At 45.0% G+C, this 115,343-nt stretch carries 89 protein-coding genes, 1 tRNA gene and 4 pseudogenes (1 of these 94 only partly in view); 54 read left to right on the forward strand and 40 right to left on the reverse strand.

Annotation, left to right across the window (positions count from 1 at the left end):
- From C9I99_RS10775 to C9I99_RS10800, 6 genes are all read right to left on the reverse strand, one after another.
- Window positions 1-324 carry the 5' portion of an efflux RND transporter periplasmic adaptor subunit gene (locus C9I99_RS10775; RefSeq protein WP_107348892.1) on the reverse strand. Its footprint begins 1,014 nt before the window's first position, so 324 of the gene's 1,338 nt are visible here — the first part of the coding sequence; the start codon lies at window positions 322-324; the stop codon falls past the left edge of the window.
- A gap of 2 nt (window positions 325-326) precedes the next feature.
- Window positions 327-1,748, reverse strand: coding sequence for an efflux transporter outer membrane subunit (locus tag C9I99_RS10780; RefSeq protein WP_107348893.1), 1,422 nt, complete (start codon window positions 1,746-1,748; stop codon window positions 327-329).
- A gap of 92 nt (window positions 1,749-1,840) precedes the next feature.
- Window positions 1,841-3,349, reverse strand: a complete 1,509-nt coding sequence (locus tag C9I99_RS10785; RefSeq protein ID WP_107348894.1) for a sulfatase family protein — start codon at window positions 3,347-3,349, stop codon at window positions 1,841-1,843.
- 38 nt (window positions 3,350-3,387) lie between these two features.
- Window positions 3,388-4,698: an anaerobic sulfatase maturase gene (locus C9I99_RS10790; RefSeq protein ID WP_107348895.1), complete on the reverse strand. Its 1,311-nt coding sequence runs from the start codon at window positions 4,696-4,698 to the stop codon at window positions 3,388-3,390.
- A 294-nt stretch (window positions 4,699-4,992) separates the two neighbouring features.
- Window positions 4,993-6,423, reverse strand: a complete 1,431-nt coding sequence (locus C9I99_RS10795; RefSeq protein ID WP_107348896.1) for a sulfatase — start codon at window positions 6,421-6,423, stop codon at window positions 4,993-4,995.
- Window positions 6,424-6,679: 256 nt separating this feature from the next.
- Entirely contained in the window at window positions 6,680-8,110 is a 1,431-nt protein-coding gene (locus C9I99_RS10800; protein ID WP_107348897.1) for a sulfatase-like hydrolase/transferase, read from the reverse strand.
- 633 nt (window positions 8,111-8,743) lie between these two features.
- Between C9I99_RS10800 and C9I99_RS10805 the strand changes: the two genes are divergently transcribed.
- Both C9I99_RS10805 and C9I99_RS10810 read left to right on the forward strand, forming a co-directional pair.
- Window positions 8,744-10,186, forward strand: coding sequence for a glucoamylase family protein (locus tag C9I99_RS10805; RefSeq protein ID WP_107348898.1), 1,443 nt, complete (start codon window positions 8,744-8,746; stop codon window positions 10,184-10,186).
- A gap of 450 nt (window positions 10,187-10,636) precedes the next feature.
- Window positions 10,637-11,032, forward strand: a complete 396-nt coding sequence (locus C9I99_RS10810; protein ID WP_107348899.1) for a DUF2799 domain-containing protein — start codon at window positions 10,637-10,639, stop codon at window positions 11,030-11,032.
- A 158-nt stretch (window positions 11,033-11,190) separates the two neighbouring features.
- Here the strand turns inward: C9I99_RS10810 and C9I99_RS10815 are convergent, their stop codons facing one another.
- Window positions 11,191-12,207 carry a hypothetical protein gene (locus tag C9I99_RS10815; protein ID WP_107348900.1) on the reverse strand — a complete coding sequence of 339 codons (1,017 nt, stop codon included), beginning with the start codon at window positions 12,205-12,207 and terminating at the stop codon, window positions 11,191-11,193.
- A gap of 633 nt (window positions 12,208-12,840) precedes the next feature.
- Between C9I99_RS10815 and C9I99_RS10820 the strand changes: the two genes are divergently transcribed.
- From C9I99_RS10820 to C9I99_RS27335, 8 genes are all read left to right on the forward strand, one after another.
- The gene (locus tag C9I99_RS10820; protein ID WP_107348901.1) at window positions 12,841-13,185 is read left to right on the forward strand and encodes a hypothetical protein; all 345 of its coding nucleotides are present in this window, start codon (window positions 12,841-12,843) and stop codon (window positions 13,183-13,185) included.
- A gap of 14 nt (window positions 13,186-13,199) precedes the next feature.
- Window positions 13,200-14,696 (forward strand): putative glycoside hydrolase, encoded by a 1,497-nt coding sequence (locus tag C9I99_RS10825; protein WP_107348902.1) that lies wholly within the window; start codon window positions 13,200-13,202, stop codon window positions 14,694-14,696.
- A gap of 91 nt (window positions 14,697-14,787) precedes the next feature.
- A complete protein-coding gene (locus tag C9I99_RS10830) occupies window positions 14,788-16,221 on the forward strand; it encodes a sulfatase-like hydrolase/transferase (RefSeq protein ID WP_107348903.1) in 1,434 nt (477 codons plus the stop codon).
- A 451-nt stretch (window positions 16,222-16,672) separates the two neighbouring features.
- Window positions 16,673-18,409, forward strand: a complete 1,737-nt coding sequence (locus C9I99_RS10835; protein WP_107348904.1) for a sulfatase family protein — start codon at window positions 16,673-16,675, stop codon at window positions 18,407-18,409.
- A 251-nt stretch (window positions 18,410-18,660) separates the two neighbouring features.
- On the forward strand, window positions 18,661-19,983 hold the full coding sequence (locus C9I99_RS10840) for a hypothetical protein (protein ID WP_107348905.1): 1,323 nt from the start codon (window positions 18,661-18,663) through the stop codon (window positions 19,981-19,983).
- Between the two features lie 398 nt (window positions 19,984-20,381).
- On the forward strand, window positions 20,382-22,097 hold the full coding sequence (locus tag C9I99_RS10845) for a sulfatase family protein (protein WP_107348906.1): 1,716 nt from the start codon (window positions 20,382-20,384) through the stop codon (window positions 22,095-22,097).
- Between the two features lie 216 nt (window positions 22,098-22,313).
- The gene (locus C9I99_RS10850; RefSeq protein ID WP_107348907.1) at window positions 22,314-23,633 is read left to right on the forward strand and encodes a glucoamylase family protein; all 1,320 of its coding nucleotides are present in this window, start codon (window positions 22,314-22,316) and stop codon (window positions 23,631-23,633) included.
- A gap of 224 nt (window positions 23,634-23,857) precedes the next feature.
- Window positions 23,858-23,938: a hypothetical protein gene (locus C9I99_RS27335; protein WP_208113385.1), complete on the forward strand. Its 81-nt coding sequence runs from the start codon at window positions 23,858-23,860 to the stop codon at window positions 23,936-23,938.
- Between the two features lie 112 nt (window positions 23,939-24,050).
- Here C9I99_RS27335 and C9I99_RS10860 read toward each other — a convergent pair whose 3' ends face one another.
- Together C9I99_RS10860 and C9I99_RS10865 are read right to left on the reverse strand one after the other, a co-directional pair.
- Window positions 24,051-24,263 carry a hypothetical protein gene (locus C9I99_RS10860; protein ID WP_107348908.1) on the reverse strand — a complete coding sequence of 71 codons (213 nt, stop codon included), beginning with the start codon at window positions 24,261-24,263 and terminating at the stop codon, window positions 24,051-24,053.
- Window positions 24,260-24,757, reverse strand: coding sequence for a PadR family transcriptional regulator (locus C9I99_RS10865; protein WP_107348909.1), 498 nt, complete (start codon window positions 24,755-24,757; stop codon window positions 24,260-24,262). The genes C9I99_RS10860 and C9I99_RS10865 overlap by 4 nt, the downstream gene beginning before the upstream one ends.
- 824 nt (window positions 24,758-25,581) lie before the next feature.
- Here C9I99_RS10865 and C9I99_RS10870 point away from each other — a divergent pair.
- The 4 genes from C9I99_RS10870 to C9I99_RS10885 all read left to right on the forward strand — a co-directional run bounded on the left by C9I99_RS10870 (window position 25,582) and on the right by C9I99_RS10885 (window position 31,142).
- Window positions 25,582-26,643 carry a phosphotransferase gene (locus C9I99_RS10870; protein ID WP_107348910.1) on the forward strand — a complete coding sequence of 354 codons (1,062 nt, stop codon included), beginning with the start codon at window positions 25,582-25,584 and terminating at the stop codon, window positions 26,641-26,643.
- Between the two features lie 174 nt (window positions 26,644-26,817).
- Window positions 26,818-28,089 carry a PGAP1-like alpha/beta domain-containing protein gene (locus C9I99_RS10875; RefSeq protein ID WP_107348911.1) on the forward strand — a complete coding sequence of 424 codons (1,272 nt, stop codon included), beginning with the start codon at window positions 26,818-26,820 and terminating at the stop codon, window positions 28,087-28,089.
- Between the two features lie 256 nt (window positions 28,090-28,345).
- The gene (locus tag C9I99_RS10880; RefSeq protein WP_107348912.1) at window positions 28,346-28,816 is read left to right on the forward strand and encodes a GNAT family N-acetyltransferase; all 471 of its coding nucleotides are present in this window, start codon (window positions 28,346-28,348) and stop codon (window positions 28,814-28,816) included.
- A gap of 247 nt (window positions 28,817-29,063) precedes the next feature.
- The gene (locus C9I99_RS10885) at window positions 29,064-31,142 is read left to right on the forward strand and encodes a DUF4962 domain-containing protein (protein ID WP_107348913.1); all 2,079 of its coding nucleotides are present in this window, start codon (window positions 29,064-29,066) and stop codon (window positions 31,140-31,142) included.
- Between the two features lie 115 nt (window positions 31,143-31,257).
- On the opposite strand, the gene C9I99_RS10890 is transcribed toward C9I99_RS10885, so the two are convergent.
- Together C9I99_RS10890 and nagE are read right to left on the reverse strand one after the other, a co-directional pair.
- Window positions 31,258-32,715, reverse strand: a complete 1,458-nt coding sequence (locus C9I99_RS10890; RefSeq protein WP_107348914.1) for a cytochrome-c peroxidase — start codon at window positions 32,713-32,715, stop codon at window positions 31,258-31,260.
- A 320-nt stretch (window positions 32,716-33,035) separates the two neighbouring features.
- On the reverse strand, window positions 33,036-34,490 hold the full coding sequence (gene nagE / locus C9I99_RS10895; protein WP_107348915.1) for an N-acetylglucosamine-specific PTS transporter subunit IIBC: 1,455 nt from the start codon (window positions 34,488-34,490) through the stop codon (window positions 33,036-33,038).
- Between nagE and C9I99_RS10900 the strand changes: the two genes are divergently transcribed.
- Both C9I99_RS10900 and C9I99_RS10905 read left to right on the forward strand, forming a co-directional pair.
- Window positions 34,489-34,716, forward strand: a complete 228-nt coding sequence (locus C9I99_RS10900) for a hypothetical protein (RefSeq protein WP_107348916.1) — start codon at window positions 34,489-34,491, stop codon at window positions 34,714-34,716. The genes nagE and C9I99_RS10900 overlap by 2 nt on opposite strands.
- A 1-nt stretch (window position 34,717) precedes the next feature.
- The gene (locus tag C9I99_RS10905; protein ID WP_420849228.1) at window positions 34,718-35,644 is read left to right on the forward strand and encodes a LysR substrate-binding domain-containing protein; all 927 of its coding nucleotides are present in this window, start codon (window positions 34,718-34,720) and stop codon (window positions 35,642-35,644) included.
- Window positions 35,645-35,647: 3 nt separating this feature from the next.
- Here C9I99_RS10905 and C9I99_RS10910 read toward each other — a convergent pair whose 3' ends face one another.
- The gene (locus C9I99_RS10910) at window positions 35,648-36,571 is read right to left on the reverse strand and encodes a LysR substrate-binding domain-containing protein (protein WP_107348918.1); all 924 of its coding nucleotides are present in this window, start codon (window positions 36,569-36,571) and stop codon (window positions 35,648-35,650) included.
- 155 nt (window positions 36,572-36,726) lie between these two features.
- Between C9I99_RS10910 and C9I99_RS10915 the strand changes: the two genes are divergently transcribed.
- Window positions 36,727-37,983, forward strand: coding sequence for a D-amino acid dehydrogenase (locus tag C9I99_RS10915; RefSeq protein WP_107348919.1), 1,257 nt, complete (start codon window positions 36,727-36,729; stop codon window positions 37,981-37,983).
- A 23-nt stretch (window positions 37,984-38,006) separates the two neighbouring features.
- On the opposite strand, the gene C9I99_RS27540 is transcribed toward C9I99_RS10915, so the two are convergent.
- The 4 genes from C9I99_RS27540 to C9I99_RS10930 all read right to left on the reverse strand — a co-directional run bounded on the left by C9I99_RS27540 (window position 38,007) and on the right by C9I99_RS10930 (window position 41,152).
- Window positions 38,007-38,132 (reverse strand): hypothetical protein, encoded by a 126-nt coding sequence (locus C9I99_RS27540; RefSeq protein WP_275937916.1) that lies wholly within the window; start codon window positions 38,130-38,132, stop codon window positions 38,007-38,009.
- A 132-nt stretch (window positions 38,133-38,264) separates the two neighbouring features.
- Entirely contained in the window at window positions 38,265-38,447 is a 183-nt protein-coding gene (locus tag C9I99_RS10920; RefSeq protein ID WP_107348920.1) for a hypothetical protein, read from the reverse strand.
- A gap of 172 nt (window positions 38,448-38,619) precedes the next feature.
- The gene (gene aguA, locus C9I99_RS10925; protein ID WP_107348921.1) at window positions 38,620-39,711 is read right to left on the reverse strand and encodes an agmatine deiminase; all 1,092 of its coding nucleotides are present in this window, start codon (window positions 39,709-39,711) and stop codon (window positions 38,620-38,622) included.
- 16 nt (window positions 39,712-39,727) lie between these two features.
- Complete coding sequence (locus C9I99_RS10930) at window positions 39,728-41,152, reverse strand: APC family permease (RefSeq protein ID WP_107348922.1); 1,425 nt, start codon at window positions 41,150-41,152, stop codon at window positions 39,728-39,730.
- A gap of 277 nt (window positions 41,153-41,429) precedes the next feature.
- Here C9I99_RS10930 and arcC point away from each other — a divergent pair, with 277 nt between their 5' ends.
- The 3 genes from arcC to ptcA all read left to right on the forward strand — a co-directional run bounded on the left by arcC (window position 41,430) and on the right by ptcA (window position 44,307).
- Window positions 41,430-42,344 carry a carbamate kinase gene (gene arcC / locus C9I99_RS10935; protein WP_107348923.1) on the forward strand — a complete coding sequence of 305 codons (915 nt, stop codon included), beginning with the start codon at window positions 41,430-41,432 and terminating at the stop codon, window positions 42,342-42,344.
- 8 nt (window positions 42,345-42,352) lie between these two features.
- On the forward strand, window positions 42,353-42,967 hold the full coding sequence (locus C9I99_RS10940) for a TetR/AcrR family transcriptional regulator (RefSeq protein WP_107348924.1): 615 nt from the start codon (window positions 42,353-42,355) through the stop codon (window positions 42,965-42,967).
- A gap of 293 nt (window positions 42,968-43,260) precedes the next feature.
- The gene (gene ptcA / locus C9I99_RS10945; RefSeq protein ID WP_107348925.1) at window positions 43,261-44,307 is read left to right on the forward strand and encodes a putrescine carbamoyltransferase; all 1,047 of its coding nucleotides are present in this window, start codon (window positions 43,261-43,263) and stop codon (window positions 44,305-44,307) included.
- Between the two features lie 233 nt (window positions 44,308-44,540).
- Here ptcA and C9I99_RS10950 read toward each other — a convergent pair whose 3' ends face one another.
- Window positions 44,541-46,997, reverse strand: coding sequence for a beta-mannosidase (locus tag C9I99_RS10950; RefSeq protein ID WP_107348926.1), 2,457 nt, complete (start codon window positions 46,995-46,997; stop codon window positions 44,541-44,543).
- 375 nt (window positions 46,998-47,372) lie between these two features.
- Here C9I99_RS10950 and C9I99_RS10955 point away from each other — a divergent pair, with 375 nt between their 5' ends.
- The 3 genes from C9I99_RS10955 (at window position 47,373) to C9I99_RS10965 (ending at window position 50,602) form a co-directional block, all read left to right on the forward strand.
- Window positions 47,373-48,431: a porin gene (locus C9I99_RS10955; protein ID WP_107348927.1), complete on the forward strand. Its 1,059-nt coding sequence runs from the start codon at window positions 47,373-47,375 to the stop codon at window positions 48,429-48,431.
- 183 nt (window positions 48,432-48,614) lie between these two features.
- Window positions 48,615-49,406, forward strand: coding sequence for a MurR/RpiR family transcriptional regulator (locus C9I99_RS10960; protein ID WP_107348928.1), 792 nt, complete (start codon window positions 48,615-48,617; stop codon window positions 49,404-49,406).
- A 302-nt stretch (window positions 49,407-49,708) separates the two neighbouring features.
- The gene (locus C9I99_RS10965; RefSeq protein ID WP_107348929.1) at window positions 49,709-50,602 is read left to right on the forward strand and encodes an ROK family protein; all 894 of its coding nucleotides are present in this window, start codon (window positions 49,709-49,711) and stop codon (window positions 50,600-50,602) included.
- Between the two features lie 131 nt (window positions 50,603-50,733).
- Here C9I99_RS10965 and C9I99_RS10970 read toward each other — a convergent pair whose 3' ends face one another.
- Window positions 50,734-51,636 carry an AraC family transcriptional regulator gene (locus C9I99_RS10970; RefSeq protein ID WP_107348930.1) on the reverse strand — a complete coding sequence of 301 codons (903 nt, stop codon included), beginning with the start codon at window positions 51,634-51,636 and terminating at the stop codon, window positions 50,734-50,736.
- 281 nt (window positions 51,637-51,917) lie between these two features.
- On the opposite strand from C9I99_RS10970, the gene C9I99_RS10975 reads away from it, so the two are divergent.
- The 5 genes from C9I99_RS10975 (at window position 51,918) to C9I99_RS10995 (ending at window position 61,148) form a co-directional block, all read left to right on the forward strand.
- On the forward strand, window positions 51,918-53,873 hold the full coding sequence (locus tag C9I99_RS10975) for a fructose-specific PTS transporter subunit EIIC (protein WP_107348931.1): 1,956 nt from the start codon (window positions 51,918-51,920) through the stop codon (window positions 53,871-53,873).
- 15 nt (window positions 53,874-53,888) lie between these two features.
- Window positions 53,889-56,549 (forward strand): glycoside hydrolase family 38 N-terminal domain-containing protein, encoded by a 2,661-nt coding sequence (locus C9I99_RS10980; protein ID WP_107348932.1) that lies wholly within the window; start codon window positions 53,889-53,891, stop codon window positions 56,547-56,549.
- Between the two features lie 86 nt (window positions 56,550-56,635).
- Window positions 56,636-58,588 (forward strand): beta-N-acetylhexosaminidase, encoded by a 1,953-nt coding sequence (locus C9I99_RS10985; RefSeq protein ID WP_107348933.1) that lies wholly within the window; start codon window positions 56,636-56,638, stop codon window positions 58,586-58,588.
- Between the two features lie 220 nt (window positions 58,589-58,808).
- Complete coding sequence (locus tag C9I99_RS10990; protein ID WP_166645408.1) at window positions 58,809-59,969, forward strand: patatin-like phospholipase family protein; 1,161 nt, start codon at window positions 58,809-58,811, stop codon at window positions 59,967-59,969.
- A gap of 264 nt (window positions 59,970-60,233) precedes the next feature.
- On the forward strand, window positions 60,234-61,148 hold the full coding sequence (locus C9I99_RS10995) for a DUF808 domain-containing protein (protein WP_107348935.1): 915 nt from the start codon (window positions 60,234-60,236) through the stop codon (window positions 61,146-61,148).
- A 66-nt stretch (window positions 61,149-61,214) separates the two neighbouring features.
- Here the strand turns inward: C9I99_RS10995 and C9I99_RS11000 are convergent, their stop codons facing one another.
- On the reverse strand, window positions 61,215-64,826 hold the full coding sequence (locus C9I99_RS11000) for an ImpA family metalloprotease (RefSeq protein WP_107348936.1): 3,612 nt from the start codon (window positions 64,824-64,826) through the stop codon (window positions 61,215-61,217).
- A 343-nt stretch (window positions 64,827-65,169) separates the two neighbouring features.
- Here C9I99_RS11000 and C9I99_RS11005 point away from each other — a divergent pair.
- Both C9I99_RS11005 and C9I99_RS11010 read left to right on the forward strand, forming a co-directional pair.
- Window positions 65,170-65,260, forward strand: a tRNA-Ser gene (locus C9I99_RS11005).
- Between the two features lie 413 nt (window positions 65,261-65,673).
- Window positions 65,674-66,000 carry a hypothetical protein gene (locus C9I99_RS11010; protein ID WP_243734413.1) on the forward strand — a complete coding sequence of 109 codons (327 nt, stop codon included), beginning with the start codon at window positions 65,674-65,676 and terminating at the stop codon, window positions 65,998-66,000.
- Window positions 66,001-66,069: 69 nt separating this feature from the next.
- On the opposite strand, the gene C9I99_RS11015 is transcribed toward C9I99_RS11010, so the two are convergent.
- The 3 genes from C9I99_RS11015 to C9I99_RS11025 form a co-directional block, all read right to left on the reverse strand.
- Window positions 66,070-67,092 (reverse strand): sensor domain-containing diguanylate cyclase, encoded by a 1,023-nt coding sequence (locus C9I99_RS11015; RefSeq protein WP_107348937.1) that lies wholly within the window; start codon window positions 67,090-67,092, stop codon window positions 66,070-66,072.
- Window positions 67,093-67,287: 195 nt separating this feature from the next.
- Window positions 67,288-68,136, reverse strand: coding sequence for a hypothetical protein (locus C9I99_RS11020; protein WP_107348938.1), 849 nt, complete (start codon window positions 68,134-68,136; stop codon window positions 67,288-67,290).
- A 190-nt stretch (window positions 68,137-68,326) separates the two neighbouring features.
- Window positions 68,327-68,935: a LysE family translocator gene (locus C9I99_RS11025; protein ID WP_107348939.1), complete on the reverse strand. Its 609-nt coding sequence runs from the start codon at window positions 68,933-68,935 to the stop codon at window positions 68,327-68,329.
- A 123-nt stretch (window positions 68,936-69,058) separates the two neighbouring features.
- Here C9I99_RS11025 and C9I99_RS11030 point away from each other — a divergent pair, with 123 nt between their 5' ends.
- The 3 genes from C9I99_RS11030 (at window position 69,059) to C9I99_RS11040 (ending at window position 72,899) form a co-directional block, all read left to right on the forward strand.
- Window positions 69,059-70,096 (forward strand): GlxA family transcriptional regulator, encoded by a 1,038-nt coding sequence (locus tag C9I99_RS11030; RefSeq protein ID WP_107348940.1) that lies wholly within the window; start codon window positions 69,059-69,061, stop codon window positions 70,094-70,096.
- A gap of 722 nt (window positions 70,097-70,818) precedes the next feature.
- Complete coding sequence (locus tag C9I99_RS11035; RefSeq protein ID WP_107348941.1) at window positions 70,819-71,562, forward strand: glycerophosphoryl diester phosphodiesterase; 744 nt, start codon at window positions 70,819-70,821, stop codon at window positions 71,560-71,562.
- 41 nt (window positions 71,563-71,603) lie between these two features.
- Window positions 71,604-72,899 carry an MFS transporter gene (locus C9I99_RS11040; protein ID WP_107348942.1) on the forward strand — a complete coding sequence of 432 codons (1,296 nt, stop codon included), beginning with the start codon at window positions 71,604-71,606 and terminating at the stop codon, window positions 72,897-72,899.
- Window positions 72,900-73,729: 830 nt separating this feature from the next.
- Here C9I99_RS11040 and C9I99_RS11050 read toward each other — a convergent pair.
- The 3 genes from C9I99_RS11050 to C9I99_RS27545 all read right to left on the reverse strand — a co-directional run bounded on the left by C9I99_RS11050 (window position 73,730) and on the right by C9I99_RS27545 (window position 77,319).
- On the reverse strand, window positions 73,730-75,295 hold the full coding sequence (locus C9I99_RS11050; RefSeq protein WP_107348944.1) for a cryptochrome/photolyase family protein: 1,566 nt from the start codon (window positions 75,293-75,295) through the stop codon (window positions 73,730-73,732).
- Window positions 75,296-75,318: 23 nt separating this feature from the next.
- On the reverse strand, window positions 75,319-76,632 hold the full coding sequence (locus tag C9I99_RS11055; protein ID WP_107348945.1) for a DASH family cryptochrome: 1,314 nt from the start codon (window positions 76,630-76,632) through the stop codon (window positions 75,319-75,321).
- Window positions 76,633-76,842: 210 nt separating this feature from the next.
- Entirely contained in the window at window positions 76,843-77,319 is a 477-nt protein-coding gene (locus tag C9I99_RS27545) for a type II secretion system protein (RefSeq protein WP_107348946.1), read from the reverse strand.
- A 319-nt stretch (window positions 77,320-77,638) separates the two neighbouring features.
- Between C9I99_RS27545 and C9I99_RS11065 the strand changes: the two genes are divergently transcribed.
- Both C9I99_RS11065 and C9I99_RS11070 read left to right on the forward strand, forming a co-directional pair.
- Entirely contained in the window at window positions 77,639-77,848 is a 210-nt protein-coding gene (locus C9I99_RS11065) for a hypothetical protein (protein ID WP_107348947.1), read from the forward strand.
- A gap of 59 nt (window positions 77,849-77,907) precedes the next feature.
- Window positions 77,908-78,384 (forward strand): alpha-isopropylmalate synthase regulatory domain-containing protein, encoded by a 477-nt coding sequence (locus tag C9I99_RS11070; protein ID WP_107348948.1) that lies wholly within the window; start codon window positions 77,908-77,910, stop codon window positions 78,382-78,384.
- Window positions 78,385-78,488: 104 nt separating this feature from the next.
- Here the strand turns inward: C9I99_RS11070 and C9I99_RS11075 are convergent, their stop codons facing one another.
- The 3 genes from C9I99_RS11075 to C9I99_RS11085 all read right to left on the reverse strand — a co-directional run bounded on the left by C9I99_RS11075 (window position 78,489) and on the right by C9I99_RS11085 (window position 82,327).
- Window positions 78,489-80,714: a glucosidase family protein gene (locus tag C9I99_RS11075; RefSeq protein WP_107348949.1), complete on the reverse strand. Its 2,226-nt coding sequence runs from the start codon at window positions 80,712-80,714 to the stop codon at window positions 78,489-78,491.
- Window positions 80,715-80,840: 126 nt separating this feature from the next.
- Window positions 80,841-81,272: a hypothetical protein gene (locus C9I99_RS11080; RefSeq protein ID WP_107348950.1), complete on the reverse strand. Its 432-nt coding sequence runs from the start codon at window positions 81,270-81,272 to the stop codon at window positions 80,841-80,843.
- A 179-nt stretch (window positions 81,273-81,451) separates the two neighbouring features.
- Window positions 81,452-82,327, reverse strand: a complete 876-nt coding sequence (locus C9I99_RS11085) for a 5'-methylthioadenosine/S-adenosylhomocysteine nucleosidase (RefSeq protein WP_107348951.1) — start codon at window positions 82,325-82,327, stop codon at window positions 81,452-81,454.
- A gap of 218 nt (window positions 82,328-82,545) precedes the next feature.
- Between C9I99_RS11085 and C9I99_RS11090 the strand changes: the two genes are divergently transcribed.
- The 9 genes from C9I99_RS11090 to C9I99_RS11130 all read left to right on the forward strand — a co-directional run bounded on the left by C9I99_RS11090 (window position 82,546) and on the right by C9I99_RS11130 (window position 90,578).
- On the forward strand, window positions 82,546-83,370 hold the full coding sequence (locus C9I99_RS11090) for an IclR family transcriptional regulator (RefSeq protein ID WP_107348952.1): 825 nt from the start codon (window positions 82,546-82,548) through the stop codon (window positions 83,368-83,370).
- 197 nt (window positions 83,371-83,567) lie between these two features.
- A complete protein-coding gene (locus tag C9I99_RS11095; RefSeq protein ID WP_243734415.1) occupies window positions 83,568-84,479 on the forward strand; it encodes a TRAP transporter substrate-binding protein in 912 nt (303 codons plus the stop codon).
- Between the two features lie 68 nt (window positions 84,480-84,547).
- Entirely contained in the window at window positions 84,548-85,045 is a 498-nt protein-coding gene (locus C9I99_RS11100; RefSeq protein ID WP_107348954.1) for a TRAP transporter small permease, read from the forward strand.
- Window positions 85,046-85,056: 11 nt separating this feature from the next.
- Complete coding sequence (locus C9I99_RS11105; RefSeq protein ID WP_107348955.1) at window positions 85,057-86,325, forward strand: TRAP transporter large permease; 1,269 nt, start codon at window positions 85,057-85,059, stop codon at window positions 86,323-86,325.
- 12 nt (window positions 86,326-86,337) lie between these two features.
- The gene (locus C9I99_RS11110; protein WP_107348956.1) at window positions 86,338-87,483 is read left to right on the forward strand and encodes a mandelate racemase/muconate lactonizing enzyme family protein; all 1,146 of its coding nucleotides are present in this window, start codon (window positions 86,338-86,340) and stop codon (window positions 87,481-87,483) included.
- A 59-nt stretch (window positions 87,484-87,542) separates the two neighbouring features.
- Entirely contained in the window at window positions 87,543-88,466 is a 924-nt protein-coding gene (locus tag C9I99_RS11115; RefSeq protein ID WP_107348957.1) for a 2-dehydro-3-deoxygalactonokinase, read from the forward strand.
- Window positions 88,456-89,088, forward strand: coding sequence for a 2-dehydro-3-deoxy-6-phosphogalactonate aldolase (locus C9I99_RS11120; RefSeq protein WP_107348958.1), 633 nt, complete (start codon window positions 88,456-88,458; stop codon window positions 89,086-89,088). The genes C9I99_RS11115 and C9I99_RS11120 overlap by 11 nt, the downstream gene beginning before the upstream one ends.
- A gap of 262 nt (window positions 89,089-89,350) precedes the next feature.
- Complete coding sequence (gene yghU, locus C9I99_RS11125) at window positions 89,351-90,208, forward strand: glutathione-dependent disulfide-bond oxidoreductase (protein ID WP_107348959.1); 858 nt, start codon at window positions 89,351-89,353, stop codon at window positions 90,206-90,208.
- Between the two features lie 52 nt (window positions 90,209-90,260).
- Complete coding sequence (locus tag C9I99_RS11130) at window positions 90,261-90,578, forward strand: helix-turn-helix domain-containing protein (protein ID WP_208113378.1); 318 nt, start codon at window positions 90,261-90,263, stop codon at window positions 90,576-90,578.
- Here the strand turns inward: C9I99_RS11130 and C9I99_RS11135 are convergent.
- Together C9I99_RS11135 and C9I99_RS11140 are read right to left on the reverse strand one after the other, a co-directional pair.
- On the reverse strand, window positions 90,570-91,088 hold the full coding sequence (locus tag C9I99_RS11135) for an SRPBCC domain-containing protein (RefSeq protein WP_107348960.1): 519 nt from the start codon (window positions 91,086-91,088) through the stop codon (window positions 90,570-90,572). The genes C9I99_RS11130 and C9I99_RS11135 overlap by 9 nt on opposite strands.
- 94 nt (window positions 91,089-91,182) lie before the next feature.
- Window positions 91,183-91,989, reverse strand: coding sequence for an AraC family transcriptional regulator (locus tag C9I99_RS11140; protein ID WP_107348961.1), 807 nt, complete (start codon window positions 91,987-91,989; stop codon window positions 91,183-91,185).
- Between the two features lie 205 nt (window positions 91,990-92,194).
- Between C9I99_RS11140 and C9I99_RS11145 the strand changes: the two genes are divergently transcribed.
- Window positions 92,195-93,226 carry a bile acid:sodium symporter family protein gene (locus tag C9I99_RS11145; protein ID WP_275937917.1) on the forward strand — a complete coding sequence of 344 codons (1,032 nt, stop codon included), beginning with the start codon at window positions 92,195-92,197 and terminating at the stop codon, window positions 93,224-93,226.
- 270 nt (window positions 93,227-93,496) lie between these two features.
- On the opposite strand, the pseudogene C9I99_RS11150 reads toward C9I99_RS11145, so the two are convergent.
- Window positions 93,497-94,378 (reverse strand): annotated as a pseudogene (locus tag C9I99_RS11150) (MBL fold metallo-hydrolase); the annotation flags it as partial.
- A gap of 196 nt (window positions 94,379-94,574) precedes the next feature.
- On the opposite strand from C9I99_RS11150, the gene C9I99_RS11155 reads away from it, so the two are divergent.
- Window positions 94,575-95,471 (forward strand): LysR family transcriptional regulator, encoded by an 897-nt coding sequence (locus C9I99_RS11155; RefSeq protein ID WP_107348964.1) that lies wholly within the window; start codon window positions 94,575-94,577, stop codon window positions 95,469-95,471.
- Between the two features lie 170 nt (window positions 95,472-95,641).
- On the opposite strand, the gene C9I99_RS11160 is transcribed toward C9I99_RS11155, so the two are convergent.
- The 3 genes and pseudogenes from C9I99_RS11160 to C9I99_RS11170 all read right to left on the reverse strand — a co-directional run.
- Window positions 95,642-96,043, reverse strand: a complete 402-nt coding sequence (locus tag C9I99_RS11160) for an H-NS family histone-like protein (RefSeq protein WP_107348965.1) — start codon at window positions 96,041-96,043, stop codon at window positions 95,642-95,644.
- A gap of 140 nt (window positions 96,044-96,183) precedes the next feature.
- A pseudogene (locus C9I99_RS11165) lies at window positions 96,184-96,684 on the reverse strand (tyrosine-type recombinase/integrase).
- Window positions 96,685-96,963: 279 nt separating this feature from the next.
- Window positions 96,964-97,171, reverse strand: a pseudogene (locus C9I99_RS11170) (transposase); the annotation flags it as partial.
- A 526-nt stretch (window positions 97,172-97,697) separates the two neighbouring features.
- On the opposite strand from C9I99_RS11170, the gene C9I99_RS11175 reads away from it, so the two are divergent.
- Window positions 97,698-99,071 carry a carbohydrate porin gene (locus tag C9I99_RS11175; RefSeq protein ID WP_107348966.1) on the forward strand — a complete coding sequence of 458 codons (1,374 nt, stop codon included), beginning with the start codon at window positions 97,698-97,700 and terminating at the stop codon, window positions 99,069-99,071.
- Window positions 99,072-99,206: 135 nt separating this feature from the next.
- Here C9I99_RS11175 and C9I99_RS11180 read toward each other — a convergent pair whose 3' ends face one another.
- Entirely contained in the window at window positions 99,207-100,193 is a 987-nt protein-coding gene (locus C9I99_RS11180) for a LacI family DNA-binding transcriptional regulator (protein WP_107348967.1), read from the reverse strand.
- A 234-nt stretch (window positions 100,194-100,427) separates the two neighbouring features.
- Here C9I99_RS11180 and C9I99_RS11185 point away from each other — a divergent pair, with 234 nt between their 5' ends.
- The 4 genes from C9I99_RS11185 (at window position 100,428) to C9I99_RS11200 (ending at window position 104,805) form a co-directional block, all read left to right on the forward strand.
- Complete coding sequence (locus tag C9I99_RS11185; protein WP_107348968.1) at window positions 100,428-101,867, forward strand: sucrose-specific PTS transporter subunit IIBC; 1,440 nt, start codon at window positions 100,428-100,430, stop codon at window positions 101,865-101,867.
- 159 nt (window positions 101,868-102,026) lie between these two features.
- Window positions 102,027-103,022: an aminoimidazole riboside kinase gene (locus tag C9I99_RS11190; RefSeq protein ID WP_243734418.1), complete on the forward strand. Its 996-nt coding sequence runs from the start codon at window positions 102,027-102,029 to the stop codon at window positions 103,020-103,022.
- The gene (locus C9I99_RS11195) at window positions 103,019-104,476 is read left to right on the forward strand and encodes a sucrose-6-phosphate hydrolase (RefSeq protein ID WP_107348969.1); all 1,458 of its coding nucleotides are present in this window, start codon (window positions 103,019-103,021) and stop codon (window positions 104,474-104,476) included. Before C9I99_RS11190 ends, C9I99_RS11195 begins: the two co-directional genes overlap by 4 nt.
- A gap of 86 nt (window positions 104,477-104,562) precedes the next feature.
- Complete coding sequence (locus C9I99_RS11200; RefSeq protein WP_107348970.1) at window positions 104,563-104,805, forward strand: hypothetical protein; 243 nt, start codon at window positions 104,563-104,565, stop codon at window positions 104,803-104,805.
- Window positions 104,806-105,033: 228 nt separating this feature from the next.
- On the opposite strand, the gene C9I99_RS11205 is transcribed toward C9I99_RS11200, so the two are convergent.
- Window positions 105,034-105,750 (reverse strand): methyltransferase family protein, encoded by a 717-nt coding sequence (locus C9I99_RS11205; protein WP_107348971.1) that lies wholly within the window; start codon window positions 105,748-105,750, stop codon window positions 105,034-105,036.
- Window positions 105,751-105,792: 42 nt separating this feature from the next.
- The gene (locus tag C9I99_RS11210) at window positions 105,793-106,665 is read right to left on the reverse strand and encodes a LysR substrate-binding domain-containing protein (RefSeq protein WP_107348972.1); all 873 of its coding nucleotides are present in this window, start codon (window positions 106,663-106,665) and stop codon (window positions 105,793-105,795) included.
- Window positions 106,666-106,833: 168 nt separating this feature from the next.
- On the opposite strand from C9I99_RS11210, the gene hisC reads away from it, so the two are divergent.
- Both hisC and C9I99_RS11220 read left to right on the forward strand, forming a co-directional pair.
- Complete coding sequence (gene hisC, locus C9I99_RS11215; protein WP_107348973.1) at window positions 106,834-107,922, forward strand: histidinol-phosphate transaminase; 1,089 nt, start codon at window positions 106,834-106,836, stop codon at window positions 107,920-107,922.
- A 12-nt stretch (window positions 107,923-107,934) separates the two neighbouring features.
- Window positions 107,935-108,708, forward strand: coding sequence for an ABC transporter substrate-binding protein (locus C9I99_RS11220; protein WP_107348974.1), 774 nt, complete (start codon window positions 107,935-107,937; stop codon window positions 108,706-108,708).
- Window positions 108,709-108,856: 148 nt separating this feature from the next.
- Here the strand turns inward: C9I99_RS11220 and C9I99_RS11225 are convergent.
- Window positions 108,857-110,233, reverse strand: a pseudogene (locus tag C9I99_RS11225) (chitinase); the annotation flags it as partial.
- A 732-nt stretch (window positions 110,234-110,965) separates the two neighbouring features.
- Between C9I99_RS11225 and C9I99_RS11230 the strand changes: the two are divergent.
- On the forward strand, window positions 110,966-111,550 hold the full coding sequence (locus tag C9I99_RS11230; RefSeq protein WP_107348975.1) for a sugar O-acetyltransferase: 585 nt from the start codon (window positions 110,966-110,968) through the stop codon (window positions 111,548-111,550).
- A 333-nt stretch (window positions 111,551-111,883) separates the two neighbouring features.
- On the opposite strand, the gene C9I99_RS11235 is transcribed toward C9I99_RS11230, so the two are convergent.
- Window positions 111,884-113,752 carry a putative ATP-dependent zinc protease gene (locus C9I99_RS11235; RefSeq protein ID WP_107348976.1) on the reverse strand — a complete coding sequence of 623 codons (1,869 nt, stop codon included), beginning with the start codon at window positions 113,750-113,752 and terminating at the stop codon, window positions 111,884-111,886.
- 275 nt (window positions 113,753-114,027) lie between these two features.
- On the reverse strand, window positions 114,028-115,317 hold the full coding sequence (locus C9I99_RS11240) for an alpha/beta fold hydrolase (protein ID WP_107348977.1): 1,290 nt from the start codon (window positions 115,315-115,317) through the stop codon (window positions 114,028-114,030).
- Window positions 115,318-115,343 lie beyond the last annotated feature (26 nt).

The raw sequence follows: 115,343 nt of genomic DNA on the forward strand, positions 1-115,343 counted from the left end.
GGGAATTAAATGGTGAGGAAGCTCAGTAATTGTCCCGCGTAATTGAGATCGTAGGTTAACACTGCGCTTTGCCATGACCTCACCTTGGGCAACGATAGTCGGGGCTTCCTCGCTGTATTCCACATGGTAGACATCAACCAATCTTGCGGGTGGTTGGCCGGCTGGACGGTGATGCTTGGGCTTGCCTTGCAGCAACAGATCCGTTGTATAAATCCCAGCGGCAAGCACACCACAGGGGATGATTATCTTTAGGGCGGTTACTAAATAGCGCAAAGGTGTTTTTGGGATCGCTTTATTCGGCAAAGCGTTGACCTCAGTAGTCATGGTTAGGATTCCATTCGTGGTTGCAGTTCAATCGCACCGTCTTTAGATAGAGAGATGAGTTGGCCGCCAAGAGACTGATAGGTAGCGATGCGGCGCAGAAATAGTTGCCGTTGGGCGCTAAGCGATTGTTTTTGTAAGGTGAATAGTTTTTCCTGGGCGTTTAAGACATCGAGGTAGCCTTGCATGCCCCGGCTGTAGCGAATAGATTCGACTTCAAGGATATTCTCGGCTTGCCGGGTTTGGCGGCGTAGCGAATCGAGTTGCTCTTGTTGGCTTAGCTCAGAGAGGACATTGACTTCTACCTCTTCTATCGCGCTGAGAACGCCTTGGGTGTAGTTGTTAAAAGCCAGATAAGAGGAGGCTTCAGCCTCTTTCTGCTCCGCTTTGAGTTTGCCTGCATTAAAAACCGGAATGTTCAACTGGGCACCAAGGTCAAGTCGCCAAATGTCAAAAGCATTTGTCCAGTCACTACTCGCGGCAGCGCTACTGATGGATATGTTGGGAAGCCGGGCAGCTGCCGCTGCTGAGACATTTTGCTGACTGGATTCATATTGATACCAGAGCGCACGGACATCGGGTCTTCTGTCTAACAAGGTTGCCGGTAGGCCTGTCTCTGGCAATGGCGGTAGGGCAGGGAAAGCAGAGTAGCTCCAGTCAATAATAGCCGTCGGCGAGCGTCCGAGTAAGACATTCATTTGCCTCTCAAGGATCAATACGTTTTTACGGGCTTGCTTCTCTTGTGCTTTCAAGCTCTCTAAAAGTTGCTCTTGACGCCATAAGGCGCTGATACTGCCCTGTCCGGTGCGATACCGATGACCCGTAATTTCGGCAATGATTTTGGTATTGCTGATCTGCTTTTTCAGAATTTCCATGGATTGATGCTGTTCGAGAAGCTGATACCAACGTCTGGCGATATCTCCTGCGAGAGTTTGCGCTGCCGCCTGTAATTGCTCTTCACTGGCGAGAAAACTAAAATAGGCCGCCGATGCCTTGGCTTGGTTTTTCCCCCATAAATCGAGCTCCCAGCTAGCGTTGAGCCTGAGGTTATCCGTTGTTTCCTGCGTAATTTCGCCGCCGATCGATTGGCGCTCGCGGCGGACATTGCTGCCAGCCACACCATTGACGGTAGGGTATCGACCTGCCTCTCTGACATCCGCCGTTGCTGCTGCTCTCTGTACACGGGCGAGGCTTGATTGCAGGCTGAAGTTTGAACTAAGGGCATTACTGACAAGTAGGTTTAGTTGCGGGTCATCAAATTCTGTCCACCAAAATTCATCGGTTTCTGCAGTGCCTGAAAGACTGAATGAGGGTGAAATTACAGGTACAGTATTGGTGTGTTCTTGAGGTGTTTGTACACAACCGATCAAAAGCAACGCTATTGCACAGGCGCGAAAAAATATGACAGCTTGTGTTCTTGAAGGCATGTTCAGGCTCCCACAAACCTTAACTGATAGTTATTACGTATATTGAGATTGAATGCCGCTCGTTAATTATCGAGCGGCAGGGTATAGTTCTATTAATTCAGTTTCTGATTAAACTCTGTTACGTTTACTCTGTTACCATCGTTAAAACCAACATTACGGTTAGTCGGCTTTACACTCAGTTTATTAACTGGCAGCGTTGCTTCCCATGTATCGAATTTATCTTTTAGCGCTTGGGCAATATCGGGTTTATCGTTAGCTAGGTCGTGCCATTCACCCGGGTCAGTATCCATATCGAACAGCCGGATAGTGCGTGGGCCATTGTCATCATTGACTGTGAGCTTCCAGTTACCGTCACGGATAGCGTAGTCATTGTCCCTGCGCCAATAAAGGGTTTGATGAGGCTCACCGTCTTTTTCACTTAATAAATAAGGGAAAAGATCAACGCCATCAAATGGTATTGTTTCAGCGTGAGCGTTTGCCTCTATTTTATTAATGCCAAAACGTGCTGCAATAGTCGGAAAAATATCTAGTGAGCTAACCATAGGGTCATATTTCATTCCCGGTTTTATTTGAGCGGGGTAATGAATAATAAATGGAACCCTAATACCGCCTTCATAGGTATCTCCTTTGAACCCATTAAAAGGCCCAGGGCTAGACATGGTCGTTTCCCCCCGCTTTTTCTTACGTGGTTCTTCAAAACCTTGTCCGGAAGGTGTGCCGTTATCACTCATGAAAAAAACCAGAGTGTCTTTGTCAAGCTGGTAGGATTTCAGAGTATCCATGATCGCGCCAATGCCATCATCCAATACTAATGTTTGTGCGGCAAAGAAACGTCGCTCTTCATGGTGAACATTGAGCTGGTCTAATCGCTCAATATATCCATCAGGAACTTGCCAGGGATGGTGAACAGCAAAATGGGCGACATGCAAGAAGAAAGGCTTGTTTGCATTTTTTTCAATGAAGGCAACGGCCTCATCGGTAAAGATCTCGGTGAGATATCCATTGCTTTCTTGGATTGGTGGCTCTTTTTCTGTATTGCGGTAGAGGGGGGATAGCCACGGTTTGCCCCCTTCCTCGGCATCAGAAAACATGTAGTTGTGTGAGCCGCCATGGAAACCATAGAAGAAGTCAGCCCCACGTTCATTGGGCCTGCCGGTTGGCTCACCCATATGCCATTTACCAATAACCCCGGTGCTGTAACCGAGATCTTGCATCATTTCCATCATAAGCGGCTGACTACGGGGGACATGATTTTGATCAAAGTTGCCGTAAACGCCAAAGCGTTGTTGATACACGCCGGTTAACAACCCTGCACGAGATGGCCCGCACACGGAAGCACTGACATAAGCTTGGGGAAAATGTACACCCCCTGCGGCTAATGCATCGATATTGGGGGTATGGATGTCATCGTATCCGTGATAACCGACATCGCCCCAACCTTGATCATCGGTGTAAATCACAATGATGTTTGGCTGGCTTTCCAGATTATCGCGAGGCGGCTCAACCTGTTGGGCTGCCAGAATATTACCTGAGTAAATTAAACCTGAAATCGCTAAAGCTAATGAGGTCCATTTCTTGTTTCCATGTATAGTTAGCGTCATTGAATACTGGCTCTTTTATCTTCTTAGTGTTGAATTAATTAAACAATCTGGCAGCAGCGCTTAACCTTCTTGCCGCTACCACACGGACAAGGCGAGTTACGGCCACCGGTAAATGTGTTCGCGACCATTTTTTGCTGTAAGTTGAGGTAAATAATGTCTGATGCAGGGCGGCCGCGCATAAGTAGATCACGCATCTGCTTCATTTTCGTCTCAGTGTGTTTGAAGAAGGCATAGTAGCCAGTACAGAAATAGCTATGCCCCTCTTGTCCTGCCTCTGAGCGAGCGAATCTATGTTTAGGGCAACCACCGTGACATTGCATGCGATATGGACAACGTCGGCATTGCAGCGTTAGCTTGTCTTTCTTATCCATACCAAATTTAACCGCTTTGTCGGTCTGGTTCAGATCTTGGATAGGATCGCTGTGAATATTACCCAGCTTGTGTTCAGGGTAAACAAAGTGGTCACAGTTATACATGTCACCGTTTGATTCAAGAATAAAGGCATGGCCACAGGTTTCAGACTGGACACAAATGCCCGAAGGCTCGTTGCACCAGGTTGCCAGGGTTGAATCAAAGGTATTGACGAAGATACGACCGACGTCTTTCTTGACCCAGCGGTCAAAGACGCGGTTAAGGAACTCACCATAGGCCAGTGACGGAACCGACCACTCGGTGACATCCGCTTCGGCTTGGTACTCAGGACTAACAAGAAATAGTCCTTCTTCTGTTTTTTGCTTCGCTTCGCGTTCAACGATTGGGATAAACTGCAAGAAGGTGGAGCCAATACCCACCAAGAAGTCGTAAACCTCTTCAGGGTATTTCACGTTTTCACTGTTTAGCACGGTCAATGTATTGAAATCGACACCGTGCTTTTTCATCTTGGTGATTGCGGCCATGACTTTATCGTGGCTAGCCTTGCCTGCACGGGTCACTCGGAAGTGGTCATGAAGGTGTGCTGGGCCGTCGATGGAAACACCGATAAGGAAGTTGTGCTGTTTGAAAAACTCACACCACTCGTCATCAATAAGCAAGCCGTTGGTTTGGAAGGCATTGGTAATGCGGTGGTTTTTCTTGTGTTTGTGCTGTAGTTCGACAGCTTTACGAAAAAAATCTAGCCCCATCATGGTTGGCTCGCCACCTTGCCATGAAAATTCAATGCTTTCGCTACCACTGTTTGCATCGATATATTGCTTCACGTAGGCCTCGAGCGTTTCATCCGACATTTGCCAGCGGGCTTTGCGCTCAGGGTAAAGGTTCTCTTTTTCCAGGTAAAAACAGTAAGTGCAGTCAAGGTTGCATACTGAACTGCTTGGTTTCGCCATCACATGACATTGTTTAAACGTAGACATTGCTTACCTTATAACGTTATGACCATAGGTTATTGGGCTAGCTCCGAGACTTGTCGAAGCATCCTTGACAGTGGTTGCGAGTGAAGCATCAACCTATGATTGACTATCAGTTAAGAGCGTTTATGTGTTAATTTGTATAAACGTTTCGAGTTGGTTTGAGGTTACCGTAAAGCCCTTTAAGCCACAATTTTTGCGTGGTTTGCATGTCTGGGAATGTGAGCTGAATCGGGTATGTAGTCGAAATGATAAAATCGGGTAAAAAAAGACAGCGCCGAGGCGCTGTCTAGTCGGTCATTAGAGGCTGTTTAGGTTTCGCCAATTAGTTTCAACAGGGAACATATTTCGGTTCCAGCCCCACATGGCAGCTTCGTTTTCAGCGTCCCAGGCATTCCATGCTTCCTGTAGGCGTTTCACTTGTTCTGGGTGCTCTTTGGCCAAGTCTTTGGACTCAGAGATATCATTACTGATATTGAATAGCTGTACACGAGGACGCTGATTACGAATGTTTGGCATCACGAGTTTCCAGTCATGATCGCGAATTGCGCCTGCCATGCTGGTGTTCCAGTATAGGAATCGGTTTTCTAAAGACTTATCCTCACCGGTAAGCAACGGTAATAAGTTAACACCATCTAGATTCCAATCAGCTTGGACATCGACGTTGGCGGCGGCTGCCATTGTCGGTAGGATATCCAGCGAAATGATTGGTTCATCAATAGTTTGTCCTGCAGGGATTGTTCCCGGCCATGACACAGCGAATGGTATGCGGATCCCGCCATCCCAAAGCGTACCCTTTTGCGCGCGTAGTGGAAGGTTGTAAGACGCGTTCCCTTTTGGCTTACCGCCGTTGTCTGACAAGAAGAAGACAATGGTGTTTTCAGTTAACTCGTTCTCTTCTAGAGTATCGAGAATGCGGCCTATGTTTCGGTCGACGTTATAGTTCATTGCCAGTAGCTTACGGCGCTTTTTATCTTCGATGTGCGCGTATCGTTCTAGGTCTTCTTCTGTTGCCTGAAGAGGGCCGTGTACACCATTGAAGGGAACGTAAAGGAAGAACGGTGAGTCTTTGTGGCGTTCGATGAAACTGATGGCTTCCGAGCCGAAACGGTCGGTCAGGTATTCATCAAAGTTGTCGTCGACTTTGTCATTGCGGTACATGACAGAGAATGGCTTACTTGATGCTGTTTCTTGGTTCTGCGGGCCAACAAAGTAGTTAGCCGCCCCATTGTTAAAACCGTAGAACTCATCAAAACCACGGTGGTGGGGCCAAAACTTGCGCTGTTTGCCATCATGGTGTTTACCCACCATGCCTGTGACATAACCCGCCTGCTGGAAGTAGTAACCAAAGTTGTTGTTCAGCATCCCATCTGGTGTGCCCTGAACGATACCTTCTTCGCGGACGAACGGGCCGGTATTGTTATGGAAGCCAAAGCGCTGCTGGTAACGGCCAGATGTTAATCCTGCACGAGACGGTCCACATACCGGGGCAGTTACATAGCCAGCAGTCAGTGCGGCGCCACTGGCTGCAAGGCGGTCCATGTTTGGGGTTTCGACATCTTTGCTAGAGTTGTGATAACCCACATCGGCATAGCCTAAGTCATCAGCGAACAGAATAACCACGTTGGGTTGTGTTTGCGACTGCTCGATGGATTGGGCGAAGGCAGCTCCGCTCCCCAGGGCTGCCAATACCGTCATGCTCACGGCTGTTTTCTTAAAAACATTTTTCATTATTGTTTTCCTCGTCGGTCAGAGGTTTAATGCGCAGACAGTTCGGCTTGCCTTTGCCAATACGTGAGGCGGATAGAGCGATGAGATGGTTTTTCTTTGAGTGACAAACCTCTTTGTGATTACTGGCATTTAGTGCTATTGGATTAGTAACGGTTAATCATTCGTAAAAGCTAATAATGAGGCTGCCAAGCGTTAGCTTGCGCCTCATTATTGTGTAGCTTGTTAAGCCAACTGCTAAATACAGGCCTTTAAGCTTTTACCATTTACCACGCCAGCCTTCGCCGTATGGGAATCGATCACGGTTCCACCCCCAACGAGCTGACACTTCATTTTTAGCATCCCATGCTTCAAATGCAGCCATTAAGCGATCGACTTGCTCTGGATATTTATCTGCAACATTGTTCTTTTCACCGATGTCTTCACTGATTTTATAAAGTTCAACACGAGGGCGTTTCACCATGTGGTTTGGAATGACAATTTTCCAGTTTTCATCACGGATAGCTGCACGCATTGGCGTTTTCCAGTATAGGAAACGTGAATCTAGCTTCTCTTGTTGACCCGTAAGACGTGGCATTAGGTTAACGCCTTCCAACTCCCACTCAGCTTTTGGTTCTACACCGGCAATAGCAAGAGTGGTTGGGAGGATATCAAGAGACACGGCGGGATCATCGATTACTTGACCGGCGGGGATATTCCCACGGTAAGTGATAGAGAACGGAATGCGGATACCACCGTCATAAGTAGTACCTTTTGTGTCTCTTAGTGGGTGGTTAATGGAGCCATTGTTCGATGGCTTTCCACCGTTATCGGATAGGAAAATGATCATTGTATTATCCATAAGCTCGTGCTCTTCAAGCTTGTTGATAATTTTCCCTACGTTCAAGTCCATATTGTAAGTCATAGCCACTGACTTACGGCGTAGCTGATCTTTAATGTGCGAAAACTTTTCCAGGTCTTCTGCTTTTGCATGCATTGGACCGTGTGAGGCATTGAAAGGGACATAAAGGAAGAATGGACTATCTTTATGGCGCTCAATGAAGTCAACGGATTCATCACCGAAAATGTCTGTTAGGTAACCATCAAAGTTTTCAACGAGCTTACCGTTTCTGTGTAGAGAAGAATATGCTTTCTCTTCAGCGTTTTCGACATTCTTGCCACTTACAAAATAATCAGCCGCTCCATTGTTGAAACCGTAAAATTCGTCAAAGCCACGATTGTGTGGCCAGAATTTCATTTCGTCACCATCGTGAGATTTACCGATATAGCCTGTAGTATAGCCAGCGTCTTGGAAGTAATTACCGAATGTCTTAAGAGAAAGGTCTAATCCTCGTTCGAGACCTTCTTCACGAAGATATGGTCCGATGTTATCGTGATAACCGAAACGTTGTTGGTAACGACCGGTTAGAAGGCCTGCACGTGAGGGGCCACATACCGAACCCGTTACGTATCCTGCCGTAAAAATGGCCCCTTCATTCGCTACTTTATCCATATTTGGCGTGACGATGTCATCGCGGAGGTTTTGAAAACCCATGTCGGCGTAGCCAATATCATCCACGAAAATTAAGACTACGTTTGGCTGTTGTTGGGGAGCTTCCGTGTCTGTATTAGTTGCAGAAGCGTTAGCCCCTAAAGAGAATGCAGAGGCAACTGCAAGCCCAAGACACTTCTTGGCAAAATTTGCTTTCATGTTATAAGTCCAGTCTTTTGATAAATAAGTGTTTTTATCAACCTGTTATGACAATATTTAACGTGAATAAAATGAGATAACAGGAAAAAAACGTTGCTATTGACAGTGTATTACGAGTTGTTGGAATTCAATTGAGACACCTTGTATATGTGTATGAAAACCTCAATATAAACGTTTCGCTCGAATTGCATTAAATCTACCTTAGCTATTAAAAACAGCAAACATTGGTTGTTGACAATGTGACGTCACGCAACCATTAAGTCCAAAATTATTAACGGTGATAAGGCACGGTATATTGTGCGTGCTGTTTATTCTCCTCCGTGGTGAATGCTTGATATTGCTTTTAGGTGTAATTCCTCTCCAGACCCGGTAAGTTCTGGGACGATACGCGAAGAGCTGCTTATAAAAGCAACATTTTGGGCTCTCAACCTTGAGTCAGGCGGATCAATATTAATAGCGAATAATTATCTATTCTCTAACTGTCCTCGTTCATCATTTCGGTTAGACAACATAAAAATGTTGCCCAGATCAATCGGCTGAATCGTTTCTGTTGAGTGTTCTGATATCAGCCTATATATTCACGCTAGTAACGCTTTACTGGAAAACGTTAATCAACGCACTGTCAGGTTTTTTATGAGCATTCAATATAGAGCTTTAAGTCTAGCCATCATGACTATCACTCTTGCCGCATGTAATAGCGGTTCAGATGACTCACAGTCATCATCCACACCACCCATATCAGAGCCTATAAACATTGTTTACGTTGCTGAAGAGCTATATCCAAACAACTTTAGGCAACACTTAGACAGTAATATGCAATTTTTTCAAGATGGTGTAGGTGTAAGTGCAACAGCGAAAGTTCCTTTTGATAATGTAAACTTCGATGAGCATGGAGGTTTAATAGAAAAAAATACCGGACGATTGAATGTTACTGCACTAGGTTTATACCTTAATGTTCTTACTGAGATGGAAAAGGCTGGATCACGTGAAGCGAAGCAGCGTCTTTTCTACCTAATTCATACAATGGAAAAAATGCCCAAGTGGAAAGGTAATTTTTACTGGATGTATAGAATTGAAGCGGATGGAAGAATAGAGAAACTTCCGAAAGCCGTTTCTTCTGCCGTAGATGCTGCCAACCTTATTACATCAATGGCTGCTGTCGCGGGCGCATACTGGGAGCATTCTGAACCTGACTTAAGAAGCCTCGCTCGCCGATTTGATACGCTTATTAAAGATTCAGCTGCTGCATGGTCCTTTCTCTATGATAACCAAGAGGGTCTATTACGAGGAGGATATAGAGATGAGCTACCCGATGGGAGTGGCTCTGGTGTCACCAGTTATTTTATAGATAGAAAAACTAACGAAAGTCGGCTAGCGCCAATTTGGGCACACTTGCTGACTCAACAGATGGAAAAACCAATCCCGGAAACTGTGTTTAATAATATGCGTTTATATTACGCTGACTATAAAGCAAGTAATGGAAGTGTATTACAGCCAATGCTGACATGGAAAGGTGCTTACTTTCAAGCAATGTTACCCTCAATTTGGTTTGATGAACCCGTTCTATCTGGAAACTCTCAATTGTTTGAGCATGCGACGCAAACACAAATTGATTATACTCGTCAGTATAAAATCCCATTCCTGTCTTCATCAGCCACTATTTCTGGAGGTTATTCTGAATATGGCATAGATGCGATGAGTGAACATTTCCACAGGAATGAAATTCACTCATCTCAAGAAGGTGTTGGGACTCCTCATGCTAGTGCTCTATATGCTCTGTTGGATAAGCAACATGCGATTGAATTGATGCTTGAAATTGAAGATAGCCATCCTCAAGTAGTCAGCGATTATGGTTGGTATGATGCACTGAATATTGAGGGCAAAGTACAACGTCGTCTTATTAGCTTAGACCAGGGCATGTTTGTAGGCTCTTTCCTTGCAGAAAAACTTAGAGAAGACGTTAAAAACTATGTGGAGAAGTCATTAGGTATCGATGCCTGGCTTGCTATAGAGTCTATGTATGGTGACTTTAAGGCTGATGGTATCTGCGATGAAAGCGGCTGTCGCGATTTATAACCGGCAAGTTTTTATCCTCTAAGTTAGGGGGGGGAGCCCCCGGCTTGACAGCCTTACCTTAGTTAGAAGACTAACTCGTGTCTACTGAGGCGGAGGCAATTGAACATATGTATTTAGATTTCTTCAGAAAACGCGGCATAGTCCGTCCAGTCACTCAGCCTGTCGATAATAACGTTTCGCAAATTATTCGTTGATACTAACTATTTACATAGTTTTACATATGAATGATTCACGTCAGCAGCCTTTATTTATCTATGTATAAACATTTCTATTTTTTTCGAAAGGAAGGAAGGGTTATATCAAAGCTGTTTCGACAGTGAGTATGCTGGAAATTTCATGCTATAGTCTCAGTGTGGTTTATATCTTGTTATTACGTAAATTGTTGTTGAACATCACTATAGTAATGCTGAGCTGCATTATTAACGTAACGTTAATTTCTAGGAGAGGTATATGTTTAGAGTGAGTAACATAATTCTATTAACTGGGGTCTTTTTGCTATCGGCTTGTTCAACTGGACTCGAAACAGGTAACGATACGGCGTATTTACAAGGGTATAACTTAGCCTTTGAAGGGCAGCATATGAAATTACCCGCCAATCTTTCAGATAGTCGTGTTCAAGAGTTCGAGCAGGGGTATAGTGATGGGTTAAATTTATTTTGTGTTAACGGGTATGATGCAGCATGGGCTGGGGCTGAGTTTACCAATGTTTGTGATAACCTAAACCCTTATTTTATTTCTCAATATGAACAAGGCTTGCATGATTTACAATTGGAGGATTGGAATAATGGCTATTCTAATTTGCTTCATACAATGCATGGCTATGAGTATGATTATGCAATAGAGTGATTTTGATATATTTAATAACCATTACAAATGTTTGCTAACGACATGAAATCTATGTGTAGGATATTACTTATAGTATTTGAGTACAAAGAACTAAAGATTAGCATCTCAACATTATCATTTAGTTGAGGTGCTAATCTTTTGGGATATATTGTTAGTTTTTAGAAGGAGACGTTTAAACCGACTTTAACTTTATAACCCTCTTTTTCACCCCAACCGACACCTGAGTGAGGTTCGGCTGTAGTATAACCAAAGTTTGTAACTAAGCGAAGGTTACGATTCAGCTGCTTGTTGTTATTTAAATTAAAATCTAGGCTGTCAGAACCGTGCCAGTTTGGACCAGACTCCTGGCTTCCATATTTTATGTTGAATTCAGTAGTGATTCCGTACATGTGGCTTGCACGAATAAATGGACGAATATTCCAAGCACGACTTCGTGTATATTTGTGTTCCAAATGGTCGCTATCGTTATCTAAGGTTGTATTACCATTAATATTAAAACCATAGTTTAATTTATTAGAATGGCGGTATGTGTAGTTGAATTCACCACTAACGATATTTTTATTTTGTTCACTGACAAGCTCAGGATTGAAACCGTTATTATCACGACTATAGCGTTCCAATACTAGGTGTTTATAGCTTGGGCTAAAGAAAAAAGTATTAGCACCAAGTCTATACTGCATGCCCGTATTTAGACCATATTCAGTATTACCAGCACCGCTATTTGTTGATCGTCGAGCATACTGAGGTTCAATAAAATAGCTGAATCTTGGGTTAACCCAGTTTGAATAACGAGGCATAATACGGAAGTTTGTGCTTGCTCCTAAATCACTCTTAGCCTCGCCAGGCCCTTTAGCTTTTTTGTCTTCATGCGATTGACTAAGAACATAGCGCATACGAAGGTTGTTGTTTATTCTCGTGCCACCATCAGCAATGACCCAGTTTAAGTTCGAACCTCTGGGGCTGAGCTCATAAACATTGTCGCTGTACTCAAAGCCTGTGAAGAAGTTTGTTCTCATCGGGCCTTTCGCTCTAGTTGAACGACTCTTCTGAATAGGGGCATCGATAACTGGATCGTTCGGATCCATAAGTATTAAACTGTTATCATTAGTTTCTGCCCACACTGTCGCAGATGCAATCAATGTAGTGATCACAAAAGCTATTGGTTTGATATTCATTAAAATGTCCCTAAGTAATCAATATATTTTTTGGTTAGTTATGGATTATTCGATTATCCAAAGTCTTTAATATTCTGTTCTACTGCCTATGAGCTGCGTTGTAGAGTTCGTGTTGTGCTTAATTATGGCTCAATATAATCGTTTCTATAGCTATGTCAAATTACATCCGACATGGACTTTTGCTTGTATCTTTATGTTTATTAAGTGTTATTTGTATCTTATGTGACGTGGCTCAAATAATTTGCATTTGTCTAATGTGAACTGAATCTCGGTTTTGTCATGTGATATTTCGATTGCTTTCCTGGTATAAGCACAAAATTAAAACCATAATTCGCGCGCAAGTAGCCCCCTAAGGGAAGTCTAATTAAGGGAGCTGAGAGAGTGAAATGTGACAGGCTTCACTTAAACGCCCTGTTTTGTGGGTTTTTTGCACTAAATAGTTCGACTTAGGCTCAAAAGTGCTCGCTGCGGAGTGGTGTCTCAAGGCTCAAGAGCCCAGTGAAATAATTCTGATAAGTGAGTCACACTCTCGTAATGGCGACTTGCGCGCAGTTAAAATAATCAGTTTAATGACTACATCTTAGCGAAACGTTTAAACACATCCTGCGCTGTTCAATAATATAGGACAAGATTATGAATAAAACTATTATCACTTCAGCTTTAGCATTAATGCTTTCATTCTCTACATTTGCATCAGATTTTCGACTACCAGCACGGGATGTTGAGCGTATTAATACAGAAGTACAGCAAATGACGAAAGTACTTAACTTAAGTAACTCAGATGCTCAAAAAATTAAAAATTTAAAGATGGAACTAACAAGCGGTTCTAAAGAAGCAGCAAAAAAATACGGGCGTAATACACCAGAATTCAAAGCTGCACGTGAACCACTATGGACAAAATACCGTGAAAGTCTTCTATCTACAATCACTGAAAAAGAGCTTAAGCAATATAACGCTTGGGCTAAGAATAATAAATAAAAGAGCTACTAACTATGACTAATTCAAAAGCAAAATTAGCAATTATCATCAGTGCTGCAATCGCTCTTAGTGGTTGTTTAGACGATAATTATAACTACGGCGATGGTGGTAACGGCGGTGGTAACGGTGGTGGTGGTGATGGTGGCGGTGGTGGTGGCGATGTTGCACTAGCAACCGATTTTGGCCTTAACCTATACCGCGCAGATGCGAAAGAGTCTGAAGCAAATTGGCGACAGCCGTTTGATATGAAGATTAAAGATTCTACAAACGGTGAAGTTGTGGTTACAGATGGTATGACTACTAGCGGCAACATTACTATCGAAGGCGTTGACTTTACTGACTTTGGGGCAGCAAATGTCACGGTCGTAGCGGATGCAACTCGTGACACGACAACAAATACAGCCAGCGTTCTCTTTTCTTCTGAAGAGCCTGTCAATACGGTACGTACATATCATGGTTGGGCTAACGGTGACGTAGCGCACGAGAACTGGAATAAAGGCTCTTTGTCTTTCCAAATCCAGCCTGAAGGTACTGTTGACATTGGTGATACATTAACCAAAGCCACTATTACGCTTCGCGATGAGGCTGGTAACGCAAGTTCAGTCGATGTGACTAGTGCTATTGTTGCAACTAAAGGGGCTCAAGCACTACAACAAATAAAATTACCGCTGAGCTGTTTCTTTGATGGCACTGATGTTGACCATACCAAGCTAGAAACCGCGATTGAGTTTGAGACCACCGGTCCTGTTCAGTACAAGCTAAAGGATGTGCGTTGGATGGCGAACTCAGTGCCTGAGAACTGGGCTTTCCAAGACATTTTAGCTTGTGAAAATGCTGCTCGTATTGAAAGCAGTGAAGAAAGTATTCTCCGTTATACAGTGAAGAATGGTGAGACGACAGGTTGGGCGACGGGTATTAGAGCTAATAACGGTAAATTATCATATGGGCAGCCAGGCGGTTGGCCAGATACTGAAGCTCAGTTTGCTGAGATCCACTATGTGGCTGCTGACGGTGGTGAATATAAACCCGATAATAAGACCTTCTTCCCGTTAGAGATTGCTGCACTTGAAGAGTTCAAGGCGGTTGACTTATCGCAGTACATGGAAAGTGGTGCTCTGGAACTTAAACTATTCATATCGGGTGCAGGCGTAGTACCTGAACACGATGAGTGGGAGATTTTCTTTAAGTTTGATGGCATTACGCCAGAGGGCAGTACTGGCCGACTAGAGTCAACTTCTGTTGGTGTCATCATGAGTGATGTCAATAAAGGTGCAACTGCATATCAAATCAGTATCCCAATGAAAGACTTGTTTACGTACACAGTTGATGGCAGTTACAGCGACAGAATTCGTTTGAATACTCTACAGCACATTAACAAGTTGGTTTCTTCGGCTCAATCAACAGATGATACTGAAGGGCATAATTTTGCTGGGTTTAAATATGGCGTTGCTGATGTGAAGATTGTTAAGACTCCTTCACAGGATGTTATCCGCAAAGTGTACATTCCATAGCCATAAAATAAATCACCAGTTCTAACTGTTAATAAACTACCGCGTTCTTCGCGGTAGTTTTTTTTGTAATGATGAAGGAAACTAAAAAATAATGAACAGTAATTTAATGAAGCATGCTCTTGCTTTAACTGTGTCAGGTATGCTGGTAGGTTGTGATTCCTCTGGTGAAGTGACTAGAGTGCAAGATAGTGCGCCACAACCGAATATATTGCTAATCTACGTTGATGATATCGGTTTTGCTGACATGGGTTTCCAAAATATCAGTCAAGATGTCATTACGCCCAATATGGATAAAATTGCGGCTGATGGGGCTGTTTTTTCTTCAGGTTACGTAACCGGATCTGTCTGCGGTCCGTCTCGCGCAGGTCTAGTCACTGGTCGATATCAGCAGCGTTATGGCTATGTAGATAATATTGGTCCATTTATTCTTGAAAAAGACATCGAACAAGGCTTAGACCTATCGGCGAAAACCTTTGGTAATTTCTTCCAGGATGCTGGCTACACCACGGGCTTCATTGGCAAATCACATGATGGGGAAGATCAGAAGTATTGGCCACATAACCGCGGATTTGACTATTACTTTGGCTTTAACAACGGTGCTGCTGACTACTTTGTTACGGGGCGGAATCTAGAGAATGCTAAAAAGCATGCTTATTCCTCCATTTACCGTAATGATGAACTGGTTGAAGATTTTGATGGTTATTTGACTGATGTATTTGCAGATGAAGCGGTTAACTTTATTGAGCGTCATAAAGAAGAACCTTTTTTTCTGTATGTGCCATTTAATGCCTCGCACGGCCCAATGCAAGCTAAGCAAGAAGACTTAGCCAAGTTCTCTCATGTTGAAGACGAGCTGCGCCGTAAGTTCTTAGCCATGACGTACAATATGGATATGAATATAGGTAAAATGATCGACAAACTTGAGCAACATGGTTTAGCTGAAGATACCATGATTGTATTTATGTCTGACAATGGTGGAGATCCAAGAGATAACGGTTCATTCAATACGCCGCTTCGTGGAACTAAACGTGAACTATGGGACGGTGGTATTCGTGTGCCGTTCAGTATTACATGGAAAGGTAAAATCCCCGCTGGCCAAGTAATTGATGAGCCAACCATAGCACTGGATATCACACCAACAATGCTGGCCGTGGCGCAAATCGAATTATCGAAAGATCAACACGTTCAGCTTGAGGGTATCAATCTTCTACCACGATTAATGGGTGAGCAAGAGCAACTGGATGATCGTTTTCTCTACTGGCTGACGCCTCAGCAAGCGGCTATTCGAGATAAAGAATGGAAGCTGATCATGCCTAACTTGAATAATGGCAGTGATGAGATGGAGCTTTATTACATCAAACAAGATATCAGCGAGCTGACTGATGTTGCTGATCAGTATCCTGAACAAGTGGTTCGTTTAAGAAAAGCCTATGATGAATGGAATGAATCAAATCTTCCATCACAATGGGGCTGGGATCGTAGTACTTATAAATATGATAATAACTGGCGTAATATAAGTCATTAGAATATTTTTCCTATTTAATGATACAAATAGAAGAAGTATTTCTTGACCTTACTCTTTGTTACTACTGGGAATTAATATGGTTCTCAGTAGAGTACGATTAAGCAACAGAATGATAAATGTAGTGGTCAAGTAAAATTGACCACGGTTTTAGAGTCATTCCTGAATAACTGTTCTTATTCAATTGGCAACTATAGCTCCGCTGTGTACCTCTCTGGCATCTGTTAATGTGCATAACATTATGTATTATATAAATTTTTATTGATACTTTTACGTGCTTCACATAAATGAAACCGCGATTTGAAGGTGTTTGTAGAAACGTTTATATTGGTGGTGATGTATCACGCATAAATCGATTATTTTCTTCAGCTAATTTTAACCGGGAAATCTTATGCTGGATGTTCAATTGGTATGCATCTTATGATTCTTATGTATAAAAGGTTTTGATCTGGCTATGAATTTTCAATACACCAAATTAGTTAAAGGGATGGCCGTATTGATGGCAACAAACGTTGTCATGCCTGAGGTTGTTGAGGCCGCTCCTGTATCGACCGAGCAGCCCAATATTATTTTCATTTTCTCCGACGACCATGCCAACCGGACTATCAGTGCGTACAGCTCAGACTTGGTCCAAACCCCGAATATCGACCGTATTGCCAACGAAGGGGCGATTTTTGAAAACACGTTTGTTGGTAACTCGATCTGCCAGCCAAGCCGTGCATCGGTGATGACAGGCAAGCACTCCCACAAAAATGGCGTCACAGACAATACGGCTGACTGGAACCCGAACCAGCTTGCTTTTCCGAAGCTGTTGGAGCAGGCCGGTTACGACACGGCTCTGATCGGTAAGTGGCACATGAAGCCAACACCGGTTAACGAGTTCGGCTATTCAATCGTATTAAGTGGCTCTGGCCGCCAGGGGACTTACTACCAGCCGGAGTTTGTCGATAATAAAGGCAAAAAAACCGTCGTGGAAGGCTATTCGGCGGACGTGATCACCGATATGTCACTCGATTGGATGAAGCAGCGTGACGATGCTGACAAGCCATTCTTGCTAAAGATCCAGTACAAGGCACCGCATACTCCTCGTCGCCCGGCCCTGCGGCATCTAACCGCCTTTAAAGACCATGTATTCCCTGAGCCTGCGACACTGCACGATGATTACAATACCCGTGGTGATCATGCGCAGAGCGCATGGATGCAGCTTTATGGCATGGGGCCGGTTGGGATCAATGCCTTCCCGCCGGCAGCGACCACACCGGAGCGTAAAGAAGTGCGCAAAGAATGGCTGGCCAGCATGACACCTCGCGAGCGTAAACGCTACCAGGAGTGGATGAGCCGGATGAATCAGGAGCAGCGTGATGCTTGGCATGCCGCCTACGATGACATCAACGTCGAATACTGGGATATGCAAAAAGATCCCAAGTACAAGCGACGTCGTGGAGCCAACCTGACCACTGAACAAAAGGCGGACCGCCTAAGCTACATGTATCAGCGTTTCATGCGTGATTATGCTGCAACGGTACTGGGTATTGATGAAAACGTCGGCCGCGTACTTGATTACATCGATGAGGCGGGTATCGCTGACAATACCATTGTGGTGTACAGTTCAGATCAGAGCTTCTTCATTGGCGAACATGGTTGGGCTGAGAAACGCTACATGTATGAGGAAGGAATGAAAATGCCCTTCCTGATCCGCTGGCCGGGACACATCAAGCCAGGCCAGCGTCCTGAAGCGATGATCCAGAATATCGACTTCGCACCGACTTTCCTTGACTCTGCAGGGGTGTCGATTCCGGATGAGATCCAGGGTAAATCTTTCAAAGCCCTGCTTGAAGGTCAGGTCTCTGATGAGCAGTGGCAACAGCAGCGTCCTGCGGTTTACTACCACTACTATATGCACGGTGCGCATAATGTGCCGCGTCATGATGGTGTGCGTACTGACCGTTACAAGCTGATTGACTTCTATTCGCAGAACAACGGTGAGGGCTGGTTCGAGATGTATGATCTTGAGGCTGATCCGTACGAGGTGAACAATGTGTATCAAGATCCGAAATATGCAGAAGTTCGCACTATGATGCACAAGCACTTACATGAGTTGCGCGCCAAGTACGAAGTGCCTGACGATGTTTTTGAAGTCCCGTATGTATTCATGAACCGAAAAGAACGCCGTGAGCTAGGCATCAAATAACTCGCGATATTTGTTTTAAACAACAGCTTGAAGTCTGGTCGGGTTAGCCGTCCAGACTTTTTTCGTTACATATCGCTACAAATATTCGGCGTGACTCAACGCACACTCTGCCCCTTTTCAAATTGAATCCTGTGTCGAAACGTTTATATTGGGTTCAGACATTTGAATTATTGATGCTGTGTAACTTGTTATTCAGAGGCAATGTTACTGAGTTAGCACATGACATGTGCTTTTGGGTTAAAGGATTTGAAATGAAGAAAAAGTTAGCTGCACTGTTGGTGGGAACAATGCTATTGCCGGGTATTGCATTTGCAGAAACGGCCAAGGTTGCTCCGGTTATTAGCGAAACAGTGAAAAGTGATCAAGAAATCATTGATAGCCTCTACCGTGGTGGCTATGCTTACTGGCAGCAACTCCGTAATGAAAACGGTACCTACGAGGACAAATTGTTCCTGAACGGTGACCGTAGTTATATTGGTTCAATCGCTAACTCTGGTATGGGGTTGGTTGCGCTGACAATCGGCCACGCCAATGGTTGGGAGCCGGAAGCCGAGCAGTTGGCGTTGCAGACACTGCGTAAACTGGCGGGGCAGGATCCTAACTTTACGGTTCCGCAAAATGCGACCAATACCTTCATTCATTTCTACAATACCCAAACCGGTGAAGCTGTCGGTGACGATTGGAGTCCGGTAGACAGTGCCATCATGATTTATGGCGCCCTGTTTGTGAAAAACTACTTCAGCGAAAACGAAGAAATTGCCAAGCTGGCCGATTTCTTGTTCAGTAATACCGATCTCACCCCTTATATCGCCGATGTGAAAACCGGGCGTATTTACCTTGCCCAGCATACCGATGGTACGTTTAAACCTTATCGCACTAAGGCATTTAATGAATATATGCTGGTAGCAGGCCTTGCAAACCAGCAAGCATATGATCTAGACAGCGCTGCGAATGCGGCCAATGCTAAAAAGTTCTGGGATATCTGGTATTCATCAACCAAATACCTGCCGGTTGCGAAATATAATGACATCCCGGTTTTGTCTGAAGGGAAAACGTGGTTCACCTCCCAGTTTAATTTTCTCTTCAATAACTATTTGATGCATGATTTTTCAAACAATCCTCAGTTTGTAAAAGCATTGGAAAATTCAGCAAAGGCCGATTTCGCATTCTGGCGTGATGTCGATGTTGAAGGTGTGGAATTAAAAGATTATGAGTGGGGTAGTGGTGCCGGTTCTTGTCCGAACGGTTATTGTGTCGACCGTTTTCACTTTGAAGGTGACCGTCAATTTAACCATAACTTAGTCGTATCACCGCATATTCTAGCTGGTTATATTCCATTTAATGATAGAGCCAAAGATGATTTAATTTCGACTTACCGTGATAACACTATTAATGCAAAGCATGAGTTAGACGGTGGGTATGAAATCCTATGGCGTTATAGCCATGACCAGCCAGATTGGAAAGCGGAATTTATTGAGGGTGTTGATTTTTCAACGTTTTTATTTGGCATGGCGGCCATGCCAGAGCATTTAGGTATGGAGTTCTTTAATAAATACAATAACTATTTTGAGTAGTTAATGAATTGATCATTTTCTTAGGGTAATTTTTACAATTTGCATCATTGTTGTCTGCTCCCAACTATATGGTTGGGAGTTTTTTTATAATAAAGATAGAAAGCTATTGAGATTTTACCCTATACAAAAATCATTACAGTTTTTTTACGCTATTTTTAGTATTTAACACGGATCACACTTTACGGTTGTTTAATTGACGGTGTTAGTCGAAACGTTTATATTTGCTTGTGTGAAATGGATGTAATTCACTCAATTCGATTAACTTGGCGGTTTGGCCTGTTATTTACTGAGTCGTTAGTGCATGGAAAGGCACATGTGATGGTTTTATCACTATGCGTTAAGTAAAAAAACAGCTTGATGTAATCAAGTTGTTTAATCTTATATTAGGCAAGGACAATATGAATATTAAACGCTCAACCCTTTCGAAGGGGATTGGTTTATTACTAGCTACATCTGCAATGACCAGTGTTGCAGCAGAGCAAGAAAGACCAAACATTCTATTTATTTTTTCTGATGACCATGCTAACCAGTCTATCAGCGCTTACAACCCAACTTTAGGTCAAACGCCAAATATCGATCGTATTGCCAATGAAGGTGCAATCTTTGAGCGTGCATATGTAACCAACTCTATTTGTCAGCCAAGCCGAGCTTCGGTAATGTCAGGTAAGCACTCTCACAAAAATGGCGTACTTGATAATACTTCTCGTTGGAATCCTAATCAGGTTATCTTCCCTAAACTTCTGGAAGAAAGTGGCTATGAGACAGCTCTGATTGGTAAGTGGCATATGCACCCAACACCGGTCAACGAGTTTGGATATTCTTTGGTACTTAACGGTGCTGGTGGTCAGGGTACATATTATAACCCTGAGTTCATTGACAAAGAGGGTAAAACCCGTGTCATTGAAGGCTACTCAACAGATCTGATCACAGATATGTCTTTGGAGTGGCTTGAAGAATCGTGGGATGAAGATAAGCCGTTCCTACTGAAGGTTCAATATAAAGCGCCACATACTCCACGTCGTCCACCACCACGCCACATGGCAACGTTCATGGATCATAACTTCCCGATCCCTGATACGTTGTTTGATGATTACAAAACCCGTGGTGAGCATGCCGAGAATGCTTGGATGCAGCTTTACGGTATGACGCCAGTAGGTATCAATGCTTTCCCACCTGCACCGACTACACCAGAAAAAGCGCGTGTACGTGAAGAGTGGATCAATAGCATGAACGGTGATCAGCGTTGGCATTTTGACGAGTGGATGAACCGTTTAACCGATGAGCAGAAAGCTGCATTCCACGAAGCCTATGATGATGCGAACGTAGATTACTGGGAAAAGATGAAAGATCCTATGTATAAACGTCGCTGGGGTAATGTTCCGCGTGATTTGAAAGTTGCCCGTACAGAATATATGTACCAACGTTTTATGCGTGATTACATGGGTACTGTGATGACCATTGATGAAAACGTTGGCCGTATTCTTGATTACCTAGACGAAAGTGGCTTGGCGGAAAATACCATTGTTGTATATAGCTCAGATCAGAGCTTCTTCATTGGTGAACATGGCTGGGCTGAGAAGCGCTACATGTATGAAGAAGGCTTCAAGATGCCATTTATGATCCGTTGGCCGAGTCAGATCGAAGGCAATCAGCGTCCGCAAGCGATGATCCAGAACATGGACTTTGGTCCAACTTTCCTTGAAGCGGCAGGTTTGCCAACACCAGAGGAAATGCAGGGTAAATCTTTCTTGAAAGTGCTTAAAGGCCAGACGTCTGATGCCCAGTGGCAAGAAGAGCGTCCAGTCGTTTACTACCACTACTACATGGAAGGTGCACACAATGTACCTCGTCATGATGGCGTACGTAGTGACCGTTACAAGTTGATTGATTTCTACTCACAGCATGATGGCAAAGGTTTCTTCGAATTGTATGACTTGGTGACAGATCCTAACGAAGTAAACAATGTGTACGAAGATCCTGAGTATGCTGAAGTACGTGCCATGATGACGACAGAGCTAGAGAATGCCCGTGAGCGTTATGATGTACCTAAAGATTACTTTGAAGCGCCATACCCGTTCATGAACCGTCAAGAACGTAAAAAATTAGGTTTCTAAATTACACAAGGATGGAGGTTACCTTGGATATCTCAGGGATAAGCGCCAAAGCCGACTAGTGTAATGTAATAAGCCCCTCATACGCCATGTATGGGGGGCTTTTTTTTAAGGTATGTTGGTGTAGGCACAAATCGGAAATTGGTTTAGGCAGGTCGGGGAAAGTATGTGGTATGTTCGGCAAATACCTTATCTGCCCTTGTAAAGCATTCTTTTACTATGTCACATTACACTCAAGATCCTGCACCTTTAAACTCACTCTGTTCGAACGTCGCTAAAATTAACGAGCTGGCTTTACACCCGCTTTGTTATCCACCTGGTTTTGAACAAGAGCTACAAAGCAACTTGGACTTCTTCCTAGACGGGGTGGGTGTCGATGAGCAAGCGAAGGTGCCTTACGATACTTTGTTTGTGACGGGCTCTGATATTGACCCCCAATATTACGTCAACACCACTGAGATAGGACTCTATCTCAATATTCTGACTGCAGCCCATCAAAACGGTAACTCTGATGCACTCGTTAGAATCAACGAAACGCTCGATGTGTTGCTCGGTGCGCCAACCTGGAATGGGTTGTTTTATTGGCCATACGATATTGTTGATGGAAAATTGCAGCCCCAAGATGAAGGGATTGTTCCTGCGGTCGATAACGCCAATTTAGCCTTTGCACTGGCTGCCGTATCAGGGGCTTACCTGGACGCTTGTGAAGAGTTAGCGATTAATATCGTCACAAAAATTGACGATATTTTGCAGAGACAAATACCGGGATGGCAAGCATTCTATGATCCTGATGAAGGCCTGCTCCATGCTGGCTGGTCGACCAAAGAAGGGACATTGCTGGGATATTATATTGATCGAAAAGCGAATGAGAGCCGATTAGCGCCGATCTGGGCTCACTTAATGACTAAAGCCACGAGTAGCCCAGTACCTAAGTCAGGCTTTAACAATATGGCACTCTATACGGGGACCTATGCCTTAAATGAGCAAACCCTTTATCCCATGTTGACTTGGGACGGCGCGTATTTCCAGGGTATGTTGCCCGCCATTTGGCTCAATGAAAGGGAGCTGATACCGGATTATTCGATCGTCGAAGATATGACGAGGGTTCAGCGAGTTCACTCTGAGCATTATCAGATCCCATTTGTTTCCTCGGCAGCCACAACGGGTGATAGTTATGAGGCTTTTGGTGTTCCTGAGCTCTCTGAAGCCTCGGTCCGTTTTAAGCTACCTATTGCAGGTGGCAATACCGGTACACCTCATGCGACAGCACTATCCTTTATGGTTGAACCAGAGAGCGCTATAGCATGCCTTAAATCAATCAAGCGACAGCACCCAAACATTGAGTCGCCATATGGCTGGTTTGATGCGGTTGATACCGATGGGAATATGTCGACAAAGCTTATCTCGCTTGATCAAGGGATGTTTGTATGTGCCTTCTTGGCATCGAGTATTAATAATCAGGTTGAAACGTATCTGAAGGAAAAAGGGTACTACCAAGACGTTATTGAAATGTATAAATCGTTTACTCCCAATAATTGATGTATAAAAAACACCCCGTTGAATGCGCTGGCCTTTGAAAGCACGGTTTTCAACGGGCTTTTTTATTGTGGTCGGTGAAGTAATTAACTATCCGGCAAGAATAAAGCGGGTGCAATGATAGATGAGTTGGTGCAGAATATAGATTATTCGCTGACCTTATTGGTTTTTTCTGGCGTGACAGCCTATACTATCATTATTATTAAAACCCTGGTTTCCACAATGTCGTGCGTCATTATGGTGTTCGAGAACATCGTTATAAGCTGATCCATTTTTACAACTCTGATGATACTAAAGATAAAAGATAAAAGATAAAAGATCCCTAATTATATGAAATTAACACCCAAGTGAATGTGTGCTTGGGTGTTAATGAATGTAAAGTAGGTGAGTGGTGAAGATTTCTACTAGTAATCACTTATGTCAGTAAGTATCTGTAGTGATTAACACTCCACCGCTCCTTGAACTATTCCAAATTAGTCCTTTTTTAATCTCGTGCCCGCCAAAGAGATCACGTGCACTATCAGTAGCTTGACTGATATCATCAAACATACCTAGTTGGATGTTGATATATTGACCACTGTTATTGGATAGTGCTCTTCCTTTATCATCGAGGAATATGGCGATATAATTCATGCTGCGGCCTTTATTTTATTAGATAATATTTTAACAACGTGATTGCACCATTCTGAATCTGCACGAAGTAAATTTATTTTTCTATCTATAGCTAACTGCGTTAAAGGATCAGAGACAATTCTTATATCAGTTAATTCGTCAACTTTCTTTGATATTTCACTATGCATATTTATAAAGTATTGAGGATTTCCTATAACCAACCTAGAGTTAGCTTCGTCTTGTGTGCTCTTGATTTTTGCTTCTTGTAATTTGGGGTTGCTAACAATTATCTCTCCTTCTTGCGTGATGGAATAGATTTTTTTATTAGGTTTTTTTGTTTGGTATACGTTTTTGCACGAAAGATACCCCTTGTTTTTTAGCATTAATAAAGTTCTGTAAATTTGTTGGTGGGATGTTTTCCAAGGTGATTTTTTTATTATTTTTGTCAGTTCATAGCCAGTAGATTCTCTTTCTAACAAATTGGCCAAAATAACGACTTCGAGATTGCTTATCATGATTTCTCTTCTAAATAGTATGTTAGTACGTATTATAGTTATAATTTTATGTTGGTTTTCTAGCCGAACTTTAACTTTATGGTGTGTCTTTATTAAAAAGACGCACCATGATTGGTTATGGGGGGGCTAGCCTTTCTACGCATTCCCATATGTATTGACGGAATGTTCATAGCTCTAGACAAAGAGGCTACGAACAAATGATTCTGGGGTTCAGGTACTGCTGCATGATCTGCTGAGGTACATGGCTGGGACAACATTGCGAGAGAAGCTGTAACAGGCCAGAGAGGGGAGTTCTTCCGTTTATGTATTTTGGATGACATCATCTTTTATTCCTTGCGTATCTGATGTTATGTCCCTGACCATTGAATCTTAGTTGTAACGTTTCTATTTGTTAAGTCTGCTTTACTTGTCTTTTTTGCATCTAAAGTGGCTTAAATCAAGTTAAGTAGACCGCTTATATCGTGTTAACTCTATTTCTTATGAACAGTACAGCATAAATTCACCATCATCAATCGAAACGTTTCAACTTGTGATCGTTTTCAAATGTATACTATTAGAGCAGGTTAAAAATATGAAAATAGTGACAGTTTAGGGGACGATTATGCCAAGTTACTATTGATACCAAGTGACTATACTTGCGTTTAACTGGACTGTTTATTCACTGAGTGGTGCCCGTCTTACGGGTATACAAGCAATCAGAGAGAGTTCGAAATGCTTAAAGTTGTGAGCTTCAACATTTGCCCATTCGTCCAACGTGTAACATTATGGGTTTCGAGAAAAACGAAAAGTGCTAGGTGATAGCAGCTAGAATCTTGATTAATATTATGAATATTCCAGAATGTATTATTGAAAATGTTGCACAATCAATCGGTGCCAACAACGTGGTGAGAGTTGAGCCAATACAAAGCTTATGGAGCGGCTATGGTGAATTGGTCAGGTTGTATTTAGACGGTGGGGAGGTACCTTCAGTTATCGTTAAGTACATTCTTTTGCCACAATCGACAGCCTCTTCACATGCTCATCCTCGGGGCTGGAATACGTCGCGGTCACACCAGCGTAAGCTGGATTCCTACCAGGTCGAAGTGAATTGGTATCGCGACTATGCCAACAAATGTTTAGCTCCAGTGCCCAAGTGTTTGATGGTGGAGCAGCAAGATAATGAAATTCTGCTGGTATTGGAAGACTTAGCCACGCTGGGATACAGCGAAGTTCATAAGCATATAGATAGCTCTGCCATTTTGGCTTGCTTACGCTGGTTAGCCAAATTTCATGCCCAATTTATGTCCCAAGGGCTGGAGACTATGCCACAAGGATTATGGCCGGTAGGTACCTATTGGCATTTGGCAACCCGGCCAGATGAACTGGCTGCGCTTGATGATCTGTCTTTGAAAGCAGCAGCCAAGCCGATAGATACCACCTTGGCTTGCTGTAAATACCAAACCTTGGTGCATGGTGATGCTAAATTGGCTAATTTCTGCTTCACACCAAGGGGGCGTGATCCAGAAGGTGGCTGTATTAGACAGGCTATATCGGTTGCCGCGGTCGACTTTCAATATGTTGGTGGTGGCTGTGGTATGAAGGATGTCTGTTTGCTGCTTAGCAGTGTGTTGGACTTTAACGAAAGTGAGAGCCAGATCCAAGCTTACCTTGATGAGTACTTTGCTGCATTGAAACAGTTCTTGTCTGAGTATCACCCCGATATTGATGGTGATGATGTCGAGCAGCACTGGCGACCGTTATACAGCGTTGCTTGGGCAGACTTCCAGCGATTTGTGAAAGGGTGGTGTCCTGATCATTGGAAGATCAACCCCTATACCGAGCAGCTTACTGAAACAGCATTACAATGGTTGGCAAAACAAAGGTTAGCAAATTCAACTAAATCATAACGCTTTGGTCGGAAAGAGCGGTATTTGAATTATCTAGGTTCACAATTCTAGATTATTTCCTCACTATGAGCTTGGAAGCTTATGTTATATACCCAAGTTACTTGGGTATACACGCATGAGATTGTTCCCCCCCTCCGCGTTTCTCCACAATAACTGCGCGAAATGGAGTTCTTAATGGTTACCCAAGCATCGACAAAGCGATTCAAGCATTTTTACGCCTCTGATCTTAGAGGGATCGGGCAATTAGCGACTCAAGCGACAATAAGTGCAACACGGATCGCCGAAGGGGTGCACCAGTCTGTCTGGCGTACGATGGGGATGCCGAGTGGGTCAGCACCAGATAAAGCCCGGGGCCTCACCGGTTTTGTCTATAAGAATATCTATACAGTCACCGAGCTAGTGGGCAATGGTGTTGATAAAATACTAGAAAAACAACAACCTTGGCTTGAGTCACTCGACGAAGGCAAACCCGAGACCGTGGCACGCATTTCAATGCTGTCAGCCCTAAATGGTGTCATGGGCGATCAGCTGGTGGCAAAGAACAATCAATTTGCGATCCCGATGACCTTTTATTATCAGCAAGCGCCCTTGCTGTTAGACGAGAGTTTGCCATTAGACGCACCGTTAGCAACGTTCCCTATTCCACAGGCGAAAAAAAAAGTGCTGTTGATGATCCATGGTTTATGCATGAATGATCGGCTATGGCAGGGAAAACATGATGGGATCGAGGTCGATCATGGGCAGCAGTTATCAGCCTCTCTGGGCTATACACCCGTTTACCTTCGCTATAATACGGGGCTGCATACATCGCAAAACGGAAGGTTGTTATCTGAGCTTATCGAGCAATTTGTTAAACAGTGGCCAACGCCGATAGAAGAGCTGTCCATTATCGCCCATAGCATGGGTGGCTTAGTGGCAAGAAGCGCCGTTCATTATGGCCAGAAGCATGCCATGCAGTGGCCCGATATAGTGAAAAAAATGGTGTTTCTGGGAACGCCTCACCAAGGGGCTCCTTTAGAGCGGATAGGTAATAAGTTTGGCGTTATTCTCAGTAAAACACCGTATACCGCGCCTTTTAATCTACTCAGCAACCTGCGTAGTGCCGGGATCACCGATCTTCGCTATGGCAATGTTATTGACGAGGATTGGCAAGGAGCCGACCGTTTTCACAATCTGCCCGATGAGCGGTGTGGTGTACCATTACCGCAAGGCATTGGCTGTTTTGCGATAGCTGCCACAACCGCAAGTGAGAGGAGCTTGTTAGCTGAACGATTAATCGGCGATGGCCTTGTGCCTTTAAACAGTGCCCTGGGGTGCCACTCGGTCAATGAGCGTCATCTCATGTTTGCAGAGCCCGACCAGAAAGTGCTTTATGAGATGAAGCACAATGATTTGTTGAACTCGCCGCAGGTCACTCAACAGCTTGAATTGTGGTTAAGCCAATAAAGCCCAAGTGATATTGAAAACGCATGCTGTGGAAGCAGGGCAATTCGTCTACGCTGATCTAATGAGGTACTTGTTAGTAACCAGTCTTTGGTGGCTAATACTTAAAGCTTCAGCGGGTGTGCGTGAGAGCAAGCGCAATGGCTGTTGACCAATGTCGACAATGAGCTTGTGTGATTCGATGTCGCTTGGGGATTAAGCCTATGGTTACTGACTTGTGCTATTGAGAAAAGTCAGATAATAACCAAAGGAAGTTGTCGTGAATATTGTTAACGTCGTTCAAAGCAATATGCAGGTCTACCTCAACTTGTCCCAGCCCTATGAAGCTGAATTTTCTATATATACCAAGAAGGTGCCTGATGAGAATGGTCTATTTGTTATGGATACCCTGATTGGCGGTAGTGTCGGGGGATTCTTGCTCTATATCGAACGAGCGCCGGCAGGTTTGGCCGCCATTGCGGAAACCGCACCGGGTCATTATGAAGTGTGCGACTTCTATGTTGTACCTATTTTCCGCAAGAACAGGATGGGGCAGCAGTTTGCCCATCAGCTGTTTACCATGATGCCGGGAGAGTGGGAAAGCAAGCAAATTGAGGGGGCAACGCGTGCTATCGCATTCTGGCGCCGGGCAATTGGTGCATTTACCCAAGAGCAATATGTCGAAGATATCTATCAGGACCCATATTGGGGACCTGTGACCCGCCAGAGCTTCTCAACCCTTTCATCCTGATTTTATTGAATGCCCTTCCATTTTCTATCTCCCCATCATGGGGAGATTGGCCTAGATTAAAATCGTATCGGAAATAGCGCACAAAGTTTTACTTTGGTGCCACCATTGCGCTTTGTTGTATATCACCACATCACGAAATACGTAAAATTTCGTGTCTGGGTGATGACTATTCCCCTTATTGTATTACAATAGCATTAATTGATTTTTAAGCTTTCCCATATACTTTTATTGAAATAAGAGAGTTAGCATGAGCAACCAAAAGTCTCTTGATGCGATCAGGAAGATGAAGCTGGAGAATGATACTTCAGCCGGTAACCTTGTAGACCTACTCCCTATCGAAGTACAAAAGCGTGACTTCGATCTAACATTCCTAGACAACTTGAGCGAAGAGCGTCCTCGTCTTCTGGTTCAAGCGAAAGATCTCGCTGAATTTAAAGCGAAGGTACAGGCTGATGAATCACACTGCATGTTCGATGATTTCTTCAACAACTCTACGGCTAAGTTCCTAGAGACGGCCCCGTATGAAGAGCCTCAGCCTTACCCAGAAGAGACGGTTGGTAAAGCATCGCTATGGCGTCCTTACTGGCGCCAGATGTACGTTGATTGCCAAATGGCGCTTAACGCGACACGTAACCTAGCTATTGCAGGTATCGTAAAAGAAGATGAAGAGCTTATTGCTAAAGCAAAAGCTTGGACCCTAAAGCTCTCTACCTACGATCCAGAAGGCGTAACGTCTCGTGGTTACAACGACGAAGCGGCATTCCGCGTTATCGCTGCTATGGCTTGGGGCTACGACTGGCTACACGCTCACTTCACTGACGAAGAGCGCCAGCAAGTTCAAGATGCGCTGATTGAGCGTCTAGATGAAATCATGCATCACCTAAAAGTGACGGTTGATCTTCTAAACAACCCGCTAAACAGCCACGGTGTTCGCTCTATCTCTTCTGCTATCATCCCAACGTGTATCGCGCTTTACCACGATCACCCGAAAGCAGGCGAGTACATTGCATACGCACTAGAGTACTACGCAGTACACTACCCGCCATGGGGCGGTGAAGACGGTGGTTGGGCTGAAGGTCCTGACTACTGGAACACCCAGACGGCATTCCTAGGCGAAGCATTCGACCTACTGAAAGCTTACTGTGGCGTAGACATGTTCAACAAGACATTCTACGAAAACACCGGTGATTTCCCGCTATACTGTATGCCTGTTCACTCTAAGCGCGCAAGCTTCTGTGATCAGTCTTCAATCGGTGATTTCCCAGGCCTAAAACTGGCTTACAACATCAAGCACTACGCGGGTGTTAACCAGAAGCCTGAGTACGTTTGGTACTACAACCAGCTAAAAGGCCGTGACACAGAAGCGCACACTAAATTCTACAACTTCGGTTGGTGGGACTTTGGCTACGACGATCTTCGCTTCAACATCCTTTGGGATGCACCAGAAGAGAAAGCACCGTCAAACGACCCACTGTTGAAAGTATTCCCAATCACAGGTTGGGCGGCGTTCCACAACAAGATGACTGAGCGTGATAACCACATTCACATGGTCTTCAAATGTTCGCCGTTTGGCTCTATCAGCCACTCGCACGGTGATCAGAACGCGTTCACTCTACACGCATTCGGTGAAACACTGGCTGCGATCACCGGTTACTACGGTGGTTTCGGTGTCGACATGCACACTAAGTGGCGTCGTCAAACGTTCTCTAAGAACCTGCCTCTATTCGGCGGTAAGGGTCAGTATGGTGAGAACAAGAACACCGGTTACGAAGATCACCAAGACCGCTTCTGTATCGAAGCGGGCGGTACAATCTCAGACTACGATACTGAGTCTGATGTGAAGATGGTTGAAGGCGACGCGACGGCTTCTTACAAGTACTTCGTACCTGAAATCGAGTCTTACAAGCGTAAGATCTGGTTCGTTCAAGGTAAAGTATTCGTCATGCAAGACAAGGCGACGCTTACTGAAGAGAAAGACATGACTTGGCTGATGCACACGACTTTCGCTAACGAAGTGGCTGACAAGTCGTTCACTATCCGTGGCGAGAAAGCGCACCTAGACGTGAACTTCATCAATGAGTCAGCAGACAACATCCTTTCTGTGAAGAATGTTGAAGGCTTCGGCGACGTTGACCCATACGAGTATAAGGATCTAGAAATCCACCGTCACATAGACGTTGAGTTCGGCGCTGCCAAAGAGCACAACATTCTAACGCTACTTGTTCCTAACAAGAACAACGGCGAGCAGGTTGAGGTGTCTCACAAGCTTGAAGGCAACACGCTAATGCTGACTGTTGACGGTGAAATGGTCACTATCGAGCTGTAAGCGATTGAATAAAAAGTCGTAGACTGATCAAGATAGTAAAGCCCTAGGTTTGTGCCTAGGGCTTTTGTTTTTGAGCATGTCTACCATCTTTAACACAGTCCAAAAAGGACTCACTCTAGTCAGCGATTGGCAGGCCACTTGGAACACGCTTGGGTGCTTGGTCACGAATATCCAGGCTGGCTGGGTCCGTTAGCGCATATAGAAATTCCATAATTTTATTGATGTCTTCTTTGCTGTAATTAAGTTTGTTTATCTCGCTGGCATTGGCTATTTTCTCGACGAGGTACTCGTTATCCATCACGTCAAAATCAATCGCATCCAAGTCAGGGCGAGACGGCATCTGTACCTGATTTGTATCGTAGTTATACAAAGAGTCAATCGCGTTGACATGATGCTCGACGACTCCTCGCAGCGTACTGTATGCGCCAACATGTCCGTAAGGGGCGGTAAGCACAACATTGCGCAGTGATGGCGTTCGGAATTTGTATAAATCGTTGTGATCTCCACTTACGCGGAAATGGCCAAAATCTTCGCGACCGTTGTGACCATCGCCTTTACCCGGTCCTATTTGGGGCATGGCAATGGCATGAAAATCTTGATCCGTCTGCAATGTACCGCTGTGGCAACTACCACATGTTTGATTTTTTCGATTTCGTGGATTGCCGTTATAAAATAGCCTCATCCCCTCTTGAGCTGTAAGGCTCATTGCGCGGGGATCACCTCGTAAGAAACGGTCAAATGGGCTGTTATCAGCGCGGAAACTTGTACCGATATAAGCAGCAATCGAGTTTCCCACATGAGTAATATTGATATCCGCAGCACTGTTCACATCATCGAATGCGCTTTGGAACATAGAGACATATTCCGGAATACCTCTTAGCCGCTCGATGAGAATTTCCCAAACGCCGTCTGAACCTGAAAAAATGTCATTGGCGGCGGCTTCTGCAACCTCATTTTCTGGAACGCCATATTGGTCTACTTGCCCTGCCATTTCTGTCACATTTGTGAGCGGAAGAATATTTTGGGCAGCCAAAATACTATCTAGGCCTACGGGCAGTTGATGGCCTGCGGGTGAATTGAAGCCACTGGCAAATGACGGATCAGGAAAAATACGACCATCATTAAACAATACGTTAATGTCATGCAGCCCACGGTTGAAAAGATCGGGTGAATTGTGTGGAACACGTTGAACAATGGCATGATTGCCACTGCCAGTGTTTCTGGCTGGATGGCCTAACCCTTTACCGCCTTCACCCACAGAGAGTGATAAGGCATCGCCAGTATTTGTTAAAACATGATGGCAAGTCCCGCAGGAAATATTTTTATTACCACTCAATATCTTATCGAAAAATAGGTTCTTACCTAACTCGACTTGAGCCGGATCGGACTGACGAAAATCCCTATGCGTTAGAGGTTTCAGGTCAAAAGGGTTGTTAGCCGCCGAAGAAGATACACTATTGTCTCCATTATTTGTTGGTTTTGATGGGAAATCAAAGCCATCGATAGCGATAGCACTCGAACTGATCCAAACACCACTTATTATTAGACTTATTTTAAGTGTATTAAATTTCATTTTTACCCCCTGTAAAGTGAGAGCTAATCAGCAGAAAAGCCCCCATATCAAAGATAATTGCTTTAACAGGCAGTAACAGCGTTGCTTGTATCGGGTCTTACATTTATTACGATGTGATCTTTTACTAAACAGGATCTTAATTACAGCACTTTTATCAGGTAATAAAAATACACATAAAGCAAAATTGTGATGTGATTTTTCGAGTAGTGATTAGTTGGTAAAGCGGAAAGGGTGAGAGCGAAACACTTTGGTGCGCATCGGGGGAAGTGATGCGTTAAGTGCTTCGCTCTCGGGGGAACTGTTATCGAGTCAGTTTGGCATTAGCTCAACTGGCTTTTCATCTCCTGAGCGACTTTATCAACCTTGCCCATACCGACAATCACTTGCAGGCCGCCAGCACCGATAGTAACAACGCCAGCGGCACCCAGCGCCTTCATTGCTTCTTTGTCTGCAATTGAAGAGTCTTTCACCGTCAGACGTAGGCGGGTAATACAGTTATCGACTTCTAGGATATTCTCTTTGCCACCGATAGCCGCGATGTAGGCATTGGCTAACTCCCCCATGTCGTCCTGGTTTACACCGCTCTGCTCGTCTTTGCCACGTCCAGGAGTCATCAGATTGAATTTGGTGATAGTGACTCTGAATACGCTGTAGTAAAGTGCGAAAAACACAAAACCTTGAACAATCAGCATGTACCATTTGGTTGCTAGTGGGTTTTGGCTAGAAAGTACGAGGTCAACCAAACCTGCCGAGAAGCCGAAACCTGCCATCCATTCCATTGTCGCTGCGATGTAGAGTGAAATACCTGTCAGTACGGCGTGGATCAGGTACAGCACAGGGGCGACGAACATGAAGCTGAACTCTAGTGGTTCGGTGATCCCTGTGAAGAAAGAGGCCATCGCTGCCGCAAGCATGATAGAGAAGACTTTGTCTTTGTTTTTCTTGTCTGCACACTGGTAAATAGCCAATGCTGCACCTGGTAGGCCGAACATCATAATTGGGAAGAAACCGGCTTGGTACATTCCCGTTTGACCTATAACCGCAGTACCGTTGGCGATTGATTGTGCCCCGCCGAGGAAGTTCGGGATGTCATTAATGCCGACGACATCAAACCAGAATACCGGATACAGAGCATGGTGCATGCCGATGGTTAGCATCAGGCGGTTGAAGAAACCGAACAAGCCTGCGCCCAGCGCGCCCATGGATTGAAGTTGGGTACCGAAAGCGATCAGGGCATCGTAAATCACCGGCCATACGAACAACAAGATACTGGCAAGCAGGATACCGGCAATAGAGGTGAGGATCGGAACTAGGCGTTTGCCGCTAAAGAAAGCCAGCGCTTTTGGCAATTCGACTTCATGGAAACGGTTATAGATCTCAGCCGAGACAATACCGACGAGGATACCGACAAATTGATTGGCAACCTTATCGAAAGCCGCAGGTACGACATCGGCAGGGATCCCTTGAAGCTGGGCGACCACAGCTGGTGACAATAAAGTGGTCAGAACCATAAAGCAGACATAGCCGGACAATGCCGCCGCGCCACTTTTATCACGGCTAAGGCCGAAGGTAACACCGATAGCAAAGAGGACAGCCATGTTATCAATGATGGCTGCACCTGATTTAATAAGTAGGGCAGCGACGACACTTTCTGAACCCCAGCCAACGGGGTCCATCCAATAACCAATTCCCATCAGGATAGCCGCTGCTGGAAGGGTGGCTACTGGTACCATTAGGGCCTTTCCGACCTTTTGTAGATATCCAAGTATATTCATGATTTACCTTGTTATTTTGTGGGGCGAAGAAACTTTTTCAGGCAGCATAAACCACCTGCCAATCCTTTTGACAGATATGACCCGTGAATTTATGGGGGGGATAATCGGTAATTACAGAGCGACGGACAAACGAAAAATGCAGTACAATGTATTAAAAATATTAATAGATAGATTTGGTTGGTGGTTGGGTGGAAAAAGTAGAAAGAAAGCAACAGCTATTGGCTAACATGCATTCTTTCAGTGTGGTTGCTAAATATCTGAGCTTTACCAAAGCCGCTCAGGAGCTGAATCTAACTCAGGGGGCTGTAAGTCATAGGATCAAAAACTTGGAAAAGCAGCTGGGCTTCCCATTGTTTGTCAGGTTGACCCGTCGAATGGAATTGACGCCGGAAGGGGAAAGGTTGCTCCTGACTTTGAACCAGTCGTTTGAAAGCATCTTCAGTGAGCTTGAAGATATCATCAGCAATGATTTGAGCGGGGAGCTCTATATCGGTACCTCCCCTGCGTTTGCTAGCAGTTGGTTGATGCCAAGGCTTGGGAAGTTTCGCGAGTTATATCCACAGTTGAATTTGCGGATGAAGGTAAAAGGTTATCGACCTGACTTTCAATATGAGCCACTGGATGCCGCTATTTATTATAGTAGCGGGCACTACCCTGATTGTTACAGCACTAGGTTGTTTGACGAACGCCGTATCCCTGTGTGTACCCCTGACTATGCACGGCAGTTCAATCTGGCCAGTGGTGATATCCATGGGCTAAAGGAAGTGACGTTTATCCATGGTGAACGCTCGCAAATATGGTCTCGCTGGTTGAAGGCGATGGGGGGAGATATCAATTGTTATCTCAATACATGTACTTTTAACCACTATGAACATGACATTATGGCTGCAAGGCAGTCCCTAGGAGTTGCAATGGGACGACTTCGGTTTGTATTGCCTTATTTTAGAACTGGCGAGCTTGTTGCCCCGTTTGAATCGATAAATAACGGCTTAGGTTATGACTTGGTATGTCCTGAAGGGATGCAGAAGCGGCCAAAATTTCAGGCTTTTGCCCGCTGGCTAGCGAAGGAAGTCGAACAGGAGAACCAGTTTGATCTCGATAGTGCCGACTTTAATTTAACTGACATCAATAGTACCAATATCAAGATAACTTGATGTTTATGTGAATAGCGTTGAGGGCTGCTGTTTCAGCCACTGACAAAAGCAGTCTACGGCTGGTGTGCTCCGTTGGCGAAAAAGGAAGTAACCCGCTTTGGCCTTAATGGCAGGGAATGGTGCAACTAGCCGCTTTTGCTCAATTTCACTACCCAGTAACGCCTGTCGGGCTAGAGCCACGCCGAGCCCGGCTTCTGCTGCTGCCATCGCCATATCAGTTCGGTTGAAATAATGTCCCTGGGGTGAATGAGAAAGTTTGAGCCCCATCGAATCAAACCAGTACTGCCACTCTTGATCTTTTTGCGCACCTTGCCAAGGCATCGCATCGTGCAGCAAAGTGACGTTTTGCCAGATGCAATCAGATTGCCAGCTATGGTCGAGGTAATACTCTGGGCTCATAACCGGAACAAGGTGCTCTTCAAGCAAAAGTTCACCGTTTGTCGAATCGCTGTCTGCATATGCAGCTCCGAACTGGCAGTAATCAATCATCAAATCCACATCATCACATTGGTGATCAACCAGTGCACCGTCGGCAAAGGTTTGTACTTTCAGATCTGGGTATTGTCGATTGAAGTCATGCAACTTGGGCACCAGCCACTTGAAGGCAAAAGACGGGGTCAGTTTGAGACGGATCTCCGAACTTGTTTCAGGCGCCTTTAGCTCTGCTAATACTTGTTTGATTTTATGAATACTCAGATCAACCACGGCAAATAATTGCCTACCTTCATCCGTTAATGTCAGCCCCCTTGAATGACGGTGAAACAAGGTGAGATCAAGCCGCTGCTCCAACTGTTTAATCTGTTGGCTTAGTGCGCCAGTGGTGAGGTGCAGCTCTTGTGCCGCTTTGGTCAGGCTTTGATGCTTGGCGACAACGGCGAAGGTTGCCAAACCGGCAAATGTACTTGCTCTCACGAGATACCTCGGCATGTTTAATACGGATTGAACGCTATCTGTGTTTAGTTTTCCTAAATGCAGCCCTTAAATAATATCGATTGTTAGCAGAATGTAAATCAAGGATTCTTGCTCGCACAATAATGCGTTATTAATCCAGATTTGCTGGATGAGTTTGATTGAGGGTTCAGATGGAAGTTATTGTATTGGGTAGTGGCGTGGTTGGGTTGACGTCGGCATGGTATCTGCGCCAAGCCGGTCATGATGTCACCGTTATTGATCGCCAGTCTCGCAGTGCCGAGGAAACCAGCTTTGCCAATGCAGGGCAGATTTCTTATGGCTATTCATCACCTTGGGCAGCACCGGGGATTCCAGTGAAAGCGATGAAGTGGCTAATGCAAGAGCATGCACCGTTGAAAATCAAGCCATCTGTTTCGCCTGAGTTGTACCTCTGGGCCAGCAAGATGTTGGCTAACTGCAATATCAACCGTTATCAGGTAAACAAATCTCGCATGCTGCGCATCGCAAATTATAGCCGTGAGTGCCTGAAGCAGCTGCGTAATGATCTTGAGTTGAACTACGAAGGCCGTCAGCAGGGCACATTGCAGGTGTTTCGCACCAGTAAGCAGATGGAAGCGGTAGCCAAAGATATTGAATTATTGGCCGCAAGCGGTACGCGTTATCAGGAGCTAGATGTTGCCGGCTGTGTTGCCGCAGAACCCGCGCTGGCATCGGTACAAGAAAAGCTGGTGGGTGGTTTACGCCTACCGGATGATGAAACGGGGGATTGTTACCTGTTTTGTCAGCAACTTACCGTTTTGGCAGAACAAGCAGGGGTTAAGTTTCTGTTTGATACCGATGTGTCCCGTTTAGAGGTGGACGACAATCGAATTACCTCGGTACATACTAGCCGTGGTGAGCACAAGGCTGATGCCTTTGTGGTGGCGATGGGGAGTTATTCGCCTCAGATTTTGTCCCAAGCAGGGATTGTGGTACCTGTGTATCCGGTGAAGGGATACTCGCTGACCATGCCGATAAAAAATGGCGATGCGGCTCCGATATCAACGGTGATGGACGAGACCTACAAGGTGGCGATGACTCGGTTTAATGATCGGATCCGAGTCGCCGGTACAGCAGAACTGGCTGGGTTTGATTTAGGCTTGGCTGAAAAGCGTAAGGCAACCATTACAATGGTTATTCAGGACTTGTTTCCACAAGGAGGCGAGATAGAGAAAGCGGAATACTGGACGGGATTAAGGCCGATGACGCCTGATGGCACGCCAGTTATTGGTAAAACACCGATTAAGAACCTGTTCACCAATTCCGGTCATGGCACATTAGGCTGGACGATGGCCTGCGGCTCGGGCAAGTTGCTGGCAGATATTGTTAGTGCGAAAGAGACCGATATCGATATAAACGGGTTGGATGTCTACCGCTATATCCACTAAGGGTTATAGATAAACGAAAGGGGTTATTGGTTACGACTCTTTGTTTTGTCTTTATTGCGCTTAATGATTTTTTCGATCAAACGTATCGCAATGAAGCAGATAGCCCCAGCAAGCAATAGGATCCAATATATCTGATTAGAGATATCCATGAGTTCCTCCATAAAGCTACAAGTGATTGAATCAGTATAACCTAACGGGCTGCTATATAAAGAGTTCTGACCGATTGTTGCAAGTTTGAATCGTGAGCCGCATTGATGATGCGGCTCTAATCTGCTTGCTTATTAGCAATTGCCTTTCTTGGCTTGGCCTGGCGGGCAGAAGTTACCGTTTCCATGGCTGTGGTGTTCATCTTTGGTTGATGCCTTGATGTTCACACCGTCAACTTCTCCTTCGATATGGGTCAGTTGGCAGCCGGTTAAGGTAACAGATGCAAATAGGGCCAGAAGCAAAGTGATTTTTTTCATCGTTTAAACTGCAATAGTAAGGGACAAAAACAAGGTGCGGAATGTACGATTTTTGCGCTTGTGTTGTGTCAGGAAAGTGTCAGCGGATAGTCAGTTTAGAAAGCGCGAAAAGCGAACCTTTTTTCAGGTCCGCTTTTCATTGGTTAAATAAGCAACGGTTTCAATCTATTAATCAGATACAAGGAACCTGCTGGGTAATACAGTGAATATTACCGCCACCTAGCAAAATTTCCCGGGCATCGACCCCTGTAATTTTGTAGCCGGGGTAAAGATTGTTCAGTAAATCCTCCACCTCAGAATCCAAATTGTCATCCAGTAGCGGGTAGACGATTTGATCATTGGTCACCAGATAGTTGGCATAAGAGCCAGCCAGACGTTCGCCTGGCGTGCGCTCCATACCCTCTGAGACATCAACGCCATTGGCTTCATTTTCTGATATGAACAAAGGTCCCGGCATAGGTAATTTGTGTACTCTAATCTTACGGCCCTTCGCGTCAGTTTGTGTCTCTAGTACATCTAAAGCATGACGAGAGATTTCATACTGCGGATCAGTTTTATCATCACACCAAGTCAGTACAATTTCACCGGGACGAACAACGTGAATAAGGTTGTCGACATGACCATTGGTCTCGTCATTGTATAAACCACTCGGGATCCAGATGACTTTTTCTACCGAGAGGTAATCGTATAGTACCTGCTCAATTTCTTCTTTGGACAAGTCTGGATTACGGCTAGGGTGGAGCAGGCATTCTTCAGTGGTGTACAGGGTACCTTCACCATCAACGTGGATAGAGCCGCCTTCGAGAACAATTGGCGCACGGTAACTGGCATCACCGTGAAACTCGCAAACCTTTTGTGCGACAGCGTCATCTTTGTCCCATGGGAAGTAAAGTCCATCAACTAATCCACCCCATGCATTGAAATGCCAATCGACGCCGCGCCTATGTCCCTCGCTGTCGATGACATAGGAAGGGCCAATATCTCTCATCCACGAGTCATCTGTGCTCATTTCGACTAACCGAACGTTATCTGGCAGCATTTGCCGTGCGTTTTCAAACTGCTGGGCACTGACGACCATGTTTACTGGAGTCGACTGGGAAATGGCCTCGGCGACATTGACGAACGTGGTTTGTGCCGGCTTTCCGCCAAAGCGCCAATTATCAGTACGCTCTGGCCAAGCCATCCATACCGCGGCTTGGGGCTCGTGTTCGCCGGGCATTCTGAAACCATCTTGTCTTGGTGTTGAATCAATTCGTTTGCTCATGGCTATACATCCTATCTTAATGGCTATGAGAAGGTTGCTGGTTTGGTTGATTTGTTTTTTGGGCATTCTTTTTATTGACGGCGAGCTTCAATAAATATTCGCCGATGCCCACGGTCAGAATGACCCCTATAAGGACAGGTGCACTGTATGTCCAGTTAACGGTCATATCGATCAGCTCAGGGAAGATAAAGAGGATCACGGCTTGGGCGATGACGATAAAACAGATGATGCTTAATGCCCACTGTACGCCTAGTCCACCCGGTACACGGAAAGGGCGCGCTGTGTCTGGGTCACTGATACGTAGTTTCAGGTATGAAGGGAACATAAACAGATAAGGAAGAAGGAAGATACAACTGGAGAAAGCAAACACTGACCAGAACAGATCATCACTGGTTTGGGCAAACACGGCATATGCCAGAATCACCACCGTCGAGAGCATGCCGGTAATATTGTTGGCACCGACTGGGGTGTCGTGTTTCTCAGACATTCTGGCGACGGTTTCAGGTAGTTCGCCCTCATTGGCCGCTTCTGCTGCGGCACGGCTGGCACCCATAGTCCAAGTCACCATGTTACCGATGAAGGTTAACAGCGCCATGGTACCGATAAGGTAAACCATACCCGTTCCGAATACACCCGTGCCAAAGAGTTTGCGAAGCGTATCGACAATACCAGCAACCAAACCAATATCTTGAACCGGTAGCGCCATTAGGATCCCAACAGTGCCGAAGACATATAGGAAAGCAGTGATAGCTGCGGCAAGGAAGATGGATTTTGGCATATCGCGGACATCCTTCATTTCTTTGGTCATGGTGGCGACCAGTTCAAAGCCCATCAAGTTGAATACCAAGGCTGGAAGGAAAGCGACACCGGTGTCTAAGCTCGGCATCATTGTAGACATTGAGAATTCGTTGGCCACACCATGCTTAGCGGCATAGAAGAAACCGCCGAAGCCGAGTACGGAAATAACCGTGACTTTAAGGATTGCCCCGATGTTAGTGACCCAGACGCCAACATCCACAGAGACATTGCAGATCCAGATGGTGAGCCAAGTTAACGCAATACAGATGACGATTTGCCAGATAAGGGAAAGCCCTGGGAAAAAGAGCTCAGCAAACATACCGGCAAACATGATGTAGACCGCAGGCATCCATAGCCCGACGTTTATCCAGTAAAACCACGTGGTTCTAACTGCCCATTTGTAGCCAAACGCCTTTTTGACCCAATCGTAAATACCGCCATCTCCCGGATAAGTGGTGCCAAGTTCAGAAGTGATTAATCCGTAGGGAATGACGAAAACAATAAGGGTGACCAGCCACCACCCGATGGCACTTGCACCGATGGAGGCGGAAGCTGTCAAGGTATCAACGACGATAACAGCACATAGGCTGAAGAGGGCGAGACTGCCGACGCCCATTTTTCCGCCTGAAGTTTGTGTTTCCATAATTATATCTCCGTGATTGTTACACGTTATTTATGCTTGATGTCTAATTCTTTATTTAACGAAGTAAATCTTATGCCTAATGAGCGTTGACATTCGTTATTAGAATCACTTATCGGGCATCGTAAATATATGGAAGCCAAAGGCGTGATTGCGACCATGATTAAAAGGTATCAATGCTACTTGGTAGAGAAAATTGATTCTAATCAAATAATGATGTTTATCATTAGCGCTAGATTAATTATCAGTTTCTTGTTGATAGCTAAGGTGGATAAACGATATGAAAAAGGGAAAACCAATTATTGTGGTTGCTGTTGGCGGAAATGCACTTTTGCAGCGTGGCGAATTAATGAGTTATGAAAACCAAGCCAGTAATATTGATGTTGCCTCCAAAGCGCTAGCCCAATTAAGTGAAGACTATCGGGTTGTTGTTGTGCATGGTAATGGCCCACAAGTCGGCTTACTGGCCTTACAAAATTTAGCCTATGCCGATGCGCCACCTTATCCGCTCGATGTATTAGGCGCCGAAACCCAAGGCATGATTGGTTATATGATGGCCCAGAGCATGAGGAAATATATGCGCAATGGCCAGGTGAGCACGGTTGTGACACAAATCTTGGTCGATAAAGATGATCCTGCCTTTGGTAAGCCAAATAAATTCATAGGGCCGGTTTACGATAAACAGACGGCACAAGCCAAGGCTGTGCAATATGGCTGGCAAATCAAGCCCGATGGTGAGTATTGGCGTCGTGTCGTTCCTTCGCCATTCCCCAAAGGAATTATCGAAATTGATAGTATACGCACATTACTCGATGCCGGTCATACAGTAATATGTTGTGGTGGTGGAGGTTGCCCGGTGATTGAGCATGAAGGTGAAATTAACGGGGTTGAGGCGGTAGTTGATAAAGACTTTTCTGCTGCGACATTAGCCAAGCAGTTGAATGCAGAGCACTTTCTCATATTGACTGATGGTGATTATGTTTGCGTGGATTGGGGCAAGCCAACTGAGCAGCCACTCTACGATGTAACGGTTAAGCAGTTGCTGCAATATACGTTTGCTGCGGGATCAATGGCGCCTAAGGTTGAGGCATGTTGTGAGTTTGCCAGCCATTCGTTAGGTACAGCGCATATTGGCTCACTCCATAAAGCTTCAGATATCATGGCAAGCCGTTCTGGTACACATATACACGGATAGGTTATTTAATGCGAAAAGAGTCGACAGAGAAGAGACTTGAAAGGATCCATTCAGCAGCGATTAGTCTGGCATCACAAAGAGAGGTGAATTCAATATCCATTTATGATGTTGCTAAAGAAGCGGCTATTGCTGCATCAACGGTTTATCATCATTATCCGAATATCGAATCTTTGATTTGTGAGTTAATGAACAAGGTATTTGATGACTTTGAACGGGTGTTAGACGACGCTATCGTGGCTGAAAATGTTCACCATTGGTCTGATATAAATAGAATGATAGAGCAGAGCTTTGTCGATTATTATCGTTTGGCTCCTTTGGCGCAGCACACATTATTAGGGCAACATACCTACTCATCCGTCAGGCAGGCTGATGCACAAAATGATCTACTATTGGGAAAGAAAGTAGAGAATATCTACCGACAATATTTTACTCTCCCTGAGCTGCCGAGTGATGTCAATATATTTGCTATAGCGCTGCAGGTTGCAGATAAAGTTTACTCGATGAACTATAGAGAAAATGGTGAGATCGCACCTGAAATGGCGCGAGAAGCGATAGTGATCACCGAGGCTTATTTGGGTACCTATTTGCCGAAGCAATTACCGAAGGCAGTATTGATAAACTAATTACATTATAGTCAAAAGATAGATTTATTAGATTGAATCCACTACAGTTATTTTCTGTAGTGGGTTTTTGTTGTTATAGGAAATATTAAAATAGAATATCGATAATCAGTGTAAGATGAATATAATAGATGTGACATGTGTCAATCTAGTTATTCAAGGTGAAATGACTGTACCGATTAGTGATTCTAATTTTAGAATTATTATTTCTTTTTCTAGATACTGAATTCAACCAAGCAATACACCACAGCGTTATTGCTGGACGAATAAATTAACTCTGGTAAAAGGATACGAAAATGAGACTTCCATCTTCTAGTGCAACTGAACTGACTAAACCTAACCTGCGCCATTTTCTTAAAACACAGGATTTTACCAAACAAGAACTTGAAGAAATTTTAGAACTGATGGCAATGCTGAAACAAGCGCGCCGAGATAACGCCGTTCCTCAGCTATTCAAAGGCAAATCTGTTGCGATGATTTTCGAGCAGCCTTCAACCCGCACTCGTGTGTCTTTTGAAACGGCAGCAACAATTCTTGGCGGCCATGCATTGTTTCTGTCACCAAAAGATATTCACTTAGGGGCTAAAGAGTCGCTCGAAGATACAGGCCGTGTGCTATCGCGTATGGTGGATGTCATTATGGCGCGTGTTGATGAACATGACACTGTCGCAGGGCTGGCTAAGTATGCCAGCGTGCCAGTTATCAATGGATTGTGTGATTGGTTACATCCAACCCAGATCATGGCTGACTTGTTCACCATGAAAGAGCACCTGCCAGAAGGTAAAGATCTCAGCGATTTGACGGTGGCGTTTGTAGGGGATGCGACCAATGTAGCGTCTTCTTTGATGTTTGCCTGCACTAAATTTGGCATGACCTTCAAGCATATCTGTCCTGAACGCTTCAAGGCACCACAGAAGTGGATTGATATTGCGCTAGGAAACTGTGAAACATCAGGCGGTAAGTTGGTCATTACTGACAACACCGATGAGGTGGCAGGCTGCGATATTATCGTCGCAGATAGCTTCTACTGGTTTGGTCAGGAAGATGAGAAAGAGATTCGCCTATCAACCTTCATCCCAGAGTATGTTGTGACAGAAGCCATGATGGCGAAAGCTGGGCCGAACTCAATGTTCATGCACTGTCTGCCAGCCAATGATCAGCGCGAGTGTACCCGTGGCGTAATGGAAGCGGATAATTCACTGATCTTTGATGAGGCTGAAAACCGACTCACCGCACAAATGGCACTGTTGGTGTACTTCACACATAAAGACATGGCCATTCCAACCCCAGAGGTTGAAGCGGCACATAAAGAGAAGATTGATAAATTCCTCTCTGCACTATAATTTCAATCCATGTTGAAACCAGCTCGCAGACACGGGCAAAGCCTCGCCCCGGTGGTTAGATGCTTTTCATAACCGCAGGGATAGGATAATAGTGACGCAGCCGTAGAGAAGTAATATGTGCTGATGAGAATAAAAGCCGACGAATACGTCGGCTTTTATCTTTTATTTATAATCCGGTTTATGGCCGAATTAGTAGTGGCTCCAGTTTACTTTACTTCGTTGCGATAAGCGATTTAATAGGTGCTTCGAAGGTCATAGATTGTCACTCCTGCCAGCAAGGTATCAACAGATGCGTTACCAAGATATTTCACTTTGCGTTGCGATCCAGTGATTGTCGCTGGCAACAAGGTAAAGCTTGAATCCTCAAAGCGACCTTCACCATCAAATTCAATATGGACGAAGTGGGCGGGTTGGTCGCAGTCCAGTACAATGTAGTGTTGCCCTTCTTCGTTGATGATTGTCCATTCAATGTTGCTTTTTTGAATGTCAGCATGCTTGTACAGTGCAGGGTAGAATGTGTTCTCTATAACTTGCGCTTTGTCATGAAGCTCAACATGCAGGAAGTAATCGGTTTGCGGATTACTCTTGTTCAGAGTGGTTGACCAAGGTTGAGTAACCCCATCAGCGACCAAGGCTGATTCAACCGGCCACGACTGGAGCACCTCGCCGTTCCAACCTATCTTTCTCACTGTTCCTGTTAGCGTAACAGGGCGGTGCTGATCGTTAATGACGTGTAGAGTGATCACATCATTTTCTTCGATAAAAGTCGCTAGCTGTGGTGCAAAAAATCGTTTTGCATGGTAATGCAGTTGCTTCCAGCGCCCGGTATATTCAATGCTCGACCAAGAGCTGACAGGCCAGCAGTCATTTAGTTGCCAATAAAGAATGCCTCGACAATGATCCTTGTGTGCTCTCCAGTACTCACTGGCAGTTTTGATCGCTAATGCTTGCTGTACCTGGCTAAGGTAAAGCATATTTTCAAAGGTGGTTGGGAAGCGGAAATAGCGGGTGAACATTTCAGTAATAATGCTGTTACCACGTCCGTTCTTCTGGTGTTGCTCAAATGTCGGCGATGTGACATTCCAGTCACTCTCTTCCGCATAGGTTTTTACCGTAGGAAGTGACGGCCAAGATTGATAGCCAAACTCAGAGCAGAACCTAGGTTTCACGCTGTAGTATGCATCAAGCGATTTGCCCGAATGCCAAACATCCCAGAAGTGCATGTCCCCACTGTCATCATCGTGCCACGCATCGCCAAAGTCGAGTTCACCGTTACATGGTGAGCTAGCCCAGAAGCGGCGGGTTGGGTCTTCTTCTTCCACGACACGTGCAAGCATGTTGTTCAGTCGGTCATAGTTAACAACATATTTCTCGCGATTATTTTTTGACTCAGGGTACCAACCGATAGCACCGATCACTTCATTGTCGCCACACCAAAGAGCAAGCGAAGGGTGGTCTGATAAGCGACGTACCTGATCAATAACTTCTAGCTCTACATCCTTCATGAACTCTTTTGTCGAAGGGTAAAGGGCACAGGCAAACATAAGGTCTTGCCATATCATCAAGCCGAGTTCGTCACAGAGCTCGTAGAAAATGTCATGTTCATACATTCCGCCGCCCCAAACTCGAATCATGTTCATGTTGGCGGCTTTTGCGTCTTCTAGTAGGCGGCGATAGTTTTCAGGGGTATGGGAGGAAGGTAGCGCATCTAACGGGATCCAGTTGGCACCTTTAGCCATGATAGCCTGGTCGTTGACAACAAAGGTCATCGCGCTACCAATGTCATCCACAGAAGTATCTAGCTCTAGCTTACGCAAACCAAGCTTTTTGCTGATCTGATGTTGATTCAGAGTAACAGTCAGTGGGTAGAGATATGCATCACCATAGCCTGCTGGCCACCACCGCTTAGGCTTGGCGACACTTACAGTGAAAGTTGTACATTGTGTATCCAATGTAGCCATATCAACCGGGAGGAGGTAGATTTGGTCGTCAAATTCAACTTTTATCGTACTTGGTTCGTCGCTGTGTGCAGTTACATCAAAGCTTACGTTGATCTCTAGCTCACAGCTGCCATCGTCTTGCCAGTGTTGTACAGTCTGAACCCGGTTCAGGCGGGTTTTATGAACTGGCTCAAGGACAATCGACTGGTAGATACCGCTAACGAGCAAGCAAATACCCCAGTCCCATCCAGCATGGCATTGGGTTTTACGCAGCGTGTTCATATGGGGTATTTGGTTGTTGCCCACAGCCCACGGCACTGGGAAAGGGAGTCGTTTTGCGCGTTCGGCGGCTTCAATATCTGCACGCTTTAGCTCAATTTTTATCTCATTCTGTCCCGGCTTTAGATAAGGCAATACATCCACAGTATAACGCCTGAACATGTTGCTACAGCTGACAACAGGGTGACCATTGATTGTGAATTCGGCGAGGGTATCAACAAACTCTAACTTTAAGTCAATGGCGTTAGCCTCGAACCACTCGGCGTCAATGTGAAAGGTTCTCTCCAAGTGCCATTCACTCTCTCCAACCCACTGAACGTTCTGTTCATTACAGCCGAGGTAAGGATTCTCAAGCAGTCCGGAATGTATTAATGCTGAGTGTATGTCACCTGGTAGTGCACAAGAAATATCAATGTTCGGATGCTGTGGTGATGTCAGCTTCCATTTACCATCAAGTAACAAAGTGGACAAAACGAACTCCTTGGTGAGTGTTTGTTTAATGGGAATTTTAAATGATAGATATTGTATTTAAACTTCATCGAGGCATAAAGTGGAATAAACTCCAATATACTGGACATATGTCTAATAACGCAATTTATTAGACATGGCTTTATTAAATACCAATGGATTTACTTACATTTTGCTGAAGTATGAACGGGATCATGTTTTTTGTCGTATTAGCTCTCTGTGCTATGAAGTGGATAAATGTCCAATATTCAAAAAAGACTCAGTTAGATATTATTTCAATACCAGCTAAGTATATTTAATAACTTGATTTTTACATTTTTGGCTACTTGCCTATCGTACTTAGTCTGTTTCTTTTTTATATTAATAATAGGACAAATTATGAAAGCTAAGTATTGTGCTGTAATGTGTGCTGCAGCCTTACTATCCTCTCTTGCAACAGCAAATGATGATATTGAGCTATACGGTCAAGTTGCCATTTCAATGTATAGTTATGCTGAAGATGGCAAAGATACAATAAATCGTTTGGATAATGAATCACGAATTGGCTTCCGTGGCGCGAAAGAATTAGAGCGTGGTCCAAGATTGATATGGCAAATTGAGGGGAACAACGTTGGTTCAGGGGAGAATAGCGGTGATGGTCAATTAGGATTTCGAGATACTTTTGGCGCGTTTGAAGATGACAGTTGGGGACGGGTACAATTTGGTCGTTTTCTGACACCGGTATATGCCATTATTGATTGGCCTTATTCAAACCCAGGTCTGGGAAATGTATTTGACTGGGGAGACGATATTGCTGGTGGCGCATATTACGATAGGCAGGCTGATCAAGTTAGCTGGAGTAGTCCGAACTGGAATGGATTGACTACAACGTTAGCAGTAGGTCGCGGTAATAACTTGGAAAATTCGAGCAGTAATTTCTACGGCGCTTCAGTCCATTATAACTATGGCCCTTTACAACTCCATGCGGGTTATGAATATGGTACTGAGCGCTTAGTTGAACTAGAAGAATCAGGTTCTCTGATGACGGCAAACTCAGATTACCAAACTTATGTGACTGGCTTTGAATTGGCTTTCTCGAATGGCATTGGGCTCTTTGGTGCATACAAAGTGATGTCTGCGGACTATTCGGACTACAACAACGGTACGTCAGATGCGGGAACGATAGAAGACATTATAGGTGAAAAGCAAGCGCAAACATCATACTCTGTGGGTGCCCTTTATGATATTGGTTTCTGGCAATTCAAAGTAGGTTATGCTGCTAATAACGATCTTGAAATTGATAACCGAAAAGTGAGTGGAACTGCGGATAACGTCTTATCAGGCCAAGCTATCTACTTCTTGGATGATCCAGCGCTGCTGTACTTCCGAGTGAAGAAAATGGAAATCAATGAATCAGATATCACCGAAGTACGTCTTGGGGTTGAGTACTACTTCTAATCTGTGCTGTGGTAGCTGTTGAAAATGTTAACAAAGGATAGGCTTAGGCTTATCCTTTGACTGACGGGGGAGTGGCATCTAAGGACCGGCGAAACGACTATGCCGCATTGAAATGAAATTATTTTCATTGTAGATTGTCTTTTGTTCTCATTGATTGGCAGTGAAAGACCTAAGCGGATAGATATGATAAAAGATTTCAGGTTGTTATTTGAGTATGCCCGTCTTAAATTTACTAATACCGATCAAAAAATTGCGGACTATTTTCTTGCTCTTAACCCAACCAAGAACATTGAAGAGCTTGCCTTAGAAATTGGTGTTTCAACTGCTTCTATTACTCGATTTTGTAAAAAAATTGGTCTGAATAATTTCAAAGAATTTCTATACTTGTATCAAAACCAGTTGGACTCTGAGCATCCAGAGTTTACAGAAACACGGACATTGCAAAATGAGTATTTTGAAATGTTACAGCAGTTTGATCAGCGCCTTAACCAAAACGATGTTGACTTCTTCAGTGAAATGATAAACAAACATCGTGTTATCTATGTCTTCGGGTTGGGCTATAGTTCTTTTGCTGCCCATGATCTCAAGTTTCGATTAACTCGATTAGGGAAGTTTGTTGAGATTGTTCATGATAATGACTCAATCGAAATGATCAGTTCTATTCTTGGTAAAGGTGAATTGGTGATACTACTCTCCCTGAAGGGTAATAATACCAGAATGATCCAATCAGCAGAGAAAATGAAAGCGAAAGGTGTTCAGTTACTGTGTATTACGGCAAATGAGAAGTCACGACTACTCGACTGTGCAGATAAAACGCTACTAACGGTGTCATTGAAAGGGGAGGAATCCACAGGGATGATTTCTGGACAGTTGCCTATGTTAATTGCATTTGATCATATTTACTTCCGTTATGTTTCCTTGTTCCGTGACTCTATTCAGAAATGGGTGACCACCGAGCAAAGTTTCGAAGAATAGTAGACATGACGATAAGATAATTAAAAGCCATTCTTGCTTATATTTACCTGTGGTCTCTTCTATTCCCGTAAAATTTACAAGGAGAGACTATTATCATTTATCATAAGATAATAAATGAACCCGCTCAATGGTAGTTATAAAAAATAAGATGTAAAAACATAATTACTACATCTTATTTTTTATAACTTATCTTTAATAAAGATCTTCGTTGAATTATGGTATTACACTCTGTGTATGTAATATTATTATTTGCAATAATCTTTTATTTAAAGTGATTTGTCATGGATATACGAGATTAAATTATGCTAGTAGGGTTTGATATTGGTGGAACGAAAATTGAGCTTCAGGTACTGTCTGATCAAGGTGAGGTGCTATTCAAATTACGCCAACCAACACCTGGTGACTATGCTGCTTTCCTCATAAAGATTCGTGAAATGCTCATGGACGTTGAGAATAAGATTGGCTTTTTCGGTGGGATTGGGATTGGACTTCCTGGTGCTATTTGCCCTACTACGGGAAAGATGAAAAATGCAAACTGCACCTTTCTAAATGGCCGCGACGTTATTGGCGACCTATGCCAAGCAACAGGAAAAACAGTAAGAATTGCCAATGACGCGAACTGCTTTGCGTTATCTGAAGCAGTCGATGGTGCTGGAGGGGGCGGTACTGTTGTATTTGGTGCTATCCTAGGTACCGGGTGTGGCGGTGGTATTGTTGTTAATCAAAGTATAATCACGGGGGCTAATGCGATCACCGGTGAGTGGGGCCATAATCCTCTGCCGGGGTATAATCCTGAAACTGATGGCGATATTGGTCAATGTTATTGTGGTAAGAAAAACTGCATTGAACAGTATATCTCTGGCACTGGCTTTGCCGCGCAATATAACCACAAGTATCAGGCTGACCTGAATTCCCAGCAGATCATGGCATTGGTTGATGCTGGCAACGAACAAGCGGTGGCAGCGTATCAGTTAATGCTTGACCAAATGGCGAGAAGTTTTGCCTCAATAAGCAATATTCTTGACCCTGATGTCATTGTGTTAGGTGGCGGTATGTCAAATATTGAGCGCCTATACCAAGATCTACCAAGTGCGATGAATAAATACATATTTTCAAATGAGCCCAAAGTGACTGTAAGACGTGCAGTCTATGGTGATAGCAGCGGTGTACGCGGCGCTGCTTGGTTGGCCAAGTAGACTGTCATCGCCATGTTCCTCCCGTGACCTGTGAAGGGGGGACTGGCGTCTACACGTTTGCAAACCGCCGTCTTGTCTATTTTCATACCATTCTCACTGAACGAAACACCCTAGTGTTGTTTAGTTTATAGTTATGCTGCTATTCCGGCTCTGAACTGGGATGGCGTCAGTCCTGTTTTTCGTTTGAAAAGCCGGCAGAAATAGTTCGTATCGGAAAAACCACACTGCTGAGATATTTGTTTTATTCGATGATGGTTACCCCCCAGTAAACGTTGTGCATTTTCCATTCGCTTGTGACAAAGATAATCCTTGAAGCTGGTTTTTCCCTGGTGCTGGAATATATACGACAGGTAGTTGGCTGAAATATGGAACTCCCTAGCAACCTCTTCTCGGCTTAATGCTTGGTTATAGTGCTCGTTTATGTGCTTTGTGATTTTTTGAAATAGCTCTTCCTGTCGACTTGGGAGCTTTTCTGGAGCTCTTTCCATGACCAGAAAATGACTAAGCAGCGAGCGTAGCACCAAGCTTGCTGTATGGCTGTTAGAGTGGGTTGATCCAAGTGTCTGTAAGACCTGAATGAGCCCATTACCTACCGCTTGATTACGGTGAACAGATGTTCGTTTATGGTTTTCTGTAAAGTTACTTCCATCCCAGCTGTACAGGCTAAACCCCACCTTATGAGAGGCGATATTAAGGCTCAGTAATGTTACGGGCTCTCTCCATAGCGGTTGGTTCCAACCCATACTGGGGATGTATAAGACATCGCCTGCTGAAAACTGTTTTTGTAGACTCTTGTGTTCGCTAACGGAATACACCAGATCTATGCTTCCAGTCAGCACAATATCAATACGTGGCATGTTAAGCTGCCATGCTTTAGCAGGACGGTTTTGGCCTGGTGCTGCTAGATAGACAGTGCTGATAGCACCTTGTTGCTCAATAAGATGAGATAAATGGCGAGAGAGCGGATCAGGTTGGTCGTTCTCAATGATGCTCTGCTGTTTGGTGGTTGTTGATGGACGTAAATTTAAGCTCATTCTCAGCGTCTTCTTTTTTATTTAAGGGATTAGCGCAAAAGGTTGAACGATTGTGAAAAAATTTACACTCCTTAAATGAAAATTTTTTCACGCCACTTTCATTTTTTCGTTATTTTAGCGCTTTTTATCGGTTTGTTGTGTGTCTGAAGCTATTTTGCCACGTATTTGATGAAAAAATTTACAGTAAAGTGAGAAGTGTGGCTTTGATCTCAAAATATTCCTGAAAATACTTACATAATGGCGGCCGAATTGACGTAATAAGGTTTATGGAGCTTCAATTAATGACAATTAATGTAGTAGCGGTAACAGGGTGTGCCGCGGGAATCGCTCACACTTACATGGCCGCCCGAGCGTTGGAAGATGCTGGTAAAGAGCATGGCTTCAACATTAAAGTTGAAACCAATGGTTCTATCGGTCCAGAGAACGTGCTGACTGAAGAAGAGATTGCTAATGCCGATGTTGTGGTGCTCGCGTCTGATGTCGAGGTTGAGAAAGCGCGCTTTGCAGGCAAGAAGATTTATGTCACCCGGCCAAAGGTTGCGATGAAAGATGCCAAAGCGCTGGTTGACATCGCGATGAAAGAAGGCACTGTTTTTGGCGGTAAAGGTACTGAAGTGGGTAATATCACTTTGGGTAAGACATCTGAGAATGGTTTTATCCAGCACGTGATGAGCGGTATCTCTTACATGGTACCAATGGTTATCTCGGCAGGTTTATTATTGGCAATTGCCAATGTCTTTGCCTTTCAGCGTGATGACTTAGGTCGTCTAGTGGCATGGGGTTTTGATCAAAGTACGTTTATGGGCGACTTGATGTTCCACTTATTTAAAGTGGGTCAAGTGGGCTTCTTGTTGATGATCCCTCTTTTTGCCGGCTTTGTTGCTAACTCTATCGCATCTAAACCTGCGATTGCACCAGCAATGATTGGGGCATATATCGCTAACGATGCTGGCTTTCTAGGTACCGATACGGGTGGCGGCTTCCTGTCTGCTATTCTCGTGGCTTTTTTAGTCGGCTATATGGTGAAATATCTGAAAATGGTTCCTTGGCCGAAGATTTGTAAGCCATTGCTACCAATAATGATCATCCCTCTTATTGCCACTTTTTTAATCACCGTTATTGTTAAGTACATGATCGGTACCCCTATTGCTGCGGGTATGAGCTCGCTTTATGAGTGGCTGACATGGATGACAACTACCTATGCATCTTCAACCTTTATTATCGGTGCCATTATTGGTGCGATGATTGGTTTTGACTTCGGTGGTCCAGTTAACAAAACAGCTTTAATCTTTGGTACCGCGGTATGGACAGATACGGTTGCAAAATACGGTATTGAAGGTGCCAACTTTGTACCGGGCACAGCGGCACAGGCGGCTATCTCTGTTGCTCCTCTGGGTATTTTCCTTGCATCTAAGTTGTTCAAAAATAAGTTTACAGCGACTGAGAAAGTCTCTGCTGACTCCGCATTCGGTATGGGGATTGTTGGTGTAACGGAAGGTGCAATTCCATTTGCGGCTGCTCACCCAGTACAAATGATCACCGCGAGTGTCGCGGGTTCGGCATTGGCCGGCGGTTTAGTGGGCTTCTTCGATGTTAAATTCTACGGTGGTATCGGCTCTCCATTGGGTACGTTCGTGGGGTATATCGAACAGCCAATTCCGTTTGTCACCTGGATCCTATGTACGATGTCAGGTATTACACTGACAGCACTCATCATTGGTTTATGGCGAAAACCTGTCACTTCAGATAATGGTGCTAGCACGACGGTATCGGATCTTGGTGATGTTGCCTCGAAAGAAGTCTTCAAACCTGAACACGTATTGTTGGACACCACGTCTAAGTCGAAAGCTGAAGCGATTGCGTTTATTGCTAAAGAAGCACATAAACTGGGCTATGTTTCCTCGGAAAAACAATATGCTAAAGGGCTGAAAGCGCGTGAAAACCAGTCAAGTACCGGTTTTAAAGATGGCATGGCGATCCCACACTGCAAAACCAAAGCGGCGAAAAATGCGGGTGTATTTGTGGTGCGTTTTAGCCATCCTATCGAGTGGGAGACTATGGACGATGAACCGGTTAGAACGGCTGTGGCATTGAGCATTCCTGCCGAAGGTGATGAAAAGAGCGTGGAAATTTTGACTAAGCTAACTCGTTGCATGATGAATGACCAATTTAGGGAAACGCTGAATCAAAAAGACAGTAAAGAAGTGGATTTAACTATTTCTGCTGCTATTGCCTGAGTGAGTAGGAATTGAATGATGAAGAAAGTATTTCACGTTATTCCTCATACCCACTGGGATTATGAGTGGTATTTTTCAACGCACGAATCCTTGATTCAACTGGTTTATCACATGGACGAGGTCATGTCAGCGCTTGAAAACGACGAAAATGACACGTATTTACTGGATGGCCAACTGAGCATTATTGAGGATTACCTTAAACAGTGCCCTGAGCAACTTGAACGCCTTCGTACGTTGGTTCAGCAAGGTAAGCTGAAGATTGGACCTTGGTATACGCAAACGGATCAGCTGATCATCAGCGGTGAATCTATCGTACGTAACCTACAAACAGGTATCCGCCTCGCTGAAGAGTTAGGCCCTGTGATGGCCATTGGCTATGTGCCGGATGCGTTTGGTCAAAGTATTGATATGCCAAAGATCTATCAAGGCGTTGGTATTGATAAAACGGTCTTCTGGCGTGGTCTTTCTACTGATGTTTGCCAAGCTCGTGAGTTTAACTGGCAGAGTGAAGATGGAAGCCAGGTTTTGGGATACAACATTAAGAACGGCTACTTTGTTGGTTCACATGTTATGTATTCCGATGATCCAACGCCGTTGTGCCATCAGGCTGAAGATGGCTCATTGGCTGCGAACATTGCTATTCCACTGGGTGGCGATCAACGCTTTGTTGACAAGGAGCTCAAGTCACGCCTTGATATCAGCAATGCGTCAAACAAAGACTACCAGCTAATTGAAAGTAGTTACGACAAACTCTTTGCGGATATCGAAGCTGAAAACCTTCATTTACCAACAATTAGCGGTGAGCTGATTGATGGCCAGGTGTCGAAAATTCACCGCTCAATCTATTCTTCTCGTTATGATCATAAGTATCTAAACGATAGGGTAGAGCGACGTCTTTCTTACCTGTTGGAGCCGTTGATGGTGATGGCTGGCGCGGAAGGTATTGAGACCAAACCGGCGCTGATGAACAATATCTGGAAAACCATTCTGCGTAACCATGCCCATGATAGTGCAGGTGGCTGTAATACAGATAAAACCAATAAGATTATTTTGTCGCGCTTTGAAGAAGCAGATCAGGCGTCAGACTCTGCCGTGGACTATTTGGTTAGAAAGCTGGCCGAATCGCAGCCTACCGCAGAGCAAGGCGGTATAGATGGACGGGTGACGCTGTTTAATACCCTGCCATATGCTCGAAATGCTCTGATCAAGACGACGATCTCGACGTCGGCACCAAGCTTTATCCTGTTGGATATGGAAGGGCAAGAGATCAAGGTTGATGTGTTTTGTTCGAAGCGCGTTTACCGTGGAAGCATTCAGCGTGATGAGTCGACAAATGATCCGTCACTCTACTACTACCAAAGTGACGTTGAGTTCTATTACCCGTTACCGGCTTCAGGCTATACCAGCGTGCAGTTAGTCGAGGGTGAAGGTGATGCTAAAACGACAGCTATCGCTTCAGATCAGCTCGTGATTGAAAATGACCGTTATCGCTTAAGCTTTGAACAAGGGCAGTTTGTACTGCTGGATAAAGTTCAAAACCGAGCGTGGAATGACTGCATCAACCTGATTGATATGGGTGATGATGGTGATACCTATGACTATTCGCCACCAGAGAATGATTGGTTGATTCAACTCGATTGGTCTCAGGCGACAGTAAACGTTGTCAAGCAAGGTTTTTCGGAGTCAATGGTGATCAATGGCGTTTGGCTATTACCTGAAGATCTGACCGAGCGTGCTAAGCAGCAATGCTCAGCACCGATGACTTACACCATGACTCTTCGCTTGCAACATGCAGTCGCTGGCGATGAATCCGCTCTACCATTGACGATTGATGCAAACTTCGACAATCAAGTTAAAGATCACCGTGTACAGCTGGTCGTCACGACGCCATTTGAAACCACCACTAACTGGTCTGATACCCCATTCGGTGTTGTCGAGCGTGTCAATGTGCCTGAGCGTCTTCATGATTGGCGCGAGCAGGGATGGAAAGAAGAGCCTAGCCCGATTTATCCAATGTTGCACCTCGTTAACATCCATGATCAGTCTTGCAGCCTTACCTTATTGACAAAAGGAATTAAGGAATACGAAGTCAGAGCAAATAACCAAATTGCCCTGACCTTATTCCGCAGTGTTGGTTGGCTGGGTAAGCCTGATTTGATCCGTCGCCCTGGTATTGCCTCAGGCCAGCAGTTTAAGTATATCCCGACACCGGATAGCCAGTTGCAGGGTGAATTACATTGTGAATGTGCCTTGGTAATTGAAGGTAACTTCAATCCAGCACGTGTACAGACACTGTGGCAGGCGTATGCAATTGAGCCATTGGTTTATCAAAATCAATCGCTTAACCAGTTTACCAATACGCTGAAGTATTTTGTTATGCACCCACTGACGACAGAGGTTGCGGATCATCGTGCCGGTATTGAACTCGATAGTACGGATCTCGTGGTGAGTGCAATAAAACCTACGGAAGAGGGTGACGGAACACTTGTTCGTCTCTACAACCCAAGTAGCGAAACTGTTACTGTGGCTGGCCATTTAAAGGTACCGACTGCTGAGACTTCAGTGACAGAAGTTAACCTGTTGGAGCAACCTATTGCCGACGCACAATCTTTCAATGGCCAACTCGGACTTGGGCGATTTAAGCCCAAACAGATCCGTAGCTTTATCTTTAAGTAAGGTATTGAAGTAGGTCCCCCTATGAGGGGCAGGCCTTGCCTGCCCCTCTATTTGTTATTCTGATTATTAGTGAAAGAGACATTGGAATGCGTCTACATTTAGAACACCATTTGATTGCCAATGGTGAAGCGGGCAGCCGTTTGTCTGTCACCCTGAGCAATCAAAGTGACAGCATCCTAGATGATTGGCACCTAGCGTTTAGCTGTATTCGCCGCCTTGCTGCTAACTCCCTAACATGCGGTAGCCTTAAACAGGTCGGTAGTCTTTGCCGACTTACTCCCCCTGAGTCAGCCCGAGTGCTTGCACCCGGGCAGCATTTCTACACCGAGTTTGAGGTTACCCTTCCACATATTACGCTGCAAGGTCACGGTATCACTGAAGCGGTCGCAGTTAGTCAATATGCCATGCATAAGGTTGAGGTTGCGCCATTGCAGATCCGTGACCGTATGCCGTTCCGCGATGCGAGCACCGATAGAAGTCTTGTAAAATCAACGGTTATTGCTATTACACCTCAGCCAGCTCAGCTGATGGTGCAATCGGGCTCTTTCACATTAGATAGCCGGTGTCAGACCCAATGTGGCACCCCGCTTGCGCAAGCAGCGCTGCAATGGTTTGCGGACGAGTTGGTACAGCGCCATCATCTTACCTTTACTGAACACCATGAGTTTAGTCGCAGTGGATTGATTAGTTTTCAGATGGACAGCCAGTGCAGAGAGGGAAGTTATCGTCTTGATGTCAAAACGGATCATATTCAGATACAAGCCAGTGAAGAGTGTGGTTTCTTCTCGGCTGTTGCCAGTTTGCTGCAGTTGATCCCGCTACAGTCTGACAATAGCATGCTATTCGTGTTGCCTTGTCTCACGATCCAAGATAAGCCACGCCTCGGCTATCGCGGGATGATGCTTGATTGTGTCCGTCACTTCCATTCAGTTAGCAAAGTTAAGCAAATTATTAATCAGCTGGCGAGACTCAAGTTTAATGTATTCCACTGGCACCTGACTGATGATGAAGGTTGGCGCATTGAAATTAATGCTTATCCGGCGTTAACCGAAATAGGGGCATGGCGAGGGCCAAATGAGCAGCTGCCAGCGCAATTTAGTCATTTAACTGAACGCTATGGTGGTTTTTATTCTCAGCAAGATATCCGAGAGGTAGTCGCATATGCCTCGGCGCGTGGTATCACCGTGATACCTGAAATAGATATTCCAGGTCATTCGCGTGCGGCCATTAAAGCCCTGCCAGAACTGCTGTATGACGCCCAAGATGAGTCACAATATATCAGTGTTCAGCATTTTAACGATAATGTGTTGTCACCCGGACTGGACGGAACCTACACCTTCCTTCGTACTGTGTTGGATGAAGTGTGTGAACTCTTTCCCGCACCCTATATACATGTTGGGGCTGATGAAGTACCTGAGGGCGTATGGAGCCGAAGTCCGAGTTGCCAGCAGCTCATGGCTCAGTTGGGATATACCGACCCGAAAGAGTTACAGGGGCATCTGTTACGCTTTGCTGAGCAATACTTGGAGCAAAAAGGGCGTCGGATGCTGGGTTGGGAAGAGGTTGTTCATGGTGAGAAAGTCAGCACAGAGACGGTGATCTTTTCATGGCAAAGTGAAAAGGCGGCGCTGGAGTGTATTGGAAAAGGCCACGACGTTGTGCTTCAGCCGGGGCAATTCCTATATCTTGATATGGTACAAAGTCATTGTGTTGATGAACCAGGCCTTGATTGGGCTGCAATACTGCCGCTCGAAAAGGTCTATCATTACGATCCGCTCGCTAATATTCCTGCCGATAAGCAAGATAAAGTATTGGGTGTGCAAGTGGCATTGTGGTCTGAAACCGTGGTGGATGAGCACACGCTTGACTATTTACTTTACCCAAGACTGTTCGCCGCTGCAGAAGTCACATGGTCTGAATCACGCCAGTGGTATCAATTCTTACGTAAATTGAATAACCATTTGATTGAGCTGGAACAGCTAGGAATATCGTATTGTCGTAATGGTATCTTTGATGGATACAAGCAATGGGCTTGCTAACTTAAGTTATAACGAACTCGCTTAGCGGGTGCCTATCTTGATACTCATTAACCATTCATTTCAATGGAGCCTCGCTATGTAACATGAGGCTTCAATTGTTTAGCCTTATCGGCAAAAAAGCCCCAAATAACAGCTTTGACGGTTTTATTCAGTCACCTGACAGCCAGTCCCCATACAATACATATCTCAATGCAACTGGATGCAATCTTTTGGAGATAGTATGGTTCGGCGCTGGAAATACTTGTTGTTAGTTATCTTTCTCTCCGCCTGCAGCAGCACGGAGCGCAGTGCTGATCCTCTAACCTATACCATGATGCCCTTATCTTTTGAAGAGATTCGGATGTGGGATGAATTTAATCCTGAAGGGTTAAATACCATGATCCAAACTAACACTGACATTTGGATTGAGGAGCATCAAGGAAAGCAAAGCCTTAATTATTTAGCGTTGTCTGGCGGCGGGTTCAATGGCGCATTCTCAGCAGGTATTTTAACGGCTTGGACAGAACAAGGCGACAGGCCAACGTTTGATATCGTAACGGGTATTTCGACAGGGGCAATCGTCTCTGTGTTTGCCTTTCTCGGCAGTGAATACGATGATGTGCTGACTGAACTATATACTGAGACAGACTTTAACGATCTATTTAGCTATAGAAATATATTCTCCCTCGTTAGGCATCAGTCGATTCTTGATACTTCGCCATTTGAGAAAAAAGTCCGCCAGATTGTGAATGACGATTTAGTTACTGAAATTGCCAACCAGAGTCGGAGTGGGCGGAACTTGATTATAGGAACGACAAACATTGATAATCAACGTCTTGCCTTGTGGAATATCAGCCGGATAGCCGAACATGGTACTCCGCAAGCGACAGCACTTATTCAGGAGCTGATTATTGCCAGCAGTTCTATACCCGGGGCATTTCCGGCAAGGAAAATACTGTTTGAACTCGGTGGTCAACAGTTCGATGAACTGCATGTTGATGGTGGGGTGGTGCGCCAAGTCTTTTTTGCCCCGTCATGGGTCGATCTGCGTGATGTAGGGGTTGAACAAAATCTCTATGTGATCCGCAATGGTAGTTTGAAATCGGAGTTCCAGCCGGTCTCTCATCGATTAAGCCATATCAGCGAAAGGGCAATCAGTACTCTTATGCTTAATCAAGGCATAGGAGATGTCGAACATATCTACCACAATGCCCGTCAACAAGGTATGAAATTTAACTTGGCTTATATCGATGAGGACTTTCAGCCTCCGCAAGAGGCGTCGCCCTACAGTGATGAGTTCATGACAGGACTCTTTGAATACAGCTATGAAAAGATGCTGGAGAGGGAAGCTTGGCAATCACTTCCTCCATCATTACCAGAGTATTACCAAGTGGCTGATTAATGGTAATATATTGTTACATTCTAGCGAGGGCTCCCCAATGCCGCGAGCTCTTCAGTGATAATCTTGAATGGATGCCGTCCCTTTAATGCGGCTTTGCGGTGGCTAGAATCTATAAATATTCACTACAGTTATACCCAAGCACGTCAAGGTGCTTGGTTCTGCGAGAATGATTGGGGCGATAGAGGCAAGGCTGCGATTTTTCGATCTAGTGAATCTAAATCAACAATCGCATTATCATGATAATAAAGATAAAAGAGGTGCTTAGTGGCCGGAGCAAGTTTATTAACCCTGCTAGATGATATAGCCACCGTACTCGATGATGTTGCGGTAATGAGCAAAGTAGCTGCCCGCAAAACGGCAGGGGTACTGGGGGATGACTTGGCGTTAAATGCCCAGCAGGTGTCTGGTGTGCGTGCAGAGCGAGAAATTCCCGTGGTGTGGGCTGTCGCCAAGGGATCTTTTCGTAATAAGCTGATCTTGGTACCGGCAGCATTGTTGATCAGTGCATTTGCCCCTTGGTTAATTACCCCGATGTTGTTGCTCGGAGGCTTGTTCCTTTGCTTTGAAGGGTTCGAGAAAGTTGTAGAGAAGATGCTTCACCCTGTGGGGCCAAAGGATAGCGATGAACTGGAGTTGATGGATGCTGCTGAAGATTTGGTTGAGTTTGAAAAAACGAAAATCCAAGGGGCAATTCGAACCGACTTTATCTTGTCGGCTGAAATTATTGTCATTGCGCTAGGTACGGTGCAAGAATCCGCCATGCTGACCCAAGTGCTGGTGGTCAGTGTCATCGCCTTGTTGATGACCATTGGGGTTTATGGCCTTGTGGCCGGGATCGTAAAGCTGGACGACGCGGGCTTGTACCTTGCCCGAACCAGCGAGCCGGGTACTTTGAAACGAGGGTTTGGCGAGAGCTTGATCAAGGCGGCACCATACCTGATGAAGTTTCTCGCTATCGTCGGCACCATCGCGATGTTCTTGGTGGGTGGCGGTATCGTCGTACACAGCATGCCGCACTCCCATATATTGATCGACCACCTAGTTCAGCAAGCCTCCGTCGTACCGGGTGGAGCCTTGATGCTTCCGGCATTCGTGAATGCCGCCATTGGTTTACTCAGTGGGGCGGCGGTATTGTTTTTGGTAACCGTGTATCGAAGAGTTAGGGATGCGGTAGCTTGATACGCTAGCTTGATGAGATAGAGATAAGTAAACCGCCGCGATCGTTAGATTGCGGCGGTTTTTAGGTTATTGTTGGCTGTAAGCCATAAGACCGCTGATATTAATATATTGGTTGTTAGATTCCAGTCGGATATAACGAACTAGCGAATTAGGTAAACCCTGTTGGGCATTAAATAACCACTCGTCTTGAATGCCTAATGGGCCTGAAGACCACAGGATATTTCTGGCGTCATCGAGCAAAGTAAGCGTTATATTTTCGGTACGAGACTGGCAACAATCACCACGATTGGTCAGTATCAGCGCACTAATTTGAAAACCTTCTTCGAGATCAATTTCCAACCATTCCGAGCTTCCACGCTGTGAATGGACGAATGTCGAAGACTTGCCATCTACGGCATAGCTTGCCGGGAAGCGACTTTCATCGTAATAACTAGAGATGGTTACTGGCTTACCAAGAGCAATATCAGTTCCTTCACCTGGATCGATACCAGACCACCGCATAGTGCCATTGATGGGTAACGCTGGCTTGTCTAGGCCATAGCAGTAGTCATTACCATCGGCTTGATAGTACTGAAGGGTGACATCGGCAAAGTCGTGTCCTGCTAATTGAAGTCGAGCCTTTTCAGAGACAGAAATTCCCCACATATATAGATAGTCACCATAGTCTAGGCGGGTGACATAAGAGATAGCAACGGCAAGCCAGTCGTTATTGCTGATGGACTTTATTTCATCATAAGAATACTGGCCAAATCCTAAGTTATCCCTATTGAGTAACCATTCGGGTTCATTCTTTTTGGCTCGGTTAAATTCACGTTCTAAGATGTGCAGGCGCGCGAGCAGGTGCCAGCCATCTTGAAGCACCCCTTGGCTCTGCGCTGCCATCATCATCTGGACATAAATCGCAACACCATGACTCCATTTTGTTAAGTTGGCCTGCTGCATATATGTAAAGGGATCAGGCTGGCTTTGTGCTGCTTGGAGTGTTTCATACATGGATTCAAAGGGGAGTTTCTGACAACTTGGTGCTTCTCCTGTTTGCTTGAAAAATTGGGATTTCGAATAGTAGGAATACGGGTTGGTACTGGCATGTCCTTCCCAGCCACTAAAACGGAAACGTCCCTTTTCTAAACCGTGGCCTAGTTCATGGATGTCACCGTGACCTGTTGGGCTGAAGGCCCAGCCTGCATCATATGGGTTGCCTGAGCACCCATAACCACAGGTTGGCTGATCCGCATTCATATGCTTCACAATAGTATGGCTGTCTATCGTCCAACCCTGCTGGGCTGCAAAATCATGAATCTCCGGAATTTCAGTAATACCATCACCTTTGAATCCAGCGAGAAGGTGTGGGAAATCATGCATATAAGCATCGGTAGCGTTCGCTAAGTCCTCGGCTGTAGACCAGTTGGCATTCGATAAAGTGGAGTGCATTTTCGATAAGGTTGAATGCACCTCAAAATATGGCGTCGCCACTTCAGCCCAGTCAAAACCACCTTGCTCGATGGCCAGGGCAAAGCTGTCGTTGTCTTCGCTACTACGCCAATGAGGATGACGGCCAATTTGGTTGAAAGCGAGGGTGACGGGAAGTCCGGCTTCACCACTGAAACCAATCTGTACCGGTCCACCATAGGGGGAAGTCACCTTGAGTGTTTCGCCTGGATGAAGAGCAATCTTAACCGATTGCAGGTACTTCGGACGCTTGTAGCCACTGGTGGAAAAAGGTTTGGAAGCGGATGAGCGCAAGGCGTTAATAAAGACGGTGGTGCTCGCCGCAGCATTGGTATCCAGCCTGGTCACTTCGAACGTTTGGCCGGGTAATGCGTAAACCCCTGCTGATTGGAAGTGTGCCTTACTGGTGAGTGTGACTGTTCTTCCGCTTGGTGTGATGTGGCTAAAGTCCCCTCGGCTAAAGTTGCCTAAATCAGGCTGTGCGGGGTTAATCTCACGGTAGTTGTATTGGACGTGATCGGCAAAATAAGACGCCATAAACGTCGTTGTATCGGTCGAAGCCATATTCATCGGAAATGAAACGGACTGGCGGAAATAGTCGGCAAGTAAAATCAGAAGCTTCTGGTACTTAAATCCTTCTTGTTTGAATAAGTCGACTTTGTTGCTGTCGAACTTGTTGGCCATGTTTCGGATATGGGTAGCGGCTTCTTGAAATTCATCCTTGAAGCTGTCTATATTTGAACAGCTTGAATTACATTGGCTTAAGTCGGTACTAAAGCTCAAGTTCAGAAAGTGCGTGACCATGGTTTTGACTTGCTCGACATCGGTTGGTAATAACCCCTTACGGGATGTGATGTCATAACCCTTAAGCCCTAATTTTTTCCAATAGTTATCCCATTCATAACTGACATTGAAATGCTGGAATAAGTGTTTGCCCAAAGCCGTCTGGTTGCCATCATGGTGAAGGTACATGACTGGAATACCCTGCGCTTGTGCCAAACTGACTTGTTCTGCAATAGCTTCTGCGTCCTCGCCATTGCGAAGGTATTGGGAGATGATCAGTAAATCAGTCTGCGAGGTAATACAGCTTGCTAACACATCACCGTTACAGCTTCTAGCGGGGTTGTAAGTGATCTTATTTGGGAAGCGGTGATCGAGCCAGTTTCGCGTTGCACTTTCATCAGGAAAGTAATACCCATTTTCCATTTGTGCAATCACGACGTTTAGGCCGTTGGTGAGTATGTCACTTTGCGTTTTACCCGTTAACCACTGAATACTGTTTTCAAGGAAGGCGAGTGTTTGCTCATTGGTCTCAAAGCCACGCTGCCAAGTACGCATTGGGTTAGAACCCAGTACGAGGTAACGACTATCCGCTGTTTCCCCAATCACACCGATGGCTTTTTCATGAACCGTATTTCCTGACACATAGACATCATTGGTGTACAGGATGGCCTCATTAACGCCATAGGTGGTAACAAACGTACTCGCATCATGTGTCGGGTCCCATGAAAGGTTCGTTAAGCTACTGCCATCTTCTTTAGCAATGCCATTAGCCGAGAGATTGAAAATAGTATTTTTTGCATTTTGGTACTGCATTCGGTTAGCGTCAATGACGTTCAGGACCGCTTGTAACACTGAATCCCTATCAGGGATCAGTAATGCGTTTCCTGATTCAATTGCAGCGTCTATAGGGTCGGGGCAACCCGAGGTTTCAGCGTAGAAACTGGCCTGAGGAGCGTAACTATTAACCGGCTGGTACGCTAAGAAACAACCGCTATGTGAATTTTGCGCTTGCTCGGTAAAGTCTGAGGGGAGGCTTTTATCGACGAAGAAATCAGGCCATTTATCCTGTCGAGTGACACCGGTATGGTAATTATCGATATTGATGCCAGCAAGCTGGCTGAAGAAATCTGTTTGGCCCCCTTCATTGCGGTAGATACTGGTAGAGAAGCGAACGGGAGCGCCATATCGTACATAGACTTTAACACCATTGACATCGACGAAATAGTATCCGGCTGTGGCATCCCAATTTGGGTGTCCGCCACAGCTGTAAGAGCAGTCCCCCAGCTCTGTGATACCGGCACTCTCTGAAGCGGCATAGACATCGCTCAATGCTTGATTTGCCTGGTTGGCTAGGTGTTCCAATTCAAGTGCAAGTGGATCGGCAAGGGCTGATGAACAGCTTAGTGCCCATGCCCCAAGGGCGAGATAACTGAGCTTTTTCCTCATGGATAATTCCTTTATCAAAGAAAGATGAGTGGGTTCTTCTGGCTTTAATATTTTTATTGGTAATTGTGAGTATCGGGAGAATGCTACATTTGCATTGTGGTTATTGGTTGCATATGAGCACTAAATTAATGGTAATGGAATTAGTCCTTTGATCCACTGGGGTTTTGTGAGCTTGGTTCACGGAGTGATATATTTTATGAATGGATGGTCTTTGTTCGATTGGTTAGTTGATGGTTTAGGCGTTTAGTGAGTCAGATAATCAATAGAGCTGTATATACTCTGAGCAGTTGAACTAAAGAGGCTTTACAATAAGAAAGTCCTACATTACTATACGCCGCACAAAGGAGAGATGGCTGAGTGGTTGAAAGCACCGGTCTTGAAAACCGGCATACGTTTGTAGCGTATCTAGGGTTCAAATCCCTATCTCTCCGCCAAATTCTAAGGGCTTGCAGTAATGCAGGCCCTTTTTTATATCTGGAATATTTGGTTCAAATCCGCCACACCCTGAGCACTCCGCCAAATTCTAAGGGCTTGCAGTAATGCAGGCCCTTTTTTATATCTGGAATATTTGGTTCAAATCCGCCACACCCTGAGCACTCCGCCAAATTAGAAGAAGCCGCTGAGAAATCAGCGGCTTTTTTGTATGCGTTAAATTAAGTACATAGGGATTGGAATCAAATCCAGCGTACCCAGAGCGTCTCTGCCACATTTAAAAACTCTCCATTATTACCTCCGACTGTCGCCATATGGTAATTACTACCGTTTGGTGTTTGCTATTTTGACGTTAATTCGCTGGTTGCGAAAATGTTTCTGGCTTGGGTGCCAATGGATATTCTACGGAGATACAATGGAAAAAATGAAGGCTGTTGCTGTTGCATGTACTTTGATGCTAATGACAAGTAATGTTTACGCGGTTTCTGATGCTGCCAAAGTGGGGGCTAATGCAGGCGCAATGATGTATTGCTATGAGAATGTCGCGAAATCAAGTCAGCATTCAAAATATAAAATCCTCAAGATTCACACTTACGATGAATATAAAAAGCTGCCTGATAGTGACCGAGCAAAAGCATTGATCATGAAAAAATCCGCGGAGGATGGTGACTACTTAGGTGATCGTTTAGATAGCCGTCGTTGCGATAGTCTGCGTAAAATGCTCTACGTAAAGTACAACTAAAGCCTAACTAAAGAAAGGTTGTTGGTCAGCGGGTAACAGTTACTGGACTAATGTTATCCGCCTTGATATTTAGCCGCTTCTTTTACTCATTTTATTGGCATACATACGCTTATCGGTTTGAATATACAATTCAGTGAGATCTAAACTTTCGTTTTCCTTCACGCTCATACAACCATAGCTGACACTGAAGTTATGGGGATAACCTGCAAAGGCTTTGTGCTTGGCCAGGGTCACTTGATAGTTAGCCTCAATTTGCTGGCAGCGTGCATTGAGATCTGACTCGTTGGTGTCTTGAGTTAGCACTATAAACTCATCGCCACCGACCCGAGCGACAATATCACTGGCACGGGTGACTTTTTTAATTTCCGTTGCCAGCGTTTGGATCGCAATATCGCCACACTCATGACCGAGTTGGTTATTTATCTGTTTCAGGTTATCTGAATCGAAATAGGCGATGGCAATAGATTTGATCTTTTGTTGCAATCCCACTGTACTTGTTTGGGTACAGGGGGAGTGGGATTTGCGCATGATTTTGTGCGCCAACACAGAGAGCCCACGTCGGTTATAGACACCTGTTAGTTCATCGGTAATCGCCAGTTTTCTAACTTGTTCATAGGCATCGATGAGTTTGAGATCAGCTGTAATGAGCTCTTTAAGTTGTTCGAGAAGCTGAAAGAGGGTGTCATTATACTGACTTGGCTTTGTGTCAATGGCGCAGATAGTGCCAAACACGGTGTTGTCAGGCCAGTAAAGCGGCATACCAAAATAGGAACGAATAGGTCCTTCTTTTACAAAGGGGATTTGGCGCCATGTTGGGTGGTTAGCGGGATCGGCGACGTAAAGAGGGGCGCCTTTTTCAATGACATGCCGACAGAAGCTATTCATTTCATAAGGCCAGGCATCACAGGGCTTGAGAAAATTATCCTTTCCTCGGCTTGTTCGTACAGTAAAGAATTCATCATTACGCAACTGAACAATAGCACCGCAGCTGCAGTCAAAGAGCTGCGAAATTAAATCGACGGTTTTTTGCCATTTTTCTAAATCTAGCTCTGGGTGATCATTTAAAGTAAGGAATTGTGTCCGTTCAAACATACTCAGCCTCCTGATCAGCAAGTAAAGTATATACCGCAAAAAAAGAGAATGATGTGAAAGTCAGCAAAGAGAGTGATTTTTATGATCGCTGTGAGGGTATTATCCGCTTAACAACTTGTGCCTTATTTCATGATTAGTTGTCACACAGGAAAATACAAGGGAGAGTGAACACTCTCCCTTAGGAGAGGGAATAAGTTATGAGCAAACGAACCACGAGTTAGCAGGAGCTGTAATGTAAGAGCTACGGTGCCAGCTAACTCTCTCTAATGCGGGGGCGGTTCTGATATCGCCCTTGAATTTGTCTTGTACTGATACTTTAACCAAGCCATTGTTCACACTAAAGACTTGTCCGCGATAGGTATGACCAAGATTGGTTTGATGCGGGTGATCATATAAGCAGACCGTTGCTCCAACACTGGAATAGATATACTTGCTTTCTTCACCCCATGGCGCTGTTGTTGGTGAAGCCGGTTGGTTAATCGCATGCATGGTGGCACTTGTCGGTGCTAATTGACGCAGTGGTGAATAGGGTTCATAACCAAGGACCTGTGCACTTTCGTACCATTGGTTCTGGTTGACTTGGGTATTTTCATTCAACCGTAGAGTAACAAAGGGACCATCTAAACATAAATCCGCCCAAAGCGCTGTGCTGGTAATTTTAGCGGAGAACAGCGGCATCTCGTTGGGGGTATTGGCTGCGCTGACACACCAGCTGCCACTATCTTGATCAATGAGTTGGCCTCCGTTGGTATCACAGACCCGTTTGGCTAATGTTTGGTACTCAGCTATATCATTGGCAGCCTGTTTAGGGCTTGTTGAGCAATAGCGATATGTATAGGCAAATGTGTTCTTAGGGTAGAACACGCCTTTATCGACAACAGCCCCGTTTCGGCGGGTATCGGTGAGAGCAATGAAACGTTGGGTTGAGTCGTAGAAACTGTATTCCCCGCTCCGCCTGACGGTGTCAGGATTAGAACTACAGCCACTGAGTAATAACGGGATAACTAAGGAGAGTGGAAAGAGTTTTTGCACCAACGAAAACATCACGCATCTACCTCCAACGCCAACAACATGACTAATGCCGGAACACTTACATAAGACTAAAGTGTTATCTATGTCACAAAATAGCTTGGCTATAAGTATATCGGATTTACATCGAACTGCTTGGAATGTCGGTGAAGCCGGTATCTTGCGGGAATATACCCAAGCACCTTGCGGTTACTTGGGTAAGAGTTTATTGGCTTAGCGGTAGGCTCGCACCAAGTAGAGCGAAGACCGAACCGCAACCGCGGTTAAAGCGCTGCCCGCTTTTTTGTAGCCATGGCCGCAGTTGGTGTGCGATACAGGCAACAAAGAACTCAACACTAAATTCAACCACAGCGAATGTCGCCGCAAGAATTATAAACTGCGCAAGCAGCGAAGTTTCTGGCGTCATGAACTGGGGCAAAAATGCACCAAAGAATAAAATGACTTTGGGGTTAGCGATAGCAGCTAAAAGCCCCTGTCTGAATCTAGCTGTATTGCCAAGATCGTTGGCCGATGTTGTTTCTAAAGTGATTGTGGGGGACCGCCATAATTGAATCCCGAGATAAACCAAGTAAGCTCCTCCGATCCACTTGAGCAGTGAGAGTACATGTGCTGATGCCATCATTAACGAGCCGATGCCGAACATCGAGATGGCGATAACACCCATAAAACCGGTAACGCCGCCCAGAATAGTTGGGAGTGTTTTTTTGCGCCCGTATAAGGCCCCGTGGCTCAGTGCCAGTAACCCATTTGGGCCGGGAGCAAAAGCCAGTCCAGTGACTGCCACCAAGTACAGCACCCAAGTTTCCAATGTCATGCAATGACCTTAGTCCAATAAAGATATTGATTGTCAGTATACGAACGAGCCTGATAAATACTTTGGTGTTATTTGGACAATGTAAGGTAAAATTTAGACACGTTGGTCTTACTCTTTCTCTTTATGTCTTCTCATTCATTGCCATCTCAAACAGCCAGACTCTTCGGTAGCACGCCAAGCGTACCGCCTGATGTGCGCTTCTTGTTGGTGCCATTGCCAACGTTTAACATGCTGCCGTTCGGCAGTTTTCTCGATAAGCTGCGTTTTTCTGCTGATGAAGAGGATTTCAGTGAGCAGAAGTATTGCTCGTGGGATATTGCAGGGCTGTCTGATGGGGATGTAGTCTCAAGTAGTGGTGTCCACCTTTCAATTAAACTGGCTTTCGAGCATGTCAATTTAGCGCAATATGACTATGTTGTGGTGTTTGGTGGGCGTAGTGCAGGCCAGATGAAAGCAATGGCGCCATTGTACAGCGCATTTTTCAAGAAAGCGGTGGCAAGAGGGGTTACTTTGGTTACGGTAGATAACGCCTGCTTTACATTAGCGTCGCTAGGGCTCTTAGATGGCTGTGAGGTTGCTGTTCACTGGCGCCACTTGCAGGAATTTGAGACAGATTTTCCGACATTAAAAGCAAGAGCGGATCAACTTTACTGTATTGATGGTAAGAGGATCAGCTGCGCAGGAGGAACGGCTGTTATTGAATTAGCGATTGAATTATTGGCTGGGCTGTGTGGTCGAGAAAGGGCTTTAAAAGGATTGGCTGATATGTTGATTGATGAAACCCGAAGCCGAAACCACTATTTGAAATCATTGGGGGGGGATGTAAATAAAGCGCATCAACATAATCGCCATGTATCACGTACCATTTCGTTAATGCGCCAGAACTTATCGGTGCCGCTAAGTATTGAGGAGCTGTCACGTAAGTTGGGATTAAGCCGGAGGCAACTCGATAGGGTGTTTTTAAAGGAGTTGGCGGTGAGGCCACGCGAGTACTGGGCGACCATGAGGATGACCCATGCCCATTGGCGCTTGCAAAACTCCTTCTATAGCCTTGCAGATATTGCTCACGAAGTCAGTTTCACTGACGTGAGCTACTTTTGTAAAGTTTTCAAAAAACATTTTGGGTATAGCCCCACTCAATTAAAGAAAATAGAAAAGTAAATTAAAAGCAAGGTGGCTGTTTATCCGACAATGTAATCGGTCATCGACTAAGAGCGTATTTTTATGATGTTGCCACAGTTACTACATTTATATACTGAGTTATACAGTATTTTATCTAATAGGTTTCTTTTCATTCGTTGAGCAAAAGGAGTATCGCAACACATCATTATTCTTCCTTATCAATTAAACCCTGAAAGGAATATTATTTATTCACAACGCTTGAGTTTGCGATCTTACTCCCAAAACTTTAGCTTTTGGCGTATTTAATATATTTCAAAATGTGATTTCGCTTCCAGTGTATGTGGTGATAGTCAGGTTTGTATAGTTATTAATGCGAAGCACTCTCTCGCTCGCATGAAATGCGTTCAATTAGCGGCGTTAATTTACTTAATATTTATTGCCGAGATGGTTTTTAGGCCACAGAGTTATGCTTATATAGCTGCTTAGCGCAGTGTCTAGAAACTAGTACCATAATTATTCATGCTCTTTTGAGAAAGCCTCAAAGCAATATGCTGCTCTGTGGTTTATATGCTGGATTAAGTGTCGATTTTTGAGTGGTATTTAGTGATTTATTGATGTGTTCGCTGGTTTTATTTCACTTTCTGTCTATCAGATCACATTATGGCTTGCTCTTATTGCATATACATCACATTTTCCATGCATAGCTTTCTGTATATTTTCGACCACGACAATGCTCGTTCGAAAATGATATAGGTAACGAAATGAAAAAAGTATTTGCTCACCGTGGAATGTCAGCTCTCGCACCTGAAAATACGCTGTCGGCATTTTCCATGTGCAAGCAATATGGAATTCAATGGATTGAATGTGATGTTGACATCTTGGCCGATGGAACGGTCGTTTTATCTCACGACGATACGCTGGATCGTTGTACTGATCGCTGTGGAAGTTTATATGACCTCACGGTAAGCGACTTGCCTAGCATTGATGCAGGTAGCTGGTTCCATGATGATTTTATTGGCGAAAGAATCCCCACTTTTGAACAACTCGTTACGCTTGCTAATGAACATGAACTTAACCTCAACGTTGAGATCAAGTCTTGTACTGCAGGCTGGGAGATGACAGATAAGCTACTCACGAATGTCATTCGTGATTTAGAACAGCTGAATCCTGAACGCGAGTTGATTGTTTCTAGCTTTAATCACTTAGCACTTGTTGAGTTCAAGCGTCGTCGACCTGAAACCGCAGTAGCTTGTTTATTTGAAGATGCGAACTTATGGGATGATTGGTGTTCAATCCTAGAAGCTTGTCAAGCGGAGTACATTCACCCTGAAGATGTCAACTTGACGAAAGAGAAAGTTCAAAAGTTCAAGGCTGCTGGCTACAAAATTAATGTTTATACCGTAAATGATCTTGCTCGAGCCAATCAGTTATTCAATTGGGGGGTTGATGGTGTATTCACCGATATATCAAATCAATTCCCGTCAAAATATAAAATACAAAAATGACGATAACACTAAAATAACAATTAAATAGAAGAAGTTTTGCTATGAAAAGAATGATTGAAAAAATAGGTTTTGACTCTAACAAGCGCTTTTATGGCTTTTTGTCGGTGGTTATGTCTGGTCAGATCATCTACTCCGCTTTTGAAGCGTTTAAAGGTACATTCTATAACTTACTATTGGATGTACTCAATATCGACAATACCCAGATGGGTATTTTGTTTACCTTAATCGGCTCTGCAATGTTTTTCTACATTCCAGCGGGCTGGGTAAATAACCGATTTTCAGTACGCTCTATTTTGATGAGCAGCCTTGTTGTTCGTTTAGTCAGTATGATGTTTATTATTCTATTTCAGCCTGACTTCACCATATTGGCGATTATTGCCGGTATTTGGGGTATCACTGATGCTATCTTCTGGCCTGCGGTCGTCAACGGTGTCAACCTAATGTCGGGGGACAACAATAAAGGTATGGCTTTTGGTTTACTAGAATCTATCCGTCGTGCGTTGGAAATGAGCATGAACGCCGCTATCGTGGGTATCATGGCACTGGTTGGTGGTTCTATTTTGGTATTCAAAGGGGCGATTCTGTTTTATACCCTTCTAATCATTCCAATGATTTACCTAATCTGGAAATATGTACCTAATAACCAATTGGAAGTACAAGAAGGCGAATCCAAGAATAAAGCCGCGTTACAAGGTCTTATTCATGTATTAAAAATGCCAACAGTGTGGTTGGCTGCACTAACGTCGATGACTGTGTACTGGACATACATTACCTTGATTTACACGGTACCTTACCTACAAGCTGTATTTGGTTTAAGTACGTCTCAGGCAGCGATGTTCGGTATTATCAATACTGGTGCAATGGGGGTTATCGCGGGGCTTGTTGCTGGTTCATTGTCTGATTTTCTATTCAAGTCATCGACGAAGATGATGATGTTTAGTCTTGGTTTAACAGCATTATGCCTATTAGGTACCATATTGATGCCGAAAGGTGAAGGTATGCTAATGATGAATATCATCCTGCTGATGTGTTTCTCGTTCTCTATCTTTTTAGCTAAAGGCATTATCTTAGCGCCAGTTGCAGAAGCGGGTGTACCTGAGCGGTGTAGCGGTGCAGCGATGAGTGTCGGTTCGTTTGCCGCTTACGCGTCTGTGTTCTGGGCATATGCGCTTAACGGTTGGATCATCGATACCTTCGACAAGATCGAGGCCTATCAGATAATCTTCGGTATTGGTCTGACGGTATCATCAGCAGGCATGCTATGTGCAGGTGTGCTACTGATAGTGAAGCGTCGACAGCAAAACCAAGAAGTGAGTTCGGAACCTGTTGCATCATAACTGATGAGGCATCCTATCACTTTCATGATTGTGTAAGTTAGGATGAGCGGTGTGAACCGCTCATCCTTTTAACGTTAAATCCGGGCACAAATCAGAGATAATTACAATACAATCAATTCAATCGGTTTCTTTATCTTAAGCTGGCTGCGGCTGCAGGCGAGAACAATACGGTAATGGGGGCAACTTAAAGATTTCGGCGATGAAGGTATACCGGTACCCGCTTGGCTCAAGTCACTGAGTAAGCCCGTTTCTTTTAGATGAGGTGTTTTTGTTAAGTTATCAAAAAGCATGCTTGAAATATCCAGTGCAGCTTCGTTAAAAATACAGTTAAAAACTACTATTAATAAAGTGCTAATGATTCATTTTTCGGTGTGAGAATTTGCTTTTGTTTAATATATGGCTAATAGCACTTAATGAATGAAATAGTAGAACTTGTCATTTTTATAAGCTGTTAATGTTGAGAGTAAATAATAGTTACTGGTTATAGCTTAATTTTGCCACCACAGTTTCTACACTTATAAACGGCATTATAGAAAAACTTTTGGATGAGGCTTCTTTTCATTTGTATAGCCGCTGGATTATCACAGCACTTCATACAAAAATCCTTTTGATGATTGATTTTTTCGCCATAATATACATATTGCTGGGCACTAAATGTGATGTTGCTCACAAAAAAAGCCTGTGGTTGATATGGGCTTTATAAATAATGCCAGGTTGATGTATTTCTGAAATAAATGGTAATGTTGTTTTTCTTGATGTGTCAAGTTATTAATCGATTGGGCGATTAAGTGCTTTTGGGTGGCGAAATATTGCAGTGAATAGCATATTTTTTAAAGCATGTTTATATTGGCTAATATGTTTTTAGCTTTATCTAAAATAGACTCTCTCTCTTCTTCAGACATATTGTCCCAGCTTCTGTAAATCATTCTTGTTCTGTGGTTTTTGGCTAACCAAGACTCATGTTGGTGGAGAAAATTCCAATATAGACTATTTAATGGGCATGAGTTTGATTCGGTCTTTGTCTTTACATCATAAAAACAATGTTTGCAGTGGTCGCTCATTTTGTTGATGTAATTGCCACTGGCCGCATAAGGTTTAGTGGCAATGATGCCATTGTCGGCAAAGAGTGCCATGCCGCGGGTATTCGGCATTTCAACCCATTCAATGGCATCAATGTATATTCCGAGGTACCACTGTTCGACCTCATCAGGTGCGATACCAGCGAGTAGGCAAAAATTCCCCGTTACCATCAAGCGCTGAATATGGTGGGCATAGGCATAATCCAGAGATTGTGTTATCGCGGATTTCATGCAGGCCATTTGGGTATTCCCAGTCCAAAAAAACGCTGGCAAGTCTCGGGTTGCCTTCAAGGCGTTGGTTTTTTTGTAGTGAGGCATATTGGCCCAATAAATCCCTCGGATATACTCGCGCCATCCCAGTATTTGTCTAACGAAACCTTCTATTTGTGCAATATCAATAGTGCTATCTTGTTCATAGGCTGTGATGGCTTGATCAATAACTTCTTTCGGTGAGATAAGTTTTGAATTCAAGGCAAAAGAAAGCCGAGAATGATACAAGCTCCAGCTATGTGGTGAGTTTTCAGTCATGGCATCTTGGAAACAGCCAAATTGGTGCAGGCAATGTTGGCAGAAGTAATTTAACAGAAGCTTGGCTTGAATGGCGGTGACCGGCCACAAAAGTTGCGGTTGAGCCTGACCAATGGTTCGAATTTGGTGAGCTGCAATTCTATTTAATATACCGCTAACGTTATTGGCAAAACACAGTGGGTTCGGGATCTGTTCAAGTTCATGAGTTTTGAGCTTGTTACGATTACTCTTATCAAAATTCCATTTCCCACCATGCGGTTTGTCATCAACCATCAGCAGATCAAAGCGTTTCCTCATACGGCGATAAAAGTACTCCATCAAAACATGCTTTCCTGGTGGAAAGTTTTCCTGAATCTCCTTGAAAGGTAGTAGGAAGTGCTCCGTATCATATTCTCTGCAGTGGATATTCGCTTGGCTTAGGGAACCGGCTAAAGAATGAAGTTGCTCGTAAAGCCGGTATTCATCAGGGCGCTGAAATTCAAAGTGAGTGCATTGGTATTGTTTTACCAAGGCTGAAATAAGCGAGGGTAAATTTTCATACTTTGCCGATTGATCGAGATTTAAATGGACAACGTGATGACCAGCTCCTTGAAGCTGACTAGCAAATTGCTCCATAGCGGCGAAAAAGGCAGATATTTTTTGTATATGATGGACGACATAGTCAGCTTCTTGTTTCAGCTCAGCGATTAGATAGAGGGTAGAATCATCAACTGAGGTGTACCAAGAATGATTTATGTTCAGTTGATCACCGAGGATCAATCTGAGCGTTCTGTATTGCTGAGCCGCCATTTCAGTATCACTCTCACCTGTATTCAACGAATAGGCCAACCAGTAGCATCGACGGAGTCGATATGGCCGTCATAATTGTCTCCATTCCACTTACGGATAAACTCTCCTTTAGGATCATAGAGCTCTGTTTGTTTTACAATATTGAAGTGGCGCCCTTGCTGTGGGTCGGCCCCAACCCCAGCTATATATTGCCAATTACCCCAGTTTGAAGCCGTGTCATAATCAATCAGGTGTTCTTCAAAATATGCGGCGCCATAGCGCCAGTCCACACTGAGTTCATTCACCAAGCAACTCGCCGCTATTTGTCTTCCTCGATTGGACATATAGCCAGTATTCCGTAGCTGATTCATCAAGGCGTTAACAATAGGGTAGGGTGAGTTCCCCTCACTCCAACGACGAAATCGCTCAGGGTAGAAGGCGGTATGGGGTGGCGTCGATGTGATACCTGAAAAAGTATAAAGTTTTGACCCGTAGCTGTGGGCATACCATTGGAAGTATTCGCGCCAAAGTAGTTCGAATTTTATCCATTGAGTGGATTCATTGCATTCGATGTCTGTTTCATATTGTCTTAGGTGCTTGAGAAGCTTGTTCGCAGATAAGCACCCTAGTGCCAGCCACGGTGAAAACTTGGTCGAATTCTCCCAGCCGTCAAGTTCATTTCGGGTCAACTTGTAAGTACTGGGTGCCGATGAGGCAAAGTAGTGCTCAAGGTGTTTGAGGGCCGCTGTCTCACCGCCATCAAAGTCAGCTAACAGCTTTGGGTTAATCATTGGACTGACCACATCAAAAGCTTTGAGCCTGCCTGGCGCTGAAGGCAGTTTGGCGATGGTGGTTATCGGTGAACGAATATCTAGCTCTTCAACCTGTCTACGAAATTGGCTAAAGGTGGCTGGCAGCGACTCATTTACGTTAAAAGGTAATTCGATTTTGTCAAACAGGGTATGCGTTGCTATGTTTCTAAATGTGATATACGGGTACCTTCCTTTAAGCGTGTGCCAGTTGCGTTGCTCATACACACCAACATTTTCGCTGGTATAAACCATAGAGACATTATATTGGTTGATTAACTCCGGTAGAGCATTTAGTGGGTGTTCCAGTATGACATGCAAACTCTGCCCTCGTTGACTGAGTTGCTCTGCAAGATTATGGAGTGACTGTAAGAGAAACTGTTTCCTGTAGGTTCCGTGCTTACTGATATGGTAGGGATAGCGATTGGCATTGTAGACAGGTAAGCAATAAACACAAATGAGATGATCAGCCTCTTGAGTCGCTAGGGCGAGTGCTGAATTGTCATGCAGTCTTAAATCATTTTGAAAAAGAAACAAACCTGTTGCCATTAAAGATCCCTCTAAGCCAAGGTGCTAGCTTAACTATAGGCGTAATATCGCAAGTGCTTAGTGTTTTTATACGCCAAAGTTATAAGGGGGAGTTATCAATATGAGTACTTGAGTATGCCGTAGAAGTGCTTCAGTCGGTAAGGCCATTTATCATATCGGTGGAATAATCATGATAAACGCCACCCATTTTTATGGCGTCTTTATAGCTGATTAGCAGCCTTGGTAATTTTTGATAACGACGGGCGGAAATAGTTGGGAGGTCGCAGGATCTATTGTTCGTTGGATATGAACGTAGCATTGCTCTTCTTGTATATGTTTTGGATACTTCGCTACTTCACCAAGATAGAAATAAGCTTCCTTACCGTCACTGTAAAAAGTAAAACTGACGCCGCTGAGGTCCATTGCCTCGTCAATACTCTCTTGTTTTAGCAGCATATAGCCATTATTAACGCCAATGTTAGTCCCTGGAAGTTTGACAGTATTAGCATTATCCTCCAAACCATTCATGATTGCCTTGCTGTGGACTAGCTCATTGGCTACCTCAAACGAAGCACTAAAACCGTCTAATGTTGCTATTCTGGCATCTGTTGTAAGCGCTAAAAGTCGCGGGGCAGCGGTGACCGCAAGAATGCCTAGCAGGATAATGACGGCGACCATTTCTATTAGTGTGAAGCCTTTATTATTCATCACTCTATGTCTTATATGTCAACTTATTGGCGTTAACTATACAAGCTGAAAAGGCATTGTAAACAGTGTTTTTTATTTATCAGGCGAAAAGCGAGTAATGTCGCAGGTTAGTTTTACGTGGTGGTTAATATTTGCTCGTTTTTGCGTTGTGTACTTGACTGATGTTTAATCTCTTATTCGATACAAGGTGATAAAACATTGTTTTCTATTGTTGGTTGACCTAGTATCGCGATGACTATTTAGCAAATAAATGCATGTGTAAGTTTACCTACTGATTAAGCTATAACTTATGATGTCTTCGATAAAAGTGAAAATTACTATGAAAGACATAATTTTAACCCCAGAACAAGTGACTCAGGTACGCCAAGAGTTTAAGACTAACGCTCACGTAGAGACTAAAGAGCCCTTTTTGGGGGTTACCCCTGATCAACTAGACTACATAGCCGGTGTCGGTTTCTCGCTGGTTATTGGAATGCTGATGCTAGCTTTGTCATTTGAGTGTATTCGGTCGCTCATTCGCAAGTCTTAATATCAGTTGGTAATACAATTACGTTGTGGAGATTTTATTCGTGAATTCAACTATGAAGTGTGACTCTGATAATATCAAGCCGATTCTCCCACTTCTTAGAAAGTGACTGCTTATACCCTAAAGAACTTACAGCAGAAAATATCTGGGAGGCATTTAATGCTGAGTACCTTGATGCCAATAACCCGTTCTCTTTATTTGGTTATATGGAAAGGCAGAACGCGGATGGTACTTGCCGAATTGAAGCTACTCTTCAACATAATGGTAAGGAGATCATGATATATGGGAAAGGTAATGGGCCACTTGCTGCGTTTGTCAATGGAATGAATGATACTTTCGCGTTGAGTCTTTCCATTGTCAATTACAGTGAGCATGCTACCGATAGTGGTTCGGAAGCAACGGCAGTTGCTTACGTAGAGGTTGCACACGCGAACGAGAAGAGTTTGTTTGGAGCAGGCCGCCACTCAAATATCACAAAAGCCTCGTTACTGGCCGTAGTGAGCGCAACGAACCGGTTGTCACGCATATCTGCTTGCTAATTGGTAAGTGCGCAGAAGCTTGTAGATGACTAGAGGTTGTCGTTAGTTATGTCAGGAAGACGACTCACCTTCCTGACATTGAGGTTAATGACTAATGTGCGTGATTAGTTGGAAAGCACTTTAGCCATTGCCTTTCCGTTTACAGGTACGTCTATGATGACATAGCTCAGTTTAGCGCCGTTAACCTTTTTCTTCATAGCTTCCGTAGCGGTACCGTTGACTGCAATGCTGTCATACTCTCCGTAGAAGCGTGCTTCCCACACGAGAGTTTCTTCAGAGGTATTAGTTAAGCTTGTCTCTGTTAACCCGTTATGGCGGATAGCCAGTTCATGCTCGCCCATAGGAAGGTAATCGACTTCAAGCCATTCGATATCTTGTGGTAGGTGAGAGGCGGTCACAATCCGATTTTCAGGCGCATTTGGCTCAATCCCCATTAGGCCTTCAATTGTGTTTGAAATGAATGTAAAGGAGATTTCCGGATAGTCTCCATTGGTACCCTGGGTTGGGCGCTCATGAGGTTGATCCTTTTTGTTGATGATATAGTTCATCCATTTCCAGGCCTCTTCATTTTGGTTATAGGGGAAGTAGGTTTCAGGAATATAGGTATAAGCCTCAATGTTGTGTGGCGCTTCCGGCGTTGAACCAATGCCCTCACCGAGGTTTTCAGAGATAAAGCTCAGGTAGTTATCGTTACGCTCCCCAGGCTCGGTAATCAGCTTCATTGGCATGAACCAACTGTTTTCCTTACCGAAGTCGTTAAGGCGCAGGCCATCTTTTTGGATAATGTTGACGTAATTATCCAGTGGGTTGGCAGGATCTTTTATGCTCCACTCTTCATTGAAGAAACGCTTGAGTTCCGTGGCTTTTTCTTCCCATTCTGCGGCTAGCGCCATTTCGCCTCTGGCTTCAAGCATTGCCGCATAAGCGACCGTCGCTTGATATTGCGAGCCGATACCGTCGCCGGCTTCAATGGGGAACTCTCCGCGCTCGTTGTAAGTGGCCGATCCTTCGAAGATCCCACCGTAACCTTCGGCGATGCCATTTGGCTCCTGATCATCATGCAGGGCGATATAGTCGGTTAGTACTTTGGTGTAGAATTGCCATAAGTCAGGATCATTGATATAGCGCTCATCACCCGTCCAGCGATATTGTTCAAAGGCTTTTTCGACAAATTCAAATTGTGCCGGTACTTCACGGACAAAGTATTCATCGTGATGGTAATCGATAGTGTGTGGGGTGCCGTCGAAGTTGATGGCCCACAAGGTGTACCACTTACGCGGCTCGGTAGAATGACGGGCAAAGGTTTGGAACATAGACAGGTTCTCTGCCCCTAGGCCAGCTAACCAGCCACCACTGGCTTGGTGAAGGAAGTCGCGAGAATAGAAGGCGGTGCGGTCAAAATACCCTGCCCAGTAGGAAGGAATATAGTCAGCAGTGCCACTCCCATCATTGTTACGTTCATCACGGTTAACTAACCCGCTTTGCCCTGTCATCACAAACTGCTTAGTTTTATCGATGGCCCAGTTGAAGGCATCTTCAAGCTCGGTGTTAGAGGATGAAATGGTGACTTCTTTCTCGCTGATCTGGCCGCTAACCGTCCAAGTTTCACTTTTTCCTTTTTCATTGATGACATCAACCGCTATTGGATTCGAGAAATCAACAATGTCACCTTGGCGCAGGCTAGTTTGGCTTTGCGGTGAAGCCAATAAGTTGTTTATCGTTAATTGGGTTACGTCTGTGCCATAGGGTACTGAAAACTCAATGCGTTGTTCATTACGATTAATCGTGGTTGAACCGGACTGCTCCGCGACATTGAATTGAATGATTTGGTTGAATGTCGGTAGCTTGTCTTTTTTCGACTTAGCTAAAGTGACATTATCAATGCTGACGGCAGTTTTGTTCGAACCGGAGAAAAAGACAGAAAGCACTTCGCCTTCTTCAAGCGCAATATGCTTGATTTTGTTTAGTGAGTATTGTCTGTTTGCTCCCAACTGCTTTGATAGCAAGATTTCTCCTGCCAAGTTCTTCAAGCCAAATTGGCCGCCTTGTTGATCGTTCTGGATAAAGGCGGATAGATCGTAATAGCCCGTTTCTGGCACGGTGATCACTTGGCTGATATGGTGTTCGGCACCAATAGCGATACGACCACGGTACGTTCCCTCATAGGCACCGTCGCTACGAATATTGGCAAACCAATAACTCCATCCCAGCCCTTTATCTTCAAAGCCCGGATTATGGATAATATTACTTTCATTCGTGTTTGTGCTGGCGTTAGCCAAGCCGCCAAATAGGATACCTGAGAGTACTACTGCCATTGCTGTAGGTTTCATTTAGACCTCATGCTTGTTGTTGTTTTGTTCACGTTGGCAGTTATATTGGCATGCGGATTTAGGTGAAAGCGTCACGATTAATCACACAGGTATCCTGTTTTCTAAGATAGTGTGAGCGGGTTAACGTTAGCTTTCGGGTTCACTTTGGTGCTTTGAGCACGTTCGACCTTTGTGTTTCCACTTGATGTGTTCGTGTAAGGTATATGTTTTGTTGTTGATGTAATTTTTGCAGCGGATGCCTGTGGTGGTAATAGCAGAGCACTGGACCAACCCACCCGTTTTAAGCCATTCAATATAATCGACATACCTTTCCTTGTAGTAGTAGACGATAAGATCTTTGGGATGTTTTAAGTAATATGAAAGTTGCTCAAAGTCTAATTCAATACTGTCTGTGTTATTCATTGGGTTTTGAATATGTACTTCAAAGCAAGGTTTGTAGTAATCATCAAAGACCACTTTATGGTTCTTTAGGTGTGGATTGTCAAAATTGATGGTCAGTAGAGACTGAATGTGAGTGATGGAAGCTTTGACTGTTTGTTCAAATTGTTTGTTAAACATACGGGACTGGCTCTTTTTTAACTTTTGGCCATTGTCTAATATTTGAAAAAATAGGCTAATCGATTCAACCTATTACTTTGATGTGTAAATGTGATTGGAGGTAAGCTGCTGATTTTAAAGTATTAAAAACCCGCCAAGTATACGCTTAGCGGGCTTGCGATAAGAAATTTGAACGGTGATTACAGTGTAGAGATATAGTGTAGAACGACGTTTTTCACGAACTTCTGGTTATCCGTTGCTGTTGATGGGTCGTACTTGCCACCGTTTGTCAGGTTGTTCGATAGGATACGAATACCTAGGAATGGAACGCCGTAGGCTTCAGCCATCATTGCTGCAGAAGCGGTTTCCATTTCTTCAACGCTGGTGCCGTAGTTTTCGTGTAGCCAGTTCATGCGATCGATTTCATTGTTCCAGAAGTTTGCTGAAGCGATAGTCCCCTCAACAACTTTACCGCGTATATGCGTTTCTTTTACCGCGTGAGCAGAAGCTAACAGATCTTCGTTACCTGCATAATAACGAACCTTTTCAGCATCCGCCGCAGCATCACCTTCACCTGCACTGCTTTCAGACGCCATCACATCCATCGGGATCCAATCCATTGGGTGAGAACCTTCGCCTTCAGCAAGACGAGGTGTCTTGAAGTTGCCTGCATTAAATGACCGCTTGCCTAGAACAATATCACCAACATTGAGTGACTTGTCATGGCCGCCAGAAGTACCTTGGTTGATGATGGCGCGTGGTTTGTAGCGCTCGATAGCAATCGCTGTTGCTGCTGCCGTATTCTCTACACCTTTACTGGTTTTGGTCACTACGATTGGATAGTCGTTAAGCATACCAATATAGAAAGTAAAGTTACCGCTGTGTTCGATGCGAACATCCTTAAGCAAGTCAGCGAAGTACTCCGCTTCGATAGGCATTGGGCCTTGGATCAAAATTGGCTGCTTTGGTGCTTCGTGTGATGGGACGGTGACGCTCTTCACGGTTGAAGCCGTTGCGACAGTTGAAAGTAGTAGTGCACCGATGGTGAATAACACTTTTTTAGATTGCGATAGCATGGGGGATCCTTGTTTTAGCTTAAGCGCTTAATTGTCTGCGGCGGGGAATATACAGCGCAATCGTTTGCGTCGCTAGTGGTGTTTGTAAAAAATCATATCAATATGGAATAAATAACTAATAAATAAGGGGAAGTATTAAAATATTCTTTGTCGTGAAATACAATGAAACAAGTTACATAGTCGGCGATATTCGTTCACAATTTAGTAAAAGTTCCACTATGTGGGAACAATATTCCACAAAATGGAACGTTGAGCATGGTCACATTTTCAAAAACTGCAGCACGTTATATTTACCCCATCAGAAATTGGGGGTGAGTATGAGTTCAAAACAAGGTAATCAGGCATTAAACAAAGCTATCTCAGTGATCGATGCTATTGCCGACGGTCACCGCCAATTGAAAGATATTTGTGAGTTGTTAGATTTACCAAAATCGACAGTTCACCGAATTCTGCAGGGTTTGATTGAAGCTCGCTATATTCGAGAAGTGAAAGGAATTGGTCTTGTGCTGGGTACGAAGATGATCCAATTAGGGATCCGTGCCCAACAGGATATGCCGCTTAAAGAGATTGCCAAGCCTTTTCTGCGAGCTTTGGCTGAAGAAACACAAGATACCGTTCACCTAGGGATCAAAGATGAGGATGAGATTTTCTATCTCGATAAGATCCCGGGCGAAAGGGCGATACAGCTTCGCTCCCAAGTGGGTGACCGATTGCCAATGGCGGCGACCGGTATAGGGAAAGCGTTGATGGTCGATATGCCAAAAACAGAGTGGCAACGTCTAATCAAAAAACAACAGGGCGTTGACTTGGAAGCCATGCTAATCCGTATGGCTGAATACTCCAAAAAAGATTACAGTTTTGATCTTGAAGATAATGAAGATCTTGTACGATGTGTAGCAGTACCTATCCGCAACAAATATAACAATATTATTGCTGCTATTTCTATTACCAGTATTAAAGAATATATGCCTGATGAAAGAATGCAGGCTCTTATTCCCTTAATGAAATCATATAGTCAGAAGATATCTGAACAAATTAATTAACCTCTACCAATAACGAACTATCGTTATATAAGAATACCTATTAGGAAGATGCTATGTCTAGATCGGGTAAAATTCTAGCCATTGGTGGGCTTTTTATCGCCTCCATTATTGGCTCAGCTATTGTAATGAATGGCAATAATACACCAGGAACCACAAGTTTAGCCTGCGAGTCTCAAATTAAAACATTACGTTTTAGTATGAGTTCTAATACTCAGCACCCTATTTATGACGGGGCTAGTAAATTTAAGGAACTTGTTGAGAAATCAACAGATTTAACGGTTGATATTTATCCTTCTGCGCAATTAGGTGATGACCGAGCCGCTATTGAAATGCTGCAGTTGGGGACATTGGATGTATCTATTCCATCGACAGCGCCATTGGCGAACTTTTATCCGGAATATAATGTTTTTGATCTTCCTTTTATGATCCCTAATGAAGTGGTTGCCGATAAAGTACTACGCAGTGATTTTGCCGATGGTATGTTGGAGATGCTTCAATCGCGTCGTTTGATCGGTTTGGATTTCTGGGAAAATGGTTTCCGCCATCTAACTAACTCTCGCCGCACGGTGACAAATGTTGAGGATGTAAAAGGCTTGAAGGTACGCACCATGGAAAGCCCACTTCACCTTGATGCCTGGAAAGCACTAGGTGCAACGCCAACGCCAATGGCATTCAACGAACTGTTTACCGCACTCCAGCAAGGTACCGTTGACGGGCAGGAGAACCCATACCCGAATATCGCATTGAACAACTTGTATGAAGTACAAAAGCAGATGACCGATACCGGCCACGTTTATACTCCTTTGGTGTTGATTTTCAGTGAAGCAAGCTGGAACAAACTAAGTGCTCATGATCAAGCTGCTGTACGTCAGGCCGCTGTAGAGGCTGGGGACTACCAGCGTGAGGTTAACCGCCGTGTCAATAACGATAGCTTGGCAACAATTAAAGCTAATATGCAGGTGACAGAATTAACCCCTGAAGCACGTACTGAATTCCGTAAGGCGACGGAATCGGTTGTCGATAAATACCGTGATGTTATTGGCGGTGACATTATCGACTCGTTCACTAAAGAAATTGCAGCAGCTGAAGAAGACTCAGCAGTTAAGTAACTTAAATAAACCACTCTGTCGGTATTTCCGCTTGGCGAATTAACGGCCAAGCGGAATAAGGAAACCCTATGATTAAATGGTTAGATAAATACTTGGAAAATACATTGGCTTGTATTTTACTTGCGGTGATGGTTATCGCGATATTTACCCAGGTTGTTACGCGTACTTTAAATATCCCCATTTCTTGGACGGAAGAACTTGCTCGTTATTGCTTTATTTGGTTGGTCTATATTGGTGTGAGCTTTGCTGCTTCTCGTAAGAGCCATATCAAAATTGATGCGATTGCAATGCTGCTGGATAAAAAAGAAAAGAAATACCTGTCATTGCTGGCTGACCTCGTCTTCTTTGCTTTTTCATGTTTCATTCTTTTCCATTCAACGCAGATGGTATTGGAGCTTTATCACCTTGGTCAAACGTCGCCAGCGCTAGGATTGCCAATGTGGATTGTGTACTTGGCAGGGCCTGTTGGATTTGGATTAACGTCATTTCGTTTGATCCAGCAAATGATAATTACTTTTGATGAGCTTGAGGCAATCAAGTTCGACCAAATCAAAGTTAGCGAATAAGGTAGGGAAGCATGTCTATATTTATTCTGTTCTCAACGTTTGCGTTTTTAGTGGTCTACACTGTGCCGATTGCGATTGCATTGGGTATCGCAACATTGGTTACCATTCTTTCAACGGGCAACCTGAGCGTTGATTTCCTCGTCAGCACACTGATTACATCGGTTGACTCTTTTCCCATTATGGCGGTGCCATTCTTTATCTTGGCCGGTGACATTATGGGCAGCGGAGGGATCTCGCAGCGTTTGGTGAACTTCGCGAACTCGTTAGTGAAAAACATCACTGGTGGTTTTGCGATTGCCTCGATTATTACCTGTATGTTCTTCGCGGCAATTTCAGGTTCGGGCCCGGCAACGGTTGCTGCGGTTGGCGGCATCATGATCCCGGCGATGATCAAGTATGGTTACGACCGTGGCTTTGCGACGGCCGTCGTGACTGCCGCTGGTGCGATTGGCGTGATGATCCCACCGAGTATCCCTATGGTGATGTACGGTGTGTCGGCCAGCACCTCTATCGGTGATCTGTTTATTGCAGGTGTTGTACCGGGTCTTCTTGTGACGTTTTGCTTGATTGTGTGGGCATACATTTATTCGAAGAAGAAAGGCTACAAAGGCTCTGATGAGCCATTCTCTTTTAAAGAAGTTTTCGAACAACTTAAACATGCCCAGTTAGCACTTTTGATTCCGGTGATTATCCTCGGTGGTATTTACGGCGGTATCTTTACTCCGACTGAGGCCAGTGTCGTCGCGGTAGTGTATGGCCTTATTGTCAGCCTGTTTGTGTACAAGGAAATCACGTTCAAGGATTTGCCTCAGATATTTACTAAATCCATTTTGACCTCGGTGATTGTTCTACTGATTGTAGGGACTGCAACCGCTTTTGGTAAATACCTTGCACTTGAACAAATTCCGACGCAAATCGCCAATGCGATGCTCGCATTCTCTGATAGCAAAATTGTCTTTATTCTGCTGATGGTTGCACTCCTGCTTGTTGTGGGCTGTTTCATGGAAACCGTTGCTGCCATCATCATCCTGACACCAATACTGGTGCCAGTTGCCATGCTGTTCGGATTCAATCCGGTGCACATCGGTATCATTATGGTCGTGACGCTAGCAATCGGTTTTATTACGCCACCGCTTGGTTTGAACCTGTTTGTCGGCTCGAGCGTCTCGGGGATCTCCGTAGAGCGCTTGTCCAAAGCCATTGTACCGTTCTTTGTCGCCATGCTGATTGCCCTGATGTTTGTCATCTTCATTCCGCAACTGTCTCTGGCACTGATTTAAAAAGGTAACACTATGAAAATAATTAACGTTATTCCCCACGCGATTTCTGTACCGCTGGAGCAACCGTTTTATTTCTCGCAAGGTTGGGTACATAACCGTAGCTCACTGATTGTCGAGATTGTGACAGACGAAGGGATCACCGGATTTGGTGAAGCGCTGTGTCATGGCCTGCAGCCTCCTCACATAGCTGCAGCGTTTATTGAACATGCTTTCAAGCCGCTGCTTCTTAACCGCGACCCCTTCGATGTCGAGGTTCTTTGGGAAGAGATGTACAACCTGACTCGTCCATATGGCCAAGGCGGCTCAGCGGTCAATGCTATCAGTGGTGTCGATATTGCGCTGTGGGACATTATGGGCAAGGCACTCAACCAACCGATCCATAAACTGATTGGCGGCGCTTTCCGTAAAGAAGTGACACCTTACGCGACGGGCTTCTACCGCGTTGAGGGAGCGACTTACCCTGCTGATTCTATCGATGAGGCACATCGACATGTCGAGTCTGGTTTTGGTGCATTCAAGCTGAAAATCGGGTTTGGTATCGAAGAGGATGTTGCTTTGATCCGCGCGATCCGCGAAGCGGTTGGTGATGATGTGAAGATCATGGCTGACGCCAACGGTGCCTACAGCGTTGGCGCGGCGCGCCGTATTATCAAGGAAACCGAAGAGTACAGCCCGTACTTCCTTGAAGAGTTGCTGGCACCGGAAGATCTGGAAGGCTACCAGCAGATCAAAAACCTATCGAAAACCTATATTGCGGCGGGTGAACAGGTCTTTGGTAAGACAGGTTATCGCCCATGGCTTGAAGGTAATGCGCTGGACATCATCCAGCCCGATCTGTGTTCGTCTGGTGGTATTACTGAGTGCAAGAAAATTGCGGCGATGGCACAAGCTAACAATACCCGCATGATCCCGCATGTTTGGGGCTCAGGCATTGGCATTGCGGCATCACTGCAGTTCATTGCGTCATTACCGGCGGCACCGCTTTCACTGAATCCGATTGAACCAATGCTTGAGTATGATCAGTCTTCTCACCCATTCCGCAAAGACTTGATTTGTGACGGTATCAAAATGGTGGATGGCAAAGTCCAAATATCGACTAAGCCGGGCATTGGTGTTGATGTAAACCGAGAGATTATCGAGCGCTATAAGATCAACTAATTATCTGAATTTTAATATTTTGCCCCGTAATCACGGGGCAATAGTAGGGATCTTATCGAATGATAAAAAAACAATTACCAGCACATTGGCTTGTTATTGACTGGGGAACAACAAACTTCCGTGCTTTTGCGATGGGTGAGCAAGGTGATGTACTTGATAAAGTTGAGTTGTCGCTGGGCCTGCTGCAGGTGAAAGAAGGCGCGTTCGCCATTGAACTGGAAAATGTGTTGTCAGGCTGGCTAGCCGAATATAAACACCTGCCAATTTACATGGCTGGTATGGTGGGCTCACAGCAAGGCTGGGCCAATGTGGAGTATGTGCCGACGTCTGTTGGCATTGAGCAACTTGCGCATAATGCCTATCGCTTTGAGCTGCCATGGGGAGCAACAGCAACCATCGTTCCTGGTGTCAGCCATCAATCGGCTGAAGGCCTGTTCGATGTGATGCGTGGTGAAGAGGTGCAGTTGTTTGGTCTGGCGAAACTGACGGGCATGGCTGACTTAGTTGCGATTATGCCGGGTACTCACAGTAAGCATGCGGCCTTTAACAAGGGTCAATTGGTTGAATTCTCGTCTTATATGACCGGTGAACTATTCTCTGTGATTTCAACGCATACGATTTTGGGACGAGGCTTGCCGGAAACGGGGGCGCTAACCGATAACTTGGCGTTTCTTAAAGGCGTACGTGAAGGGCAGGGGGAGCAGTTAACCAATACCTTATTCATGGCGCGAACCCATCGCTTGTTCAACAACATTACCGATGCAGAAGTACTGGATTACCTATCCGGCGTGTTAATTGGTAATGAGCTGAAAGCGCTAGAAGCTAAGCAGGTACAAGTTTACTTAGTAGGAGGCGGTAAGTTGTGCGAACGCTATCAACTTGCCTGCCAAGAATTGGGTCTCGAATCTACGTATATCAATGGTGATGAGTGTTTCATTGCCGGTATGGCTGCAATCCAGAAGGTAATGAACAATGACAACTAAATCATTTAATCTCGCTGAAAACTTGCCTCTTGTGGCAATCATTCGTGGTGTAACACCGTCTGAAGTTATCGATGTGGCACAAGTGCTTATCGAAGAGGGCTTTACCATGATTGAGGTACCGCTAAACAGTCCTGATGCACTAGTGAGTATCAAGACGCTGGTGGATCACTTCGGCCATGATTACTACATCGGTGCGGGTACCGTCACAACACCAGAGCTTGCCCAGCAAGTTATCGACACGGGGGCTAACTTAGTGGTGACGCCTAACTTCCACGAAGAAGTAGTCAAAATGTCGATCGAAGCGGGGTGTGTGACCTTCCCTGGGGTAGTTACTCCAACTGAAGCATTTGCCGCGCTTGCCGCTGGAGCAACAGGTATCAAGTTGTTCCCTGTTACTATGCTTGGCACCTCAGGCTTCAAGGCCCTTAAGTCGGTGCTGCCACCTGAGACTATTTGCTTGCCTGTAGGGGGGATCAGCCCTACAACTGAGAGCATGAAGCCGTATACCGACCTTGGCGCACAAGGGTTTGGTTTAGGGGCTGCGCTGTATAAGCCGGGTATGACAAGGGATGAAATTCGAAATAATGCGAAGGCCTATGTCGCAGCATTCAACGCTTGCTAAACGCCATTTTGGTCAATGTAGACGTTTTAAGGAAGCCAATTTGGCTTCCTTTTTTATGCCCTGCAAAGTGGTAATCAATATAGTCTCAAAATCACACCATCCATGAACACGTATTGCAAAATATTGCACTAAGCTGGATAGTTAGCGGAATATTTAATCTTGAACGACTGTTCACGGCCTTGTGAAGGCGTTGCTAAAACAGCACTAAACGATGCGCCCGTTGGGCAGGAAGTTACTGTAATGAGTCAGCGAGGAGTAGCAAATGGGTACAGCATATAACCCACCAAAAGTTTGGACTTACGACAGTGCAAGTGGTGGAGAGTGGGCAAGCATCAACCGACCAGATTCAGGGGCCAGGCATGAACAGGTACTCCCTGTTGGCTCCCATCCGCTGCAGCTATACTCGCTGGCTACGCCCAATGGTCAGAAAGTCACGATCATGTTGGAAGAGTTGCTGGCTGCGGGGGTATCAGAAGCGGAATATGATGCTCACTTGATACGGATCGGCGAAGGCGATCAGTTTTCATCCGGTTTTGTTGAGGTGAACCCTAACTCTAAAATTCCTGCGCTGGTTGACTATTCCGTTGAAAAGCCGATTAACGTCTTTGAGTCTGGTGGCATTTTACTTTATCTCGCTGAGAAGTTTGGTCACTTTCTTCCACAAGATGTGACCGCAAAGACGAAGGTAATGAATTGGCTATTCTGGCTTCAAGGCTCTGCGCCATACTTGGGGGGCGGTTTTGGTCATTTCTATGCCTATGCGCCAGAAAAAATCGAATACCCAATTGATCGTTTTACCATGGAAGCCAAGCGACAGCTTGATGTGCTCGATAAGCAGCTGGCAAATAATGCTTTTGTCGCAGGTGACGAATACACCATTGCGGATATGGCTATTTGGCCATGGTATGGCAATCTGGTACTAGGCAAACTGTATGATGCTGCTGAATTTTTGCAGGTTGAGCAGTACACCCACGTAGTCCGATGGGCCAAGGAGATTGATAGCCGCCCTGCGGTACAGCGCGGTAAAATGGTTAACCGTACTTGGGGGGAAGAGTGGGAGCAAGTCCCTGAGCGCCATAGTGCCAAGGATATTGATGAGGTACTAAAACTCAAGCCATAATCCTGCTGGTAATGAGAACAAGCCACCTTACCTCGCAGGAAAGGGGTAAGGTGTGCGATATAGTAGGAGAATTACCGTTGCTGAAGCCATGGATGTGACTGGCGACAGTCAATACAACGCCTCTCGCAATCTCAAAATGCTGTACAAGGCAGGATTACTGACGCAGGAAAAGCAAGGTAAGTGGGTCTACTACACCTTGGCTGTTCAAGAGCAACCGCACTGGATAGCTTTGGTTGAATCAGTTCGAACATTGCCAGAGCAACGTTTTGCGCAAGTTTCTGCCCGGTGTCAGCAACGTCTTGCCTTGCGAGTGAATAATGAATGTGTTGTTGGGGCCAATAGCGAGGAGTGGCTGAGTCGATCACTTTAGCCCTTCGCCCTGACCTTTAGGTGAGCTCTGTTTCTTGCATTCAGGCTGCTTTTTGAGTCCATCCAGCCATCGTTTGTGGTAGGAGTGGATGTTTCGGCTAGTGAATAATCGGGTCAACCAAGTCATTCCGCCACGCTGGGTTGATTCTGTCAAAACAACGCAGCCATCATCGGTTGGCTCTATGAGCCACGCATGGTACATATCGACATCACCGCACTTGCCTTTCCACGCAATCCGTTTGTGGGGGATATATTCCACAACCGTACAATCAAAGTGTAGGGCTCTGGCCTTCCAGCGAAAAAGTGTGCCCTTGTGCAGTTCAATACCATCACCGTTGAGAATTTGAACTGACGTTTGGGCGCGCCCCCACTGAGGCCAGCATGGAGCATGTATTAGGCATGACCAGATGGTATCAGCTTGAGCGGGGATCAGCGTTTCGTTTCTCACATGCAATTGCGCATGTTTGGGGTGGTAATACTCAGGCCAATGGATTTCCTTGCTGGTCGTCATCGTGTCTGCCTTTTGCTGTAAAGTCTTTAAAGACTAATACGAATAGTGTGTTTTCACTAGTTGGCTGGACGGTACGAAGGTTGAGTGGATGACATTATTCTTTTCGGAGATATTTTCCGGGCGTAACGCCAAACTGTTTTTTGAAGGTTGATACAAATGCCGAGACGGAGTCGTAACCGCATTCGATAGATACCCGTGTGACCGGTGAGCCAGATTCAAGCCTGTTCAGAGCGTCGAGTAATCTGGCCCGCTGACGCCACTGTTGAAACGTCAGCCCAGTTTGTTGCTTGAAAAGCCTGCTGACGCTTCGACCAGACAAGCCAACGAGCTCGCCGAGTTGCTCGATGCTTCTCGGCTCCTCGGGGTGCATTTGGAGAAGCTCTGCGAGAGTCGCAAGGCGTTTATCGCCTGGTAGTGTGAGTTGGGTTGCAGCGGGGGGCAGGCAAGCGATTTGATCGAGCAGCACTTGAGCCAATCGCCCATCAGCGCTATTGCAGTCATAATTGGCTGGTAGAGCACAGAACTGGAGGACCAGTTCACGGACCAAGGGAGTGATACTGCATACCCTTGGTTGGCTCCACACTATATCGGATAAATACTTGGTTTCTATATATAGGCTGCGCATTTGCGCAGCACCATTGGATATCACCTTGTGCTCAATACCCTCGGGGATCCAAATTGCAAACTGGGGCGGAGCAACGTAGTGGCCCTGGCGGGTATGGACGATGAGCATGCCTTCAGCGGCATAGGACCACTGGCCCCAACCATGGGTATGCCAGTGGGTTTGGCTACCAGATTGCTGCCAGTTTTCAACTCGGGCATAAACGGGACGGGGAAGCTCTCTAAGCAAGGGGACTTGCCTATGCTGTCTCTGGCTGGCGTTGAGTATCGGTTTAACCATGACAAATCTTCCTGTTCTGTTTTTTCAAGCAACGTGCCGCACTGTTAGATAGCCCGCTGGGAATATAATGGGTCATCTTGTCCTGTATGAGATAAAAGTTAGCTTCTTGGCGATAGCAGGAAATCATGACCAGCGTATCCTATAACCTAAACGTTGCCAATGGATGGCGAGTTGTTTGGCGTGCATTGTCAAATGGCATGAAAGTATGAAAGGTGAGAGTGTGATTAAACGAGTAATCAATTATTTCAAGAAAGAATGGTTTCTAACCGGGATGCTAACAGCGGTTGCGCTGGCAGCCCTAATGCCTTCAGTGGGTCAGTCGGGGGGGATACTGCATTTAGACCAAGTGACGGCCGTGGGTATTGCCATTATTTTCTTCCTCCATGGTGTTGGTATGTCGCCACAAGCGATCAAAGCCGGCATCACGAACTGGAAGCTGCATCTCTTTGTTCAGAGCGCGACCTTTATTGCCTATCCTTTGCTCTGGCTTATTTTCGGTAATATGTTCCATGCCATGATGCCGGCTGCATTGGCTTTTGGTTTCTGTTATCTGTTCGTTTTGCCAAGTACGATATCTTCATCGGTGGCCATGACCAGTGCAGCCAAAGGCAATGTACCGGGAGCGATTTTTAATGCTTCCTTGTCCAGCGTATTGGGTGTGTTGATCACCCCTTTGTTGATCCAGTGGTTTATGGGCATGGAAGGGGTAGAGATGGATATAATTGATACCGTGGTGTCAATCTCTTCGATGCTGTTACTGCCGATGATTGTCGGGCAATTGCTACGGCCTGTGTTGCTTAAGCTCTTGGAAAAACGTAAATCAATCATTAACAAAATCGACAAATGGGTGATTTTGCTTATCGTCTTCAATGCATTTAGCGACTCGGTGAAAGATGGGATATGGTCTGATTTTGCCCTCAGTACCTTGGCAATGACCTTACTGTTCACCACCCTTATTCTGTTGTTGGTGGTACACAGTATGCAATGGATTGCCCGCAAGGCTGGTTTTAACCGAGAAGATGAAATTGCTGCCGTTTTTTGTGGTACCAAGAAAACCTTGGCGGCCGGTGTACCGATGGCCAAAGTTATTTTCGGTGCTAACCCAATGCTGGGGATGATGTTGCTACCGATTATGTTCTACCATCAAATTCAGATTTTCTATTGTGCCATTTTGGCTAATCGCTACGCGAAAGAGAGTGAGCAAGAAGCACAGGTAGCGGTTAAGCAAACCGCTTAGTTGCAAGCGTGTGCCCACATCATGAAAACAGCCAAGGCTCAGACGTTGACAGAACACTGAAAATCACACAGCACTAAAAATTGCCAGCTGGCACGTTTTTGGACAAAATTAGTGGTTTAGTACAAATGCACTAAACCATTAAATAGAGATAAAAAGTATCTTGCAACCTCTACTGGCAAACTATCGCTAATAAAATCATGTTTTCCATGTCACAAATAACAGCAAACCTTCGACTAAGGAGTTATTTTTCTCCTAAAGAAATAGTAAAAGTTATTGTTTCTGTTTCTCAAATGCCAAGCGTTCTTCAGCACCTTTTTTAAGCGTGCGTAGTTGCTCAATTAAGCCTTGCTTGTCAACAAAGGGATGTTTATAGTCGTCTCCCCTAGAATCAATAAGTTTACTTGCTTCTGTCATTCCATTGCTGAAAGGATGCGCAGTTAGATGAACTGAGATTGGGTGCTCGCTAGCATTTACGAGTTCTTCAATTCGCTCGATGCTTTGGATGTAAGCTTCTACCTGTTCTGGCCCGTCTATAGCATTTAACCCTAAACCACCAATCGAGATAGCTCGATATGTATTTTCGCCATCTTGAACGTCAAAAACATAAGAGGCCGTACCCCAAGTGTGACCTGGAGTACTCAACAATATAAACTCCTTGCCTCCCACAGTGAACAAATCACCATCTTTAGCGACGATATCCGCTTCAGTTAGAAAACGACTGTCCCAGTAAGCTTTTGGTTTCTTATTTACATCTTCAAAGGCCTCTAGCCAACCTTCTTCCGTCATAACAAATTGAGCATTAGATAGCTCTTTCAGATGACTTGCGCCACCCGTATGATCAAAGTGTCCGTGCGTCATAAGAACCAATTTAATATCCTCTGGTTTTACGCCCACACTCTCTATATTGCGAATGAGCTGCTCAGAAAACGGCCCCGTAAGCGTATCAATTAATACAGCACCGTCATCTGTTTTTATAAGCCAAGATGACACCCAACATACGCCGACATAATAAACATTATCAAATGCCTCATAAGGTTTAATATACTGTCCTTCTGCATTATTTAGCCAACGGTTAAGCTCTCTATCCATTTTTCCAGTGCGGCCAAATTCAGAAAATGCGGCGTTGATAGTCTCAGATGGACATCCCACAAGATCGTCTGGTGTCAAAGGTTGTGCGAATGCACTTGAACTAAAAAGACAACAAGTGGCGATTAAATTAGTTAAAAACTTAGACATGATTAAGTACCCTAATTGTGAGTTGAAACTATCATAATTTCTTTAAATGCACGGATAAACCGCTTTTTGTGCTACATTGAGTTGCACAAATCGAACAGTTAAGAGGTGTGCTATGGATAAAATCACAGGAATGCGCGTGTTTGTAGAAGTGGTCAATTTAGGCAGCTTAACCGCAGCGGCAGGTAAACTGGAGATGTCAAGATCCATGGCAACGAGACACCTCGCATCACTTGAGAAATGCTTGGGTGTGACGTTACTGAGTCGACATGCAAGAAGATTGCAAATAACCAGTGCGGGGGAAGATGTCCTACCATATTATCGACAAATTTTATCACTAAATGATAGTGTCACGCATATCACAAGCAGAGATGACGCGGAACCTCAAGGCTTGATTCGAGTCGCTTGTAGTGTGTCTTTTGGGCAATCCCACATAGCAAAATTAATACGCCAATTTATCTCAATTTACCCCAAAATTTCGGTAGAAGTCATACTTACTGAGCGATATATTGACTTAGCAAAAGAGCCTTTTGATATCGTTATCCAGATAGGCAAAGAACAAGATCATCGGATGGTGTCTCGCCAACTAACTACTTGCCACTCTGTAGTTTGTGCTGCACCAAGTTATTTGAAAAGCCATGAAAGACCCACTAAACCTCGCGACTTAGTCACTCATAATTGTCTACTGCACATCAATCTAGGCAGTAACTTGTGTCTGCGCAATAACTCGGATGCAAGTACAGATCTCCCCATACAGGTGCCTGTGTCTGGTCAATTCAAATCCAATGACGTCATGGTGCTGTTAGAGGCTGCTATTTCTGGCGAGGGAGTCACGTGTTTGCCATCTGTAATCGTTCAGCCTTACATTGATAAACACAAGTTAACCCTTTTGCTTGAGGACTACGTGATGGATGATTTAGCGATAAACATCCTTTACCAATCCCGCAAGCATCTTGCAAAACGTGTCCACAAACTCATCGACTTTCTGGTCGATGAGTTTGCGGAAACCTAATTACTAAAATTAGGTCAACTATCATTTAGTCTGTAGAGTATGAGACTGCTCCGTGAATCACATTTTGGGGCAGAAAAGACTTACAAAGTCAGTTAAGTAATAACAAAACCAACTGTTAAAAAAGAGTTTGGATTCAAGCGAAAGCCCAACAGTTGGGGCTTTCACCCTGATTAGATCAGAAAATCATCTAGTGATTTTCCTTCATTCTCGATAGCTTCCTTCAGAGGCGCAGGCATTCGACCTTGACCTGTCCAGGTGCGCTCTTCACCATCAACGGTGAATTTATACTTAGCTGGACGAGGTGCACGCTTAGTTTTTTTAGGTGTGTCGGCCAAGATTGTTAACAGCTCTTCTGGATCAATACCATCTGCAATCAGCATAGCGCGGTACGCCTGTAATTTTTCTTCTTTTTCTTTCTCTGCTTGGTGAGATTCAGCTTCAGCTTCTTCACGCTCAGAAACCACAGCTTGCAGTTTCTCTAGGGCTTCTTGAAGTTGTTCTAACGTAAATTCTTCTCGTGCAGCAGCGCGCAGAGAACGCAGGTTTAATAGTGTCTTAAAAGCGTCACTCATAATTTAAAAGTTCATAATAAATAAAGCAGATACATTACATTAATTTTAGTAATTAAACTATTCACAATTAAAGACAATAACACTTGCAACACTTTGGGGCACAGGCTTTTCAGTGTATTAAAAAGCCTGAAATATTACCTCTAGTAGTCGGTTTGCTCTGAAAGCCTCAGTGCATCTTCCAACTCAACGGCAAGGTAACAGATTGTGTTGTCTAACTTAGAATGCCCCAACCCTAGTTTGATCGCCCAATTCCTGATGATTTAACGATAAAAAGAGTAGCTTATAGGTTGCCCCTTTCGTCGAGTACTCGGGAAAAGGTAATTACTTGCATCTAGAGAGGCTGAATAGATCCATATGCAGATACTTTGCTAAGTTCTTGGCGTGATTTCGTAGTGCACATCAGTACCAGTTTTCTGCTGGATGCATTGCCCCCTTTCGTAAATCACTCCTTGGGAGGATACGTCGTATACGTGGAGTTGAAGTCAATCGCTGGATCTCAATTTACTATCAATGGCCAGATTAAGCAGTGCAAGCTGCATCAAATCGTTTTCAAGCTCTAATCGAGTTCTGATTCGCCAGATTTCTTGAAGCTGGAATGGCATTTTTATACCGCTACATGCCCTTGATGATTGCTTCCTCATGCTAACCTCCTTTCGAATGTTGTTGGCCAACTAGGATTTTAGGAAAGCTAGCGTGACATTCTAGCTAGCAAAGTCATGGACAGAGGTTCGTTAGAGTAAACCACCCAGAACCTATGCATCGGATAACTTCTCTTATCCTAAAGCGTCAACGACCATCGTTGTCGGGGGGGGGGGCAATTTGCGCGGGACTGGACAATATCTATCAATACTAGCTAAGTCTACATTGCCGCTAAAGTCCATTTCTAAGCAAATATACCCACTTGCCTTCAACGGTCGATACTTTTGATTAAGAGCGACTTTTAGGGCTTCCACTTCCAGCATGGACTCAGCTAACAACTTCTTCAGCTTAGCGTTTTCTTCTTCAAGTGTCCTCAAGCGACGGGCATCTGATTCGTCCATGCTTGCGGCACAGCTCTCTAACCGCAATACCGGCTTCTGCTTCCTTGAGAATGCCTATGATCTGCTGTTCGTTGAATCGCTTCTTCATATTCACCTTCCTTCTTATAAGATGGACACTACTAAGTTTTGGATGGATTAGAAAGTGGGGAGCAGGCCGGGCGCTTTCATAACCATGTTGGGGTATTTCTAACCTTTACTTTTACCTTTAAATCGTCATTTATGGGATTGAACAAAACTGACATCACTTTCGATAACAGAGTCATTCATCAGTTAAGGTGGATCGTTATTGTGTTGCTTGTCACGTTTTGCGCACCATGCACACAAGTTTATCGACAACCTTTCTAAAGCTATCAATGTGCGCGATACATTATTTTTCGCTCATCAATCAATTTCACTTGTGACAAAGTTATCAGAATTATGCATTTTCGGTAACGTTCCCGAAAATATCGATCTATTATCCACCAAGATACAAAAGTGAAGTAATCAACACAGCTTATTTCTACTTTTTCTTCGATATAGAGCTTGTACATCAAAAGTATAAGCCGACATGTGCTTACGAATTATTTTGGGAACGTTTGCAGCTAATCCAAAACAATTAACGCGAGAACATAAGAATGAAACTACACACTTTAACGGTTGCTGTAACAATGGGGCTAATGACAACATCAGTATTAGCAAGTGAAGACGTTGCAGCATTCGAGCAACGTATTAGTGAATTAGAACAAAGGCTTGCAAAAACAGAGCAGGTTTCTACTGAGGCAAATGAAAAGGCTTCTTCGTTTGAGTTTCACGGTTATGCACGCTCGGGGTTATTGATCAACGACGACCTCAACGGCGCGGCAGGCACTGGACCTTACATGACGGCTGCGGGTGCGATTGGTGCGCCAGTTGGACGACTTGGTCTTGAAGATGATCATTACGTTGAAGCGAACTTGATTCATAAACGTTTTGCGGATGATGGTTCTAGTGCATTGTTTCGTATCATGTTAGCCGACAGTACTGAGACAAATAACGAATGGACTGCCAGCGAAAGCCAGTTGAATGTACGACAAGTGTATTCAGAACTGAATCGTCTGAGCATGTTCTCTGAATCTGAAGCGTTTTCTGAAGCAACGTTCTGGGCAGGTAAACGATTCGATCGCGACAATTTTGATATTCACTTTTTCGATTCGGATATTGTCTTCTTGTCAGGTACTGGTGCAGGCGTTTACGACGTTCAAATGAGCGACAACTGGAAAGCTAATTTCTCTATTTATGGCCGAGATTTTGGTGAGATTGATAGCTCATCGACAGATGTAGAAAACTACATTGCAACCATGAATAACCGTATTGGCCAATGGCAAGTGATGTTGAGTGGCATGACATCAGCAGACAACGATAACCGCCTAAATGGCGCTGCTGAAAGTGGTGTACACGCTATGTTTGTGTACCATGGAGACAACTTCTTTGGTTTGAGCGAAGGCTTCTCTAAAACGGGTATGTTAGTCGGTAGCGGCCTAGGTGCGGAGCTAAAAGGCATCGGCTCAAATGGTGATCTACTGGATGACGCAAAAGCTGTTCGTCTGTTTAGCTACGGTGTGACTCGCCTTGGTGACAACTGGCGTCTAGCGCCTGCATTAATGGCAGAGCATAGCCAAGACCGTCTGAAAAAGAATGATGAGTTTACATGGGCTTCTTTGAACGTTCGATTGGCTCAAGAGTTCACAGAGAACTTTGAGATGGTTTACGAAGGTTCACTGCAGTACATGGATTTGGACAACTCCATAGAACAAGCAAGCGGTGGTTTCTATAAAGCCACAATTGCGCCGACACTTAAGCTTTCAACTAGTACCGGCTTTTTTGATAGACCAGAACTGCGTTTCGCTGTGAGCTATGTTGATTGGAGTGAAGATCTGAATGGTTACTCGATCAGTACTGAAGCGGACGTAGCAACGATGGGAAAGGGCGGCGAGGTTCTATTTGCACTGCAGATGGAAACTTGGTTCTAACTTCCGGATATATCGTTAGATAGAGAGCTTTAATCATGATGTGATATTCGCATCATTAAATGCCAACCTTATCGTTTCACTCGAAGGTTGGCATTTTTGTATCTTGTGGAGCGACTTAATTTCTAAAGTAACTCGCTAGCAAGATTCTCGGTCAATGGTGGTGAAGGTCAACACCATCTTACTCATTTCAAAGCTTTTTTTCTCAATACGGTCGAGTAGCAGCTTGGCTCCATTTTCTCCCGCTTTATCAAACGCATAGTTAAACGTAGAAAGCGTTGGCGTGCATACTGAAGCGAGTTCATCGTCACCCACACCTAGAACCAATACATCCTTTCCAGGAACGAGCCCTGCTTCCTGAATGGCTCTGATCGCACCTATTGCGATACGGTCAGTTGCACAGAACAGGCCGTCGAGCTTGGTGTGTTCTTTGAGAGACTGCTTAGCCAGCTTGTAACCTGAATCTATGGTGAAGTCACCACGGGCGTGAAATTGCAGTGTGAGGTCGTTGAATTGAAGCGATTGAGCGAAGCCTTCCGATCTCATCTTATCAACCGCAATATCATCGCCTTGTACGCCGATGAACCCCATATGCTTGCAACCTTTCGAGATGAGGCGGTTACCTGCTTCAAACCCTACACGAGTGTCGTCGTGCACAATACTTGGGATGTTAAACATCGAACCGTCTTGACCAACCAACACCACCGGTACTGCAGAGCTTTGAATCGCTTTGACTAATTTGTTGTCGAGGTGGGTCGCGTACAGGATGATGCCTTCAACACGTTTCTGATTAAATATCTGAATATATTCGAGTTCTTTGTGGTGTGTTTGGTGTGTACTCGCTAATAGAACATGCTTGCCCGCTTGCTCTAATACTGCGGTTAAACCGTCAACCCCTTGAGAGGTGGCGTGGGAAGAAACCCTAGGAACAATCACCCCAACGAGATTGGTTTTCTGAGACTTTAAGTCTTTAGCGACTTGGTTTGGGAGATAGCCACACTCTTCTACCGCTTTACGAACCTTAACCTTGGTCGCTTCTTTCACGCCATACTCATCGTTGATTACTCTTGAGACCGTCGACTTGGAAACTCCAGCGAGACGAGCGACATCATGAAGACTAGCCATTATAAATATCCATTTGTAATTTTAGTTTTGGGACGGTTTGCAAACAGACCATCAAATTTTCCTGTTATCAGGAGATTTTAACCCTGTCTTCTCATCTTAGGGAGATAATTTGAAGATCATTCTCACACTATTGAGCAGTTATCTTTGATCATTTGTTGTTTCTAGGCAAAAATTTGTTTTGCAAACGTTCCCGAGAAATTCAAAGGCTCAAATGATAATCCAATGGGGTATGTAATGAATTATCCAAAAATAGCAAAAGAGCTGCTCTCTCTATTAGGCGGTAAAAGTAATATCACCGCACTCGCACACTGTGCGACTCGTCTGCGTCTTGCAGTTGCAGACCAAGACAAAATTGACGAACAGGCGATCGATAACCTAGAAGGGGTTAAGGGCCAATTCAAAGTGGCAGGTCAGTATCAGATCATCTTCGGGTCTGGGATCGTTAACCAAGTTTATGCTGAGCTGGCTAAGCTGACGGAAATGACGGAAATGTCGACCAACGACGTGGCGTCAGCGGGTGCTGATAACCAAAATATTGTGCAACGCGCTGTGAAAGGCCTGTCTGATATTTTTGTACCTATTATTCCTGCGATTGTTGCTGGTGGTCTGTTGATGGGTATCTACAACCTATTGACGGCTCAAGGCTTGTTTATTGATGGCAAATCTTTAATCGACGCTAACCCGGGCTTGACCGACTTAGCAAACATGATCAATACATTTGCTAATGCACCTTTTGTGTACTTACCTATTTTATTAGCATTTTCAGCGAGCAAGAAGTTTGGTGGTAACCCATACCTCGGCGCGGCTTTAGGTATGTTGATGGTTCACCCAGACCTTCTTAATGGTTGGGGCTTCGGTGGCGCATCGGTGTCGGGCAGCATTCCAGTTTGGAACATTCTAGGCTTTGAGATTGAGAAAGTGGGCTATCAAGGTTCAGTACTGCCAGTTCTTGTTTCTGCGTTTATTCTAGCGAAAGTTGAGCTTGGCCTACGTAAAGTGGTGCCTTCTGTTCTGGATAACTTGCTTACGCCACTATTGGCAATCTTCGTGACTGGTCTACTGACATTCACCGTTGTTGGTCCATTTACACGTGATATCGGCTTCCTATTGGGTGATGGCCTGAACTGGTTATACAACAGCGCTGGTTTCATTGGTGGTGCGGTGTTTGGTTTGATTTATGCGCCATTTGTAATCACAGGTATGCACCATAGTTTTATCGCAATCGAAACTCAGTTGCTTGCGGATATCGCAACGACAGGCGGCACGTTCATCTTCCCTATCGCGGCGATGTCTAACGTATCACAAGGTGCGGCGGCACTGGCTGTTGGTTTCATGACTCGCGATACAAAAATGAAGAGTATTGCGATTCCTTCTGGTGTGACAGGTCTACTTGGTATTACTGAGCCTGCAATGTTCGGTGTGAATTTGAAGCTTCGCTACCCATTCATTGCTGCGGTTTGTGCAGCTGCGGTTTCAAGTGCATTTATCACTATGTTTAATGTGAAAGCACAAGCACTGGGCGCGGCGGGTATTCCTGGCATCATTTCAATATCGCCAGAAAAAATTGGCTATTACGTGGTAGGTATGATTATCGCGTTCGTGACTGCCTTTGCTCTGACCGTTGTTTTAGGTCTGCGTGAACGCAGCAAGCAAAACATTAAAGCAACAGCTTAACATTTCTCCCTAGAAGCGAAGTTCCCCCGCTTCATTTCCTAAGCTTTGCGGTGCTAGCTAGGTGATTTGGCTTGGCTAGCCTTTTTATATTTTTACATGACAGCGTAAAGCATCACATTGTATTCGGTTGTCATGATTTTCAGTTTTAAGGTAAGAAAGATGAATCAAGTTTGGGTAACTGGAGACGCAGTCGTCGACCTCATTCCGGAGACTGACGCGACATTATTGAAATGTCCGGGCGGTGCTCCTGCCAATGTCGCGGTAGCGATTTCTCGCCTTTTAGGCAAAAGCGCATTTTTCGGCCGAGTGGGTAACGACCCGTTTGGCACTTTTATGGAAGTGACTCTGCAAAAGGAAGGTGTGAATACCGAGAGTTTGGTGAAGGACCCTGAACAACGCACGTCAACCGTGGTGGTTGATCTTGATGGCCAAGGCGAGCGCAGCTTTACGTTTATGGTTAAGCCAAGTGCCGACCAGTTTATGTCTGTTGAAGACATTCCCGAATTTAAGAAAAACGAGTGGCTACATGTCTGCTCAATCTCTTTGGCCAATGAACCAAGTCGAAGCAGCACGTTTGAAGCCATCCGGCGCATGAAAGCTGCGGGCGGTTACATCAGCTTCGATCCAAACCTTCGCGATGAAGTGTGGCAAAACCCGTCTGAAATCAAGTCTGTTGTTATGAAAGCGGTTGAGTTGGCTGATGTGATTAAATTCTCAGAAGAAGAGTTGGATTTCTTGACCGATTCGACGTCGATGGAACAAGGTTTGGCTCATATAGCAGAGCTTAACAGCACGCTAGTTCTGGTTACGCAGGGCGCGAAAGGCGTTTGGCGAGTCTTTGAAAACCAAGGCGAGTTGATTTCTGGTCGTTCAGTGACTCCAGTCGATACCACTGGGGCAGGTGATGCCTTTGTTGGTGGCTTACTTGCAAAGCTTTCCCAACATGAAGAGTGGAACAATCAACAAGTGGTTGATTCTGCAATCCAGTGGGCGAATGGTTGTGGTGCATTAGCAACGACGCAAAAGGGGGCGATGACAGCCCTTCCAACACAAGACGCGCTTGCTCAGTTTATTAACTCTGATCAGTTTGTTACCTCGGCTCAGTCGACTAAGCAAGATTCCTCAAGTATGGCGAACACTGAGGGGAATGTATGAGTTTGAATTCGAACTGGACAGTAGAGCAAAGATATCGTCGTGTAGAGCAGATTTCTCAAGACAGTATTGATGCGATGGTAAAGCTTCGCAAACAAGACGCTGGATACCCTGACTACCATATTGCGCCTAAGTTCGGCCTGCTCAATGACCCGAATGGCTTGTGTTTCTTTAATGGTGAACACCATCTATTTTACCAGTGGACGCCAGTTGGCCCTGTCCATGGCATGAAGTATTGGTATCACCTTTCTACCAAAGATTTCATTCATTTCGAAGACCACGGTATTGGCCTGCACCCAGACCAAGATTACGATTCTCACGGTGTTTATTCTGGTGGAGCATTGGTTGAAAACGACAATGTACTGTTGTTCTTTACTGGCAACAAACGTGATGAAAATTGGCTGCGAGTGCCAACCCAGTGTTTTGCGAAGATGTCTGTCGACGGCAAAATAGAAAAGCATGGCGTGGTTATCGAAAACGAGCACTACACAGAACATTTCCGCGACCCAAAAGTGTGGAGGCAGGGTGATGACTATCTGATGGTTGTGGGGGCTCAAACTCCCGAAGAGACTGGTTCAATGGCGTTGTATCGCAGCCGTGACCTGATGAACTGGCAGCACAAAGGCCCAATTCAAACTCGTTACAACAACCTTGGCTATATGTGGGAATGCCCAGATTTTTTTGAAATAGATAACCAGTCGGTGATGCTGTTTTCTCCGCAGGGCGTGTCCAGCGATAACCCATACGATTTCAAAAATATCTATTCTGTGGCTTATATAGTCGGCGATCGCCTAAATGTAGATTCAGCGGAATTGGAGAACCACCAAGACATCGCGCAGCCAGATTACGGATTTGATTTTTACGCACCTCAGACTTACTTGGATGATTCAGGTCGTCGGATAATGATTGCTTGGGTAGGTCTGCCTGAGATTGATACACCATCTATCAAGCATCAATGGGCGGGTATGCTCTCGTTACCTCGTGAACTTCAAATCCAAGGTGGCTATCTTGTTCAGTCTGTTTTACCTGAACTTAAAGCGTTGAAAGGCGAAGCTGTCGCGGTTGAGAAGGCTCTTGAACTGGATACGACGAGCTTCATGGTTCAGCTCGAAACGGATACGGAAGCGGAAATTGACGAGTTTGAGTTGAAGCTTGCCAACGCCGCAGGCGATAACATCGTGTTCAGTGCCACGGCGACGGAATTTACTCTTGATCGGAGCAAGATGTCTCAGCTCTACGCGGAAGAGTTTGGCTGTGTGAGAAAAGCGCCGAGGTTGAACATCAAGCAAACCATCGAAGTTTATGTCGACAAGTCGGTGATCGAAATCTTCATCAATGGAGGCAAGCACACAATGACCAGCCGTTTCTTTATTGATGGTTTAAGTTCGTTGTCTATCACTGGCGATGTGAAAACCGTCTATCACTCGATGAGCCCAATTAAAGGTCTTGATGATTAAGATTACCATCAGCTCTCATACTTACATCCTGCAATAGTGACAACGATAACAACGATGGCGGAATTTTTATCCGTGTTGAGCTATTCATGCCTGCAGACATAGATGGTGATCCGTGGGACGCTGAATTTACAATTTTCACTTCACCTTCAGGCCACCTAATTGTTGATGGAACTGTGATTAAGTTAGTTATTGATAACTATACTGGTGTTGGCAGTTATAATTTTATCCCGTCCGATTTTAACTCTTTTGCAAGATGGCAAGATACTGAAAATAGTTTCTTTACTTATTTGGCAGGCAGCGGAGTACTAGAGGTAACTATAGATGAATAAGGTGAACTCGGTAGGTAAATCAGCAGAACCTTCAATTTTATTGCAAGCAATGTTAATCAAGACGTTATCTCCGTCAACGTGACTAATGGAGAGTTTACAGTCGGGATAAATGAGGCTGACACGAAGACATAGGAAGTTTCGTGTCAGCCTGAAGAGGGCAGCTGACGCGGCGCGCCACTCATTCTGTTGAGCTTAATCTATACTCTGGGACATCACCACTCAAGTCTCTCAGTATATCCCAGGGATCAACCGATAGCGCACGCGCCGTGCATAGTCTCGATAGCCCGGCAACTCATCCTGTAACGTCTGGTCTTCAAGTACGGTTCTCATTATCGCGATCAATGATGCCACCGCCGCAGGAATCAATGTCCATACAGAGCTCAGAGCAAGAACAATACCGAACAGTGCAAGAATATTTCCGGCATAACCTGGATGCCGGACAAACCGGTAGGGGCCACTGTCACACACTACATGCCCTCGATCCGTCTGAATACGTACCACGCTTGAGAAATAGCGGTTCTCTGCCAATGCCCATGCAGCGAAAGCGTATCCGAACAAGATCAAAATGAAGCCAATTACGATAAGCCATTGGGCAAATTCGGAGGACCAGTTATAGCGGTGGTCCAGCCCTGCCACTATGACCACCGGAAACCCAACACTCACCGCCATCAGTGGAGCAAGTACTCTGTCCCAGGCTTTTGCGTTTTTTATATTTTCAATATTTTGTCTTTCGGCTGTTAATCCGGGATGTCGTTGTTCAGCCCATAGGCGTCCACCAATACCCGCGGCCAAGATCAGAATGGAAAATAGCCACGCCTGCCACCAGCCGAGGTCCCCAGCGCATATAAATAAAATCAGCGGGATTAAGATATACACCACAATTAATCTGAACCACTGGCGGAGGGATACTGTTTGCGCTGGCTCTTCATTAACCTTTGCTGACATCTCATTCCCCTAAATATAATGGATTTTAATGTGTGGCTGTTTTTATTCGTCAGTCAGCCATTGTATTAACCGCTTCATTGCCATTGATTGTTGGCTTACCGGATACACCAAATAATAGCCTTTGCCTGAAGCCACTGTTGTCGAATTTGGTATGACCAAGCGATGGCTCTCTATGTCTGGTTTGGCTAGGGTGACATCACCAATCGCAATGCCGAAACCTTGCAGTGATGCGCTGACGGCTAAATCGAGTGTGGCAAAGTGTTGGTTCTGGCTGGCAAGCCCGGAATGGGCATTAGCTGTTTTGTTTAGCCATAGTTTCCAGTCACTTCGATCCGGTGTTGCATGCAGCCAAGTGTATTGGCGCATAGAATCGGCAGACATTTCTCCTTTGATACCCGAAACTAACGTTGGTGAACACATTGGAGCGAGGACTTCCTCAAACAATAAATTAGACGTTAGCTCGGCTGACTGTGGCGCATGGCCGTAGCAAATTGCAGCATTAAAGGGCTCTGTTGAGAAGTTCACACTGTGATTAATGGCAGAGGTTAGCTCGACGTCAATATCAGGGTGGGCTTGTTGGAAGGCCATCAGCTTTGGCAATAGCCATGTCGTGATACAGCTCGGGGCCTTTAGTTTTATCAAGCTCTCATCGGCACTGACGTTGGTGACGGCTTGTTGTATCTGGTTCACTGCCTTTTCTATCAGTGGAAGGAATTCCCGTCCCTTGTCAGTAAGGGTTAGGCCTCTGGCTTGGCGCTTGAACAGGCTGGTCTGCAATCTATTCTCTAAGGCGATGATTTGGCGACTGATAGCACCTTGGGTCAGATTCAGTTCATTTGCCGCATGGGTAAAGCTGAGTGTTTTAGATGTAACCAAAAAGGCGGTGAGCTCTTTGATAGTAGGGAGATCCTTCATACGCTACATTCCTTTTAAGCCATGAGGTTTTGTCATGGCTAGTATGCCGATTTATCGATTCATTTATCAAGAAGAAACTGTTTATACTGAGTATAAATTCTTTTATTGTGATTATTTATGCTTTTGTGGGGCGATTTATTAAAGCATTTTCACGAATGGAGTCTCTAGATGAAATCATTGGCAGAAAAAATTGCGCCTGATGCGATAAAAAAACTCATACCCTATCAGTCTGCCCGCCGGATTGGCGGCGAAGGTCATTTATGGCTAAATGCGAATGAATTAGAGGCCAGTTGCGTTTATGAAGGGCAGCAAGGCGCATACCACCGGTATCCAGATTTCTTGCCAGACAAGCTTGCTAGTGCGTATTTGGAATATTGCCAAACCCACGCTCCTGCGATGGGATGTAAGGCGGTTGCGGTGCGTGGTGCTGATGAAGCTATCGACTTGTTGGTGAGGACTTTCTGCCAGCCGGGCGTGGACAAAGTCATGGTGTGTCCTCCGACTTATGCGATGTATGAGTTTTGCGCGGACTCGATTGCTGTGGAAGCGCTAAAAGTTCCTTTATTATCTGATTTTCAATTAGATATGGAGGAAATTATATCTCAGTTAGATGTGGTGAACATCCTGTTTCTTTGCTCACCAAACAACCCAACAGGTAACATCATTTCGCAGACAGATATTATTACTCTGCTGGATCTGGCGAAAGATAAAGCGTTAGTGGTTGTTGATGAGGCTTATATCGAATTTGCTCCGCAAACCACCGTTGTTGGTTTAATTGAGCAATACCCAAACCTAGTTGTGATCAGAACCTTGTCTAAGGCCTTTGGGCTTGCCTCGGTGCGCTGTGGCTTCTTGCTGGCAGATGACAGTGTGATGGACATGGTGACGCGTTTGATTGCGCCTTACCCTATTGCTGATCCGACCGCTGAAATTGCCTTGGCCGCATTGACGGAAAAGGGGATCTGCCAGATGAATACTCAAACAGATGATCTCATTACGATCAGAGAGTGGTTTGCTTCAGAGCTTAACCAACTTGAGATTGTCGAGCAGGTCTTTACCTCGTCGACTAACTTTTTACTGGTGAAATTCAACACACCAATATGTATGTACCGCTACTTGTGTAGCAAGGGGATAGTGACCCGAAACCAAGTCCACGAGCCTGCCTTGTCCAATTGCGTCAGGATCACGATTGGCTCACAGGAAAGTATGCGTGAAACGCTTCTTGCGCTTAAACAGATGGAAGCAGAGAGAATATAAAAGGAACTTATGATGAAAAAAACACTGACATTAGCACTAATGCTGGCTTCTTTTGTATCAGGCTCAGCGGTTGCGGCACAAAAGCCTGTCCGTCTGGCTTCGGATTTCACTTACCCGCCATTCAATTACAAGGACGAGTCGGGGACACCGAAAGGGTTTGATATCGAGATTGCAGATGCTCTTTGTGAAGAAGCGAAATTGAAATGTGAGTGGGTATCACAAAGCTGGGATGGCTTGATCCCTTCACTGTTAGCACGTAAGTCGGATGTAATTATGGCATCGATGCGCATCACAGAGGAGCGTAAGCAGCGTGTACTCTTTACCGACAAATATTATCAAACCCCCGCACGGTTTGTCGCTGGGGTGGGCGCTGGTGTTGCAATTGATGAGCAAAGCTTGTCGGGCAAGCGCATTGGGGTTCAGTTAGGGACAATACACGACCGTTATGTGACGGATAAATTTGGTGATGTCGCTAATATCCGCCGCTATAACGGGCAGAATGAGGTTTACCTTGATCTGCAAAGCGGTCGTTTGGATGCCGTGTTTGGAAATTCAGATCAACTTGCTCTCGCGTTTCTTGATAAAGAGCAGGGGAAAGGCTTTGAGTTTGTTGGAGAGGCGGTGACCGATCCAGCTTACATCGGAGAAGGAACCGCATTGGCAATGCGGAAGAACGATAAGGCACTGGCTGAGAAGTTTAACCAGGCTATTGCGACCATTCGAGCCAATGGGACGTATGACAAAATCGCAGCAAAATACTTTGGCTTTGATATTTACGGTGAATAGTGGGGATATCCCTAAACACCTTGACGTTATTTGGGGATAAATGGAAGTGATTGCTGTAAAAGGCTCATCACTATATTGAGCTTACCTGCAAACAGACGCCCACCCAATGGTGGGCGTTGTTGTTAGCCAGATTTTTTAAAAGCAGTTAGATTATTTTCCAAGGACCACCTTGGCTTGGCTCATTGCCTTGTGACCACCATTTAGCTTCATAGTTTACGCCTTTGTAGCTAACTTTATCGCCAGCCTGATAAACGTCAGTGGCATTCCATGCAGGGTGATCTCCGCCAACCGGTGGTTCGGTGGGAGGATCGATAGGCCCTAAATCATTCACCACTTTCACTTTTGGCCAGCCGGCGTGAGAATCATAAAGATTTGCCACACACTTTTCATAATCGCCTTCGACCAATGCAGAGTATGCGGTTTGATAACCGACTAGCTTACACTCGAACGACACACCTCCAGGGCGATCGGCATGATATGTCCAATCCCCATCCCAGTTGGTGTAAAGCACATCGGTTGCCCCTTGTAAATTAAGACTGGCGTAAGGCGTTTGTTGCCAGCAAGTGTTTTTTTCATCGGCAGGAACATCGATTTGGTAGTGGTTTGACAAGCCTTCCCAGTAGCGGATACGGTTAACGGGTTGTCCCTTATCAGCATTATGCTCACCACATTCGATCCCGCCATTGATGATATTGATGGTGGTACCAAAGCCATAGCCGATACCGGCATCAATTTCTCGCTGCGAAGGAACCCAAGTACGATCGATGACATGGAGCATTGCTGGTTTTGGTGCTTGTGGCGTCAAGTAGAACCATATAGCTGAAGCCAAGTTGAGCCATGAGTCAGCAACGAGCCCTGGGTTGTTGAGTAAAACAGTAGCATCTCCGTCATACATGACTTCTGAGAAGGCACCATAGTTGAAATGGTAGGAGAGTTGCTTCGCCCCTCGACCAAAGTAGCCTTGTCCGTCAGCACATGGCCATTTCTTGTTCTGCCAATCGTTCTGACCACACCCTGTCGTATAGCCAGGTTGACCTTCCGACCAACCCATTTCACGAACGTGTACCAGCGCCTGCTGCCATTCTTCCAAACCGAGAGGATTATCCCAGGTGTTATCACTTGCAATATGCCCCCCAGTTTCCTGCGCAAAATGGGCGAAAGCGGTCACAATGGATTTCTTACAAATCGCATCGGCATCCCTTCCGTCGGTATAGTCTCCACAAAAGGCGGGGAACTTACCAATTGCTCTCAAAAAGCGGGTATAGGAGTATTCCGGGGCTGCCATTTGGGTGAGATAGTGCCACTCTGTTTCAGGGAAGACTTTTTCTGCTCGAACCACATTGACCGGGTTGCTCGCTAATCCGGGTTGTATAGCTTCAACTTTGTCATTGGAAAGGGTTCTAAGTGCCTGAGCCCAAATGTCATACATAGGGTTGGTTGTTTTAGCTTGCTCCGCCGCTAATATATCCGCGCGCAGCACAAGATAGCCCCCCGGGGTATCAGGGTCTGGTTGGACAGTCATCGCAAGGCTACTGGCTGCCATCGTAAAGCCGATTAAGGTGACGAGTGAGTTCTTTTTCAACATGCCGTTATTCCTTTATTCAGATTCATATTTTTAGTTTGTGCTAAGCCAACCCTGTGTGATTCCCGGTGTCGATTGTGATACTTACATGACCAAGCTGTAGCATCAGTTTTTTGGACAAGGGAATCTCTGTTTTGCTAGCACAAGATGCTTAAATCCAAGTCACTATAATGTGATTGTGAATGAAGAGTTAGTGGTGATCGGCAGGGGGAGAACACCTTGAATTCCTTAGGATTCCAATGTAAATACTGAGAATCTTATTGATATCCGTAGTAGTCGCTGAATGGGGTGGTGATATTAATATTTAACAGAATGTTTGCCTGGTCGGTTGAGTTTAGACAAATTCCTTTTATGCGAGTGACTTCGGCATGTTTTGTTGGGTGGAGAGATATGTGCAGATATTTATTGAATCTCTGTCGCTGCTGTTTACTCGTTGTGATAATCCTATCGGGCACAAAGGCTACAAGTTGCCACCCATCGTTGGATGTATCATTAACTGTGATGTCGATTTAGTAGGCTTGGGAACTTTCCCATTTCGTCTTACCGAATGTGATCCAGGCGTGTTTTTGATAACGTAAACCAGCGTAAAAGCAGCATTAGTGAGAGCGCTGAGGAATAATTATGACTTCTATTTATAGCCCGGTGTCGCCGGATTGATAAGGTACCGTTCCAAACATGGCTTTAACAGAAAAACAGAAGATGATCACGGGTGAAATGTATCAAGCGTGGGATGAAGAACTTGTTGCAGAGCGCCAAAAAGCGAAGAAATTGTGTTTTGCCTTGAACCAGGTATGCCCCACTGAGGAGGTTTCGCGTAGGGCCTTGATTAATGAGCTTCTGGGTAAAGAAACAGACGCGTGGATCGAGTCTCCTTTTCATTGTGATTATGGCTACAACTTAAAAGTGGGCAAGGGCTTTTATGCTAACCATGGTTGTACGCTTTTAGATTGTGCGCCGATCAATATTGGTGATAACTGCTTGCTGGCGCCGGGAGTCGTGATCGCGACAGCAGGGCACCCGCTTGATCCGGCTGAACGTGCATCGGGTGAAGAGTTTGCCAAGGAAATTACGATTGGCAGTGATGTATGGTTTGGTGCGAATGTGACGGTTTGCCCCGGGGTGACGATTGGCGATAATGTTGTTGTTGGTGCGGGTAGCGTGGTGACGAAAGACTTGCCTGCGAATACTGTGTGTGTCGGCTCCCCGGCAAAACCAATCCGTACCTTGACGATTAACGACAAAAAATCAGCGCTGATCTAGAACGATGTGAATATGAATGCGTTCCGCTGCCTACAAGGACATGAGTTCAACAATCGGGCAATGGAGCCATTCAGACACGCCAACGGCAAGCGTTGGAAGCGTAATAAGCATCCCAGCAACGGACCATACGAGCTTTTGAGTGTTCATACTCATTCCCTAAAGATTTATTTCACTAACTTAACAATTGTAATTAATCGACGCAAAAAGTCCTGCACTTTGACATTGATTTACTTTCAGGCGTTTTTGGCATGGCGCTTTTATCGGGAGGGCGTTAGTTTAGAAAGACAAAGGCGCTGAAAAAGCGCCTTTGTCTTAGCTCAGCGGTATGTGTATTTACTTTTTCTTGGTCAGGATAAATTGCGCATCACTGCTGACCACGATATTGTTTTTTAAGAAATTCTTACCCAGAATTATGCTGTATTCGAAACGGCTTCGGTCACGTAAGTTGACGTTAATTTCCTTTTCGGTATCCCCCAGCTTCACCGTCATTTTTACCACATAACGGCTGCTCGCCTTCTCACCGGTACGTGCCTTGATTCGCATTGTTTTGACGATTTCGCGAGTATAGATTTTCTCATTGCCCTGATGGTTACTATAAGTAAACGTGACCATCTCTTTACCATTATCGGTAAAGGTGTTGATATCGGTGGCATGCATTGAGCTGACATCTGCACCGGTATCCAGTTTAACCGGGAACTGCATCTCATCCATCGTTAACTGCTCGATATAGCCTGCTTGCTTAGGAGCTTGCTTATCGAGAAGGTGGGTTGTACGGGTATTTACCAATAAATTCCCGGGGATCAAATTGGGGCTGATTTCTAGTTGGCCGTAAGTGCTATCGTCTTGCTCGAGGGTTTCCAGCGCAATATCTCGCAGTAGCAATGATGAAGGCAGTGAAATTTCTGTTCCGACAATCGGGCGTACTTGGTCACCGACGCGGATCTTTCTTTTTAGTGGTTTATCAACTTTATGGTTTTTGCCATTGGCATCTTTGATAGTGTACTGGATCATGCGGCCGTATTCCGTTCGCTGCTCATCTATCTGCGATACTTTAAGTAATGGCGTTTTTATTATGCCTGAAGGGCCTGCGTGGATGTTTATACCGTCAATTTTGACGGTTTCTTCACCGCTGATCATTAAGATAGAGTCGTCTTTCGCCATTGATGAAATGGATGCCAAGTCAGACTTACCCAAGTAGCTAGCACCTAAATTGACCACGAAATACTGGTTGAGGGCTTCTGTGCCAAGGCGTAGCTGGCTGTGGTTTTGGGTGCGATCTTTAAGGTATACCTGAATATACTGTTTTGAGTTCCCCAATGTCACCGGCAAATAGACCATTGGTCTTTGTGCATCGCTAAAGTGAAGGATTCGGCTGAGCGGTGCGGATATTGTTTGGCGGGTTTTATCTCGGCCCTCTAGCGTGAAGCTAACGGCTTTTTTTTCTTCGTTAACCTTGATATCAAGGGCGTGCAAAATGCTGTATTGGCTGTCGAAAGAGGTGCTGACCTCGAGTGGTACATTTTCGATCGTTGCATGTTCTTTACGGCCAATGATCTGGGCATCGGGTTGCGCCTGTAAGTAATCAAAGCCTGCATCAACCCAAGCCGTATTTCTCAGGAAGGTTTTACCAATCAGAATGGGATAAGAGAAGCGGTCGCGGTTGGCCAGGTTGACCTCGGTTGGGACGGTTTTTCCGGCGATGGTTAGGTCAAGTTTAACCACTGGACGGGCTAAGTGACCGTCACCACGGCTTTTGATCATGGCTAAGCGAAACAGAGGCTTTTCCAGCCGGATCAGCTCACCGCTGTATGGGTGCCTGATATCAAAGCTCACCATGATATTGTTTTTGTCTTTCCGGTCACGCAGCTGAGTGCTACCCAAAGCGTCGTATTCGACTGCGATGGCATCGAGGAGCTCTTTACCATTTAATCCCTTGAATACTGGCTCATTGGTACTAATGACGATATTTTCGGCATGGATAGAGGTTGAATCAGCGCCGGTGTCAATTTTAGCAGGAATGCCGATGTTATCGAGCAGTTCAATTGCAGGAAAATAAACAAGCTCGATACGGCCTAACACTACTTTATTGTCGATTGTAGTGCGGCTTTCAATGATGCTTTCGTACTGGGTGTTTTTCGCCATGGCGGGAGAAGTGGCAAAGGCTGCCAAGCACAGGGTGGTCAACAGTCGTAGGGAAGTCATACGTTTCCTGTATCAATTTACGAAGAGAGATTCAATTAGGTCTAGTGTACTGTTTAAAGGTAGTGCTTAAGCGGCTTAATTGGCATAAATTCAGCAAAGATTCAGTAACTCTAACAGAAACCTTGCAAAACTTTGGTGGTAAAAGGTTCTTTAACTCGTTAGATGCACCAAATTATCCCCGAATGGCTAAAACCCAAAAGGGGATAAATACTGTTATATCCAAGTCATTTCGAGGTACTTAAATTCAGCAACTTGAAGTTACTGATGAACAGTCATTACGGCAAATTTGCCACACCATCGGCCATTTGGATCAGTTTATCCAGAATTCGCTCACCGTCGGCACGAAGTCCGTTGTGTTCATATTCGTTGGTGATCCAAGCTTTGCTGTTGGGAATGGCTTTCAAGGTCTCCAGCGAGTATTGCATCTCGACGTACATGTCTTCGGCATACACTGCACAGGCCACTGGCACGGTATTTTTTGCGAGTGCGTCAACATCGTATAAGTCAGCCCAATCGGTACGCTCCGCGAGTAGGTTGGCTGCTTTTTGTAAAGGCTTAAGGCAGTCGAATTGATCGAACATCCAAGGGAAAACCATCTCACCAGTGAAGTAAAAAGTGTCGCCTTTCTGGTAGTTAAAAGACGGAAAGCTATTGCGCACTCGATGTGCTGACCAATTCGATGCTGACTGCTGGCAGTAAATAGATTCGTGCAAAATCGCATAGATAGGATTGGTCTGATAGCTTTGCTCAGCCAGCATGGCGTTAAGAAAGGCATAGCTAAGGGTTTCTTGGCCGTTAGCATCAACAAAGGCATCCTCGAGCAGGTAGTACATCGGTAGATTGGCACCACTGCGACCAAGGTTGATGCCAATCATTTGGAATTGCTCTACAGTGAAGCGTTGGCCGTTAGGTAGACGGACATCGTTATCCTGCAAATAATCAGCAATTTTCTGGCATTGAGCTTGGGCGGCTGGGAACTGGGCAAAGAACGCCTCGTTCTTATCCTGTACTCGTTGGTAGGTTGCCTGATACACCTCATCAGCATGGCGAGTCAGCGATGGCACACCACCGGTAATATACGCCCGGCTTACGCTCTGTGGGAAGAATGAGAGGTAGGTGAGTGAGCAAAAGCCCCCAAAGCTTTGCCCCAACGTTGCCCACTGCTTAACGCCGAGCTTTTCTCGAATTATTTCGGCATCACGCACAATGCTGTCAGCACGGAAGTGGCCAAGGTACGTAGCTTGTTCTGCCGGTGACATGTGCGCCAATGTTTGATGGCTAATTACTGTGCTGTTCCCCGTACCCCGCTGATCGAGCAGCAGCACGCGATATTGTTGCAATGCGCGTTTTAGCCAGCCAGAGCGACTGTCAGGGCGAGGCGAGGGAAAGCCCGGGCCCCCTTGGAAGTACACCAGCCAAGGGAGTTCATCGTGTTGGCGGGCAAGATCGACAACTTCGCGGGCAAAGACCGAGATGGTTTGTGCATTTGGCTTGGTGTAGTCGAGTGGGACGTCAAAAATATGCTGGCGGTAAACTAAATCACCGTCGATGAAAGAGGTTTGCACAGGTCGCTCCTTTACTAGCGCATTCA

The organism is Photobacterium lutimaris (genome assembly GCF_003025555.1).
GTDB lineage: Bacteria > Pseudomonadota > Gammaproteobacteria > Enterobacterales > Vibrionaceae > Photobacterium > Photobacterium lutimaris.

What these genes read in the sequence shown, in the direction of transcription:
- C9I99_RS10835 (WP_107348904.1), top strand. Translation starts at nt 16,673, where the DNA reads ATGAATTTTCAATACACCAAATTAGTTAAAGGGATGGCCGTATTGATG.
- C9I99_RS10795 (WP_107348896.1), bottom strand. Translation starts at nt 6,423, where the DNA reads ATGAAAAATGTTTTTAAGAAAACAGCCGTGAGCATGACGGTATTGGCA.
- C9I99_RS10810 (WP_107348899.1), top strand. Translation starts at nt 10,637, where the DNA reads ATGTTTAGAGTGAGTAACATAATTCTATTAACTGGGGTCTTTTTGCTA.
- C9I99_RS10820 (WP_107348901.1), top strand. Translation starts at nt 12,841, where the DNA reads ATGAATAAAACTATTATCACTTCAGCTTTAGCATTAATGCTTTCATTC.
- C9I99_RS11100 (WP_107348954.1), top strand. Translation starts at nt 84,548, where the DNA reads ATGATTAAATGGTTAGATAAATACTTGGAAAATACATTGGCTTGTATT.
- C9I99_RS10900 (WP_107348916.1), top strand. Translation starts at nt 34,489, where the DNA reads ATGATTTACCTTGTTATTTTGTGGGGCGAAGAAACTTTTTCAGGCAGC.
- C9I99_RS10870 (WP_107348910.1), top strand. Translation starts at nt 25,582, where the DNA reads ATGAATATTCCAGAATGTATTATTGAAAATGTTGCACAATCAATCGGT.
- C9I99_RS10865 (WP_107348909.1), bottom strand. Translation starts at nt 24,757, where the DNA reads ATGATAAGCAATCTCGAAGTCGTTATTTTGGCCAATTTGTTAGAAAGA.
- C9I99_RS11230 (WP_107348975.1), top strand. Translation starts at nt 110,966, where the DNA reads ATGGCTTTAACAGAAAAACAGAAGATGATCACGGGTGAAATGTATCAA.
- C9I99_RS11085 (WP_107348951.1), bottom strand. Translation starts at nt 82,327, where the DNA reads ATGCTATCGCAATCTAAAAAAGTGTTATTCACCATCGGTGCACTACTA.
- nagE (WP_107348915.1), bottom strand. Translation starts at nt 34,490, where the DNA reads ATGAATATACTTGGATATCTACAAAAGGTCGGAAAGGCCCTAATGGTA.
- C9I99_RS11010 (WP_243734413.1), top strand. Translation starts at nt 65,674, where the DNA reads ATGGAAAAAATGAAGGCTGTTGCTGTTGCATGTACTTTGATGCTAATG.
- C9I99_RS11065 (WP_107348947.1), top strand. Translation starts at nt 77,639, where the DNA reads ATGAAAGACATAATTTTAACCCCAGAACAAGTGACTCAGGTACGCCAA.
- C9I99_RS10960 (WP_107348928.1), top strand. Translation starts at nt 48,615, where the DNA reads ATGATAAAAGATTTCAGGTTGTTATTTGAGTATGCCCGTCTTAAATTT.
- C9I99_RS10780 (WP_107348893.1), bottom strand. Translation starts at nt 1,748, where the DNA reads ATGCCTTCAAGAACACAAGCTGTCATATTTTTTCGCGCCTGTGCAATA.
- C9I99_RS10975 (WP_107348931.1), top strand. Translation starts at nt 51,918, where the DNA reads ATGACAATTAATGTAGTAGCGGTAACAGGGTGTGCCGCGGGAATCGCT.
- C9I99_RS11180 (WP_107348967.1), bottom strand. Translation starts at nt 100,193, where the DNA reads ATGGCTAGTCTTCATGATGTCGCTCGTCTCGCTGGAGTTTCCAAGTCG.
- C9I99_RS11025 (WP_107348939.1), bottom strand. Translation starts at nt 68,935, where the DNA reads ATGACATTGGAAACTTGGGTGCTGTACTTGGTGGCAGTCACTGGACTG.
- C9I99_RS11095 (WP_243734415.1), top strand. Translation starts at nt 83,568, where the DNA reads ATGAGTTCTAATACTCAGCACCCTATTTATGACGGGGCTAGTAAATTT.
- C9I99_RS11135 (WP_107348960.1), bottom strand. Translation starts at nt 91,088, where the DNA reads ATGACGACCAGCAAGGAAATCCATTGGCCTGAGTATTACCACCCCAAA.
- C9I99_RS11175 (WP_107348966.1), top strand. Translation starts at nt 97,698, where the DNA reads ATGAAACTACACACTTTAACGGTTGCTGTAACAATGGGGCTAATGACA.
- C9I99_RS11195 (WP_107348969.1), top strand. Translation starts at nt 103,019, where the DNA reads ATGAGTTTGAATTCGAACTGGACAGTAGAGCAAAGATATCGTCGTGTA.
- C9I99_RS10985 (WP_107348933.1), top strand. Translation starts at nt 56,636, where the DNA reads ATGCGTCTACATTTAGAACACCATTTGATTGCCAATGGTGAAGCGGGC.
- C9I99_RS10800 (WP_107348897.1), bottom strand. Translation starts at nt 8,110, where the DNA reads ATGAAAGCAAATTTTGCCAAGAAGTGTCTTGGGCTTGCAGTTGCCTCT.
- C9I99_RS10915 (WP_107348919.1), top strand. Translation starts at nt 36,727, where the DNA reads ATGGAAGTTATTGTATTGGGTAGTGGCGTGGTTGGGTTGACGTCGGCA.
- C9I99_RS11200 (WP_107348970.1), top strand. Translation starts at nt 104,563, where the DNA reads ATGCCTGCAGACATAGATGGTGATCCGTGGGACGCTGAATTTACAATT.
- C9I99_RS11030 (WP_107348940.1), top strand. Translation starts at nt 69,059, where the DNA reads ATGTCTTCTCATTCATTGCCATCTCAAACAGCCAGACTCTTCGGTAGC.
- C9I99_RS11190 (WP_243734418.1), top strand. Translation starts at nt 102,027, where the DNA reads ATGAATCAAGTTTGGGTAACTGGAGACGCAGTCGTCGACCTCATTCCG.
- C9I99_RS10910 (WP_107348918.1), bottom strand. Translation starts at nt 36,571, where the DNA reads ATGCCGAGGTATCTCGTGAGAGCAAGTACATTTGCCGGTTTGGCAACC.
- arcC (WP_107348923.1), top strand. Translation starts at nt 41,430, where the DNA reads ATGAAAAAGGGAAAACCAATTATTGTGGTTGCTGTTGGCGGAAATGCA.
- C9I99_RS10825 (WP_107348902.1), top strand. Translation starts at nt 13,200, where the DNA reads ATGACTAATTCAAAAGCAAAATTAGCAATTATCATCAGTGCTGCAATC.
- C9I99_RS27540 (WP_275937916.1), bottom strand. Translation starts at nt 38,132, where the DNA reads ATGGATATCTCTAATCAGATATATTGGATCCTATTGCTTGCTGGGGCT.
- C9I99_RS10845 (WP_107348906.1), top strand. Translation starts at nt 20,382, where the DNA reads ATGAATATTAAACGCTCAACCCTTTCGAAGGGGATTGGTTTATTACTA.
- C9I99_RS10830 (WP_107348903.1), top strand. Translation starts at nt 14,788, where the DNA reads ATGAACAGTAATTTAATGAAGCATGCTCTTGCTTTAACTGTGTCAGGT.
- C9I99_RS11145 (WP_275937917.1), top strand. Translation starts at nt 92,195, where the DNA reads ATGAAAGGTGAGAGTGTGATTAAACGAGTAATCAATTATTTCAAGAAA.
- C9I99_RS11185 (WP_107348968.1), top strand. Translation starts at nt 100,428, where the DNA reads ATGAATTATCCAAAAATAGCAAAAGAGCTGCTCTCTCTATTAGGCGGT.
- C9I99_RS10930 (WP_107348922.1), bottom strand. Translation starts at nt 41,152, where the DNA reads ATGGAAACACAAACTTCAGGCGGAAAAATGGGCGTCGGCAGTCTCGCC.
- C9I99_RS10940 (WP_107348924.1), top strand. Translation starts at nt 42,353, where the DNA reads ATGCGAAAAGAGTCGACAGAGAAGAGACTTGAAAGGATCCATTCAGCA.
- C9I99_RS11050 (WP_107348944.1), bottom strand. Translation starts at nt 75,295, where the DNA reads ATGGCGGCTCAGCAATACAGAACGCTCAGATTGATCCTCGGTGATCAA.
- C9I99_RS11105 (WP_107348955.1), top strand. Translation starts at nt 85,057, where the DNA reads ATGTCTATATTTATTCTGTTCTCAACGTTTGCGTTTTTAGTGGTCTAC.
- C9I99_RS11035 (WP_107348941.1), top strand. Translation starts at nt 70,819, where the DNA reads ATGAAAAAAGTATTTGCTCACCGTGGAATGTCAGCTCTCGCACCTGAA.
- C9I99_RS11115 (WP_107348957.1), top strand. Translation starts at nt 87,543, where the DNA reads ATGATAAAAAAACAATTACCAGCACATTGGCTTGTTATTGACTGGGGA.
- C9I99_RS10890 (WP_107348914.1), bottom strand. Translation starts at nt 32,715, where the DNA reads ATGAAATTTAATACACTTAAAATAAGTCTAATAATAAGTGGTGTTTGG.
- C9I99_RS10905 (WP_420849228.1), top strand. Translation starts at nt 34,718, where the DNA reads ATGCATTCTTTCAGTGTGGTTGCTAAATATCTGAGCTTTACCAAAGCC.
- C9I99_RS11210 (WP_107348972.1), bottom strand. Translation starts at nt 106,665, where the DNA reads ATGAAGGATCTCCCTACTATCAAAGAGCTCACCGCCTTTTTGGTTACA.
- C9I99_RS11205 (WP_107348971.1), bottom strand. Translation starts at nt 105,750, where the DNA reads ATGTCAGCAAAGGTTAATGAAGAGCCAGCGCAAACAGTATCCCTCCGC.
- C9I99_RS10805 (WP_107348898.1), top strand. Translation starts at nt 8,744, where the DNA reads ATGAGCATTCAATATAGAGCTTTAAGTCTAGCCATCATGACTATCACT.
- C9I99_RS11020 (WP_107348938.1), bottom strand. Translation starts at nt 68,136, where the DNA reads ATGTTTTCGTTGGTGCAAAAACTCTTTCCACTCTCCTTAGTTATCCCG.
- C9I99_RS10990 (WP_166645408.1), top strand. Translation starts at nt 58,809, where the DNA reads ATGGTTCGGCGCTGGAAATACTTGTTGTTAGTTATCTTTCTCTCCGCC.
- C9I99_RS10790 (WP_107348895.1), bottom strand. Translation starts at nt 4,698, where the DNA reads ATGTCTACGTTTAAACAATGTCATGTGATGGCGAAACCAAGCAGTTCA.
- C9I99_RS11075 (WP_107348949.1), bottom strand. Translation starts at nt 80,714, where the DNA reads ATGAAACCTACAGCAATGGCAGTAGTACTCTCAGGTATCCTATTTGGC.
- C9I99_RS11160 (WP_107348965.1), bottom strand. Translation starts at nt 96,043, where the DNA reads ATGAGTGACGCTTTTAAGACACTATTAAACCTGCGTTCTCTGCGCGCT.
- C9I99_RS11120 (WP_107348958.1), top strand. Translation starts at nt 88,456, where the DNA reads ATGACAACTAAATCATTTAATCTCGCTGAAAACTTGCCTCTTGTGGCA.
- C9I99_RS11015 (WP_107348937.1), bottom strand. Translation starts at nt 67,092, where the DNA reads ATGTTTGAACGGACACAATTCCTTACTTTAAATGATCACCCAGAGCTA.
- C9I99_RS10815 (WP_107348900.1), bottom strand. Translation starts at nt 12,207, where the DNA reads ATGAATATCAAACCAATAGCTTTTGTGATCACTACATTGATTGCATCT.
- C9I99_RS10970 (WP_107348930.1), bottom strand. Translation starts at nt 51,636, where the DNA reads ATGAGCTTAAATTTACGTCCATCAACAACCACCAAACAGCAGAGCATC.
- C9I99_RS10785 (WP_107348894.1), bottom strand. Translation starts at nt 3,349, where the DNA reads ATGACGCTAACTATACATGGAAACAAGAAATGGACCTCATTAGCTTTA.
- C9I99_RS10965 (WP_107348929.1), top strand. Translation starts at nt 49,709, where the DNA reads ATGCTAGTAGGGTTTGATATTGGTGGAACGAAAATTGAGCTTCAGGTA.
- C9I99_RS11040 (WP_107348942.1), top strand. Translation starts at nt 71,604, where the DNA reads ATGAAAAGAATGATTGAAAAAATAGGTTTTGACTCTAACAAGCGCTTT.
- yghU (WP_107348959.1), top strand. Translation starts at nt 89,351, where the DNA reads ATGGGTACAGCATATAACCCACCAAAAGTTTGGACTTACGACAGTGCA.
- C9I99_RS11110 (WP_107348956.1), top strand. Translation starts at nt 86,338, where the DNA reads ATGAAAATAATTAACGTTATTCCCCACGCGATTTCTGTACCGCTGGAG.
- C9I99_RS10875 (WP_107348911.1), top strand. Translation starts at nt 26,818, where the DNA reads ATGGTTACCCAAGCATCGACAAAGCGATTCAAGCATTTTTACGCCTCT.
- C9I99_RS11000 (WP_107348936.1), bottom strand. Translation starts at nt 64,826, where the DNA reads ATGAGGAAAAAGCTCAGTTATCTCGCCCTTGGGGCATGGGCACTAAGC.
- C9I99_RS10920 (WP_107348920.1), bottom strand. Translation starts at nt 38,447, where the DNA reads ATGAAAAAAATCACTTTGCTTCTGGCCCTATTTGCATCTGTTACCTTA.
- hisC (WP_107348973.1), top strand. Translation starts at nt 106,834, where the DNA reads ATGAAATCATTGGCAGAAAAAATTGCGCCTGATGCGATAAAAAAACTC.
- C9I99_RS10955 (WP_107348927.1), top strand. Translation starts at nt 47,373, where the DNA reads ATGAAAGCTAAGTATTGTGCTGTAATGTGTGCTGCAGCCTTACTATCC.
- C9I99_RS10840 (WP_107348905.1), top strand. Translation starts at nt 18,661, where the DNA reads ATGAAGAAAAAGTTAGCTGCACTGTTGGTGGGAACAATGCTATTGCCG.
- aguA (WP_107348921.1), bottom strand. Translation starts at nt 39,711, where the DNA reads ATGAGCAAACGAATTGATTCAACACCAAGACAAGATGGTTTCAGAATG.
- C9I99_RS10860 (WP_107348908.1), bottom strand. Translation starts at nt 24,263, where the DNA reads ATGAATTATATCGCCATATTCCTCGATGATAAAGGAAGAGCACTATCC.
- C9I99_RS11220 (WP_107348974.1), top strand. Translation starts at nt 107,935, where the DNA reads ATGAAAAAAACACTGACATTAGCACTAATGCTGGCTTCTTTTGTATCA.
- C9I99_RS11155 (WP_107348964.1), top strand. Translation starts at nt 94,575, where the DNA reads ATGGATAAAATCACAGGAATGCGCGTGTTTGTAGAAGTGGTCAATTTA.
- C9I99_RS10850 (WP_107348907.1), top strand. Translation starts at nt 22,314, where the DNA reads ATGTCACATTACACTCAAGATCCTGCACCTTTAAACTCACTCTGTTCG.
- C9I99_RS27545 (WP_107348946.1), bottom strand. Translation starts at nt 77,319, where the DNA reads ATGAATAATAAAGGCTTCACACTAATAGAAATGGTCGCCGTCATTATC.
- C9I99_RS11080 (WP_107348950.1), bottom strand. Translation starts at nt 81,272, where the DNA reads ATGTTTAACAAACAATTTGAACAAACAGTCAAAGCTTCCATCACTCAC.
- C9I99_RS11235 (WP_107348976.1), bottom strand. Translation starts at nt 113,752, where the DNA reads ATGACTTCCCTACGACTGTTGACCACCCTGTGCTTGGCAGCCTTTGCC.
- C9I99_RS11140 (WP_107348961.1), bottom strand. Translation starts at nt 91,989, where the DNA reads ATGGTTAAACCGATACTCAACGCCAGCCAGAGACAGCATAGGCAAGTC.
- C9I99_RS11055 (WP_107348945.1), bottom strand. Translation starts at nt 76,632, where the DNA reads ATGGCAACAGGTTTGTTTCTTTTTCAAAATGATTTAAGACTGCATGAC.
- ptcA (WP_107348925.1), top strand. Translation starts at nt 43,261, where the DNA reads ATGAGACTTCCATCTTCTAGTGCAACTGAACTGACTAAACCTAACCTG.
- C9I99_RS11090 (WP_107348952.1), top strand. Translation starts at nt 82,546, where the DNA reads ATGTGGGAACAATATTCCACAAAATGGAACGTTGAGCATGGTCACATT.
- C9I99_RS10885 (WP_107348913.1), top strand. Translation starts at nt 29,064, where the DNA reads ATGAGCAACCAAAAGTCTCTTGATGCGATCAGGAAGATGAAGCTGGAG.
- C9I99_RS10980 (WP_107348932.1), top strand. Translation starts at nt 53,889, where the DNA reads ATGATGAAGAAAGTATTTCACGTTATTCCTCATACCCACTGGGATTAT.